The 112,715-nt window shown below is 68.6% G+C and carries 105 protein-coding genes, 2 pseudogenes and 1 other annotated feature (1 of these 108 only partly in view); of the genes and pseudogenes, 40 read left to right on the top strand and 67 right to left on the bottom strand.

Annotated features, from left to right (window positions below; genetic code table 11):
- The 8 genes from CGQ25_RS16245 to CGQ25_RS18645 form a co-directional block, all read left to right on the top strand.
- Positions 1–401, top strand: partial view of a 3-oxoacid CoA-transferase subunit A gene (locus CGQ25_RS16245; protein ID WP_255405383.1) — the 3' portion only. 268 nt of this gene lie to the left of the window's left edge; only the last 401 of its 669 coding nucleotides appear in the window; its start codon lies beyond the left edge, outside the window; its stop codon occupies positions 399–401.
- Positions 402–405: 4 nt separating this feature from the next.
- Entirely contained in the window at positions 406–1,095 is a 690-nt protein-coding gene (locus CGQ25_RS16240; RefSeq protein ID WP_208710872.1) for a 3-oxoacid CoA-transferase subunit B, read from the top strand.
- A 193-nt stretch (positions 1,096–1,288) separates the two neighbouring features.
- Positions 1,289–2,095 carry an IclR family transcriptional regulator C-terminal domain-containing protein gene (locus CGQ25_RS16235; protein WP_208710871.1) on the top strand — a complete coding sequence of 269 codons (807 nt, stop codon included), beginning with the start codon at positions 1,289–1,291 and terminating at the stop codon, positions 2,093–2,095.
- A 69-nt stretch (positions 2,096–2,164) separates the two neighbouring features.
- Positions 2,165–3,622 (top strand): benzaldehyde dehydrogenase, encoded by a 1,458-nt coding sequence (locus tag CGQ25_RS16230; RefSeq protein WP_208710870.1) that lies wholly within the window; start codon positions 2,165–2,167, stop codon positions 3,620–3,622.
- A 105-nt stretch (positions 3,623–3,727) separates the two neighbouring features.
- Positions 3,728–3,904 carry a hypothetical protein gene (locus tag CGQ25_RS16225; protein ID WP_208710869.1) on the top strand — a complete coding sequence of 59 codons (177 nt, stop codon included), beginning with the start codon at positions 3,728–3,730 and terminating at the stop codon, positions 3,902–3,904.
- Complete coding sequence (locus CGQ25_RS16220; RefSeq protein ID WP_208710868.1) at positions 3,901–4,590, top strand: cytochrome b N-terminal domain-containing protein; 690 nt, start codon at positions 3,901–3,903, stop codon at positions 4,588–4,590. Before CGQ25_RS16225 ends, CGQ25_RS16220 begins: the two co-directional genes overlap by 4 nt.
- Positions 4,587–5,516 (top strand): hypothetical protein, encoded by a 930-nt coding sequence (locus tag CGQ25_RS16215; protein WP_208710867.1) that lies wholly within the window; start codon positions 4,587–4,589, stop codon positions 5,514–5,516. Before CGQ25_RS16220 ends, CGQ25_RS16215 begins: the two co-directional genes overlap by 4 nt.
- Before the next feature lie 78 nt (positions 5,517–5,594).
- The gene (locus tag CGQ25_RS18645; protein WP_304442223.1) at positions 5,595–6,650 is read left to right on the top strand and encodes a DUF2637 domain-containing protein; all 1,056 of its coding nucleotides are present in this window, start codon (positions 5,595–5,597) and stop codon (positions 6,648–6,650) included.
- On the opposite strand, the gene CGQ25_RS16205 is transcribed toward CGQ25_RS18645, so the two are convergent.
- Complete coding sequence (locus CGQ25_RS16205) at positions 6,651–7,583, bottom strand: DMT family transporter (RefSeq protein WP_255405382.1); 933 nt, start codon at positions 7,581–7,583, stop codon at positions 6,651–6,653. It abuts the gene before it with no gap.
- Positions 7,584–7,706: 123 nt separating this feature from the next.
- A complete protein-coding gene (gene ilvD, locus CGQ25_RS16200; protein WP_208710866.1) occupies positions 7,707–9,599 on the bottom strand; it encodes a dihydroxy-acid dehydratase in 1,893 nt (630 codons plus the stop codon).
- 85 nt (positions 9,600–9,684) lie between these two features.
- On the opposite strand from ilvD, the gene CGQ25_RS16195 reads away from it, so the two are divergent.
- Positions 9,685–10,554 (top strand): helix-turn-helix transcriptional regulator, encoded by an 870-nt coding sequence (locus CGQ25_RS16195; RefSeq protein ID WP_255405381.1) that lies wholly within the window; start codon positions 9,685–9,687, stop codon positions 10,552–10,554.
- Here CGQ25_RS16195 and CGQ25_RS16190 read toward each other — a convergent pair.
- The 3 genes from CGQ25_RS16190 to CGQ25_RS16180 form a co-directional block, all read right to left on the bottom strand.
- Positions 10,551–11,375, bottom strand: coding sequence for an alpha/beta fold hydrolase (locus tag CGQ25_RS16190; protein ID WP_208710864.1), 825 nt, complete (start codon positions 11,373–11,375; stop codon positions 10,551–10,553). The genes CGQ25_RS16195 and CGQ25_RS16190 overlap by 4 nt on opposite strands.
- A 14-nt stretch (positions 11,376–11,389) precedes the next feature.
- Positions 11,390–12,325, bottom strand: coding sequence for a cation diffusion facilitator family transporter (locus CGQ25_RS16185; protein ID WP_208710863.1), 936 nt, complete (start codon positions 12,323–12,325; stop codon positions 11,390–11,392).
- A 364-nt stretch (positions 12,326–12,689) separates the two neighbouring features.
- Complete coding sequence (locus CGQ25_RS16180) at positions 12,690–13,124, bottom strand: universal stress protein (protein ID WP_208710862.1); 435 nt, start codon at positions 13,122–13,124, stop codon at positions 12,690–12,692.
- A 771-nt stretch (positions 13,125–13,895) separates the two neighbouring features.
- On the opposite strand from CGQ25_RS16180, the gene CGQ25_RS16175 reads away from it, so the two are divergent.
- Together CGQ25_RS16175 and CGQ25_RS16170 are read left to right on the top strand one after the other, a co-directional pair.
- Complete coding sequence (locus tag CGQ25_RS16175) at positions 13,896–14,306, top strand: four-helix bundle copper-binding protein (RefSeq protein WP_208710861.1); 411 nt, start codon at positions 13,896–13,898, stop codon at positions 14,304–14,306.
- An 86-nt stretch (positions 14,307–14,392) separates the two neighbouring features.
- Positions 14,393–14,836 (top strand): DUF305 domain-containing protein, encoded by a 444-nt coding sequence (locus CGQ25_RS16170; protein WP_208710860.1) that lies wholly within the window; start codon positions 14,393–14,395, stop codon positions 14,834–14,836.
- A 40-nt stretch (positions 14,837–14,876) separates the two neighbouring features.
- Here CGQ25_RS16170 and CGQ25_RS16165 read toward each other — a convergent pair whose 3' ends face one another.
- The 9 genes from CGQ25_RS16165 to CGQ25_RS16125 all read right to left on the bottom strand — a co-directional run bounded on the left by CGQ25_RS16165 (position 14,877) and on the right by CGQ25_RS16125 (position 25,267).
- A complete protein-coding gene (locus CGQ25_RS16165; RefSeq protein ID WP_208710859.1) occupies positions 14,877–15,746 on the bottom strand; it encodes a GAF and ANTAR domain-containing protein in 870 nt (289 codons plus the stop codon).
- 75 nt (positions 15,747–15,821) lie between these two features.
- Positions 15,822–17,375, bottom strand: a complete 1,554-nt coding sequence (locus CGQ25_RS16160) for an aldehyde dehydrogenase family protein (RefSeq protein WP_208710858.1) — start codon at positions 17,373–17,375, stop codon at positions 15,822–15,824.
- Positions 17,372–18,175: an HD domain-containing protein gene (locus tag CGQ25_RS16155; protein WP_208710857.1), complete on the bottom strand. Its 804-nt coding sequence runs from the start codon at positions 18,173–18,175 to the stop codon at positions 17,372–17,374. The genes CGQ25_RS16160 and CGQ25_RS16155 overlap by 4 nt, the downstream gene beginning before the upstream one ends.
- 191 nt (positions 18,176–18,366) lie before the next feature.
- Complete coding sequence (locus CGQ25_RS16150; RefSeq protein WP_208710856.1) at positions 18,367–19,677, bottom strand: NAD(P)/FAD-dependent oxidoreductase; 1,311 nt, start codon at positions 19,675–19,677, stop codon at positions 18,367–18,369.
- A gap of 1 nt (position 19,678) precedes the next feature.
- Positions 19,679–20,002 carry a 2Fe-2S iron-sulfur cluster-binding protein gene (locus tag CGQ25_RS16145; protein ID WP_189694476.1) on the bottom strand — a complete coding sequence of 108 codons (324 nt, stop codon included), beginning with the start codon at positions 20,000–20,002 and terminating at the stop codon, positions 19,679–19,681.
- Positions 20,003–20,083: 81 nt separating this feature from the next.
- Positions 20,084–20,866, bottom strand: coding sequence for an SDR family NAD(P)-dependent oxidoreductase (locus CGQ25_RS16140; RefSeq protein WP_208710855.1), 783 nt, complete (start codon positions 20,864–20,866; stop codon positions 20,084–20,086).
- Positions 20,859–22,763: a PEP-utilizing enzyme gene (locus tag CGQ25_RS16135; RefSeq protein ID WP_208710854.1), complete on the bottom strand. Its 1,905-nt coding sequence runs from the start codon at positions 22,761–22,763 to the stop codon at positions 20,859–20,861. The genes CGQ25_RS16140 and CGQ25_RS16135 overlap by 8 nt, the downstream gene beginning before the upstream one ends.
- A 39-nt stretch (positions 22,764–22,802) precedes the next feature.
- On the bottom strand, positions 22,803–23,909 hold the full coding sequence (locus CGQ25_RS16130) for a PEP/pyruvate-binding domain-containing protein (RefSeq protein WP_208710853.1): 1,107 nt from the start codon (positions 23,907–23,909) through the stop codon (positions 22,803–22,805).
- A 5-nt stretch (positions 23,910–23,914) separates the two neighbouring features.
- A complete protein-coding gene (locus tag CGQ25_RS16125; RefSeq protein ID WP_208710852.1) occupies positions 23,915–25,267 on the bottom strand; it encodes a cytochrome P450 in 1,353 nt (450 codons plus the stop codon).
- Positions 25,268–25,773: 506 nt separating this feature from the next.
- Here CGQ25_RS16125 and CGQ25_RS16120 point away from each other — a divergent pair.
- The 5 genes from CGQ25_RS16120 (at position 25,774) to CGQ25_RS16100 (ending at position 31,771) form a co-directional block, all read left to right on the top strand.
- Positions 25,774–26,358 (top strand): recombinase family protein, encoded by a 585-nt coding sequence (locus tag CGQ25_RS16120; protein ID WP_208710851.1) that lies wholly within the window; start codon positions 25,774–25,776, stop codon positions 26,356–26,358.
- A 459-nt stretch (positions 26,359–26,817) separates the two neighbouring features.
- Positions 26,818–27,732: a LysR family transcriptional regulator gene (locus tag CGQ25_RS16115; RefSeq protein ID WP_208710850.1), complete on the top strand. Its 915-nt coding sequence runs from the start codon at positions 26,818–26,820 to the stop codon at positions 27,730–27,732.
- A gap of 131 nt (positions 27,733–27,863) precedes the next feature.
- Positions 27,864–28,961: a tartrate dehydrogenase gene (locus CGQ25_RS16110; protein WP_208710849.1), complete on the top strand. Its 1,098-nt coding sequence runs from the start codon at positions 27,864–27,866 to the stop codon at positions 28,959–28,961.
- Positions 28,962–29,100: 139 nt separating this feature from the next.
- Complete coding sequence (gene dctA / locus CGQ25_RS16105) at positions 29,101–30,558, top strand: C4-dicarboxylate transporter DctA (protein WP_208710848.1); 1,458 nt, start codon at positions 29,101–29,103, stop codon at positions 30,556–30,558.
- A gap of 31 nt (positions 30,559–30,589) precedes the next feature.
- Positions 30,590–31,771, top strand: coding sequence for a glycerate kinase (locus tag CGQ25_RS16100; RefSeq protein ID WP_208710847.1), 1,182 nt, complete (start codon positions 30,590–30,592; stop codon positions 31,769–31,771).
- A 1,061-nt stretch (positions 31,772–32,832) separates the two neighbouring features.
- On the opposite strand, the gene CGQ25_RS16095 is transcribed toward CGQ25_RS16100, so the two are convergent.
- The 7 genes from CGQ25_RS16095 to CGQ25_RS16065 all read right to left on the bottom strand — a co-directional run bounded on the left by CGQ25_RS16095 (position 32,833) and on the right by CGQ25_RS16065 (position 40,641).
- Entirely contained in the window at positions 32,833–33,012 is a 180-nt protein-coding gene (locus CGQ25_RS16095) for a DUF1508 domain-containing protein (protein ID WP_208710846.1), read from the bottom strand.
- Positions 33,013–33,453: 441 nt separating this feature from the next.
- Positions 33,454–34,596, bottom strand: coding sequence for an acyltransferase (locus CGQ25_RS16090; protein WP_208710845.1), 1,143 nt, complete (start codon positions 34,594–34,596; stop codon positions 33,454–33,456).
- A complete protein-coding gene (locus tag CGQ25_RS16085) occupies positions 34,593–34,826 on the bottom strand; it encodes a hypothetical protein (RefSeq protein WP_208710844.1) in 234 nt (77 codons plus the stop codon). Before CGQ25_RS16085 ends, CGQ25_RS16090 begins: the two co-directional genes overlap by 4 nt.
- Positions 34,827–35,041: 215 nt before the next feature.
- Complete coding sequence (locus CGQ25_RS16080; protein ID WP_208710842.1) at positions 35,042–37,222, bottom strand: alpha-galactosidase; 2,181 nt, start codon at positions 37,220–37,222, stop codon at positions 35,042–35,044.
- A 96-nt stretch (positions 37,223–37,318) separates the two neighbouring features.
- Complete coding sequence (locus CGQ25_RS16075) at positions 37,319–38,671, bottom strand: sugar ABC transporter substrate-binding protein (protein ID WP_208710841.1); 1,353 nt, start codon at positions 38,669–38,671, stop codon at positions 37,319–37,321.
- Positions 38,672–38,761: 90 nt separating this feature from the next.
- Positions 38,762–39,673, bottom strand: a complete 912-nt coding sequence (locus CGQ25_RS16070; RefSeq protein WP_208710839.1) for a carbohydrate ABC transporter permease — start codon at positions 39,671–39,673, stop codon at positions 38,762–38,764.
- Between the two features lie 11 nt (positions 39,674–39,684).
- Positions 39,685–40,641 (bottom strand): carbohydrate ABC transporter permease, encoded by a 957-nt coding sequence (locus CGQ25_RS16065; protein WP_208710837.1) that lies wholly within the window; start codon positions 40,639–40,641, stop codon positions 39,685–39,687.
- Positions 40,642–40,795: 154 nt separating this feature from the next.
- On the opposite strand from CGQ25_RS16065, the gene CGQ25_RS16060 reads away from it, so the two are divergent.
- The 5 genes and pseudogenes from CGQ25_RS16060 to galK all read left to right on the top strand — a co-directional run bounded on the left by CGQ25_RS16060 (position 40,796) and on the right by galK (position 46,968).
- Positions 40,796–42,055: a Gfo/Idh/MocA family protein gene (locus tag CGQ25_RS16060; protein ID WP_255405380.1), complete on the top strand. Its 1,260-nt coding sequence runs from the start codon at positions 40,796–40,798 to the stop codon at positions 42,053–42,055.
- Between the two features lies 1 nt (position 42,056).
- Positions 42,057–43,067: a LacI family DNA-binding transcriptional regulator gene (locus CGQ25_RS16055; RefSeq protein ID WP_208710836.1), complete on the top strand. Its 1,011-nt coding sequence runs from the start codon at positions 42,057–42,059 to the stop codon at positions 43,065–43,067.
- 294 nt (positions 43,068–43,361) lie between these two features.
- Positions 43,362–44,369, top strand: a pseudogene (gene galE, locus CGQ25_RS16050) (UDP-glucose 4-epimerase GalE); the annotation flags it as partial.
- Between the two features lie 305 nt (positions 44,370–44,674).
- Positions 44,675–45,796: a galactose-1-phosphate uridylyltransferase gene (gene galT / locus CGQ25_RS16045; protein ID WP_369802243.1), complete on the top strand. Its 1,122-nt coding sequence runs from the start codon at positions 44,675–44,677 to the stop codon at positions 45,794–45,796.
- Positions 45,793–46,968 (top strand): galactokinase, encoded by a 1,176-nt coding sequence (gene galK / locus CGQ25_RS16040; protein WP_208710833.1) that lies wholly within the window; start codon positions 45,793–45,795, stop codon positions 46,966–46,968. Before galT ends, galK begins: the two co-directional genes overlap by 4 nt.
- A 317-nt stretch (positions 46,969–47,285) precedes the next feature.
- Here the strand turns inward: galK and CGQ25_RS16035 are convergent, their stop codons facing one another.
- From CGQ25_RS16035 to CGQ25_RS16025, 3 genes are all read right to left on the bottom strand, one after another.
- Complete coding sequence (locus CGQ25_RS16035) at positions 47,286–48,485, bottom strand: MFS transporter (RefSeq protein ID WP_208710832.1); 1,200 nt, start codon at positions 48,483–48,485, stop codon at positions 47,286–47,288.
- Positions 48,486–48,554: 69 nt separating this feature from the next.
- Positions 48,555–48,965, bottom strand: a complete 411-nt coding sequence (locus tag CGQ25_RS16030) for a cupin domain-containing protein (RefSeq protein WP_208710831.1) — start codon at positions 48,963–48,965, stop codon at positions 48,555–48,557.
- The gene (locus tag CGQ25_RS16025; protein WP_208710830.1) at positions 48,962–49,828 is read right to left on the bottom strand and encodes a helix-turn-helix transcriptional regulator; all 867 of its coding nucleotides are present in this window, start codon (positions 49,826–49,828) and stop codon (positions 48,962–48,964) included. Before CGQ25_RS16025 ends, CGQ25_RS16030 begins: the two co-directional genes overlap by 4 nt.
- Positions 49,829–49,932: 104 nt before the next feature.
- On the opposite strand from CGQ25_RS16025, the gene CGQ25_RS16020 reads away from it, so the two are divergent.
- Genes CGQ25_RS16020 through CGQ25_RS16010 form a run of 3 tightly spaced genes read left to right on the top strand, consistent with a single transcriptional unit; the run spans position 49,933 to position 51,522 of the window.
- Positions 49,933–50,307 (top strand): DUF2255 family protein, encoded by a 375-nt coding sequence (locus CGQ25_RS16020; protein WP_208710829.1) that lies wholly within the window; start codon positions 49,933–49,935, stop codon positions 50,305–50,307.
- A gap of 12 nt (positions 50,308–50,319) precedes the next feature.
- Complete coding sequence (locus CGQ25_RS16015; RefSeq protein ID WP_208710828.1) at positions 50,320–50,664, top strand: carboxymuconolactone decarboxylase family protein; 345 nt, start codon at positions 50,320–50,322, stop codon at positions 50,662–50,664.
- 3 nt (positions 50,665–50,667) lie between these two features.
- The gene (locus CGQ25_RS16010) at positions 50,668–51,522 is read left to right on the top strand and encodes an aldo/keto reductase (RefSeq protein WP_208710827.1); all 855 of its coding nucleotides are present in this window, start codon (positions 50,668–50,670) and stop codon (positions 51,520–51,522) included.
- Positions 51,523–51,600: 78 nt separating this feature from the next.
- On the opposite strand, the gene CGQ25_RS16005 is transcribed toward CGQ25_RS16010, so the two are convergent.
- From CGQ25_RS16005 to CGQ25_RS15995, 3 genes are all read right to left on the bottom strand, one after another.
- Positions 51,601–52,953, bottom strand: a complete 1,353-nt coding sequence (locus CGQ25_RS16005) for an adenylosuccinate lyase family protein (RefSeq protein ID WP_208710826.1) — start codon at positions 52,951–52,953, stop codon at positions 51,601–51,603.
- Between the two features lie 43 nt (positions 52,954–52,996).
- Complete coding sequence (locus CGQ25_RS16000) at positions 52,997–54,391, bottom strand: cation:dicarboxylate symporter family transporter (RefSeq protein WP_208710825.1); 1,395 nt, start codon at positions 54,389–54,391, stop codon at positions 52,997–52,999.
- Between the two features lie 114 nt (positions 54,392–54,505).
- Complete coding sequence (locus CGQ25_RS15995; RefSeq protein ID WP_208710824.1) at positions 54,506–55,276, bottom strand: GntR family transcriptional regulator; 771 nt, start codon at positions 55,274–55,276, stop codon at positions 54,506–54,508.
- A 533-nt stretch (positions 55,277–55,809) separates the two neighbouring features.
- Between CGQ25_RS15995 and CGQ25_RS15990 the strand changes: the two genes are divergently transcribed.
- Positions 55,810–56,139 carry a hypothetical protein gene (locus CGQ25_RS15990; protein WP_208710823.1) on the top strand — a complete coding sequence of 110 codons (330 nt, stop codon included), beginning with the start codon at positions 55,810–55,812 and terminating at the stop codon, positions 56,137–56,139.
- Positions 56,140–56,530: 391 nt separating this feature from the next.
- Complete coding sequence (locus CGQ25_RS15985) at positions 56,531–56,842, top strand: hypothetical protein (protein WP_208710822.1); 312 nt, start codon at positions 56,531–56,533, stop codon at positions 56,840–56,842.
- Positions 56,843–57,097: 255 nt separating this feature from the next.
- On the opposite strand, the gene CGQ25_RS15980 is transcribed toward CGQ25_RS15985, so the two are convergent.
- The 5 genes from CGQ25_RS15980 to CGQ25_RS15960 form a co-directional block, all read right to left on the bottom strand.
- Positions 57,098–57,655: a hypothetical protein gene (locus CGQ25_RS15980; RefSeq protein WP_208710821.1), complete on the bottom strand. Its 558-nt coding sequence runs from the start codon at positions 57,653–57,655 to the stop codon at positions 57,098–57,100.
- Positions 57,656–57,664: 9 nt separating this feature from the next.
- A complete protein-coding gene (locus CGQ25_RS15975) occupies positions 57,665–58,744 on the bottom strand; it encodes an ImmA/IrrE family metallo-endopeptidase (protein ID WP_222703667.1) in 1,080 nt (359 codons plus the stop codon).
- A gap of 846 nt (positions 58,745–59,590) precedes the next feature.
- Positions 59,591–60,517 carry a LysR family transcriptional regulator gene (locus CGQ25_RS15970; protein ID WP_208710820.1) on the bottom strand — a complete coding sequence of 309 codons (927 nt, stop codon included), beginning with the start codon at positions 60,515–60,517 and terminating at the stop codon, positions 59,591–59,593.
- A 281-nt stretch (positions 60,518–60,798) separates the two neighbouring features.
- A complete protein-coding gene (locus CGQ25_RS15965; protein WP_208710819.1) occupies positions 60,799–62,091 on the bottom strand; it encodes an MFS transporter in 1,293 nt (430 codons plus the stop codon).
- A 52-nt stretch (positions 62,092–62,143) separates the two neighbouring features.
- A complete protein-coding gene (locus CGQ25_RS15960) occupies positions 62,144–63,361 on the bottom strand; it encodes a M20 family metallopeptidase (RefSeq protein WP_208710818.1) in 1,218 nt (405 codons plus the stop codon).
- Positions 63,362–63,449: 88 nt separating this feature from the next.
- On the opposite strand from CGQ25_RS15960, the gene CGQ25_RS15955 reads away from it, so the two are divergent.
- Positions 63,450–64,535 carry an Lrp/AsnC family transcriptional regulator gene (locus CGQ25_RS15955; RefSeq protein WP_208710817.1) on the top strand — a complete coding sequence of 362 codons (1,086 nt, stop codon included), beginning with the start codon at positions 63,450–63,452 and terminating at the stop codon, positions 64,533–64,535.
- 497 nt (positions 64,536–65,032) lie between these two features.
- Here CGQ25_RS15955 and CGQ25_RS15950 read toward each other — a convergent pair whose 3' ends face one another.
- Positions 65,033–65,308 (bottom strand): isocitrate/isopropylmalate family dehydrogenase, encoded by a 276-nt coding sequence (locus tag CGQ25_RS15950; RefSeq protein ID WP_208710816.1) that lies wholly within the window; start codon positions 65,306–65,308, stop codon positions 65,033–65,035.
- Positions 65,305–65,454, bottom strand: a pseudogene (locus CGQ25_RS18740) (penicillin acylase family protein); the annotation flags it as partial. The gene CGQ25_RS15950 and the pseudogene CGQ25_RS18740, both read right to left, overlap by 4 nt.
- 451 nt (positions 65,455–65,905) lie before the next feature.
- Here CGQ25_RS18740 and CGQ25_RS15940 point away from each other — a divergent pair.
- A protein-coding gene (locus CGQ25_RS15940) for an IS3 family transposase (RefSeq protein WP_255405379.1) occupies positions 65,906–67,170 on the top strand; the annotation gives its coding sequence in 2 pieces (ribosomal slippage) (positions 65,906–66,209 and positions 66,209–67,170; 1,266 coding nt in all).
- Positions 66,205–66,339 (top strand) — a sequence feature (AL1L pseudoknot). (Overlaps the previous gene by 135 nt.)
- A 743-nt stretch (positions 67,171–67,913) precedes the next feature.
- Here CGQ25_RS15940 and CGQ25_RS15935 read toward each other — a convergent pair.
- The 3 genes from CGQ25_RS15935 to CGQ25_RS15925 form a co-directional block, all read right to left on the bottom strand.
- Positions 67,914–68,408, bottom strand: coding sequence for a hypothetical protein (locus CGQ25_RS15935; RefSeq protein WP_255405378.1), 495 nt, complete (start codon positions 68,406–68,408; stop codon positions 67,914–67,916).
- Positions 68,409–68,746: 338 nt separating this feature from the next.
- Positions 68,747–69,574, bottom strand: coding sequence for a hypothetical protein (locus tag CGQ25_RS15930; protein ID WP_208710815.1), 828 nt, complete (start codon positions 69,572–69,574; stop codon positions 68,747–68,749).
- Positions 69,571–70,137: an RNA polymerase sigma factor gene (locus tag CGQ25_RS15925; protein ID WP_208710814.1), complete on the bottom strand. Its 567-nt coding sequence runs from the start codon at positions 70,135–70,137 to the stop codon at positions 69,571–69,573. The genes CGQ25_RS15930 and CGQ25_RS15925 overlap by 4 nt, the downstream gene beginning before the upstream one ends.
- Positions 70,138–70,343: 206 nt before the next feature.
- Between CGQ25_RS15925 and CGQ25_RS15920 the strand changes: the two genes are divergently transcribed.
- The 5 genes from CGQ25_RS15920 to CGQ25_RS15905 all read left to right on the top strand — a co-directional run bounded on the left by CGQ25_RS15920 (position 70,344) and on the right by CGQ25_RS15905 (position 72,454).
- Positions 70,344–70,856, top strand: a complete 513-nt coding sequence (locus CGQ25_RS15920; RefSeq protein ID WP_208710813.1) for a hypothetical protein — start codon at positions 70,344–70,346, stop codon at positions 70,854–70,856.
- A 270-nt stretch (positions 70,857–71,126) separates the two neighbouring features.
- Complete coding sequence (locus CGQ25_RS15915; protein WP_255405377.1) at positions 71,127–71,444, top strand: hypothetical protein; 318 nt, start codon at positions 71,127–71,129, stop codon at positions 71,442–71,444.
- A gap of 210 nt (positions 71,445–71,654) precedes the next feature.
- The gene (locus CGQ25_RS15910) at positions 71,655–71,954 is read left to right on the top strand and encodes a hypothetical protein (RefSeq protein ID WP_208713194.1); all 300 of its coding nucleotides are present in this window, start codon (positions 71,655–71,657) and stop codon (positions 71,952–71,954) included.
- Positions 71,932–72,075 (top strand): hypothetical protein, encoded by a 144-nt coding sequence (locus tag CGQ25_RS18560; RefSeq protein WP_255405821.1) that lies wholly within the window; start codon positions 71,932–71,934, stop codon positions 72,073–72,075. Before CGQ25_RS15910 ends, CGQ25_RS18560 begins: the two co-directional genes overlap by 23 nt.
- Positions 72,050–72,454, top strand: a complete 405-nt coding sequence (locus CGQ25_RS15905; RefSeq protein ID WP_255405807.1) for a rhodanese-like domain-containing protein — start codon at positions 72,050–72,052, stop codon at positions 72,452–72,454. Before CGQ25_RS18560 ends, CGQ25_RS15905 begins: the two co-directional genes overlap by 26 nt.
- Before the next feature lie 80 nt (positions 72,455–72,534).
- On the opposite strand, the gene CGQ25_RS15900 is transcribed toward CGQ25_RS15905, so the two are convergent.
- From CGQ25_RS15900 to CGQ25_RS15825, 16 genes are all read right to left on the bottom strand, one after another.
- Positions 72,535–74,250 carry a bifunctional 3-(3-hydroxy-phenyl)propionate/3-hydroxycinnamic acid hydroxylase gene (locus CGQ25_RS15900; protein ID WP_208710811.1) on the bottom strand — a complete coding sequence of 572 codons (1,716 nt, stop codon included), beginning with the start codon at positions 74,248–74,250 and terminating at the stop codon, positions 72,535–72,537.
- Positions 74,226–75,008: an HpcH/HpaI aldolase/citrate lyase family protein gene (locus CGQ25_RS15895; RefSeq protein ID WP_208710810.1), complete on the bottom strand. Its 783-nt coding sequence runs from the start codon at positions 75,006–75,008 to the stop codon at positions 74,226–74,228. The genes CGQ25_RS15900 and CGQ25_RS15895 overlap by 25 nt, the downstream gene beginning before the upstream one ends.
- Complete coding sequence (locus CGQ25_RS15890) at positions 75,005–75,478, bottom strand: nuclear transport factor 2 family protein (RefSeq protein ID WP_208710809.1); 474 nt, start codon at positions 75,476–75,478, stop codon at positions 75,005–75,007. The genes CGQ25_RS15895 and CGQ25_RS15890 overlap by 4 nt, the downstream gene beginning before the upstream one ends.
- Positions 75,479–75,488: 10 nt before the next feature.
- Entirely contained in the window at positions 75,489–76,292 is an 804-nt protein-coding gene (locus CGQ25_RS15885) for a 2-keto-4-pentenoate hydratase (RefSeq protein WP_208710808.1), read from the bottom strand.
- Positions 76,289–77,188, bottom strand: a complete 900-nt coding sequence (locus CGQ25_RS15880; protein ID WP_208710807.1) for an alpha/beta fold hydrolase — start codon at positions 77,186–77,188, stop codon at positions 76,289–76,291. Before CGQ25_RS15880 ends, CGQ25_RS15885 begins: the two co-directional genes overlap by 4 nt.
- The gene (locus CGQ25_RS15875; RefSeq protein ID WP_208710806.1) at positions 77,185–78,126 is read right to left on the bottom strand and encodes a 3-carboxyethylcatechol 2,3-dioxygenase; all 942 of its coding nucleotides are present in this window, start codon (positions 78,124–78,126) and stop codon (positions 77,185–77,187) included. The genes CGQ25_RS15880 and CGQ25_RS15875 overlap by 4 nt, the downstream gene beginning before the upstream one ends.
- A 101-nt stretch (positions 78,127–78,227) precedes the next feature.
- A complete protein-coding gene (locus CGQ25_RS15870) occupies positions 78,228–79,598 on the bottom strand; it encodes an MFS transporter (RefSeq protein WP_208710805.1) in 1,371 nt (456 codons plus the stop codon).
- Positions 79,599–79,887: 289 nt separating this feature from the next.
- Positions 79,888–80,406 (bottom strand): HtaA domain-containing protein, encoded by a 519-nt coding sequence (locus CGQ25_RS15865; RefSeq protein WP_208710804.1) that lies wholly within the window; start codon positions 80,404–80,406, stop codon positions 79,888–79,890.
- A 34-nt stretch (positions 80,407–80,440) separates the two neighbouring features.
- Complete coding sequence (locus tag CGQ25_RS15860; RefSeq protein WP_208710803.1) at positions 80,441–81,685, bottom strand: acyl-CoA dehydrogenase family protein; 1,245 nt, start codon at positions 81,683–81,685, stop codon at positions 80,441–80,443.
- Between the two features lie 128 nt (positions 81,686–81,813).
- Positions 81,814–82,656, bottom strand: a complete 843-nt coding sequence (locus CGQ25_RS15855; RefSeq protein WP_208710802.1) for a class III extradiol dioxygenase family protein — start codon at positions 82,654–82,656, stop codon at positions 81,814–81,816.
- Entirely contained in the window at positions 82,649–83,020 is a 372-nt protein-coding gene (locus CGQ25_RS15850; protein ID WP_208710801.1) for a protocatechuate 3,4-dioxygenase, read from the bottom strand. The genes CGQ25_RS15855 and CGQ25_RS15850 overlap by 8 nt, the downstream gene beginning before the upstream one ends.
- Positions 83,020–83,391 (bottom strand): hypothetical protein, encoded by a 372-nt coding sequence (locus CGQ25_RS15845; protein ID WP_189693627.1) that lies wholly within the window; start codon positions 83,389–83,391, stop codon positions 83,020–83,022. Before CGQ25_RS15845 ends, CGQ25_RS15850 begins: the two co-directional genes overlap by 1 nt.
- A complete protein-coding gene (locus tag CGQ25_RS15840; protein ID WP_189693628.1) occupies positions 83,378–84,730 on the bottom strand; it encodes a Rieske 2Fe-2S domain-containing protein in 1,353 nt (450 codons plus the stop codon). The genes CGQ25_RS15845 and CGQ25_RS15840 overlap by 14 nt, the downstream gene beginning before the upstream one ends.
- Positions 84,727–85,713: a fumarylacetoacetate hydrolase family protein gene (locus CGQ25_RS15835; protein WP_189693629.1), complete on the bottom strand. Its 987-nt coding sequence runs from the start codon at positions 85,711–85,713 to the stop codon at positions 84,727–84,729. The genes CGQ25_RS15840 and CGQ25_RS15835 overlap by 4 nt, the downstream gene beginning before the upstream one ends.
- The gene (locus tag CGQ25_RS15830) at positions 85,710–86,927 is read right to left on the bottom strand and encodes a VOC family protein (RefSeq protein ID WP_255405376.1); all 1,218 of its coding nucleotides are present in this window, start codon (positions 86,925–86,927) and stop codon (positions 85,710–85,712) included. Before CGQ25_RS15830 ends, CGQ25_RS15835 begins: the two co-directional genes overlap by 4 nt.
- Positions 86,928–87,054: 127 nt before the next feature.
- Positions 87,055–87,741 (bottom strand): RraA family protein, encoded by a 687-nt coding sequence (locus CGQ25_RS15825; protein WP_208710799.1) that lies wholly within the window; start codon positions 87,739–87,741, stop codon positions 87,055–87,057.
- Between the two features lie 216 nt (positions 87,742–87,957).
- On the opposite strand from CGQ25_RS15825, the gene CGQ25_RS15820 reads away from it, so the two are divergent.
- The 5 genes from CGQ25_RS15820 to CGQ25_RS15800 are packed head-to-tail and all read left to right on the top strand — an operon-like array spanning position 87,958 to position 92,858.
- Entirely contained in the window at positions 87,958–88,581 is a 624-nt protein-coding gene (locus CGQ25_RS15820) for an RraA family protein (RefSeq protein ID WP_189693632.1), read from the top strand.
- On the top strand, positions 88,578–89,228 hold the full coding sequence (locus tag CGQ25_RS15815; RefSeq protein WP_208710798.1) for an RraA family protein: 651 nt from the start codon (positions 88,578–88,580) through the stop codon (positions 89,226–89,228). The genes CGQ25_RS15820 and CGQ25_RS15815 overlap by 4 nt, the downstream gene beginning before the upstream one ends.
- A gap of 2 nt (positions 89,229–89,230) precedes the next feature.
- Positions 89,231–90,211: a PDR/VanB family oxidoreductase gene (locus CGQ25_RS15810; protein WP_222703666.1), complete on the top strand. Its 981-nt coding sequence runs from the start codon at positions 89,231–89,233 to the stop codon at positions 90,209–90,211.
- A gap of 23 nt (positions 90,212–90,234) precedes the next feature.
- Positions 90,235–91,278 (top strand): amidohydrolase family protein, encoded by a 1,044-nt coding sequence (locus CGQ25_RS15805; RefSeq protein ID WP_208710796.1) that lies wholly within the window; start codon positions 90,235–90,237, stop codon positions 91,276–91,278.
- Positions 91,275–92,858: an FAD-dependent oxidoreductase gene (locus CGQ25_RS15800; protein ID WP_208710795.1), complete on the top strand. Its 1,584-nt coding sequence runs from the start codon at positions 91,275–91,277 to the stop codon at positions 92,856–92,858. The genes CGQ25_RS15805 and CGQ25_RS15800 overlap by 4 nt, the downstream gene beginning before the upstream one ends.
- Positions 92,859–92,932: 74 nt before the next feature.
- On the opposite strand, the gene CGQ25_RS15795 is transcribed toward CGQ25_RS15800, so the two are convergent.
- On the bottom strand, positions 92,933–94,369 hold the full coding sequence (locus CGQ25_RS15795; protein ID WP_208710794.1) for an MmgE/PrpD family protein: 1,437 nt from the start codon (positions 94,367–94,369) through the stop codon (positions 92,933–92,935).
- 566 nt (positions 94,370–94,935) lie between these two features.
- Between CGQ25_RS15795 and CGQ25_RS15790 the strand changes: the two genes are divergently transcribed.
- Together CGQ25_RS15790 and CGQ25_RS15785 are read left to right on the top strand one after the other, a co-directional pair.
- Positions 94,936–96,144: a cytochrome P450 gene (locus CGQ25_RS15790; protein WP_208710793.1), complete on the top strand. Its 1,209-nt coding sequence runs from the start codon at positions 94,936–94,938 to the stop codon at positions 96,142–96,144.
- Positions 96,145–96,293: 149 nt separating this feature from the next.
- Positions 96,294–97,340 carry an ABC transporter substrate-binding protein gene (locus CGQ25_RS15785; RefSeq protein ID WP_208710792.1) on the top strand — a complete coding sequence of 349 codons (1,047 nt, stop codon included), beginning with the start codon at positions 96,294–96,296 and terminating at the stop codon, positions 97,338–97,340.
- Positions 97,341–97,396: 56 nt separating this feature from the next.
- On the opposite strand, the gene CGQ25_RS15780 is transcribed toward CGQ25_RS15785, so the two are convergent.
- The 13 genes from CGQ25_RS15780 to CGQ25_RS15720 form a co-directional block, all read right to left on the bottom strand.
- Positions 97,397–98,773: an MmgE/PrpD family protein gene (locus CGQ25_RS15780; protein WP_208710791.1), complete on the bottom strand. Its 1,377-nt coding sequence runs from the start codon at positions 98,771–98,773 to the stop codon at positions 97,397–97,399.
- A 301-nt stretch (positions 98,774–99,074) separates the two neighbouring features.
- Entirely contained in the window at positions 99,075–100,247 is a 1,173-nt protein-coding gene (locus CGQ25_RS15775; RefSeq protein WP_208710790.1) for an ABC transporter ATP-binding protein, read from the bottom strand.
- 19 nt (positions 100,248–100,266) lie between these two features.
- Positions 100,267–102,024, bottom strand: a complete 1,758-nt coding sequence (locus CGQ25_RS15770) for an iron ABC transporter permease (RefSeq protein WP_208710789.1) — start codon at positions 102,022–102,024, stop codon at positions 100,267–100,269.
- Between the two features lie 204 nt (positions 102,025–102,228).
- Positions 102,229–102,750, bottom strand: a complete 522-nt coding sequence (locus tag CGQ25_RS15765) for a flavin reductase family protein (RefSeq protein WP_189693643.1) — start codon at positions 102,748–102,750, stop codon at positions 102,229–102,231.
- Between the two features lie 29 nt (positions 102,751–102,779).
- The gene (locus CGQ25_RS15760) at positions 102,780–103,961 is read right to left on the bottom strand and encodes an acyl-CoA dehydrogenase family protein (RefSeq protein ID WP_208710788.1); all 1,182 of its coding nucleotides are present in this window, start codon (positions 103,959–103,961) and stop codon (positions 102,780–102,782) included.
- A 15-nt stretch (positions 103,962–103,976) separates the two neighbouring features.
- Positions 103,977–104,378, bottom strand: coding sequence for a YciI family protein (locus CGQ25_RS15755; protein ID WP_208710787.1), 402 nt, complete (start codon positions 104,376–104,378; stop codon positions 103,977–103,979).
- A gap of 198 nt (positions 104,379–104,576) precedes the next feature.
- The gene (locus CGQ25_RS15750; RefSeq protein WP_208710786.1) at positions 104,577–105,809 is read right to left on the bottom strand and encodes a multidrug effflux MFS transporter; all 1,233 of its coding nucleotides are present in this window, start codon (positions 105,807–105,809) and stop codon (positions 104,577–104,579) included.
- A 44-nt stretch (positions 105,810–105,853) separates the two neighbouring features.
- Complete coding sequence (locus CGQ25_RS15745; RefSeq protein WP_208710785.1) at positions 105,854–107,059, bottom strand: cytochrome P450; 1,206 nt, start codon at positions 107,057–107,059, stop codon at positions 105,854–105,856.
- Positions 107,060–107,234: 175 nt separating this feature from the next.
- Positions 107,235–108,284 (bottom strand): ABC transporter substrate-binding protein, encoded by a 1,050-nt coding sequence (locus CGQ25_RS15740; protein WP_208710784.1) that lies wholly within the window; start codon positions 108,282–108,284, stop codon positions 107,235–107,237.
- A 161-nt stretch (positions 108,285–108,445) separates the two neighbouring features.
- Positions 108,446–109,903, bottom strand: a complete 1,458-nt coding sequence (locus CGQ25_RS15735; RefSeq protein ID WP_208710783.1) for an aldehyde dehydrogenase — start codon at positions 109,901–109,903, stop codon at positions 108,446–108,448.
- The gene (locus tag CGQ25_RS15730) at positions 109,900–110,838 is read right to left on the bottom strand and encodes an NAD(P)-dependent oxidoreductase (RefSeq protein ID WP_255405806.1); all 939 of its coding nucleotides are present in this window, start codon (positions 110,836–110,838) and stop codon (positions 109,900–109,902) included. The genes CGQ25_RS15735 and CGQ25_RS15730 overlap by 4 nt, the downstream gene beginning before the upstream one ends.
- Positions 110,839–111,097: 259 nt before the next feature.
- Positions 111,098–111,706 (bottom strand): PadR family transcriptional regulator, encoded by a 609-nt coding sequence (locus CGQ25_RS15725; RefSeq protein WP_208710782.1) that lies wholly within the window; start codon positions 111,704–111,706, stop codon positions 111,098–111,100.
- Positions 111,707–111,812: 106 nt separating this feature from the next.
- Positions 111,813–112,433: a nitroreductase family protein gene (locus CGQ25_RS15720; RefSeq protein ID WP_208710781.1), complete on the bottom strand. Its 621-nt coding sequence runs from the start codon at positions 112,431–112,433 to the stop codon at positions 111,813–111,815.
- Between the last annotated feature and the right edge of the window lie 282 nt (positions 112,434–112,715).

Raw genomic sequence — 112,715 nt, 5'->3', positions numbered from 1 at the left:
ACGCGAAGTACCGTGCGGGGGAGATCGAGCTCGAGCTCGTCCCCCAGGGCAACCTCGCCGAGCGCATCCGCGCCGCCGGCGCCGGGATCGGCGGCTTCTTCACCCCGACCGGGTATGGGACCATGCTCGCCGAGGGCAAGGAGACCCGCTTCCTCGACGGCAAGTGGCAGGTCTTCGAGACCCCCATCCACGCCGACGTCGCGCTCATCAAGGCCCTCAAGGCCGACGGCAAGGGCAACCTCGTCTACCGCAAGACGGCGCGGAACTTCGGCCCGATCATGGCGGCCGCCGCCAAGCAGACCATCGCGCAGGTCTCCGAGATCGTGCCGACCGGCGGCCTCGACCCCGAGAACGTCATCACCCCCGGCATCTACGTCAACACGATCGTGAAGGTGGGCTGAGAGCATGAGCCAGCAGACGACGTCGAACATCACCCAGGCCGTCCCGCAGGCCTCCGACTCGCCCCTCGGCCGCGACGACCTCGCCAAGCTCGTCGCGAAGGACATCGAGCCCGGCTCGTTCGTGAACCTCGGGATCGGCCAGCCGACCCTGGTGTCGAACTACCTGACGGACGAGCAGGACATCACCCTCCACACGGAGAACGGCATGCTCGGCATGGGCCCGGTCGCCACCGGGGACCAGATCGACCAGGACCTGATCAACGCCGGCAAGATTCCCGTCACGGAGCTACCGGGCGCGAGCTACTTCCACCACGGCGACTCGTTCGCGATCATGCGCGGCGGCCACCTCGACGTGTGCGTGCTGGGCGCGTTCCAGGTCTCCGCCACCGGCGACCTCGCGAACTGGCACACCGGCGCGCCGGACGCCATCCCCGCGGTTGGCGGCGCGATGGACCTCGCGACCGGGGCGAAGGACGTCTACGTCATGATGACGCTGACGACCAAGGACGGGACGTCGAAGCTCGTCCCCGAGCTGTCCTACCCCGTGACCGGCGTGGGCTGCGTGACCCGCGTGTACACGGACAAGGCCGTCTTCCTCATCACGCCTGACGGCGTCCGCGTCCGCGAGACGTTCGGGATCACCTTCGAGGAGCTCCAGGGCATCGTCGGGGTGCCGCTGCTCCCGGGGGCGTGACGCAACGGTGGTTGAGCGGAGCGAAGCGGGCGCAACGGTGGTTGAGCGGAGCGAAGCGGGCGCAACGGTGGTTGAGCGGAGCGAAGCGGAGTCGAAACCCAGCGCAACGGTGGTTGAGCGGAGCGAAGCGGAGTCGAAACCCAGCGCAACGGTGGTTGAGCGGAGCGAAGCGGAGTCGAAACCCAGCGCAACGGTGGTTGAGCGGAGCGCAGCGGAGTCGAAACCGAGCGACCAGTTCGTGCAGTCGCTCGCGCGCGGCCTCGACGTCGTGCGCGCGTTCGACGCCGACCACCAGGAGATGACGCTCTCCGAGGTCGCCGCGCGGACCGCCCTCACCCGGGCCACCGCGCGGCGGTTCCTCCACACGCTCGTCGAGCTGGGGTACGTGCGAACGGACGGTCGCGTCTTCGCCCTGACCCCGCTCGTGCTCCAGCTCGGCTACGCGTACCTGTCGGGGCAGCGCCTCCCCGAGCTGGCCCAGCCGATCCTCGAGGAGCTCTCCCACCGCAACGGCGAGTCGACGTCGCTCGCGATCCTCGACGGGACCGACATCGTCTATCTGACGCGCATCCACACCCGGCGCATCATGACCGTGGGCATCTCGCCCGGGACCCGGTTCCCCGCGCACGCCACGTCGATGGGCCGTGTCCTGCTCGCCGACCTCCCGCCGGCGGACCTCGACGAGTACTTCGCCCGCGCCGACCTCACTCCGCTCACGCCACGCACGCTCACCTCGCGCGAGGCGATCGAGGCGGAGCTCGCCCGGATACGCGAGGCGGGGTACGCCGTCGTCGACCAGGAGCTCGAGGTGGGCCTGCGTTCCGTCGCCGTCCCGGTGCGCGGGGCGGACGGGCGCACCGCGGCGGCGATCAACATCGCCCTCTCCGCCCGGATCAACGACGGCACCGACCGCGACGCCGAGGTGGCCCGGCTCGTGGCCCAGCTGCACGCGGCGGCGGCGTCGATCTCCGAGGCCGCCCGCGCCGTGGGGGCCGCCTGACAGGCCGCCGTGGCGTCGGCGGCCGTTCGGGGGCAGACTCGTGGGAAAGGGTGACAGGAGGACACGGCAATGGCACTTCTCGACGCCGCACTGTGGGGCGGCAAGGTCAACATCGGCGGGTGGACCGAGGCTGAGGGCGGCGCGTACGACGTCGTCGAGCCGGCTACCGGGGCCACCCTCGGCTCGGTCGGGTCCGCCTCGCGCGAGGACGTCTACAGGGCGGCGCAGCTCGCGGCGAAGGCCCAGCCCGAATGGGCGGCGAAGAAGCCCGAGGAGCGCGCCGCCGTCCTGCGCCGTGCGGGGCAGCTGTGGGAGGAGCACGCCGAGGAGATCCAGGGCTGGATCGTCCGGGAGGCCGGGAGCATCCCGCCCAAGGCCCAGCTCGAGACGCACACCGCGGCCAACGAATGCTACGAGGCGGCGGCCCTGCCGTCGCACCCGCACGGCGAGGTCCTGACCTCGGACGAGGACCGCTGGTCGTTCGCGCGGAGGCGACCCGCCGGCGTCGTGAGTGTGATCGCGCCGTTCAACTTCCCACTCATCCTCTCGATCCGCTCGGTCGCGCCGGCGCTCGCGCTCGGCAACGCGGTGCTGCTCAAGCCGGACCCGCGCACGGCCGTCTGCGGGGGCGTCACGCTCATGCGCGTCTTCGAGGAGGCCGGGCTGCCCGAGGGCGTGCTGTCCCTGCTGCCGGGCGGCGCGGAGACCGGGACGGCCGTGGTCGAGGCGCCCGAGGTGCGGGTGGTCTCCTTCACGGGCTCGACGGCGGCCGGCCGCCGGGTGGGTGAGGCCGCGGCCCGGCTGCTCAAGCGCGCCCACCTCGAGCTCGGCGGCAACAACGCCCTCATCGTGCTGCCGGGGGCGGAGATCCCCAAGGCCGCCTCGGCTGGCGCGTTCGGCTCCTTCATGCACCAGGGCCAGATCTGCATGACGACCGGGCGGCACTTCGTCCACGACTCGGTGTACGACGACTACGTCGCCGCGCTGTCCGAGAAGGCAGAGAACCTGCCCGTGGGCGACCCCGCGACGAGTCAGGTGGCGCTCGGGCCGATCATCGACGAGCGCCAGCGCGACCGCATCCACGGCATTGTCGAAGCCTCCGTCGCCAAGGGCGGCCGCCTCGCCGCGGGCGGGACCTTCGAGGGGCTCTTCTACAAGCCGACCGTCCTCGCGGACCTCGACCTTGAGAACCCCGCCTTCGCAGACGAGATCTTCGGCCCGGTCGCTCCGGTGACGAGGTTCTCGAGCGTGGAGGAGGTCGTGGAGCTCGTCAACGCCAACGAGTACGGCCTGTCCGTCGGCATCCTCGGCGATGTCGGGACGGCCATGAAGATCGCAGACCGCGTCCACTCGGGCAAGGTCCACATCAACGAGCAGACGGTCTCCGACGAGGCCAACGCGCCCTTCGGCGGGGTCGGCGCCTCCGGCACGGGGTCGCGGTTCGGCGGGGCCACCGCCAACATGGAGGCCTTCACCGAGGTCCAGTGGCTCACGATGCGCCCTGACATCGCCATCTATCCGTTCTGAGCCGGGATCCCGCTGGGACCGCCGTTCCTGTGGGAATGCTGGGACTTGGGCCCGCTGGGCACTAAGTCCCTATCTCGCTGCGCCGGCGCGGCGCACCGTGAAGGCGTGGACACACCACTGACGGCCTTCGCGTCCGCGGCCCGCTTCGAGGCCGACGGCATCTATCTCGGATGGGGTTCCTTCACGGTCCAGCTGGGGAACCTGATCGTCATCGTCGCGATGATCGTGCTGTTCATCGCCGCGCTCCTCCTGCCCTTCCCGGGAGGACGGGGCCGGCGATGACCAGCGCCCACCCCGCTCGCCGGGAGGCTGCCCCCGGAGGGCATATCGCGAACTGGACCGGAAGGCTCCGCGAGCGGGGCGTCCGCACGCTCCCCCCGGACAGGCTGCTGCCCGAGACACAGCCGAGCTACGTCGCCTCATGGATCTACGTGTTCGGTATGGGCGCCATCGCGGCGCTTCTGTATGTCATCGCGTCCGGAGTCGTCCTGGCCCTCAACGGTCCCGCCTGGTACCACGTCTCGGCGCTCGGGCACTTCATCAACAGCACCCACCTGTGGAGTGTGGAGCTGTTCTTCATGCTCATGGTCATCCACCTGTGGGGGAAGTTCTGGATGGCGTCGTGGCGCGGCGGCCGGGCCCTGACATGGATCACCGGGGTCATCGCGTTCGTCGTCTCGATCGTCACCGCGTTCACCGGCTATCTCCTCCAGACCAACTTCGACTCCCAGTGGATCGCGTTCGAGGCCAAGGACGCGCTCAACGCCGTCGGGGTCGGCGCGTGGTTCAACGCCGCCAACCTCGGCCAGGTCCTCATGTGGCACATCGTTCTCCTGCCGCTCGCGGTTGGCGCCGTCGTCGTGCTCCACGTGCTCCTCGTGCGCGTCCACGGGGTCGTCCCGCCGCTCGAGGCGTCGGAGCACGACGCTCAGCTGCGGCCCGGAGCCGGGGCGGGTGAGCCGTCGTGAGCCGGGGCGCCGATCTCGACCGCCAGCCCTGGCGCGGAGCCGTGCGCGAGTACGATCTGGTCAAGGAGCTCGTCTACGCGCTCGTGGTCGTCGGGGTCCTCACGGTCGGGCTCGCAGCGGTCTTCGGATCCCCCGACGAGGCGCCGGTGACGCTCAAGCAGTGGGCGACCGCCGCGCCGTCGGACTTCGTGGCCACCGCGACGGCCGAGCTCGGCGGGACGAGCGAGACCGCCGGATACGGGCCGCCGTACAACGGGACGCAGGGCGCGAGCCAGACCCTCGGCCCGATCGACCTGCAGAGCCTCTCCGGCGTCCGGCTGCCGGTCGACACCGCCCAGGACCTGGTCCTCGGCCCGCTCGAGACGCTCCCGCAGCCTCCCGCGGAGGTGGCCGCGTGGACCGGCGCGACGGACCAGCAGCGCAGCGACTGGACGGCCGCATACGCCGACGCGCTCTCCAAGGCGCCCGACGGCGACCCCTCCCAGGTGCCTTCCGGCGACTACGGGCCCGTCCCCGCGCTCGACGGCGCGCTGCTCGCGATGGCGCGGAGCGGTTCGCTGGACGCAGCGCTCGACGGCGGCGCGTCGCCCGGGCTCGACCGCACACGAGAGGTGCTGTTCCTCGGCGACGGGCAGTACTTCCAGGGGCTCGCCGAGGACCAGCACCTCACCGGCGACCAGTGGGGCATGATGAACGAGACCGGCAACTACCCGGGCCAGTCGTGGCTGTGGCTCTTCTCGTTCTGGTACCAGATCCCGCCCTTCACGGGGCTCGCGAACGCGGACCTCGTGATCACGCTCATCATGGCCCTCCTGACGATTGCCCTCATGCTCGTCCCGTTCATCCCCGGGGTGCGCTCGCTGCCGCGGATCATCCCGGTCCACCGGCTCATCTGGCGGGACTACTACCGCCGCCGCAGAGGGTGAAGGACTGGTCACCGGGGGTTCTTCGCTCCGTGGTAGAAAACTAGGGTGAACCCCCCGAACCCTGTGAACACCCCATCTGTGAAGACGCCCAAACCCATCTCCCGCCGCATCGTCGGGACCGGTATCGCCGCGACCATCGTCATCGGCGCGGGGGCCTTCGTCCTCAGCTTCTCCGCCCTGACCGACCTGGCCGTGCGTGCCGGCATCAACCCCACGATCGCCTGGATGTGGCCGCTCATCGTGGACGGCATGATCGTCGCCGCAACCGTGGCCATCGTGGCCCTCGCGGGCCGCCAGGGGAGGGAACAGCTCTACCCGTGGATCCTGCTGTTCTTCGGCGCGATCGTCTCGACCGCCGCGAACTCGATCCACGCGGTCCTCGCCGTCCGGGCCGAGAACGGCAACGTTCCCGTCGTCGTCTCGGCACTCGTCGCCGCGATGCCACCCGTCGTCCTCCTGGCCATCACCCACCTCACGGTGCTCCTCGTGCAGTACGCCCGATCCGCAGCCGAGACGTCCGTCCGCGCGGCCGAGGAGGCGGCTGGCCTGGCCGAGCTCGGCGCCGAGGTCGACGCCGCGATGGCCGGGCTCGACGTCGACGCCCTCGAGGCGGCGCTGGCCGGCGACGGGCCCGAGGGTGACGCGGCGTCCGCACCGAAGCCCGCGCGTCCGGCACGCAAGCCGCAGACCTCGCAGGTGTCCTCGGCAGCGACTCCGGCAGGGGGGACCGAGGAGGCGCCCAAGGCCGCCCCGAAGCGGAAGCCCCGCAAGGCGGCCGCCTCTGCGACGTCGCGCCCCGCCGCGGCGACCGGTTCTGTCCGGAAGGTGGAGTCAGCGGCTGCCGGGGAGTCGGGAGCTGGGGAGCCGGCTTCCGCGGAGTCTGGAGCTGGGGATTCCAGCACGGCCGGGGCTCCCGCGCCGAAGGGCGCTTCGGCCGCACGTCCGAATGCCAAATCTGGGCTCGGCTCCGGACGCCCGATCATGCCCGACCTCTCGACGGTCACCTCCGTGAACCCGCTGCTCCGGGGCCCGGCACCCGCCGAGCGCTCGGCCGAGAAGGCGGAGGTCACGGAGTCCCCCGAGTCCGCGAAGGACGCCGAGCTGTCGCCCGAACTCGAGGACGCCCGCGCCTGATCAGGCCCGGGCCCGGGCGAACGCCTTCGCGTTGGCGATCACGACGCCGCCCAGCACGATGCACCCGCCGATGACCTGGGGCAGCGTGATCGCCTGCCCGAGGAGCACCGTCAGGATCGCCGTGAACACGGTGATGAGGTTCAGGAACACCCCGGCACGGGCCGGCGGTATGACCCTCAGCGCCCGGTTCCACAGGAGGTAGGAGAGCACCGACGGGCAGACGGCGATATACGCGACGGACCACACGGCGTCGGGCGTCGCAGGCAGGGTCGGCCCGCCGAGCGCGAGGCTCACCGGCGCGAGGAGGACGACGGCGGCCACCGCCTGCGCGGCCGTCGACGCGATGGGCGGGACCGGTGGGGCAACGCGGCCGAGGATCGTGTAGGCCGTCCACACGACGATGGCCGCGAGCATGAGCAGCTCGCCCTGCCCGAACCCGCCCCGCCCGAAGCCGCCGGTCAGCAGCCGGGCCGGGTCGCCCTTGGAGAGCACCACGAGGACCCCGACGAGCGCGAGGAGCACGCCGAGGATGCTCGTCGGGGTGAGCCGCTGCCTGAGGAAGACGGCGGCCGCGAGGGCGATGAGCGCGGGGTTGAACGCGTTGATGAGCGAGGCGCTGAACGCGTCGGTGAACTCGAGCGACCCGTAGAGCAGGAGCGTGTACCCCAGCATGCCGGTCGCGCCGAGCGCGAGGAGCCACGGCCAGCCGCGCAGCACCTCGCGCCACCGCGGCCTCTCCACGAGCTGCGCGATGACCACCAGCGGCACACAGGCGAGCAGCCACCGCAGCAGCACGAGGCTGACCGGGTCGACCGATCCGACGGCGGCCGCGCCCACCACGTAGTTGCCCGCCCAGAACAGCGTCGCTCCCAGGAGGGAGAGGACGCCGCCCAGGGCGGCCATGCGCGGCGCGGTCTTCAGGTCTGCACTCATTCCATGAGGGTCAGGGTTAGCCCGCGGCCGCAATTGTCGGGTTGAGGCGGGTTGCAGGGCATCGCACCCGCCTCAACTCGACAATTGCGCCAGAGGCGTGGGTCCAGTCGGTCCAGCCTGGCCTCAGGCGACCGGCTGCGGGGCCTGCGGCGACGTGAGCCGGGTGAGGGAGTCGACGTCGCGCACCGCGCCCTTGTCGGCGGAGGTCGCCATGGCGGCGTAGGCGCGCAGCGCCGCGGAGACCGGGCGCGCGCGGTTGGCCGGGTGGTAGCCGGTGGTGGCTTCGAGGCGCTCGCGGCGCGCGTCCAGTTCGGCCTGGTCCACCACGAGCTCCATGGAACGGTTCGGGATGTCGATGCGGATGAGGTCGCCGTCCTCGACGAGCGCAATCGTGCCGCCGGAGGCCGCCTCGGGCGAGATGTGCCCGATCGAGAGGCCCGACGTGCCGCCCGAGAAGCGCCCGTCCGTGATGAGCGCGCACTTCTTGCCCAGGCCGCGGCCCTTGAGGAACGAGGTCGGGTACAGCATCTCCTGCATGCCCGGCCCGCCCTTGGGCCCCTCGTAGCGGATGACGACGACGTCGCCCTCCTTGACCGTCTTGTTCAGGATCTTCTCGACAGCCTCGTCCTGCGACTCGCACACGACCGCCGGGCCCTCGAACGTCCAGATCGACTCGTCCACGCCCGCGGTCTTCACGACCGCGCCGTCCACGGCGACGTTGCCTCGCAGCACCGCCAGGCCGCCGTCCTTCGAGTACGCGTGCTCGACACTGCGGATGCAGCCGCCCTCGGCGTCGGTGTCGAGGGAGGTCCACTCGTTCGACTGCGAGAACGCGGTCGAGGAGCGCTGCCCGCCTGGCGCGGCGTGCCAGAGCTGCTGGGCCTCCTCGGTGGCCTTGCCGCCGCGGATGTCCCACGCGTCCAGCCATGAGGCGAGGTCGGGGGAGTGGACCGAGTGCACGTCGGTGTGGAGGAGGCCGCCGCGGTTGAGCTCGCCGAGCAGCGCGGGGATGCCGCCGGCGCGGTGCACGTCCTCCATGTAGTACGTCTTGTCCTTGGCCACGTTCGGCGCCACCTTGGCGAGGCACGGGACCTTGCGAGACTTCGCGTCGATCTCCGCGAGGCCGTACTCGACGCCTGCCTCCTGCGCCGCCGCGAGCAGGTGCAGGATCGTGTTGGTCGAGCCGCCCATCGCGATGTCCAGGGCCATGGCATTGTCGAACGCCTGCGCCGTGGCGATCGAGCGCGGGAGGACGGAGTCGTCGTCGTCCTCGTAGTAGCGCTTGGCGAGGTCGACGACGGTGGCGCCCGCCCGCTCGTAGAGAGCCTTGCGCGCGGTGTGGGTCGCGAGGACCGAGCCATTGCCGGGCAGGGAGAGGCCGATGGCCTCGGTGAGGCAGTTCATCGAGTTGGCGGTGAACATGCCCGAGCAGGAGCCGCAGGTGGGGCAGGCGTTCTGCTCGATGAGGTCGATGTCGGCATCGGAGATCGACTCGTCGACGGCGTCGGCGATCGCGTTGACCAGGTCGAGGGAGCGGACCGAGCCGTCCGTGAGCGTCACGCGGCCGGCCTCCATCGGGCCGCCCGAGACGAAGACCGTGGGGATGTTCAGGCGCAGCGCGGCCATGAGCATGCCCGGGGTGATCTTGTCGCAGTTGGAGATGCACACCAGGGCGTCGGCGCAGTGCGCGTTGACCATGTACTCGACCGAGTCCGCGATGAGGTCGCGCGACGGGAGGGAGTACAGCATGCCGCCGTGGCCCATGGCGATGCCGTCGTCGACCGCGATGGTGTTGAACTCGCGCGGGACGGCGCCGGCGGCGAGGATGGCGTCGGAGACGATGCGGCCCACCGGGGCAAGGTGGGTGTGCCCGGGGACGAACTCGGTGAACGAGTTGGCGACAGCGATGATCGGCTTGCCGATGTCCGCGTTGGCGACGCCGGAGGCGCGCATCAGTGCGCGGGCGCCGGCCATGTTGCGGCCATGGGTGACAGTACGGGAGCGAAGAGCTGGCATGGGACCACACCATCACGCGCGCGCGGGCCCCCGCCAGACTGCAGTGATACTAGTAGTGAAACTACTAGCGTTCGAGGAGGTCGGGGTGGAGCCTGCAGCGCCCGCCGATGCCCGGCGCAAGGAACTGGGCGCCTTCCTGCGCAAGAAGCGCGAGCGCGCCGTCCGGGCCGAGTACGGACTCCCGCCCGTCGGGCGTGGCCGCCTGGTGGGGCTGCGCCGCGAGGAGATCGCGTTCCTCTCCGGCGTCTCGGTCACCTGGTACACCTGGCTCGAACAGGGCCGGGACATCAACCCTTCGCGCCAGGTGCTCGACGCCGTCGCGGTCAACCTGCGCCTCACCGCGCCGGAGCACGACTACATCCTGGGCCTGAGCGGCTTCGCCCCGGCCCCGCGGGAGGCGCCGGCCGCTCCCGAGCCGGTTCCCGAGCATGTCCAGCATCTCCTCGAGGCCCTCGACCCGGCGCCGGCCTTCGCCGTCACGTCCACGTGGGACATCGGGGCCTGGAACCACGGGTACGAGGCGCTGTTCCCGGGCATCGCCTCGGTCCCGGCTCCGGACCGGAACCTCCTGCGGCTCACCTTCACGGATCCCTACGTGCGCGGCATGCTGCCCGACTGGGAGGTCACGGTGCGCAGCTTCCTGGCCGACTACCGCGCGGAGGCCGGCTCGCACGCGGACCGCGCCGCGCACGTGGAGCTGGTCTCCCGGCTGCGGCAGGACTCGGAGGACTTCGCCCGCGCCTGGGACGACCACGAGGTGCGCCGCTTCGCCTCACGCGCCCGGACCTTCCTGCACCCGGTGGCCGGGCGCCTGGACTTCGAGCAGCACCAGCTCGTCCCGTCCGACGCCCCGACCCTGCACATCGTCGCGTACCTCCCCGCGCCGGGGTCGGACACGCGGGAGCGCATGGCCGAGCTCGTGCGGCAGGCGTCCGCGGCGGACGCGGCCGACTAGGAGGCCGCGCCGAGGTGCTCCACGATGGCCCGCGCCACCTCGCGGGGCGAGTCCTCGGTGGGGATGTGCTTGCCCTCGACCACCACGAGGTCCGCATTCGGGATCTCCTCGACGTACCGGCGGGCGAACTCGACCTTCTGGAAGTCGTCGTCGCGTCCCCACACCAGCCGCGTGGGGATGGCGGCCTCCTTCAGCGCCGGGACCAGTGCAAGGGTGTACCGGGAGTCGGCGGCCGCCGCCATCGCCATCCAGGACCGCACGCGTGCCGGCTCGTGCCACGGGCTGAGGTAGTCCGCGAGCTCCTCCTCGCTCAGCATGCGGTTGGTGCTGCCGCGGGTCGAGGTCTCGCGGGCCTTCAGCAGGTCCGTGGTGCCGGTGGAGTCGCGGACGGCACGGTCGCGGAAGCGTTCGACGGCGGGCACCGGCCAGGAGTCGAACATCACCGCGTTCATCAGCACCATCTTCCGCACGCGCCCGGTTGTGGCAGCCAGATGCTGGGCGATGCCGCCGCCGATGTCGTGGCCGGCCACGTCGAAGCTGTCCAGGCCGAGGGCGTCGGCGGCCCGGCCCACGGTCTGCGCCAGGGCGGGCACGGTGGCCTGCTCGGGCGTGAGCTCACCCGTGCTCGCGCCGAACCCGGGCAGGTCCAGGGCGATGCAGCGCGCGGCCCGTCCCAGCTCCGGCAGGACTGATGCCCAGACCCGGCTCCAGAACGTCCCGTGCAGGAGGAGGAGCGGGGGCAGGCCCGGTTCCCCCGCGGTGAGGTAGGACAGCTCGTCGCCGTCGACCTCGACGGTCCTGCGGCTGACGGGATTCGGCATGCTTTCCTCCGTGTTCACGCTGGCCGGTCCGCCTCGGCGGCTGTCTCGAGTTCGGGTTCGATGTAGATGAGGCTGGCGGCCGGCACAGCACGCCGGATCCGGTGCTCGGCGTCCTTGAGCCGGTCCACGAGGTCCTTGGCGGTGACGCACTCGAGCACGGCGATCTTTGCCGTCACGAGGATTTCCTCGGGCCCCAGATGCATGGTCTTGAGGTGGATGAGCCGGTTCTGCCCCTGGCCCTCCAGCGCCTCGCGGATCGCGCGGAGCTGGGGCTTGCCGGCGGATTCGCCGAGGAGCAGCGAGGTCATCTCCACCGCGAGCACGGCGGCGACGAGGATCAGGAGGATGCCGATGAACGCAGTGCCGGCGGCGTCCCACAGCCCGTTGCCCGTCAGCAGGGTCAGCCCGACCCCGAGGAGGGCGAACAGGAGTCCGACGACGGCGGCCGAGTCTTCCATGAGGATCACTGGCAGCTCGGGCGCCTTCGCCGTCGTGATGAACCGGCGCCAGGACTGGCCCGCGCGCAGCGGCTTTGACTCCGAGAACGCGACGAAGAACGACCGCCCCTCCATGGCGATGGCGCCGACGAGGACGACGAGGGGGACCCACCACCAGCTGCCTTCGATCGGGTGCGGGTCCTGCCATTTGTGGTACGCCTCGTAGAGGGCGAACAGGCCGCCCAGGCTGAACAGCACGATCGAGACGACGAAGGCGTAGATGTACCGGCTGCGCCCGTGGCCGAAGGGATGCTGCTCGTCGGGCTCCCGCTTCGAGGCCTTCCTCCCGATCAGCAGCAGGATCTGGTTCCCAGAGTCGGCCACCGAGTGAATGGACTCGGCCAGCATCGACGACGACCGGGTGAGCAGGAACGCAATGAACTTCAGCACAGCGATGCCGAGATTCGCGGCCAGTGCCGCGAGCACAGCCTTGGTGCCGCCGCCAGCAGCCACGGCTTCCTCCTTCCGGGTCTTTCGACCACCGAGTAGTGGATGGTCTGGGCGGTGACCCTGCCGCCGCGGATCACATAGCTGTCCGCGCCGTCGTGCGGTTCGTCCACGGCGTGCCTCCCCGTTCGTGCCAGCGGCAGTCTTCATTCCAGCAGCAGTGTTCGTTCCTCCCGCAGGGCGCTGTCTCCGGCAGATTCCCGTCGCGTGGGCGAACGGGCGTCTGTGCCTTACCCGTGTGGCGGAGCGGCAATCCGATGCCGTCGCAGGCTGCGCTGGTTGGGGCGTCGGTGTGAGGGAACTGTGCGGAGGTGGACCCTTTCCTGCTCCCTCCGTTGCCTGCGCGGCCTCGGCCGACCGACCGGAACGCTCAGACGGCCGCCTTCGGGCGGATGATCAGGACGGGGCACGAGGCGTGGTGCGCGATCTGGGTCGAGACCGATCCGAGCAGGAGCCCGGTGAACCCGCCGTGGCCGCGGGACCCGACGACGAGAAGGTCCGCGTCCTTGGAGGCATCCAGCAGCCCGGCGGCGGGCAGGTTCCTCACGAGCGACCGCTCAATCTCCACCCCATCGGCGGAGACGGCCTCCAAGGCTTTGGCCTGGACTCGTTGGGCAGCATTGAGGGCGTCGTTGATCCCGGCATCCTCGACGGTTGAGGGCACCGGGACGTAGTGCCACGCCGTGACCACGCGGACGCGTCCGCGCCGGAGCCGCGCCTCGTCCACGGCCCACTGAAGCGCGGCCGCCGAATGCTCGGACCCGTCGACCCCGACCACCACTAGGAATCCACCGCCAGAATCCATGCTTCCGTCCTTCCCACGGGCCAATCAGGCAGGGCCAGTGTCATTCTGCGGTCCTTGCCGGTCAAGGTCCGGGGCAGTGCACGCGGCTCCCCTCCTCCGGGGGACCACGCGAGGAGGGCGGGCCCAGACTGATGAGTTTGGGCGCCGGGGTAGTGGGGGACCGGTGGGAGAGAAGCTGGACGGAGAGGAGCGGCGATGAGGCGTGCGGGATGGGCACGGGGGCCGCTTTCTCGGCTCGCTGCCCTGCAGGGTGCGGCTGTGGCCGCCGCGCTCCTGCTGCTCTCCGCAGCCTTCCTCGTCGGCTGCAGTCTTCCCGGAGGGCACGCACCGGGCCCCGCCGGGACCGCGCACGGCAGCCAGCTGTCCGCGCGCGCCGAGGCCTCGAACCTGCCAGCTGAGCCGCCGACCCTGCCAGAACGGCGCGCGGCCCCGGAGCGGGTCGAGGATGACCCGCTCCCGGCCAAGCCGCACCCGTGCTGCGTCTCGGCCCTCCAGTCGGGAAGGGTCTCGCTACAGCCGGACGCTGCTACCTCAACCCCCGTGCACGCCGACGCTCCAGCCGCGCACGCGCTTTGGGACAGGGACGCTCTGGCGCGCCCTGCCCCACCCGACTCCAGCCCACCGCGACCGCCGTCCCTGGAGGGACTGTCGATCAGTCGGACGTAGGACCCTGGCCAGAGGGGCCAAGACACGTGGCACCGCTGCCGCGGCCGCCCGACCGCTCCGGCCATCTGCCGATTCGACTGACCTACTTCCAAGGAGACGAGAGCCATGACCCATCACATCCAGAGCATGCTGGAGACCTACCCCAAGGACCTCGGCGGGATCGACCGCGAGAAGCTGGCCGAGTGCATCGAGGCGTGCTTCGAGTGCGCCCAGACCTGCACTGCGTGCGCCGACGCATGCCTCAGCGAGGACATGGTCGCCGACCTCACCAAGTGCATCCGCACCAATCTGGACTGCGCAGACATCTGCGTCACCACCGGCAGGGCGCTTTCCCGCCATACCGGCTACGACGCGAACATCACCCGGGCGCTGCTGGAAGCCTGCCGCACGGTCTGCGCATCCTGCGGCGACGAATGCGGGCAGCACGCTGAGATGCACGAGCACTGCCGTGTCTGCGCCGAAGCCTGCCGCCGCTGCGAGCAGGCCTGCGCCGACCTCCTGGCCGCTCTGGGCTGAGCGCCTCCCAGAACTGGTCCACGAGGGTGCCGGCACGGCGGGAGCCGTGCGGGCACCCCGGGGCTGCCTTGAACGAAGGAGCCACCATGAAGTCCAACTACTGGAAGTTGGCACTGACCCTCGCAGTGAGCTTCGTGATCATGTTGCTGCTGACCTACTCGATGATCCGCACGTGGGACCACTTCTACCTGAATCTGGCCAACGCCTACATGGCCCTGATGATGGTGGCCCCGATGGGGATCCTGATGCTCGCCGTCATGTGGGGCATGTTCAAGGACAAGCGGCTCAACATCATCCTGATGGCCGTCCTTGCCGTGCTCTTCGCCGTCGTGTTCGCCTTCGGCAGGTTCGAGACCTTCATCGGCGACCGCCAGTTCCTGGAGTCGATGATCCCCCACCACTCACGGGCGATCCTGATGTGTCAGGAAGCCAGCATCACCGACCCGGAGATCAAGGACCTCTGCGACGAGATCGTCTCCTCGCAGCAGAAGGAGATCGACCAGATGAAGGCAATCCTCGAGCGCCACTGACCGCGGCCTCCGTGCGCCGCCGCCGCGTGGGCGCCGTGCCTCAGCTGAAGTGCGTCTCGGGATTCGCGTCGCCGAAGCGGGCAAGCACCGTAGAGGCGACTTCGCGCAGTTTCATGTTGCGGTGCATCGAGGCGCTCTTGAGGACCTCGATGGCCTGCGCCGGGGTGCAGTTCGACTGGGCCATGATGACCCCAGCCGCGAGGTTGATCGTGGTGCGGGACTCGAGGGCCGCGGCGAGGTCCGCGGACCTCTCGCTCTCCTGGGCGAAGCGGATGGCCAGCTGGACCGAACGGGACGCGAGGGCCGCGAGTTCCTCGGCCTCGGCGCGGAGATCGGCCGAGAAGCCCTCGGGCTCGGTGCTGTAGCTGTTGAGCGCGGCGGTGGCCTTGGCCGAGGTGGGCAGCGGGATCGGGGTCGCGAACACCGAGCGGAGGGGAGCGCCGTCGACGGCCTGGCGGTAGCGGGGGTAGCGCTTCGTGGTGCGGAGGTCGGGGACGTAGACGGTGCGCTCGGTGCTCACGGACTCCTGGCAGGGGCCCTCGCCGCTCGCGTACTGGACCTCGTCCATGGCCTCGGCCATCGCATCGCTGCTCGCCATAGTGCTCCGACGGCCGTCGCGGTCCACCGTGACGCTGCAGGAGACCTCGCCGATGCCCGAGAGGACCTTCGCTGCGAGCTGGGAAATCCGCGTCAGGAAGGTCGAGAGGTCCGGGCCGTCGAGCAGGAGGTCGAGGAGCTCGTCCTCCCGGGCCCGCGCCATGGCCGAGCGCCCGTCGACCACGGCGCCGTTCTCCGGAGGCGTCGGCGCGGTCGCAGACCCGTTCGAGGGGGCGCTAGCCTCCTGCGGAGGCGCGGCCACCCCCACGTCCGGTTCGCTTCGGCGGTCGGCACCACTCGCGGTCTCGTCCATGATCACCCCTGCCTCCCTCAGATGGCCCTCGCGGGACCAGCGTGATTCCCAGCGTACGCCGTGCGGGCCTGCCCGCTACCCCGCCTTCCGGTGGATCGACTTGTAGGTCAGGTAGGCCCCGAGGCCCTCGATTCCGTACTCCGTCCCGAGCCCGGAATCGTGCCGGCCGCCGAACGGCGCGGAGTGGTTCGAGGCGAAGAAGTTGATGCCGATAGACCCCGTGTCCACTCTGTCAGCGACGGCCAGGGCCGCCTCCGGGTCGGACGAGAACACGAGGCCGCCGAGGCCGAACTCGGTGTTGTTGGCCAGCGCCACGGCCTCGTCGACCCCGCCACCGGGGGCCGAGTCGTCGTACTTCAGGATCGTCAGGACCGGTCCGAAGATCTCCTCCCGCGCCACCCGCATGGACGGGGTGACGTCCGCGAACACGGTCGGCTCCACGAAGAACCCACCCTCGAGGCCGGTCTCCGGAGCGAACGACGCCGCCCTGCCGCCCGCCGTCGCCCGCGCGCCTTCCGCGAGCCCTGACTCGACGTAGCCCATGACCGTCCCGAACTGGGCCTTGGTGGCGCTGGGCCCGAAGACCGTGGACGGGTCGAGCGGGTCGCCCTGCGGCGCCGCGGCGATGACGGACCGGGCCATCTCCACCACCTCCTCGTACCGCGAGGCCGGGGCAAGGATGCGCGTGGAGATGTAGCAGGTCTGTCCCGTGTTGCGCATCGAGGAGCGGATCAGCACCTTGGCCATCGCGTCCAGATCCGCGTCCGGGAGCACGATCGCGCTGGACTTGCCGCCCAGTTCCAGGGTGACCGGCCGCAGCAGCTCCCCGCACGCCGCCGCGATGCGCCGCCCCACCGGCGTCGAGCCCGTGAACGCGACCTTGTCCACACCCGGGTGCTTCACGAGCAGGTCGCCCATCCGGCCCGAGCCGGTCACGAGGTTCACGACGCCGGCCGGCACGCCCGCGGCCGCGACGGCGTCGACGATGAACCGGATCGACAGCGGCGTGGGCGAGGCCGGCTTGATCACCACGGTGCACCCTGCCAGCAGCGCGGGGGCGAGCTTGATGACCACGAGGTTGATCGGGAAGTTCCACGGCGCGATCAGCGCGCACACCCCCACCGGTTCGCGCCGCACCACGGACTCCTGGCCCGGAGCGAACGGGAATGGGCGCACGTCCTCGCGCTCGAGGTACTCGGCGAGGGTCGCAAAGTAGCGGAAGATCCCCGCCGCGTTCGCCGCCGCCCCCCGCGTCTCCGTGATGGGCGAGCCGTTCTCGCGCGTGTTCGTCAGGGCAAGGGTCTCGGCACGGGCCTCGATCTCGTCCGCGATCCGCGTCAGGTAGGCGGCGCGCTCGGAGGGGGAGAGGCGGGGCCAGGGGCCGGCGTCGAACGCCCGGCGCGCGGCGGCCACCGCGGCGTCGACGTCCTCCGCCGAGCCGTCCGGCACCTCGCCCCACACCTCGCCCGTCGCGGGGTCCGTCACGGGGTTCCGTCCGGTACCGCGGGCGGGGACGTACGCGCCGTCGATGAACATGTCGTCGACGCGCGTGTAGGGGAGGTTGAGCGTCGCGCGCCGGGCGCGGGCATCCTGGGTGTGCGCATCCTGGGCTGTGGGCACGGTGGTCATCGGAGAACTCCCGTCTTGAGCAGCGCGTTCGAACGCGCGAGGTCCGCCCTGGCCATCTCGACGGCGGCGGCGGTGATGAGCTCGGGCACGATCTCGGCGGCGAGCCGGTCCGTGTACGTGGCCGGGTCCATGCCGAACCACGAGGAGGCCAGCGCGATCCCCGCCCGGTCGAAGCGCCAGGCACGGTCGGCGTCGCGCACGAGCGCGTCCTCGAGCGAGTAGGCGACGTGCCGCGTGTCGTGGCCGTCGATGATCGCCGTCACCCGCTCCACGAACTCGTCCGCGTACCCGAGACCCGGGAGCACCTCCTGGGCCACGAGGCAGCCCTGGTGCTCATGCTCGTAGCGGATCTGGGCCTTGCGCCAGTCGCCGGTGAAGCCCTCGGAGAGGATCCGGGACTCGTCGACGCGGGCCCAGCCGGTGTCGTGCAGGAGGGTCGCGACGAGCACGAGCTCGCGGTCCGCGCTCGGGTAGGCGTCGCACAGCCGCTCGGCGTAGGCGACCGAGATGGGCAGGTGGATGTCGTTCCCGCGCGTCCTGGTGTACGGCACCACGGCCTTCCAGAGCGCGTCGAGGCGGCCGCCCGGGCCCGCGGTGCTGGGCGTGTCGCAGATGGACCGGGTGTCCACGGGCCCCTCGGCGGGGATCGGCCGGACGGGGTGGGCTGCGGCGAACGCGTCCGCACGGGCCGTGTCCACGGCGGGCTGGCCGGCGTGCTGCTCGGCGGCGGACGACGGCGGCGGCTCGGCGCTCGCGGTCGCGCTCGCCTGCGGTGCGGCGAGGCTGGGGTGGTCAGTCATGGGATCCTCCGGTGCAAGGAAAGGGACGAGGGGGCCGGTGGGGCGGGTCGCCGTGCCGCGTCAGCAGGGACTCTGCCGGGTGCGCGACGGGGGCCGGCCCGTACGATCGGTGCCCGCCCGCACGATCGGTGCTGGTCCGCACCGATCGTGCGGCTGCGAGCCGATCATGCGAGCGTGGCCGGCCAGACGGCCTACGCGGCCAGGGTTTTAAGCTGGACGGTCATGTCCGGCGCGGCGCCGGCGGCAGCGACGGCGTCGGCCGGGATGTTCTGGCCCTTGGCGAGGGCGTTCTTGACGGCCATGAAGTCCAGCGGGGCGTTGACGCAGTCGGCGGCGATGATCCGGCCGGCGCGGTAGTACAGGACGGAGAACTTGCCGCGCTCGTCGTCGCGCCGGACCACGGTCTGGTCGTAGCCCATCGAGAGTCCGGCGATCTGCAGCTTGAGGTCCGCCTGGTTCGACCAGAACCACGGGATGCCCGCGTAGTCCTCGCGGCGGCCCATGAGCGAGTACGCCGCGACCTTCGCGTGCTCGATCGCGTTGTTGACGCTCTCGAGCCGGATGCGCTCGCCGGCGGGGGAGCCCGGGACCGGGTTGGGCATGTTCGCGCAGTCGCCCACGGCCACGGTCGTGCCGTCGGAGGCGAGCGCGTGCTCGTCCACGACGATCCCGTTGTCCACGGCCAGGCCCATCTGCTCGGCCAGCTCCGTGTTCGGGATGACGCCGATCCCCACCAGCACGATCTGCGCCGGGATCACCTCGCCAGCACCCCCGGCACCTTCGAGCTCGACGCCGGCGACGGCCTTCCCGCCGTCGCCCGTCGCACCCGGCACGAAGCGGGAGATGCGCGCGTCGAGGCGGATGTCCAGCCCGCGGGAGCGGTGCGCGTCGAGGAAGAACTGGGCGGTCTCCTCGCCGACGGCGCGGCCCACGAGCCGCGGCCCGTGCTCGAGCAGCACCACGTTCTTGCCCATCTTCTTCAGGCTCGAGGCGGCCTCGAGGCCGATGAACCCGCCGCCCACCACCACGACGTCGGTCGCGTCGCCAACCATGGCCTTCAGCGCCAGGGCGTCGTCGGCGTTGCGGAGGTACACGACGCCGGTGAGGTCGGCGCCGTCGACGGCGATCTTCCGCGCCCGGGCGCCCACGGTCAGGGCGAGGCGCTTGAACGGGAACTCCGCCCCGGACTCCGCGACCGCGACGCCGGATCCGTCAGGGTTCTTCTCAATCCGGACGATCCGCTGGTCCTTGACCAGCGTGACGTTGTGCTCGTCCCAGTACTCGGCCGAGCGGAAGATGAGCGACTCGTTGCCCACCTCGCCCTGGAGCCACTCCTTCGAGAGGGCCGGGCGCTGGTAGGGGCGGTGGTTCTCCTCGCCGAGGAGCGTGATGGGCTCCTCGAAGCCGAGGGCGCGGAGCGAGATGGCCAGCTGGACGCCGGACTGGCTCGCGCCGATGATCAGCAGGCCCGTGGGCTCCTGGCCGGGCGTGTCGGCAGCCATCTCACACCTGCGTTTCCGGGGTGGTCACGTACAGGTCCATCCCCTCGGTGAGCTTGAGCTGGCAGGACAGGCGCGAGTTCTCCTCGCGGTCCACGGCGGTGCCGTAGAGCATCTCGTCCTCCATGGGCTCCATGGGCGGGAGCTCGGAGAGGCAGTCCTCGCGGACGAACACGTGGCAGGTGGCGCAGGAGAGCGAGCCGCCGCACTCGGCGACGATCCCCGGCACGCCGTTGCGCACGGCGGTCTCCATGACGGAGTCGCCGGGGCGTCCCTCGATGTCCCGGACGGTGCCCTCCGCGTCGGTGTAGTGGACGGTGGTGGTCATTGGGATGCTCTCCTGAAAGTTGATGTCAGGTGGTGTTGACGAGGTTGAGGGGTCATGTCCCTGAGGTCATGTCCTGCGCGGTCAGATGAACTGCCGGCCGCCGTCGACCACGAGGGTCTGGCCGGTCATGTAGGAGGAGTCGGGGCTCGCGAGGAAGAGCGCGGCGCCCACGATGTCCTCGGGCTGGCTGGCCCGCTTGATGGCGCCGCGGTCCACGCCGTACGTGGCCGCGTTCTCCATGAGCCCGTAGCTGGCCTCGGTGAGGGTGAACCCGGGGGCGATCGCGTTGACCGTCACCCCGCGCTTGCCGAGCTCCTTGGCCAGGACCCGGGTCAGGGCCACGACCCCGCCCTTCGAGGTGACGTAGTGCGCCCACTGCTCGGAGCCCGAGTAGATCGTGGCGCTCGAGAGGTTGATGACGCGCCCGCCCTCGCCCAGGTACGGGCTGGCCGCGCGGGTCACGAGCCACGGGCCCTTGAGGTTCACGCCCATCACGAGGTCCCACTCGGCCGGGTCGATCTCCTCGAACGGGCTGCGGGTCACCGTCGCGTAGATGGCAGCGTTATTCACGACGACGTCGATGCGGCCTCCGCCGAACTCGGCGGCTTCCGCGGCCATCGCCTCGGTGGACGCGACGTCGGTGACGTCGACCTTCAGCCCGAGAGCCTGGGCGCCGGCCTCGCGGACGAGCTGCGCCGTCTCCTCGGCACCGGCCGCGTTCACGTCCGCCACCGCGACGCGGTAGCCGCGGGACGCGAAGCCGAGGGCGAAGGCCCGGCCCAGGCCCCCGGCCGCGCCCGTGATGAGCGCGAGCCGAGGGGACTGGGTGCCGCCGGAGGAGGGAGCCGGGTGCTGCTCAGACATGCGCCGGCTCCTGCGCGGCCTCGCCGTGGCCGTGCTCGTCGTGCGAGTGGCTGTGGGCACCGGGGCCGGACACCTCGGGCGCGTCCAGGATCTCCACGATGCCCTTCGTCCCGTCGACGCGGAGCCGCTGCCCGGTGACGATCGTGGTCGAGGCCGAGCCCGTGCCGGTGACGGCGGGGAGTCCGTACTCGCGGCACACGATCGCCGCGTGGCTCATCATGCCGCCGATGTCCGTGACGGTCGCGGCGATCTTGCCGAAGATCGGGCCCCAGGACGGCGCGGTGACGGGAGCGACCAGGATGTCGCCCTGCTGGACCTCGGAGAGGTGGTCGGCGTCCATGATGACGCGCGCCGGCCCTTCCACGACGCCGGGCGAGGCCGCCATGCCGCGGAGGCCGCCGCCGTCGACCGCTTCGCCTTCGCCCAGCCACTGCTGCACCTGCTCGGTGGTGATGCCCCAGAGCATGCGGGTGAAGGGCTCGGTGATGGAGGCCGGCGGGGTGTTGAGCGCGGGGGCCGGGCGGGCGGTCTTGAGGGCGTCGACGATGGCGCGGCGGCGCTCGATCTCCTCGGGCCAGTAGCTCGGGCCGATCGGCTGCGCGGCGCCCACGCCCCACCAGGTCACTAGGTCGAAGATCGCGTCGCGGACCTCGTTGCGGCCCAGGTAGAGCAGGTCGTCCGGCTGGGTCCAGAAGCCCTCGGCGTGGAAGAGGCGCGAGAGCTCGCGGATCTTGCGCCAGAACACGCCCATGGTCCAGTGCTCGATGTAGAAGTTGTGGTTCTCCACGTACGGGTAGCACTGGGCGGCCAGGCCGCGCTTGGCGTCGAAGGCGGCGAGGTTGTCGCCGTCGAGCAGTTCGCGGTACTCCTCGACGATCCGCTCCTTCTCGGCGACGAGCGCCTCGACCGGGCGGAGGATCTCCTGCCCGGCGTCCAGGCGGGCGATGTAGTCCTTGATGTAGTTGAGCGGGATCTCGGGGTGCTCGTTCCAGTACTTGTCGTGGCCGTAGAAGCCGTTGCCCACGGTGAAGTTGAACCACGGGTCGTGGGCCTCCTCCCACCGCTGGATCCAGTGCTGGCCCCCCTCGGAGGCGCGGATCGCGCCCAGGGTGGCGTCGGCGTCGTCCGCGTTCTCGAAGGCGGACTGGATCCCGAGCTCGACGGCGAGGGCGGCGAGGCCCTTGAGCTCGTCGTCGGGGCGGAACAGCTCCATGTCGACGCCCTGGACCATCGTCGCGATCGACTGGTCCGGGATGTTCGGGAAGACCTGCTTGCAGAAGTTGAAGAAGTCCAGGTAGGCGATGTACCCGAGGTTCAGGAACTCGAAGTGGTACTGCCAGTTCTGGTAGGCAAGCTGGATGAGGCGGTCGTAGTTGTCCATGAGGACCTCGGAGCCGTCCATGGCCTTGCCGGAGTGGATGTCCTCGATCGGGACGATGGCCGGAGGCTTGGCGAAGGTGATCTTCTCCATCTCGTCGATGGTGCCCTTGACCTTGGTGTGCCACTGCTCGAGCAGGCGCGGCCAGTTCTGGAAGTAGTAGCCCACGCGCTCCTCGAAGTCCGGCACGCGCGCGGCGATCTGGTCCTCCGGCACCGGGATGGGGCTCATGTAGAGGTAGCCGAGGTGGATGCGGAACTCGATCCCGTTGGCGTTGGGGATCATGAGGTGGCGGGCGTTGTACTGGCCCAGGCACTTGACCGCGAACTCGCCGCCGATCGTCTCGAACGGCTTGAACACCGTGGGCCAGTGCTGGGAGTCGCAGAACCAGAACTTGGCGTCCTCCTGCTCCTTGAGCTTGTCCTGGAACACGAGGTAGTAGGGGTACAGCTTCTCCCAGCCCTCGGCTCCGGCGGGGACCGGCAGCTCGGACGGCTTCGGGAAGGACTTCATCGACATTGGTGTGTCCTCTGCTCTGTTCGGGTGGAACGGGGTGGGTTAGGCGGTGAGCTTGATGGAGCCCCAGCTGAAGCCGCCGGACGACGGCGCTTGGCCGGCTTGGGTTGGTGCGCTCACCATGGGGGTCGGCTGGGTGTGGGCCTTGGACGAGTGGACTGTCTCGGGGCGGGCCTGCAGGAGGAGGAGGTTCTCGCCGTCGGGGAGGTCGGCGTCGAGGGCCCACTCGATGTCCTGCGGGGTCTTGTAGTGCTTCTCCGCGCGCTTGGCGAGGGTCGCGACCGCGGTGAGCTGGGCGTCGGTGAGGCAGCGGCGGGCGCGGCGCTCGGCGTCGACCTCGCGCTCCACGAGGCGGCGGGCGGCCAGGTCCGGGATGAGCTCGGCGTGCTTGTCGCCGAGGTGCTCGTTGATGAGGGTGAGCGTGACCTTGTCCAGGACGATGTTGTCCGGGGTGACCTGGCCGGAGACGACCATCTCGCCGACGCCGTAGGAGGCGTCGATGGTGATCTTGGAGCGGTCGCCGTTGGTGGGGTCGAGGGTCATGGCGACGCCCGAGGCCTTGGCGTTGACCATCTTCTGCACCACGACCGCCATGGAGAGGCCCTCGTTGGGGATGTTGTTCTTGAGGCGGTAGATGATGGCGCGGGAGGTGTAGAGGGAGGCCCAGCACTTGCGGATGTGCTCGCTGACGGCGCCGAAGCCCTCGAGCCAGAGGTAGGTGTCCTGCTGGCCAGCGAACGAGGCGTCGGGGAGGTCTTCCGCCGTCGCGCTCGAGCGGACCGCGACCGGGACGGGAGCGTCGAAGCGGGACATGAGGGCGTCGTAGGCGGCGACGGTCTGGGCCCGGGCCTCGGCGGGGACCGCGCGGGACTCGATGTCCGCGCGGATGGCGGCGGAGACGGCGTCGACCTCGGCGACGTCGTCCGGGTTGAGCCCGGCCAGGAGCGCGTGGATGTGGTCGGTGATGCCGGCCTCGTGCATGAACGCGTCGAACTGGGCGGTGGTGACGACGAAGCCGGGCGGGACCGGCATGCCGGCCGAGGTCATCGTGACGAGGGAGGCGCCCTTGCCGCCGAGGTTCGCGAGGGTCGGCTCGGTGCCGCCGTCGAAGAACTGGATGTACTGGGTGTCTGTGAACTGCTGGGTCATGGGTCTCAGGCCTCCCACGAGACGGGAACGGACACGGGGACGCGGAACGAGAGGTTCTCGCGGAAGTCGATGCTCTCCGGGTCATCGACGTGGAGGTGCGGGAGCTTGGCCGTGGCTTCCTCGAGGGCGATCTTGGCCTGGAGCTTGGCGAGCATGTTGCCGAGGCAGTAGTGGATGCCGAAGCCGAAGGAGAGGTGCTCGCGGGCGTTGGGCCGGGTGATGTCGAAGGTCTCGGGGTCCTCGAACTTGGACTCGTCGCGGTTGGCGGAGCCCATGACGAGCAGGACGCCGGAGCCCTCGGGGATCTTCACGCCGCCGATCTCGGCGTCCTTCGTTGCCTTGCGGCGCCAGGCGACGATCGAGCCGGAGTAGCGCAGGACCTCGTCGATCGCGCCGGGGATCTTCTTGGGGTCCTCGACGAGCTGGGCCCAGACGGCGGGGTCCGCGGCGAGGAGGCGGAGGGCGTTGGAGATGAGCGTGGTGGTCGTCTCGTGGCCGGCGAAGAGGAGGCTGTAGGCCACCGAGGCGATCTCGTGGTCGGAGATCTCGGCGCCGTCCTTCTGGGCGGTGACGAGGTCTGCGATGAGGTTGTCGCCGCCCTCGGCGTGGGCCTTGGCGACGAGGGCGAGGCACGCCTGCCAGTACTCGACCAAATTGTGCGCGTGGGGGATCTGCTCCTCGTCGGAGAGGTCGCCCCAGGTCATCGCGGCGCGGGAGTCGGACCAGCGCTTGTAGTCGTCGAGCTTGGCCAGGTCCTCGCCGAGGAGGGTGAGGATCGTGATGGTGGGGACCTCGTAGGCGAGGTCCTTGACGATCTCGCCGTGGTGGGTGCCGGCGTCCTGGCCGCGGGCGATCATGGCGTCGAGGCGGTCGGCGACGTTCTGGCGGATGAACGGCTCGAGGACCTTGAACCGGCGGGGGGTGAAGGCCTTCTGGACGATGCCGCGGATGCGGGTGTGCTCCGGGGGGATGCGGGCAGAGAGGCCTGAGTAGGCGGTGAAGCCGCCTTCGTTCATGATTTGGGTGGCCTGCGGGCCGCGCTTGCGCACCGGCGCCTGGGCGTTCTCGGAGGAGAAGGTCTCCCAGTCCTCGAAGACGGCCTTGATGTCGTCGTAGCGGGTGACGACGAACATGTCGATCCGCTCGTCGTACATCACCGGCTCCTCGGTGCGGAGGGCCGCGTAGGCCGGGAAGGGGTTCTTCATCTGGAACGGCTCGTAGCCGTGGTGGGTGGCGTTGTGGGTTGCCGCGGGGGCGGTGGCGGCATTGGTTGAGGCGGCGGCGGGAGAGCCCGTGTCCGTCCCGGCCTCGGCGCCGAATCCGAAGGGACAGCGCGTTCCCTGAGTCTCCAGTGACATCAGCACTCCTTGATCTGGTGGCCTTCGGCCCGGCTGGGGGCCGGGCCTGTGCGTCTGGATCAAGTGTGGTCCTGATCACCGGGGAGTGCGGCGAGTCACCTTCCACTGAGCGGAAGTCGATTGATGGGCCCTGGCGGTTCAGGCGGCGCCATGCAGGGACATTCTCGCCTCGCGTGTTCTTGGGGCAAAGGCCTTGGGGCCGACCTCCCAGGCTTCGTGCTTCTGCACCTCGAGACGAACACGAGCATTTGGATTGCGCGGCTATTCCAAAGGATCTAGGCGGAGCAGGTTCGTGGATGCGTTAGCTTCGGCACCTATCCGGTCGCTCACCCCCACCAACTACTACGGAGGCACCTCAGCCTGCGGCCCATTTCGTCTTGAATATGATCGTTTCTGATACAGCGCGCTGAGCCGCCGATTGCTAACGAGTTTCAGGGCGTGTTGCTGTAATGCTTGCCGTGTACGCTCCTATGTTCTGCCTTCCCATGTTATTGATACATTCGAGCATGCGTGTCGGATACGGAAGGGTCTCGACCAGGGACCAGCATGTCGATGCCCAGCGGGACGCCCTTTCCGCTGCTGGCTGCTGCGATCAGGTCTTCGTGGACTCGGCCTCGGGCAAGCTCGCTTCACGGCCGGGGCTGGAGAAGGCGCTGCTGTCGGCGAACCGGGCGGGGGACCAGCTGGTGGTGACGAAGCTGGATCGCCTAGGCCGATCGCTGGAGAACCTGATCGAAGTCTCCAAGCAGCTCGAGGACAAGGGCGTCGATCTCGTGGTGCTGGATCAGGGCATCGACACCTCGACCCCAGTGGGGAAGATGTTCTTCCACATCCTCGGCGCGATCGCGGAGTTCGAGCATGCCCTGATGTCCGAGCGCACCCGCGATGGCCTGGCCGCGGCCAGGGCGCGAGGGCGGACGGGTGGGCAGAAGCCCAAGCTTGGGCCCCGGCAGGTGCGCCTGGCCCGCCAGATGTACGAGGAGACCGGCCCGGACGGGAAGCGCGCTTACACGGTTGAGGAGATCGCCGCTGAGTTCGGTGTCACGCGGCCCACCATCTACAGGCACCTCGCTAAACAGCACGAGCGCTGAACCGGGAACGGAACAGAGTGATGACTCTCTCCCCCCGCTTGGAGCGGTCACCCCGCCCGGCGTTGGGGGGACACCGGGACGGGGCGCCGTATGCCGGCTTCCCATCCCGAAGGCGGCAGGCCAGCACAGTTCGAAGGTAGGACAAGGCCATTGGGTGACCTAGAGGACTTCGGCCTGCTGGAGCTCTAAAGGGCGAGCTGGCGCCTCGCTCCTTGGCAGGGGTGTGCGGTCGGCGGCGCTCAGGAAGCCGCGAGGGCACTGGCCACCTACCGGTCGACGGGCCGGCTCGAGGTCTTCAGCCGGAATGGCTCTTCGACTGGCACTCCATCGTTCCCGATCGGAACCGTGGCCTTGGGGGTGCGCCCAAGGCCTGGTGTCAATATGGGTGATAGGCGCGGACTGTCAGGGTTCTTGCTGTCCCTGACCCGGCCCGCAATTCCATCCTCTAAGGAAAGCCCCGTGGATACCCGAAAGCTGAAGTATTTTCTGGCCGTCGTGGACCACGACGGCTTCAATCGGGCTGCAGAGCATCTGCTGATAGCGCAGCCTTCGTTGTCCCAAACCATTGCCAGTCTTGAGAAGGATCTGGGCGTGCCGTTGTTCCACAGGATCGGCCGGCGCGCTGTCCTCAGTGAGGCCGGTCAGGAGCTGGTTGGCCCTGCCCGGCTGGTCATGCGGGACCTTGATGCGGCCCAGTCTGCCGTCCAGGCTCTTCGGGGAGTCCGCAGCGGCCGGCTGGACATCATCACGATGCCGTCCCCGGGGGTCGAGCCGTTGACTTCCATGATTGCGGGGTTCACCCGATCGCACCCATCGGTGCGGCTGAATGTTCAAGCTGCCTTCACCCCGGAGGAGGTCATCGAATCCGTGCGCAGTGGCAGTACGGAGATTGGGCTGGCCGGATCACCCAATCCCATACGGGTCCCCGGCGTCCAGGTGCTCGAGCTGGAGCGCCAGCCACTGATCCTGATCGTGAATCCCCACACCGATACCTTCCGCCCGGGGACCGCGATCCAGCGCGAGGATCTGGCGGGCCACCGCTTCATCGCGAGCCAGCGCGGATCGCTGATGCGCTGGCTTGTCGATGATGCCCTGGCCCGCGGTGTCAACCTGGAGATCGTGGTCGAGGTGGCACACCGCACCTCCATCCTGCCGCTGGTACTGGCCGGCGTCGGGCACGCCGTCATGCCGTCGTCCTGGTCCCCGCTGGCGCACAAGTCCGGGCTCCGCACCCTTCTCATCGAGCCGGTGTCCGACCTGTACGTGGCAATCCTGAGCCGCAAGCAGGACCTCACCCCGGCCGCAAGGGCCTTCCTGCAGGTCGCCGAACTCCATGCGAACTGGGCAGAAGAGCCGCCCCATCAGCAGACATAGGCAGAGCCTATTTAGCGCATTGAATCTTGGTCTTGGACCCCGTCTGGCTGCGCCCCGTCTACTTGAAGAGGAAGGACGGTGTGACCCCGCTAACAGGGAAGCACCCCCACTCGACGAGGAGACACATCACCATGAGCACCACCCAGAAGTTCAGCATCGCTTCCATCCCGGCAGACGGGGTGGGCAAGGAAGTCGTCGCAGCAGGACGGCGCGTCCTGGACGCCCTGGCGGAGAACTCGAACCGCAGGTTCGCCTTCGACTGGACCGAGTTCCCTTGGGGCTCGGAGTACTACGCCCAGACCGGGAAGATGATGGATCCCAAGGGCCTGGACGCCCTGAAGGACTTCGACGCCATCTACTTCGGCGCCGTCGGATGGGAGAACGTCCCGGACCACGTCAGCCTGTGGGGCCTGCGCCTGAACATCACCCAGAACTTCGACCAGTGGGCCAACATCCGCCCGGTGAAGTTCCTTCCGGGCGTGCAGTCCCCGCTGCGCAAGGCCGACAGCACTGAGCTGGACTGGGTTGTGGTCCGCGAGAACAGCGAGGGCGAGTACGCCGGCCTCGGCGGGCGCAACCTTTCCGGCCGCGGCCCGGGCAACGAGGTCGCCCTGCAGACGGCACTGTTCACGGAGAAGGGCTGCGAGCGGATCATGCGCTTCGCCTTCGACCTGGCCCGCACCCGCACGGTGAAGAAGGTCTCCTCGGTGACCAAGTCCAACGCCCAGCAGTACGGCATGGTCCTGTGGGACGAGGTCTTCAACCGCGTTGCCCTGGACTACCCGGACGTGCAGACCGAGAGCGTGCTGGTGGACGCGATGAGCGCCAAGTTCATCCTCAAGCCCGAGGAGCTTTCCGTCGTCGTGGCCTCCAACCTCAACGCTGACATCCTCTCCGACCTCGGCTCGGCCCTGGCTGGCAGCCTGGGCCTGGCTGCAAGCGCCAACCTGAACCCGGAGCGCCGCTTCCCGTCCATGTTCGAACCGGTCCACGGCTCTGCCCCGGACATTGCCGGGAAGGGCATCAGCAACCCGATCGGCGCGATCGCCAGCGCGGCCCTGATGCTGGACCACTTCGGTCTGCACGAGGAAGCACGCCGGGTCGAGGCCGCCATCGAGGCCGCCACCGGCGCAGGCCACCTCACCCGCGATGTGGGAGGCGAGTCCGACACCGAGGACGTCACCGAGGCCATCATCAAGGCCCTCACGCTCGCTCCGGCAGCCGTCTAGCAACCAGTCCCCCCGGCGCCGCCGTCGCGGTTGCCGGTGCCAGGCACGGGGCGGGCAGTGAAGCAGTACCGCTGCCCGCCCCGCACCGAGTCTTCCTGAAGAACATCCTCCAGCGACATTCCACAATGAGGTAGGAATCATGGACCACGTCACGACAGCCGGCAGGGCGACGCCTGCCAACAAGCCCCGCTGGTACCGCCAGCTCTACTTCTGGGTACTGACAGCGATCGTCATCGGCGTCCTCGTCGGTTGGCTCGCCCCGGCAACCGGCATCGCGATGGAGCCGATCGGCACCACCTTCGTGAACGCGATGAAGATGCTCATCGGTCCCATCGTGTTCCTCACCATCGTGGGCGGCATTGCCAGCGTCGCGGACCTGAAGAAGGTCGGCATGACGGGCCTGAAGGCGCTGACGTACTTCCAGATCGGCACCATCTGCGCCCTGGCGATCGGGCTGGTGGCCATCAACGTCTTCCGCCTTGGTGAAGGCGTCAACGCGGACCCGGGCAGCATCAAGACGTCCGACTCGGCCGCGAAGCTGATCGATGCGGGGCAGCACCAGGAATGGTGGCAGTTCATCACCAACATCATCCCCACGAGCATCGTCCAGCCCTTCGTGGTGGGCGACATCCTGCAGATCATCTTCATCGCGGTGGTCTTCGGCATCGCCCTGAACGCCATGGGCAAGGTGGGCGCCCCGGTCCTGGACGGTGTGCAGCGCCTCACCGGGGTGATGTTCAAGATCCTGGGTTTCATCATGAAGGCCGCGCCCCTGGGCGCGTTCGGCGCCATGGCCTTCGCTGTGGGCAAGTACGGTGTCTCCTCGCTGACCAGCATGGGCGGGCTGATCGCGCTGTTCTACGCCACGTCCATCGTGTTCGTCGTGGTGGTCCTCGGATCGGTGATGGCGTTCCTGAGGCTGAACATCTTCAGCATGATCCGGCACTTCAAAGAGGAGTACATGCTCATCCTGGGCACCTCCACCGCTGAGCCGGCCCTGCCCGGCCTCATGCGCAAGCTCGAGCACGCCGGGGTCAAGAAGGAGACCGTGGGCCTGGTCGTCCCCACCGGCTACAGCTTCAACCTGGACGGCGCCGCCATCTACCTGTCACTGGCCGCCCTCTACATCGCCCAGGCCACGAATACGCACCTGAGCATCGGCCAGCAGCTGGGCCTGCTCGCGGTCATGCTCCTGACCTCCAAGGGCGCTGCAGGCGTGGCAGGCGGCGGCTTCATCGCCCTGACCGCCACCCTGGCGACCATCGGCACCATCCCCGCCGCGGGCATCATGCTGATCTTCGGCATCGACAAGTTCATGTCCGAATGCCGGGCCCTGGTCAATTTCACCGGCAACGCCGTGGCCACCCTCTTCATCGCCTGGTGGGACCGCACCCTCGACGCCGAGCGCGTCCGCCGCGTCTTCGCCGGCGAAGCTGTCGAACCGGTGCCCGGCCAGGACCCCGTCCACGTCGATGACGCCATGGACATCGATGACGACCTTGTCGAATACGGCCGCCACTCGCCCAAGCACCCCAGCTCAGCGGCGGACGCGGCACCCAAGCATTCCGCCGACGCCGACCTTGCACAGTCCCGCTGACCGCAGCCCCGCCTACTCGAAAACGTGTGACATGACCAGCACCAGCACTGCCGCCCCAAAGACTCTGCGGACCCTCATCGCCCCGGACAAGTTCAAGGGCAGCCGCACCGCCAACGAGGTCGCACAGGCCCTGGCAGCAGGCCTCCATGCCGCCGCTGACGAAGCCGGCGCATCCGGGACGGTCCAGTGCGAACTGCTGCCCCTGGCCGACGGCGGCGACGGCAGCGTCGACGCCGCCGTTGCCGCGGGCTTCGCCCGCCACAGCTGCACCGTCGCCGGCCCGACGGGGGAACCCGTCCAGACCAGCATCGCCTTCGACGGCACCACGGCCGTGGTCGAAGTCGCCAACACCTGCGGCCTGGCCCCGTTGCCCGACGGCAGACTGGAGGCGCTAGGAGCCTCCAGCCGCGGATTCGGTGATGCGATCCTGTTCGCACTCACCCTCAACCCGGCCAGGATCGTCCTGGCGCTCGGTGGCAGCGCCAGCACCGACGGCGGCATGGGGATGCTCACCGCACTCGGCCACACCTTCTACGACGCAGGCGGGAACCAGCTCCACGGAAGCGGAACAGCACTCGGACGGACAGAATCCGTCTGGCGAAGCGCATTGCCGCAACTCGCCGGAACAGAGCTCGTCATGGCCAGTGACGTGCACAACCCGCTCCGTGGTCCCCAGGGGGCACCGGCGGTGTTCGGTCCCCAGAAGGGCGCCACAGCAGAGCAGGTCTCGTTCCTGGACGAGGGCTTGGGCCACTTCGTGGACAAGATGGCAGAAGCGGGGCTTCCCGGCGCCGAGGCGCTGGCAGCGCATTCAGGAGCGGGAAGCGCCGGCGGGATCGGCTATGCCTGCCTGCTGCTGGGAGCGAAGCAGGTCTCCGGGGCCGACTACTTCCTGGACCTGCTGGACTTCGACGCCCGCAAGGACGGCTGCGACGTAGTCATCACCGGTGAAGGCAGCATCGACGAACAGACCCTCGCCGGGAAGCTGCCCGCAGCGGTGGCCCGCCGCTCAGGAAACCGCCCCATCATCGCCGTTGCCGGCCGCTCCCTGCTCCCCAAGGAACGGTGGTCCGACATGGACCTGACCCGCGTCTTCACTCTGGCCGAGTACACCGACAGGGACTCATCCAAAGACCCCGAGCTCTCCGCCTCACTGCTGAGAGAGATCGGCAAGGACATCGGAACAAGCCTCCTCCAGCCCAGCCACACCTGACACCGGAGACACCAGCACCCGCCCGAGGCCCCACGGGCGGGTGCTTTTCCAGGCCCTCGCAATGCTGACTCACCGTGCCGCCTCGACCGTCGCGCATCCCCGAATGGCTCACCCGGACGCAGACAGCCGGCTCAACTCCAATCCGAAGGCAGTTGCATGAGACGCGCGAAGATTGTGCATTGCGCAGCTGGAGTGTGGAGGCTGTGGGGCCACCGTCTCCGCGTGGGAGCTGCGCCACAACCTCAACCGCGAGCCTCCGGTCTCGTGCCGACGGGCGCTGGCTTGACGGCGTCCTTCGCCCGGATCTCACCGTTCAAGCCGTCGACCTTCAGCTCACCCCCACTGTTTCTGCTCCGGGCGAGATCGAGGCGAGCATCCTCTCGGCCACGCGCCGCCGCACGGGAGGGGTTATTGAGAACCCATCATCTACTCAAGCCCCAAGGCAACCTTGACAGGGGACTGCGCGGGTAGCTATCGCTATCGGCAACCGGGTGTTTATTGATAGGCCGTTGCTCTTGGCCTCAGCTTGCACGCCTGCCGCACGACAGGCAAGTCGACCTGTGGTGATCGTCGGCTAACCATTGAACCTCCTTGCCGGAGTAGGCGCGCCGGCGGAGGCCGCCGCAATCCTCTGGTCACCCCAAGGCTGGTGGCGCATTTCGGCTGGCCGCGAGTCCAGATGGCAATGAAGCCTACCCAGCGCACTGGATGTCTGGATGCCCGAGCCAGGCCTGTGCAGGTGTATCAGTGGTCTTTGGTGTCTTCGGTCTGGGAGCCGGCCGAGTCAGCGTCAGGTGTTCGTTCGAGGTCCGAGGACAGGCTGCGGTTACGGCTGAGGTTCTTTTGTGCGGCCATGTTCCGCCAGGGAGCTGGGTGTGCCGGCCCTGGCAGGGCGCAGTCTGTTCGGTCATCCTGTGGGGGCTCGAAGGGTACGGTCCGGATGACTTTGAGGTGCGGGTCGATCTGCCATGCCAGCTCGTGCCTCATGTGCTGGTCCAAAACGGCCCTCCGTCCTCTGGGATGTCTGCTGCGTTCTCGCTTCCCCTGGTCGTGGGCAGCGTTCAGGTCAGGACGACGACGAGTCCCGTCGCAGCGCTCTCGCGGACGGAGTCGATGGCTTGCTTGACGGCGTCGAGGGACCGCAGGCCCTGGGCGACGGCGATGACTAGCCCTTCGGCGGAGCGGAGCTGGAGGCGGTAGAGCCGAGCCTCGTCCTTGAGGACTTCGAATCGTGCTGACATGACTTGCCCCTTTGCCAACCGGTCGCCTGCAGTGTGGCCGTGGTTGATCCAAGCGTTCTGGGTGAGGTGGACGGGCCCGTGGCGTTCCCATGGTGGTCCTTCTGCGCCACGGACGCGTCCGCTGGCCTGCTTCCTGACCGGTTCCCACCGTAGCGGCACTCTCAAGGTGACCAGAGGGGGCTTTCGTCCCTTGACTTGCTGGCACGGGGCGGCGGCGACCCACCCGCCCCCGCGGAGCAGAAAGGCTCGGGAAATTGGAGTCCTCTAATTGAGCAATCGACCGGGTCGCCTCGGAGTTCCTGCTACCGCTGGCTGGCCTCTGGACATGGTGAAGCAGTCTCTGATGGTTTCGCTTCCTTTGACCGGACGGGCAGGCGAAATAGGCGGCCCTCCTGTGATCGCCAGAGCCAGATCTGCGCGTCGACTCGGCACTCTCGGTGCCTATGGTCTCTTGTGCCCTAGCGGCTCGTATCGGGACGGTTCCGGGGCAGCCTTTCGACAGCGTGCGGGGAGGGCCCTGAGGACTCGCTGTGCCGGCTTCTCCACGAGGAGGCAGCTGAGGAAGCCGATCGGTGCCACCAGGACCAGGGCGAGGGCGGCGTAGACGAGCACCGGAACCTGTAGTGGGATGCGGGCGGCGGCGAGGAGCTGCTGTACAGGCCATCCGTAGATGTAGACGCCGTACGAGATGTCGTGGCGCGAGCCGATCCGGGACGCCTGGGGTAGGGAGCCGATCGAGAGGACGGCATAGGCGAACGGCAGGGGGGCCAGGGCTGTGCCGTAGCCGGTTGAATAGGCCGCCCAGACCGCGACGATCGCCGCGAATCCGGGCAGGGGGCCGACGCGGACGCGGTGACGGATGGTGGCCAGGAGGGAGCTGGCCATGAAGATCGCGACGAAGGGCAGGACGAACTCCAGGCGGTTCGGGCCGAACCCGCCGCCGAGGATCTTGCCCGCCACGGCGCCCGAGGCCGCGGCGAAGAGCCACAGGACGACGAGTGGGGCGCTTCGTCCGCCGGGTGAGAACCGCTTGGCGAGGAAGACGGCGAGCCCGACAAGGACGTAGCAGAGCACTTCCCAGGTCAGCGTCCACAGGGGGCCGTTCCAGTCGAGGCGGTCGTTGTTGCCGAGGAGCGAAGTCCCGATCGGCGGGGTGTCCGCGGTGCCGATCAGCAGGCCGAGGGCGGATTCCAGGAAGGCCACGGCGCCTGAGAGGCTGTAGCGTCCTCGGCTGATGAGCGCCCCCAACGGCGCTGCGACGAAGGCCACGAGGACCGCAGAGACCACAAGCCCGGGGTAGATGCGGCTGAAGCGCGCGGTTGCGTACTCGAATGCAGTGGAGTGCCCGGCGCTGACGGTGATGAGGTAGCCGGAGATCGCGAAGAAGCCCATGACGCCGGCCGTTCCGAGCTTGATCCCGAACAGTGCGGGTTCGGGGCCGTAGCCGCCGAGCCACCAGGCGTGCGAGATGATGACGCACGCGGCGAAGGCGAGCCGGAGGGCATTGAGCGAATTCCCGCTCCCCGTGAGCGCCTCGCCGAGTGTCCGGGTGCCGAGGGGAATCGCAGGTCGTGCAGCACTCATTCGAAGACGTCTTCTTCCTCTGCCTGGAGCCTTGGCCTCGGGCGGTGGCGCCTGTCTTCCCGGTGCTCCCCGGCGTGCGCGAGCTTCGCGATGCTTTCGACCAGCTTCGCTATGGTGTCGAGTTCGTAGCATGCGGAAGCCTCGCTGGCGATCAGCAGGTAGAGCGGTCCGCTGCTGGCGCCTGGGCTTGGGGCGTTGCGGTCTCGGACGGCTGGGAGCGCCTCGTTCATGGCGATTCCTCCTCGGATTCGAGCGCCAAGTGGACCGGGGGGAACCCGCGGGCTTCGGGGGATGGGGCATCCCCCGAAGCCCTTGGTCAGGGGCCCGGATGCGGGTGGCTTCCGGTGCTTCCGGCCGGCGGTCGTCGTCAGTCGGCCTCGGCTGTGTGCGCAGTGCAAGGGCGGGACGGCGATATGTGTTGTCGGCCGTGGGGGCCGGCTGTTCCTCAGGCCACTGCCGTGGCGTGCAGCAGGATCGCGTGTTCGGGGCGGAGGATGGGCAGCGGCAGGCCCACTTCGGCGAGGAACCGTCCGGTTGCCGTCGCGCCCTCGGAGAGCCAGGCGGGAGGGGACGTCTGGACGAAGCTGTCGTTCCAGTCGGCGTCCTCTGGGGTCGGGAGGACGACCTCGACTCGGTAGGTCTGCTCTGGGTCGAGGCCGGGGAGGCCTGCCCGGCCGGGCATCTCTGCCGCCAGAGTGCCCAGTGCGACGGCTGCGAAGAGGCCTTCGGTGCCGTCATGCGCCACGACGCCGTGCAGCGTCAGGTTCGGTTCTCCGAGGTCCGCATTCACCCGTGCGCCAGAGTGGATCAGCCCGCGGTGCTGCTTGTAGAGGCCTATCGCCTTCCGGAGGGTCCCACGTTCGGCAGGGGTGGCCTGGCGGATGTCCCATTCCATGCCGAAGTGGCCGAAGAGGGCGGTGATGGCGCGGAACGAGATGTCGTGGACGCGGCCTGTGGTGTGCGAGTGGGTCGGGCCTACGTGCGCGCCGACGAGTTCGGGGGGCAGGACGGCCTCGGTCCAGCGCTGGATGGTCTGGCGTTCGAGGGCGTCGTTGCAGTCCGAGGCCCACACGCGGTCCGTGCGTGCCAGGATTCCCAGGTCCACGCGGGCCCCGCCGGAGGAGCAGGATTCGATCTCGACGCCCGGATGGGCCGCCTTGAGCTCGTCGAAGAGCCGGTACGCGGCCACGGTCTGCTCGTGCACCGAGGGCCGGCCCGCGTGGCCGTGCTCGGTGAGGTCGCGGTTCTGGTCCCACTTGAGGTAGGCGATGTCGTTCTCGCTCAGGAGCGCGTCGATGCGGTCGTAGATGTACTGCCAGGCCTCGGGGTTCGCGAGGTCGAGGATGTGCTGGTGGCGCCATTCGAGGGGGAGGCGGCCGCCGTCCTTGTGCGAGGCGGCGGAGGCCCGGACGATCCAGTCGGGGTGCGCCCGGGCGATGTCGGAGTCGAGGTTGACCATCTCGGGCTCGACCCAGAGCCCGAACTCCATGCCGAGGCCGTTGACCTTCTCGATCAGCGGCGTCAGTCCTTCCGGCCACAGGGCCTCGTCCACGTACCAGTCTCCGAGACCGGCGTGGTCGTCCCGTCGGCCGCGGAACCAGCCGTCGTCGAGCACGAAGCGCTCCACGCCGAGCTCGGCTGCTGACTCCGCGAGTTCGATCAGGGGCTCGAGCCGGTGGTCGAAGTAGACCGCCTCCCAGGTGTTGAGCACGACGGGGCGCGGGCGGTAGCCGGGCTTCGCCGTGGACGTGACGTGCTGTGGCCGTCGGCGGAACCAGCGGTAGAACGCCTCCGTGACCCCGTCGAGGCCCCGGTCCGAGAAGGCCGCGTAGAGGGCAGGGGTCCGGTAGCTCTCGCCCGGGCCCAGGACGACCTCGCCGGGGCCCAGGAGCTCAGCGGCTCCGAGCATGCGCCGGCCGTCCGCGAGCGAGTCGAGGTACTGCTCGTGGTTGCCGGACCAGCCGAAATGCGCTGCCCAGACACGGCCCGAGCGGTTCGAGAACCCTCCGGTGCCGGCGGCGACGAGGAGCGAGGAGTCGTGGCCCGTGCGCCCGTGCCGGCCCGAGCGGACCCAGGTGCCCTGGACGATCCGGCGCCGCTGCGGGTGGTTCTCCCGGCACCAGCGGCCGGTGAGGTCCAGGAGCTCGACGGCGTCGCCCGGCACCGGGAGCACGGCGCCGAGCTCGTCGAGGAAGTAGGGGGTGGCCCCGGTGTTGGTCAGCTCGTGGGAGAGCGCGAGGAGCCCTCCCTCGTGCAGGACCAGTTCGGAGGCGATGCTCACTCCCGCCTCTGGGTCGGCCTGGACGATGCGCGCCCCCCGGCCGTCCGTCGTCGCCTCGGCCGAGACGATGCGGAGGGCGGGCGAGAACGCGAAGCCGGGGACGCCGTCCGCGGCTGCCCTGTGCCCCCGGAGGCCCGGCCGGCCGAGCCAGCCCGACGACGTCTGGGGCAGCAGGCCGGCGACGACGGGCACGTCCAGCGCGGAGTGCGGGACGGGGGGCCGGAGCAGGCCGAGGTCGGGGAGGGAGTCGCCGAGGTCGGCGCCCCAGTGAACGATCTCGGCCTCGCCGGAGTCGAAGGCGACGAGCAGGCTGGTGCCGGCGGAGCGGAGATGCAGGGGATCCATGGAGACACGCTTTCGTGACGGGATGTGCAGCGGAGGGGCGGGACGGGTCCGCAGGGCCCGGCGAGGCCGGGCCCTGCGGGGGTCAGGCTGGGCGGCCTACTGGAAGAGGGCGTTGACCTGGCTGTTGGCGTCGGTCAGGGAGCTGGCGGGTGCCTGGCCGGAGAAGACGGCGTCCATCGCGGGCTTCATGATGCCGTCGACCTTGGCAGCGTTCTCCGTGATCGGGAACAGGAACGCGGTGTTGTCCTTGACCTGCTGGGTGAAGGGAGCCACGTCGATGCCCTTGGCCTTGAACGCCTCGGCGGCCTTGTCGGTGGCCTCGGAGATGGCCGGGAAGACGACGGCCTTGGACGCCACGACGTCCTGGCATGCGGGGGAGGCGAGGTACTCCACCCACTTGGTGGCAGCGGCCGGGTTCTTGGTTGCCGCGTTGATCGAGTCGGCCAGGCCGTTGAACATCGAGGCGCGCTTGCCGTCCGGGCCGGTGGGGGTCGGGGCGATGCCGACGTTGATGCCCTTGTAGCCGTAGTACTGGCCGATCATCCACGAGCCGTTGGCGTTGATCGCGGCCTTCCCGGCGCCGAACGCGTCGGGCATGGAGGCTCCGACGGTCGTCTCGAGCTTGGGCAGGTACCCCTTGTCGATCATCGAGTGGAACCAGGTGATCGTGTCCTGGAACTTCTTGTCGTCGAAGTTGTAGTGGGTGCCCCAGGGGTTCTTGTCGGTGTGGTTCCAGCCCGTGGTCTCGGTCAGCCAGCTCCACTCGGTCTGTCCTTCGGAGGCGCCCGAGCCGGCGAGTCCGAGGCCGTACACGGCGACGTTGTTCTTGTCGAAGCCGGCTTCGTCGCCCCGCTTGCCGTTCTTGTCCACGGTCAGGTGCGCGATCGTCTTCTCGAAGCTGCCACCACTCTGGGGGTCCCAGTTCAGGGTGCCCATCTGGTCGACGGTGAGGCCGGCCTTGGCGAGCATGTCCTTGTTGTAGAACAGGGAGATGGTGTCCCAGTCCTTCGGCAGGCCGTAGCGCTTGCCGTCCTGGCCCACCCAGAGGTCGGCGAGGCCCTTCTGGTACTGGTTGAGGTCGATGTTGTCGTTCTTGACCGCGTCGTCGAGGGAGAGGAGCTGGCTGTTCTTGACGAAGTCGCCGTACTTGGAGAGGTGGTCGGTGAACACGTCCGGGCCGTTGCCGGCGACGAAGCCGTTGGTGATGTTGGTCCAGTAGTCGTCCCAGCCGGTCTGGGTGACGTTGACCGTGATGTCCGGGTTCGCCTTGTGGAAGTCGTCGGCGCACTGCTTGTAGGCGGGGAGCTGGTTGGCGTCCCAGAGCCAGTAGCTGATGGTCCCGCTCGCGCTGCCGGTGCTCAAGGCGGACTGGTTTCCGCCGCTCGTGCAGGCGGAGAGGGCGATCGCCGCGGCGGCCGCGACGGCGACGGCGCCGAGTGCTTTCTTCATCGGGGGTCCTTTCGGGACAGGGGTGCGATGGCCTCCGGCCGATGCCGGGTGCCTGGTGGGGTGGTGTTGCCCTTCCGGGGGGCGGGTGGGCTACTTGATGCCTGAGAAGCCGATCGAGTTCACGATCTTCTTCCCGAAGGCGATGAACAGCAGCAGGATCGGCAGGGCCGAGACGAGCGTGGCGGCCATGAGGCCGGACCAGTCCGGGGCGCCCTGGGGCGACTGCGACTTGAAGACGCCGAGGCCCACGGTGAGGACGCGCACGGCGGGGTCGTTGCCGACCAGGAGCGGCCAGAAGTAGTCGTTCCATGCGGCGATGAAGGTCAGCAGGCACAGGGTGGCGAGCGGCCCCACAGCGTTGGGCAGCACGATCTGGAAGAAGATCCGCCCGTGCCTGGCCCCGTCGAGCATCGCTGCCTCCTCGACCTCGCGGGACATGCCGAGGAAGAACTGGCGCAGGAAGAACACCGCGAACGGGGTCATGAGCATAGTTGGCAGGGCGATGCCCAGATAGGTGTTCAGGAGGCCGAGGTTCTTGACCAGGAGGAAGTTCGGCAGCGCGGTGAAGATCCCGGGGACCAGGAGCGTTGCGAGGAACAGGGCGAAGACCTTGTCCCGGCCCCGCCACTGCAGCCGTGCGAACGCGTACGCGGCGAGGGCGCTGAAGAACACCTGGGAGACGGTGATCATCGTCGAGACGATGAGCGAGTTGAGAAGGTACTGCCAGAAGCTGATGGCGGCGCCCGATCCGCCTTCGGCCTGCGCGTCGGCCGTGGACTGGAGGCCGAGCACCCGGGCGAAGCCGCCCCAGGTGAAGTCGGCAGGCAGCAGGTCGCTGGAGTGGGAGGCGAGGGCGTGGTTGTTCGACAGGGCCGTCCGGAGCATCCAGAGGAACGGGCCGATCGTGACGATGACGGCGAGGGCGAGGGCAGCCCGGCCTGCGATCTTGCCCCAGTCGATCCTGCGCGCAGCAGTGCGGGGGGAAGAGGTGAGGGTGGTCATGGCGATTCCTCTCAGGTCAGGTCGTTCTCGTTGCCGCGCAGGAACTTCATCTGCAGGAAGGCGATGACCGCCAGGATGATGAACAGGATCACGCTCAGGGCGGAGCCGTAGCCGAAGTCCTGCTGGCTGAAGGCGCGCTGGTAGATGTAGTACTGGATGACGCGCGAGGCGTTGACCGGGCCGCCCTGGGTGGTGACGGCGACGGTGTCGAAGATCTGGAACGAGCCGGTGACCGTGACGACCATGACCAAGAGCAGCACCGGGCGCAGGAGCGGCATGGTGACTCTCCAGAAGGTCTGCCAGCGGTTCGCCCCGTCCAGGTTCGCCACCTCGTACAGGTGGCCGGGGATCGCCTGGAGCCCGGCGAAGATCAGCAGGGCGGTGTAGCCCATATGGCGCCAGACGTTCACGAAGGCGATGGTGGGGACGGCCCAGAACTCGTTGCCGAAGAACGCCACCCTGGGGACGCCCATCCACTGCAGGATCTGGTTGACGATCCCGATCTGGTAGTCGAGCATCCAGAACCACAGCAGCGCGACGATCACGTTCGCCACGAGGTACGGCATGAGCAGGATCCCGCGGATCACGGTGGACTTGGCCACGTGGTACATCAGGAGCGCGAGCCCGAGCGCGATCACGGTCTGGAAGGCGATGTTGAGCACGACGTACTCCGCCGTGACGCCCATCGCGTTCCAGAACAGCTTGTCCTGGAAGATCTTGGTGTAGTTGTCGATCCCGATCCAGACCGGGTTCCCGAGGATGTTGTACTTCGTGAAGCTCAGGTACACGCCGCGGACCGTCGGGACGAGGTAGAAGAGCACGAAGCCCAAGAGGGCCGGCGCGACGAAGACCAGCGCGACCCGCAGGTCGCTCCGCCCCCGCCACCGGCGCTCACGCCTGCCCCCGACCGAGCCTGCTTCGCCGGAGCGACGCGAGGGCCTGCGTTCCCCCAGTGAGGTGGTCGCCATTGAATCCTCCATTGTGACGTGTCTAACAACTGGGAAATGAATCTACGCGAGTAACTAGACGTTGGCAAGAGGTCTCTTCCGCCACCGCCGCTTTGAACGGAGAGATCAGTGGGATCGATTGACTCGGGTAACTAGCGGTGCGACACTGTCCTGCGTGACACTCCCATCCTTCTCCCTCGGCATCGTCGGCGCGGGACAGTTCTCCGGACAGTTCGCCAAGCTCTTCGACGCCCACCCCAGGGTGTCGTCGGTCCGCGTGGCCGACGTACTTCCCGAGCGGGCCGAGGCCCTCGTCGGGCGGCTGGGCCTGACAGGGACGGTCCCGAGCTTCGAGGCCCTGCTCGAGAGCGACGTCGACGCGGTCGCGGTCTTCACCCAGCGCTGGACCCACGGCCCCCTCGTCGTCCAGGCGCTCCGGGCCGGCAAGCACGTCTACTCGGCGGTGCCGATGGCCATCAGCGTCGCGGAGATCGAGGCAATCATCGAGGCCGTTCGCGAGACCGGGCTGACCTACATGATGGGCGAGACGAGCTACTACAACCCCGCCACCGTGTATGGGCGCCAGCGCCGTGCCGAGGGGGCCTTCGGCCGGATCTTCTACGCCGAGGGCGACTACGTGCACGACATGGACCTTGGCTTCTACGAGGCCTACCAGTACAGCGGCGGTGCCGACTGGAAGAGGACGGCAAGCTACCCGCCGATGCTCTACCCGACGCATTCGGTCGGCGGGGTGCTCGGCGCCATCGGCGGACATGCTGTGAGCGTGAGCTGCATCGGGGTCCGCGACGAGCGCGGGGACGGCGTCTTCGACCGCGAGGTCAGCATGTTCGCCAACGACTTCTCCAACGCCACAGCGCTCTTCGAGCTCGCGGGCGGCGGATCCATGCGGATCAACGAGTTCCGCCGCGTCGGGTACCCCTCACACCTGCGCGAGAGCCGCTTCCGGTACTTCGGGACCGAGGGCAGCTTCGAGCAGCTCGTCGACGCCGCCGTGTGGCAGGACAAGGAGAGCGTCACCGACGTCTCGGCTCTGCTGCGCACGACCGCGACGCTGGACGCCGACGACCCCTCCCTCGCCGACGTCGCCCCCGCCCTCCGGGACGCCTTCGTCTCCGGCCTCGCCCCCGTGCAGGACGCCTCACGACTGCCCCGGGAGCTGCTCCACCTCCCGACGGGCCACGAAGGAAGCCACCAGTTCCTCGTCGACGACTTCGCCCGCGCCGTGGCCGACGGAACACAGCCGCCCGTGAACGCCTGGGAGGCCGCCCGCTACACCCTTCCCGGCATCGTCGCCCACCAGTCAGCGCTGCGCGGCGGCGAACGCCTGCCCGTGCCCGACTTCGGCGATGCCCCGGACCCGGCCGCGCCCCCGCCGGGCCAGCCCTCGGCGGCAGCCGCCGACGGGCGCCGATAGCATGATGGCCATGCCGCACCCCTCCGCCCCCAAGCCGACCGCCACCCGCAAGGACGTGGCGCGGCTCGCCGGGGTGAGCACCGCCGTCGTGAGCTATGTCGTCAACGGCTCCAAGAACGTCTCGCCGGCGACCGCCGCGAAAGTGCGCGACGCGATCGCCGTGCTCGGCTACCGCCCCAACGCTGCCGCGCGCGCCCTCAAGCTCGGCTCGAGCGAAATGCTCGGCATGATCGTCCCCGATGCCACCAACCCCTTCTTCGCGGCCCTCTCCCACGCGGTCGAGGTCGTCGCCGCCGAGCGGGGCTATGCCCTGCTCATCGCGAACTCCGCGGGCTCTCTCGCCACCGAGCGCCGCCATCTCGGGAACTTCGCCGGCCGGCGCCTGGACGGGGTCTTCCTCTCGAGCGTGCTGTTCGAGCCCGACCTCAGGGACCTCGAGGCCGCCGAGATCCCGGCCGTGCTCCTCAACCACAGCACCGAGAGCCCGGGCTTCGACTCCGTCGGCGTCGACCTCCGAGGCGGAGCCAAGCTCGCCGTCGAGCATCTCGTGGAACACGGCCACCGCAAGATCGGGCTCATCATGGGCACCAACACCGGAGGAGACCTGGACGCCCGGGAGGTCGGATGGCGCGAGGCGATCGAGGCGGCCGGCCTCCAGGCCGGCCCGGTGATGCGGGGACCGTTCAGCCGCGAGGGCGGCTACCAGGCCGGCAGGTGGCTCCTCAACGAAGCCGACCGGCCCACCGCCGTCTTCGCAAGCTCGGACCTGCAGGCCGTCGGCCTGCTGCTGGCCTGCCACCAAGCCGGGGTCCGCGTGCCGGAAGACCTCGCGATCGTCTCGTTCGACGGCTCCCCCGAAGCCGAGTACAGCTGGCCGCCGCTGAGCACGGTGGCCCAGCCCGTCGAGGAGATGGCCCGCGCCGCTGTCGAGGCCCTCGTGGGCGACGGGGGGCACCGGCGCAACCGCACCTTCCCGCCAGCCCTCATCCGCCGCACCTCCTGCGGCTGCTGAGAAGACCGAAGCTCACCGCCAAGAACCGGCGGCACAACAACCCGTTCTCGCTCACCATTCGACTCGGGTAACCAAGACCCACCCGGCAATATAGGGGTCTGTACAGGCATATAGTTACACGAGTAGAATCGGACCGGCGCTTGTCGCTCCCGGCAGAGGCGTCGCAACCTGCCCACACGCGCACCGCCTGCCCGGAAGACCCGACGCGAAAGGCGCCGGAACGGCCCGGGCCCTGGCCCCCCGTCCCGGTACGCGGGGCAGCGGCACCAAGACTGTCCCGAATGGAAGGCACCCATGCGCATCCTCGTCACCGGTGGCACCGGCTACATCGGCTCACACACGGTCCTGACCCTCCTCGAGGCAGGCCACGACGTCGTCGTGGTGGACAACCTGTCCAACTCCAGCGAGGAGGCGCTGCGCCGCGTCGGCGAGCTCGCCGGCCGCGAGGCCGCGTTCGTCCGGGCCGACATCACCGACGAGGCCGCCCTCGACGCCGCCTTCGCCGAGCACGCCCCCGAGGCGGTCATCCACTTCGCCGGCCTCAAGGCCGTCGGCGAGTCCGTGACGATCCCGCTGGACTACTACTTCAACAACGTCGCCGGCACCATCGCCCTCCTGCGCACCATGGAACGCCACGCCGTGCGCACCATCGTCTTCTCCTCCTCCGCCACCGTCTACGGCGAGCACAACCCCACCCCCTACGTGGAGAAGATGGAGATCGGGGCGATGAACCCCTACGGGCGCACCAAGGAGCAGATCGAGGACATCCTCACCGACCTCGGCGCCTCGGACCCCGCCTGGCGCATAGCACTGCTGCGCTACTTCAACCCCGTCGGCGCGCACCCTTCCGGCCGCATCGGCGAGGACCCGCAGGGCATCCCCAACAACCTCGTGCCCTTCATCGCCCAGGTCGCCGTGGGTCGGCGCGAGAAGCTCATGGTCTTCGGCGGCGACTACGACACCCCCGACGGGACCTGCCTGCGCGACTACATCCACGTCATGGACCTCGCCGAAGGCCACGCCGCCGCCCTGCACTACCTCCAGGGCCACGACGGTGTCCACCGCTGGAACCTCGGCTCCGGACACGGCACCAGCGTGCTCCAGATGCACGCCGCCTTCGAAAAGGCCGTCGGCTCCCCCATCCCCTACGAGATCGCCCCCCGCCGCGCCGGCGACCTCCCCGCCTTCTGGGCCGACCCCTCGGCCGCCCTCGCCGACCTCGGCTGGTCCACCACCAGGACTGTCGAGGCCATGTGCGAGGACCACTGGCGCTGGCAGAAGAACAACCCCATGGGCTACGCCCTCTCCCTCGAAGCAGGGGAGGAGCCCCAGGCGAGGCCGTCCATGAGCCCCCATCCCGCCCCCTATCGCATCGACGTGACGGCAGGGGATCCGCCCTCGCTCGAGCAGGCGCTGAACCGGGCAGTGGAAGCCGCGATCGCCCAGGCGCTCATGGAAGGGACCCGGGGAGTCCTGGTCACCCGCCGCAGTCCGTGCACCTACACAGTGGAACTGAGCCGGATCGTCCCCTTCGGAACCACCCTCGAACGCGACGAGAGCGTCCAGGGACGATGATGCGCCACCCAAGAGCCAACGGAGGAGTCCCCATGGTCACCGCACACCACCTGTCCGCTGTCACCCGGAGCATCCTCGCGGACGGCCGCGAGCTCCTCTACTTCGACGACGCCGGCGCCGCCCAGAGGATTCCGGTGCCCGACACCCGCGACCTTGCCGCCCGGCCGGAGCCGGGCGAGCTTCGCTACGACGAGCTCACCGGCGACTGGATCGCCGTCGCCGCCCACCGCCAGTCGCGCACCCACCTCCCGCCCGCGGACGCATGCCCGCTGTGTCCGAGCTCGCCGTCGTTCGCCTCCGAGATCCCGGACCCGGACTACGACGCTGTGGTGTTCGAGAACCGGTTCCCGTCCCTCGGCCCGGTGCTCGCGCAGCTGCCCGACTCGCTGGCCTGGGGCGAGACCGTGCCCGCCGCAGGCCGCTGCGAGGTCGTCTCCTTCACCTCCGAGCACGCCGGCTCCTTCGCCGCGCTCCCATACCAGAGGGCACGGACCGTGATCGAGGCATGGGCACACCGGACGGCGGAGCTGAGCGCGCTCCCCGGGATCCGCCAGGTCTTCCCGTTCGAGAACCGCGGCGCCCAGATCGGCGTGACCCTGCACCACCCACACGGACAGATCTACGCCTACCCCTACCTGACCCCGCGCGCGGCACAGCTCGCAGAGGCCGCACGGCGGCACTTCGACGCCACCGGAGGCGCGCAGGCCCTGCTCGGCGCCCTCCTCGAGCGCGAGCGCGCCGACGGGGCCCGCATGGTCCTCGAGGGCGAGCACTTCAGCGCCTACGTGCCCTTCGCCGCACGCTGGCCGATCGAGGTCCACCTCGTCCCGCACCGGCAGGTCGCCGACTTCGCTGGCCTGACCGGGCAGGAGAAGGACGAGCTCGCAGAGGCCTACCCCCGCCTGCTCCGCTGCCTCGACGCGCTCTACGACACGCCCACCCCGTACATCGCGGCCTGGTTCCAGGCACCCCTTGATCCCGTGCTCCGGCCGGCCGCGCGCTTCCACCTCCAGCTCACCTCGCCACGCCGCGCGGCCGACAAGCTCAAGTACCTCGCAGGGTCAGAGGCCGCCATGGGCGCATTCATCAACGACACACGGGCGGAGGACGTCGCAGCCAGCCTGCGCGAGGTGATGAGGACGGCGGCCCGATGAGCGCGAAGACGATGGACACCGACCCCGGCCTGGAACGGGTCACCGCAGCCTTCGACGAGGCCTTCGGCTCAAGGGCGAACGGTGTGTGGACCGCACCGGGCAGGGCGAACCTCATCGGTGAGCACACCGACTACAACGAGGGCTTCGTCCTGCCCTTCGCGATCGACCTCGCCGCCCGCGCCGCAATCCGGACGCGCGACGACGGCGCCCTCCGCCTGCTCTCCACCCTGGGCGAGGGCCGCGTCGTCGAGCTCTCGACGCACACGCTGAAGCCCGGGCACGCGCCCGGGTGGAGCGTGTACCCGGCCGGGGTCGTCTGGGCCTTCCAGGAACGAGGGATCGAGGTCCCCGGCCTCGACCTCGCCCTCGACTCGGATGTGCCCCTCGGGGCGGGGCTTTCCTCCTCGCACGCCATCGAGTGCGCCGTGGCGACGGCCCTCAACGAGCTCACCGGCGCGGGCTTCAGCGCAGAGGAACTCGTACTCATCACCCAGCGGGCCGAGAACGCGTTCGTCGGCGCGCCGACGGGCATCATGGACCAGTCCGCCTCGCTCCGCGGCCGCTCGGGACACGCGCTCTTCCTCGACTGCCGGGACCAGAGCACCGTGCTCGTCCCGTTCGACGCCGCGGCCGCGGGGCTCGTGACCCTCGTCGTGGACACCCGCGTAGCCCACTCCCACGCCGACGGCGGCTACGCAGACCGACGACAGGCGTGCGAGCTGGGCGCCCAGAAGCTCGGCGTCGCGGCCCTCCGGGATGTCTCCGTGGCCGACCTCGACAAGGCGCACCAGGTCCTCGACGAAGTCACGTTCCGCCGAGTGCGGCACGTCGTGACCGAGAACCAGCGCGTGCTCGACAGCGCCGAAGCGCTGGCTGCCTCCGGTGCCGCCGCCGTCGCCCCCTTCCTCGACGCGAGCCACGCCTCGATGCGGGACGACTTCGAGATCTCCTGCGAAGAGCTCGATACCGCCGTCGAGGCCAGCCGGGGTGCCGGAGCCATCGGCGCGCGCATGACCGGAGGAGGCTTCGGCGGCTCGGCCATCGCACTCGTCCCCATCCACCACCAGGAAAGGGTCCGGGAAGCCGTGCTGAACGCCTTCGCCCGGCGCGGCTTCAAGGCACCACGCCTCTTCACCGTCAACCCATCCGACGGTGCGCGGAGGCTGGCGTAGTGATTCCAGGGACCACAAGACGGCGAGGACGACTCCCACCGCCGCGACCACAGTATGCGGTAGGAGACCTGTCGATCAGAGGGATCCCCACTGGTTGGCACCCGCGCGAGTTCCCCGAAAGGAGGACGCGTCAACCGCCACCAGCACAGTGGCTTGGATGCACGCGCATCATCACCGAATCGCGTCATCGCATTGACGAAGCCCATCGCAGCGATCACCCACCTCTGGCCTTCTCCACAGCATCGTCAAGGAGTCGTCCTGGCACAGCGGGTTGCTCCGGGGAAGCCTGGGGTGCGGGGCGGGTGGAGGGCCTTGGATCATCTGGGGTTTCGGGCTGCCACGAGCGTGATGACCCAGACGAGTGCTGCGAGGCCGGCGTAGCCGACGGTGATCGCTGGGAGGGCGATGACACGGCTGAGCTGTCCGGCGACGAGGCTCGGGACGGCGGATCCGGCGTAGGAGATCGCATAGACCACGGCGAGCAGTCCCGCGCGCTCGGCGGGTTCCGCCCGCGGCAGCAGCGCATTCATGCTGCCTGAGGTGGCGATGCCCATTCCGATGCCGCCCATGACGCCGGCGAGGATGAAGAGCGCCAGTACCCCTGCCGAACTCGCGAGCGCCAGGCCGAGGCCGGCGGCGGCGACCAGGGTCATTCCGATGCGCTGGGCTGTCGCCGGCTGGAATCGGCCGGCGGCGAAGCCCCCGAGGACGCTGGGGGCCATGTACGAGGCGAACACGGCGGCGGCCACCAGCGGGCTGTGCGATCCCAGGTCTTGGGAGGCGATGGTGGGGCCGAAGGAGTTGAAGTAGCCGCCGAAGGCCCAGGTGGCGACGAAGACCGCAGCCGCCACCGGCAGACGAGGGCGCGTGGCAGCCGGGACGCTGAACTGGGGGATCAGGGACGACCAGGCGCCCGGGGTGCGGTCGACCGTCTCGGGACGGGTGGCGAGCGCGGCGGCGCATCCGGCCAGGAGGAGCGCGAAGACGAGGTAGGCGAGCTGCCGCGGTGCGGGGCCCGACTCGACGAGGGCGCCGGAGACGAACACGCCGATCGCGAGGCCGACGGTGGACGCGGCGGTCGTCACCATCGCGACGACCCAGCGGGGGCGCCGGCCGGCGGTGTCGACGGCATAGGCGCCGATGGCGCTCGATGCGAGGCCCGCGGCGAGGCCCTGGAGGGCGCGGCCGAGCAGCAGCGTGGGGAAGCCGTCCACGAATAGCAGCGTGACGCATCCCGTGGCCGCGATGAGCAGTGCGGCGATCGACACCGGGCGCCGTCCGCGGTGGTCGGAGAGCCTGCCGAGCACGAGGAGTGCGAAGACGGCGCAGGCGAAGTAGGCGACCGCGACGAGCGAGAACTGGTCGCTGGTCAGGCCGTCTGCGCGGGCGTAGGTGTCGTAGAGCGGTAAGGGGGTCGCGCCGGCAGCGAAGACCGCGACGAACGAGGCGGCGGCGGTGATGAAGCCGCGGGATGTCTCCCGGGCCCGCGCGGGCGCGTGGCCGGTGGTGGCAGTCATGGGCGTCCTGGGTGTCGTGAGCCCCGGAACCTGGCGGGTTGCGGGGCTCGTGTCCGGCGGAGGAGGGGGTCAGTTCCGTGCGGTGCCGTTGTACTCGTCGTCGGTGATCTGCTCGCCCCACCAGGAGGCGATGTCGGCTCCGTCGTCGGCTTCGAGGATCGCGAGGTGCTCCATCATGCAGCCGGGTGCGGCGGCGTGCCAGTGCTCCTCGCCGGGCGGGGTGTAGAGGGTCTGGCCGGCGTGGACTTCGATGATGTTGCCGGCACGGTCCCCGAAGCGGGCGACGCCGTCGGTGACGTGGAGGTACTGGCCGCGGGCGTGGGAGTGCCAGGCGGTGCGTGCGCCGGGCAGGAAGCGGACCTTCGCGACGGTGGTGCGCTGCTCGGGGCCGTGGGGGACGGCGATGAGGTCGAGGTACACCCCGCCGGGGAACTGCGCTTCGGGGTTGAGGGTCGTCTCGCGGGTGGGCTCGATGTTCATGCGTTCTCCTTGGTGGTTGCGGTCTCGGTGGCCGCCCAGGATGCGAGCAGGCGCAGCCCGTCCTCCGACGGGGTGCCGGGGTCGGCGGTGTAGGCGGTGAGGGTCAGGCCGGGGGCGTTGGGGATGTCGAGGGCGTCGAATGCCAAGTGCAGGTCCCCGACGGCGGGGTGGCGGAAGTCCTTGTAGCCGCCCCGGTGGAGGCGGACGTCGTGCATTGCCCAGCGGGTGCGGAACTCGTCCGAGCGGGTGGAGAGTTCGCCGACCAGGTCGGTCAGGGACTTGTCGTAGGGGTCGCGGCCGGCTTCGGTGCGCAGGATCGCGACCGCGGTGTCGGCGGCCTTCTCCCAGTCGGGGTAGAGGTTGTGGGAGCGCGGGTCGAGGAACTGGAACCGCGCCAGGTTCACCGGCCTGGACCCGCTGGCGTACGCCTCGGAGTAGAGGGCGCGGCCGAGGTCGTTGATGGCGAGGATGTCGAGGCGGCCGTTGCGGACGAACGCGGGCACTCCGTCCATCGAGTCCAGGAGGCGCTGGATGCTCGGTGTGACCGCGGGAGCCGGCCTGCGGCGGGGCCGGGACGACCGGGAGGCGGCGCGGGCCAGGTCGTAGAGGTGCGCGGTCTCGGCGTCGGTGAGTTGAAGGGCCCGGGTGAGGGCCTCGAGGACGCTCTCGGAGACGCCTGCGAGGGCGCCGCGTTCGAGCTTGGTGTAGTACTCGGCCGAGACGCCAGCAAGCAGCGCGACCTCTTCCCGGCGAAGCCCGGGCACGCGGCGGTTGCCGCCGAAGGCCGGCAGCCCGGCCTGCTCGGGAGTGAGCTTCGCCCGCCGGGTGGCGAGGAACTCGCGGATCTCGCTGCGGTTGTCCATGCCTTTCACGCTACGTCCGGGATCCGGGCCGCCGGGAGTCTCTGCCAGTACCCCTATCAGCAGGGCCTCCCACCCGTGGACGGGTGCGGCGTTGACTGGAAGGCATGAACGATTGGACACCCTACGAGCTGGCGGCCATCGCCTCAGCCGACGACTTCCACATCTCCCCGTTCCGCGCCGACGGCGTGGCCCTGGGCACCCCGACCTGGATCTGGTCCGTGGTCGTGGAGGGCGCCGTGTACGTGCGCGCCTACAACGGCACCGCCTCGCGCTGGTACGGCTCGGCCGCCGCCCAGCGCGCCGGCCGGATCACCGCCGGCGGCATCGGGAAGGACGTCGCCTTCACCCCGGTCCGGGATGAACGGCTCGACGCCCTGATCGACGCCGCATACCGGAGCAAGTACGCCGGCAGCCCGTACCTGGCACCGATGCTCACCGACCGGGTCCGCGCCGCAACCGTGCGCGTCGGCCCCCGCTGAAAGGAACGCGGCATGACGAACGAGACCACTGGCTGGACCGGCGGACAGCGGGCCTTCGGGGACTTCGCCCTCGGCCTGGTCCACTACACCGACCGGGTCCTCTTCGACCAGGTGTGGGAACGGCCGCAGCTGTCCAAACGCGACCGCAGCCTGGTCACCGTCGCAGCGCTCCTGGCGGGGGGCAGCGCCGAGCAGCTGAACTTCCACCTGGCCTTCGCGAAGCAGAACGGCGCCACCGAGGAGGAGCTCGTCGAGGCGATCACCCACCTGGCCTTCTACGCCGGATGGCCCAAGGCCATGTCGTCCATGACCATCGCGAAGACCCTCTTCGCACCCGACGACCAGAAGGAGAACTGAACCATGATCCTGGACGAGACGTACACGCTGTCCAACGGGGTGAAGACCCCGAAGCTGGGCCTGGGGACCTGGTTCATCGACGACGACAAGGCCGCCCAGGCCGTCAAGGACGCCCTCGCCCTCGGCTACCGCAACATCGACACCGCCCAGGCCTACGGCAACGAGTGCGGCGTCGGCGAAGGAATCCGCGCCAGCGGCGTCCCGCGCGAGGAGGTCTTCGTCTCCACCAAGCTTGCCGCCGAGATCAAGGACTACGACGGCGCCGCCGTTGCAATCGACGGCTCGCTCGCGGCGTTGGGGCTGGAGTACATCGATCTGATGCTGATCCACAGCCCCCAGCCGTGGGACGACTTCCGCGGCGGCGACTACGCCGAGGGCAACCGCGAGGCCTGGCGCGCACTCGAGGACGCCTACAGGGCCGGGAGGCTGCGCGCCATCGGCGTCAGCAACTTCGAGCAGGAGGACGTCGAGAACATCCTGCGGACCGCCACGGTCGCCCCCCGGGTGAACCAGCTGCTGGTGCACGTGGGCAACACCCCCCGCGGGCTGCTCGCCTACTGCGAGAGCAGGGACATCCTCGTGCAGGCCTACTCGCCCATCGGGCACGGAGCCATCCTGAAGGACCAGGACCTCCAGGCGATGGCGGAGCGGTACGGGGTGACCGTCCCGCAGCTCAGCCTCCGCTATGCGCTCCAGCTCGGAACGGTGCCGCTGCCCAAGACCGCCAACCCGGACCACATGCGCAGCAACGCCGAGCTCGACTTCACCATCGCGGACAACGACATGCAGGAACTCCTCGGCCTGCAGATCCGCGACTACGGCAAGGACTCGGCCTTCCCGGTGTACAGCGGCAAGTAAGCACCAGGCGGCCGACATGGCTGTGCCGCTGAAGGGCGCAGCGTTCCACGGAGCGTGGGACGCTGCGCCCTTGTGCGGTCAGCGTGGGTGCTGGGCGAGGACTTGCTTGGTCATCTCTCCTGCGCTGCCGAGGTAGCCGGAGGGGTCGCAGAGTTCGTGGATGCGGGCGGTGCCGAGCTGCTCGACGAGGTCGTCGTGGTGCAGGAGTTCGTCCTCGAGGGTCGAGCCGGTCTCGATTGCTGCCTTGCATGCGCCATAGACCATGGTGTGGGCGCGCTGCCTGCCGAGCTTGGGCGCGACGGCCATCATGACGGCCTCGGCCACGATGAGCCCGCCGGTCAGGTTGGTGTTCGCCCGCATCCGGTCCACGTTGACCTCGAGTCCGGAGAGCATGAACTCCGCCTGGTGCAGCGAGCTCGAGGCGAGGAGGAACGCCTCCGGCACGGTGGCCCACTCGAGGTGCCACGGGCCGGTGGCGCGCTCGAAGTCCTGGACCATCGCGTCCAGCATCGTGGAGGACTTGTCGCGGAGCATCTTGGCCGCTGCGAGCATGAGCTCGCACGAGATCGGGTTGCGCTTCTGGGGCATGGTCGAGCTGGCGCCTCGGCCCATCACGAACGGCTCCGCGACCTCGCCGAACTCGGAGGAGCACATGAGCATCACGTCCAGTGCGATCTTCCCCAGCGACGCGCCGATCGCGGCGAGCAGGGAGACGAGCTCGGCGAGGCCGTCCCGGGCGACGTGCCAGGTGATCTCGGGGTCGCGCAGCCCGAGCTCGGCGGCGAGGGCGGCCCGGACCTGCAGGCCCTCGGGGCCGTGGCCGAGCGAGGCGAGCGTCCCGGCGGCGCCGCCGAACTGGACCATGAGCGCGCGCTGTGCGGCCTGGTCGAGCCGCTCGGCGTGCCTGTCCAGCGCCGAGAGCCACACCGCGGCGCGGAACCCGAAGGTCACGGGCAGGGCGTGCTGGAGGTGTGTCCGCCCTGCCGTGATGGTGTTCAGGTGCGCCTCGGACAGGGCCGCCAGGGCCCTGCGCACCCCGTCCAGCTGGTCGCGGACGAGGTCGACACCGGCCTTGCACTGGAGCATCGTGGCGGTGTCCATGATGTCCTGGGTGGTCGCGCCCCAGTGGATGTACCCGCCGTCGTCCCCGCACTGCTCCGCGAGCTGCTCGACGATCGGCAGGATGGGGTAGCCGACGATGTCGGTCTCGCGGCGCAGGCGCTCCTGGTCCAGGGCGTCGAAGCCCGCGGCAGACGTGATCCGCTGCGCGGCGTCGGCGGGCACGAGCCCGACGGCGGCCTCGGCCCGGGCGAGGGCCGTCTCGGTGTCGATGATGCGGCTGACATAGGCGCGGTCGCTGAAGACCTCGCGCATCTGAGGCGTGCCGAACATGTCGCGGAACAGGAGGGAGTCGTACACGGTGCTGCTCATGGGTGCCTTCTTCTGGTGGATCGTGGGGTGGCCTGTGGGACGGTCACTTGCTGGTGGCGAGCTGCCCGGCGGCGACGGGCGCATCGCCGTGGGGGGCGACGTCCCTGGCCTCGCCTTCGGCCTGGGCGGCGGCGAGCTCGGCCTGGAACTCCTTCGGCTGCGCGAGGGCCCAGCGGACGCGGGGCACGTCCATCTCCTTGGTGAAGCGCGAGACGACGAGGGTCGCGACGACGTTGCCGAAGGTGTTGCAGAATGCGGTGGCCATGGACATGAAGCGGTAGACGCCGAACAGGATGGCCACGCCCTCCACGGGGAGGTAGCCGGTCGCGGCCACGGTGGAGGCGAAGACGACGTAGGTCCCGCCGGAGACGGTCGCGGCGCCCTTGGAGGTCAGGAGCATGATAAGCAGGAGCCCGATCTGCTCGGGCAGGCCCATGTGGATCCCGTAGGCGTTGGCGAGGAAGAGCGTGCAGATCGCCATGTAGAGGCTCGTGCCGTCCAGGTTGAACGCGTACCCGGTCGGCACGACCAGGCCCACGCTCTGCTGGGAGATGCCCATCGCCGGCAGCTTGCGCAGCAGGCCGGGCAGGGCCGACTCCGATGAGGCCGTGCCCAGGACCATGGACATCTCGTCGCGCACCACGTTCAGGAGGCGGAAGATGTTGAACCCGGCGATCAGGCCGATGAGGCCCATGATCACGGTGATGAACAGCGCCACGACGGCCCAGTACTCGACCACGAGCGTTGCCAGGGCCACGAGCATCTTCGAGCCGTTGGTGCCCACGGAGTAGGCGATGGCGCCGAAGGCGCCGATCGGGGCGAGCTTCATGACCACGTTGACGAAGCCGAAGAACGCCTCGGAGACCGTGTCCAGGCCGGAGCTGATCCTGGCCAGGATCGAGGGCCTGAGGGTCAGGAGGCCGGCGCCGAAGACGACGGCGAGGATCACGACCTGCAGGAGCTGGGTGGACGTGAAGGCGCCGACGAAGCTGCTGGGGAAGATCTGGGTCAGGAACCCGGCGACCGTGTGGTCTCCGTCCGTCGCAGGAGGCTTGCCCGCTGACGACGTGAGGGCACCCGCGCCCTGGCCGACGCCGAGCAGGTTCCCGGCGAGGAGCCCGACAGCGAGGGCGATCGTGGAGACGACCTCGAAGTAGACCAGCGCCGCGAAGCCGATGCGGCTGGCGCGCTTGAGGTTGCCCGCGGAGAGGATGCCCGTGACGACGGTGAGGAACACGAGCGGGGCGATGCCGGTCTTGATCAGGGCCAGGAAGAGGTCGCCGACGACCTTCAGCTGCGCAGAGAACTCCGGGAACGCGAACCCGACGACGATGCCCAGGGCCATCGCGACCATCACCTGCGCACCCAGGCCCCGGTGCCAGGCCTTCCTGCCCTTCTTGGCGCTGGCCGAGGCCAGCAGCTGCTCTTGCGACTTCATCGACGCACTCCAACCTGTCTAGACACATTTTCTGTCTAGACAAATGTGAGGCATGGCACCCCCGGTGTCAACCCTGCCGGCACTCGGTCCTCCGGCAGAGGCGTTCACGCCCTCCTATGCGCCGGCTTCGGCGGGCAGGGTGCCCCGCTCGAGCACTGATTCGTAGACGAAGGCGTCCCCGGGGTGGGTGCTGATGACCAGGGCGAACACCTTGCCTTCCTCGTCGATGTACCGTCTGCTCAGCCGCAGGCCGATGTCTCCGGCGGCGCGGTTCAGGGCCGGCGCGGTCTCCTCGTCCAGCGGGACGGCCTGGATGCTCTGGAGGACCCGGACGAGGCGGCGGCCGCTGCGTTCGGCGACCAGGTCTGCGACCAGGCGCTGGCTGTCCTCCAGCTCGCCCTCCACGAGCTGGAAGTCCTCGGGTGAGAGGAACACCTCGGACCGCGCCACGGGGCTCGATTCCGCCTCGGGGTTGCGGCGGAGAGTGGTCAGCCGCACCAGTTCGGTGCCCTCGTCCTTCCCGAAGAGGGCAGCGACCGCGCCGTGGGCCCGGACGCGCTCGACAGCCTGGATGCTCCTGCTGGCGCTCTGCCCGTACTGGGTCAGCTCCTCGATGGAGCCCAGCCGGGAATGGAACTGCTCGGCCGGGACGGTGCGGATGACTTTGGTGCCCTGGCCCTTCCTCCGGGAGATCAGGCCGAGGTCCTCGAGGCGCTTCAGCGCGGCACGCACCGTCTCGCGCGAGCACCCGTACTCGGCGGCGAGGTCCGGCTCGGATGGGAGGAAGGCTCCGATCTCCCATTGCCCGTGCTGGATCCTCCCCGCAAGATCTGCGGCAATCGTCCTGTACCTCAGTGCCATCTCGCGGGCCCCCTCACTCTTCACTCAACCTGTCTGGACATCTTAGACAGGGAGAGCGGGCGACGGTGACCCGGCGGGGCTTCGCCAGGGACCTCTTGCAAGGGCGGCGTCCGGGGCAGGGCCCTGCGAGGCCCCGGCCTCCGCCCCGCCGTGATCGCCGGCCCGCGCCGGCTGGTGCCCTCCGCTGCCCTGCGGGCACATCCGGTCCTCGCTGCGCTCGGGCTGTGGCCCCGGGTCCTGGCCGTTGCCTGCGCTTCGCTCCGGCCCCGTCGATGCCCCGGGGCCTTTGATCGTCTTTCGGCTGTCCTGCGGATTGTACGCACCCGCCCGGAACCGGCTAGCCCCTCCTTCGTCGGGGCCGCCACGCGCCGAGAATTCTGCTCCGGCGCTTCGCTTCGCTCGCTTGTTTCCTGCGCAGATTTCCCGTCGGTGCCGCCCTTCGGGTAGCCGGTCCCGGCCAGGTGCCGGCGAACAAGTTCGCCAGCCGAAAAACGAACGGGGGAGGGGAGGCCCGGCTGGTCACCGCGGCCTCCCGGCCCACCGAACAGGAGACCGGTATGGGCTATGTGTACAGGGGCGGGCGCGAGAAGCTCGCCGCGGAGCTGCAGGAGTACAGCGAGGCGCTGAAGAAGGCCAACCGGAACCGGGAGAAGTTCCTGCCCCCTCGGGACTCCCACGGGGAGCCGATCGGGCGGACCGTGAGCGCGAAGCTGCGCGCGATCGCCAGCGCCGAGGCCGCCGCCATCGCCCGCCTGAAGGAGCGCAGGGGCAAGAAGAAGGCCAAGTGGGAGCGCTACGCCAATGACCCCGCGTGCTGGGGCGGAGCCTTCGGGCTGTGGCTCGCGGTGCAGGAGGCCAAGGAATGGGAGCGGGCGCGGCACCGGTAGCCAAGGTGGGGGCCGTCCTCCGGGACGGCCCCGGGCCCTTCACAGGGGTTTCTCGACTAGAGCACCTGCCCGCCGCGCCAGCGCCTCCCTTGGGTTGGCGGCGCGGCCGGCCTCCGCAGAGCTCCGGCCGGCGGACAGCGCGCTACCCGTGCGCTGCCTGCTGGCCGTCGGCGTGTCACCCCACATAGCGCCTTCCGCCCCTCCGGCGCGGCACCCGGCACCGCTAGGCTCGCCACCAGGGCACCGCCAGCGATACGGACGCACGCCCCCGAGGGTTTCCCTGGGTTCGGGAAGACGGAGGCCGGGAGGGCCGTGCGGTCTGTGTAAACCCCTGCCATCCCGCTCTTGCTCCCATCGCCCCACATCAACGACAAGGACCAAGAAAGGCACCATGCACACTCCTGAAGGCACCGCCCGGCCCCGCCGCCTTCCCGAGCCGTCCAGGATCGAGGAGACCGCTGCGGCCATGGCCGCGGTCGGTGAGGCCACCGACGAGGACCTGGCCGCCTGGACCCCCGAGAAGCTCGGCAGCGCGGACCAACTCCTCGCCGACCTCGAGCGGACAGCGACAGCCTGGGACACCGAGCCCCGGGCTGAGATCGGCGACAAGCTCTGGCGCACGAACCACCGCTTCCTCACCGACTCACGGGCGCTGCGCGCCAGACTCCGCCCACACCTCACCGCAACCGCCGATGAGGCATGACAGACCGGAGCGCGCCTCCGGTCCCAGCAAAGGTCCCTCTTCTCCACGAGTCACAAAACGCGAGTGGGACACATTGCTGGGACAGACGAAGCTGTAGGACTTTGCTGAGTTTCCACGGGAGCGCCCAGCGCCCGCAGAGGGTTTGGAGCTGTCGTGCCCCTGTCCCGTTCAAAGGAACGTTTGCTGAGACGACATCTTACGAGCCAACGTGAATGGGCAGTCGCCAAATCGACTAGTCGGCCTAGCCTAGGGATGCTATTGACCGAGCCAAGCTTCGAAGGCCTCGCGCTCATACCGGCACGGTGGCTGGTGCCGCTTCTTGTTTCTTAGGACGTGCACGTAGGACCAAAGGGTGTCGTGGTCCACGAATGCCGAGCGTGCTGCGACGCGCAGTAGTTCCCATGTGGTCACGACAGTAACTTGTGGAGCTGCGCTCCCCTGTTGGCTGACCACTTGGGCTACGCCTTGGTCATCCGTCACAAAGAGCGCCTGCAAGGACCGGCAGTCGATGAGGGCCAAAGTTTCAGCCTCGCCGAGGTTCTTGTATCGTCCGTCGCCTGGCTTGTCGAGTCTGGTCTTGTAGGTGGCCACAGCGAGATGCTCCGCAGGATTGGCAGGTCGTAGCGGCTCGCCGAAGATGCCGTCGGCAAGAGTCAGATCTTCAAGATCAGGCTCCATAGAGGAACGGGCACATTCAGATGCCACGGTGCCGCACCAGACCGGATTGCGCGCGAGCTTCTGCAAGAGGTCCATGCGATGCAAGTATGCAAAATTGATCAACACCGTGTTGTCCGGGAAGAGAAGCAGTGCCACGTACAGGCCTCAGATGCCGAGGACGGCGGCCAAGTCCGCTGGGGGCAATGATGATGCCGGTGTCGGCTCATCCACCTCGAGGCTTTCCGGTTCTACGCCGAGCATCCAAGCGAGAGTGTCCTTCTGTAGAACCCCTTCTGCGATAAGCGCCAGGTGGGCATCTTGAAGAGCAAGGGGGAACCGGCGCGTTGATGCCGCATCCATCCGCTTGGTGATCGGGTCTCCGTCCTCGGTAGGAATCCAATGCCGCCGGAGGAGACGTTGCGTCGGGCTCCCGGCCCACTCGCCAACAATCGGTGACGTTGGGATGCGCAGACTCGCAAGGCGGTTAGCCAGTGCATCGGTCGAGATGCCAAGGTCCCAGACTCGGCTGGCTAAATCCGATGGAGTGAGACCTGTCCAATCGAAGCCACGAACGATGTCCTCGGGGAGGAGGAGATCGGCGGCGAACGCGTTCGCTGCCCGTTCATGACGGTCTCGGGCTGCTCTCATGGAGTTCGGATCAGTATGATCTAAGACAAGATGCCCGAGTTCGTGGGCGAGACTCCAGTTCTCCCTGAACCAGTTCCCACTCCCGGGAACTACTATGACGGCCCTCCCCGCCACCGTGAACGAATATGCGGTAGAGAGTCCTGGCAGTCGCACGACATCGATCCCAAGCGACTCCAGCCGGTCTACGAACGGTCGAATGAAGTCCGTTCCGAGTAGCTCACGAGCTTGCTCGGTTGAGGTAGGAAGCTGCGACTTGGCTAGATGCGAGAGCTCGGCCTGTCGATAGGCCAACTCGACGTCAGCCAGCCCTTGGCTGTCGTCATCAGCCCCGGGTACATGGCGCCGCCCTGTCGCTGGATCGTATTCGTGGCGCGCTGCAATCACCAGCCGGGCAGGGTCGGGTTCACCCGTGATCAGGAAGTGGAGGTCGGCGCCTAGTAGGTCCGCGAGGCGGGCAAGTTCGATGGCCGCGAATCCGCGCTCACCCCGCAGAGCTCGCGAAAAGGCATCCGGAGTCATTCCGACTTCAGATGCGATCGTCTTGTGCGTTCGGCCTTCCGGCAACAGAGAAGCAACGCGGGCACCTATGCTCTCCATGCTTCAAGTCTACTTGATCGGCTTGGGAATTTCCCAACTACCCTCGCGCCGCAAGCGCTCCTGCCGCCGTGGCTCTGGACCCTCGCCTTGCGGAGCATGCGGCCGCAGAGAGCTTCGTTAGACATCATCTGAGCGACAGAGGGGCGGCCACATGCCAGGGCTGCGTCCTGGCATGTGGTCCTCGCTGCGTTCGGGCTGTGGCCCCGGGTAAGGAATCTCAATGGGGAATGTCAAGCCGGCAAGAGGGCGGGCGGCCGGTCTTCTGGTGCGTCTGCCGAGGGGGCCTTCGGCGGAAGCGGGTCCTGGCGGCTCCTTCCGGACGGCCGGGGGCGGAGAGGTTGAGGACGGGATCCTGCAGAGGTCGACGGCTCCGCGGTCAGGGGGTGCTCGGAGGTTGCGCTGTCCTGGCGCGGGTGGACGCTTTGTGGACGGGGGTGCCTGGCGTGGCGGCCTTCGGTTGCTTCGGGATGGCCTGTCGGCGCTGCCCGTAGGGTGTGAGGCCGCGCGGCTTGTACACAGCGAGCACGGTTGCGACGAGCAGCACGGCGATGGCGGCTGCGGCCTTCAGGGCGAGGTCGCCTCTGAGCCCGGCGAACGTACCGGCACCAGGTCGGGGCCAAAGCTTCCGTGGAGAGCCGGCTGGTCGCCCCGAGGTGCATCAGGAGCGCCAGGGTGCACAGGACATTGATGACGAGCTTGATCACGACCCACCAGTGCCGGAACAGGCCCCAAGGGCTGCCGAGGGAGGACACGAGCCCGGTCGCGAGGGAGGCCAGGCGCAGCGGGAGGATGACGAACCAGCCGACCGGCTCCAGCCCGGCGTCGGCGGCGCGCACGAGGAAGTCATCATGGCTGCCCAGGCCGACCAGGGCGAGGGCGAGGTAGGCGGCGATCGCCTCGTCGGCCGCGGCGACGACGAGCCGCAGGGCGCCGAAGCCGGGGTCGTCCCGCCAGACCACCGAGGTGCGCAGGCGCCGCCTGACGTCGGTCAGCGGGACGAATGCCGTGCCGGGGAAGGACTGGGCGAAGAGGCGGGTCGCGATGGTGATCCCGACCCCGACCCCGGCGGCGGCGAGGGCGAACGCGGTAGCGGTGTCCCGCGCCTCCTGGGCGATGCGCGGACGGGAAGCCGACGTCGATGCACGCCTCGATCGCTTCCTCCCGCAGGCGGAGCCCGCTGGCTGCGTCGACGAGCACGAACGGCTCGTCCGCGAGCGAGGCGAGCTCCACGGACGGGGCCGCGGTGAGCGGGTGGTCTGTGGCGACGGCGATGCCCAGTGCGTCGTCAGCGACGACCCGCGCGCGGAGCCCGTGCACTGTGCGCTGGCCTGCGGTGAAGCCGATGTCGAGCGCGTCGGTTGTGAGCAGGTCCATCACCTGGGCGCTGCCGAGGTGGGCCGTGAAGCGCAGCTCGATCCCGGGATGCCGGCGGCGGACGAGCCGGGAGATGTCCGCGACGGCCGGGGCGTCCATGCCTCCGGCGAACCCGATGCGCACGATCCCGTGGCTGTTGCGCTCTGAGTTCCGTGCGGCGCGCATTGCCTGGTCTGTCCGGGCGAGGACATCCTGGGCGAGGGGCAGGAACGCCAGTCCTGCCCGGGTCAGGGCCACGGCGCGGGTGCTCCGCTCCACCAGCTTGACCCGCACGCTGGCCTCGAGCTGGCGGATGTGCTGGCTCACCGCAGGGTGGCTCAGGTGGAGCGACTCGGCGGCCCGGCTGTAGTTGAGCTCATGGGCGACCGCAACGAACGAGGCGAGCCAGCGCAGTTCCATGGTGACAGGCTAGGGGAATGGCAGGCCCGGGCTGGGCGCGCGTCGGGCCGAGCGGGAGGCGATGGGCATCCCACCCGCGGTTCCTGTCCGGGCGGTCCCCTCGCAGCGGGCCTCGGCCAGTACGGGACTGAAGGCAGGCGAACCGTCTCTGCCTGCGGCGCCGGTTCCCTCGCTGGGATGGACGCGCAGGACACCTGCCTGCGCCCGGGCCCCACCCCGCGTTCCCGGCGGGAAACGGCCGGGGGGCGACGGACTGCGGGGTGGGGGGTGGGTGCCGGGTCTCAGTGGCTGAGGTCCTTGCCCTTGGTCTCGGGGACAGAGAGCACGACGACGGCGCTGACGACGAGCAGGGCGACTGAGTAGAGGTTGAAAAGGCCGGCGGAGCCGATCCCCGTGAGCCACTGCTGGAGGTAGGGCGCGGTGCCGCCGAACACTGCAACGCAGATCGAGTAGGGCACGCCGACTCCGACGGTGCGGATCTTGGTCGGGAAGAGCTCGGCGTACACGGCGGGGACGATCGCGGCCGAGCCGGCGATGAAGAACAGCATGACGGACATCGAGACGGTGAGCTGCCAGGGCGAGTCCCTGAGCAGCCAGATCATGGGGTAGTGCATGGCGGCGGCGCCGAGTGCGGAGGCCCACATGATGGGCTTGCGGCCGAACCGGTCTGCTGCCCTGCCCCACAGGGGCAGGACGGCGATGAAGACGACGAGGGCGATGCTGGATGCCCAGAGGGCCTCGCCGCGGTCCATGCCGAGGGTGGTGGAGGCATAGGTGGGGGCGACGACGCCCCAGATGTAGTAGGAGACGGTGAGGCCGACGGTCAGCCCGATGACCTGGAGTGCCTGCCTGCGGTGGCGCACGATCTGCGGCCACATCGGCTCGTGGCGCTCCTGGACGGTCTCGTGCTCGAATGCGTCGGTCTCCTTGAGGCGGGCGCGCATGATGAGCGCGTACAGGCCGAAGGCGGCACCGATGAGGAACGGGATGCGCCAGCCCCACGCGGCCATGTCCGCCTTGCTCAGGACGCCCGAGAGGACCGCGCCGAGCAGCGTCCCGCCGAGGATGCCGACGGTCCCGGAGGTGTAGATGAGCGTGGACCACAGGCCACGCTTCTCGCGGGGGGCCATCTCGGAGAGGTATGTCTGCGACGAGGGCAGCTCGCCGCCGTGCGCCAGGCCCTGGATGAGGCGGGCCACGAGCAGCAGCAGGGACGCCCAGGCGCCCACGGCGCCGAAGGTCGGGGAGATGCCGATCAGCAGGCTGCCCAGGGCTGCGAGGCCGACCGCGAGCGTCATGGAGGACTTGCGGCCGATCCGGTCGCCGATCCAGCCGAAGATGAAGCCGCCGAACGGGCGGGCCACGAAGCCGACGGCGAAGATCGCCAGCGTGCTCAGGATCGCCGAGGTCGGGTCGGTGTTGCTGAAGAGCTGGGCCGCGAAGTACGGGGCGAAGGTCGCGTAGATGGCCCAGTCGTACCATTCGACGGCGTTGCCGATGCCGGTGCCGATGAGGGTGCGCTGCGTCGACGGGGCGCCTTTCGCGGTGGTCGATCCGGGGGTGGAGGTGGTCATGGTGTTCTCCGGGGGCGTCGGTGGGGTCGGGGCGTGGGGTCGGGGACGGGGTTCACAGGCGTGGGGCGAGTTCGGCTGAGCGGGTGAGCGCGAGGTGGGCGTAGAGCGCGGCGCCGTCGGCGAGCACGCTGTCGTCGAAGGTCGCGAACGGGGAGTGGTTGAACGCGGTGGTCGCCGGATCCGTCCCGGGCGGGACGGCGCTGAGGCCGATGAAGCTTCCGGGGACCTCCGCGAGGATGCGCGAGAAGTCCTCCGACCCGCTCAGCGGCTGGGCGAGACGGGCGTGGCGGCCGTCGAACAGTTCCGCGATGGAGCCCTCGGCGAAGTCGGTCTCCGCCAGGTCGGTGACGGTGAGCGGGTATTCGGCCTCGTAGCGGACCTCGGCCTCGAGCCCGTGCGCGTAGGCGATGCCCTCCAGCAGCCGGGGGACGGCCTGCTGCATGCGCGCCCGGTGCGCGTCCGAGAACGTGCGGATCGTCGCGTCGAACTCCGCGGTGTCGGGGATGACGTTGCGCTTGGCGCCGGCCGCGAGCCTGCCCACCGTGATGACGGTCGGGTCGAACATGTCGAACTGGCGCGTGAGCATGGTCTGCAGGGCGAGGACCATCTCCGCGGCGACGGTCACGGGGTCCTTGGCCAGGTGCGGTGCGGACCCGTGGCCTCCGGCGCCGTGGACGGTGACGAAGAGGCCGTCCGAGGCGCTCATCATCACGCCGGGACGGGTCACGAACTGGCCGTGCGGGGCCAGCGACGAGAAGACATGGAGGGCGTAGGCGGCGTCGGCCCGGCGCCCGGCGGCGTCGAGGACGCCCTCGCGGACCATGTGCGCGGCCCCGTCGAAGCCCTCCTCGCCGGGCTGGAACATGAGGACCACGTCGCCGGCGAGGGTGTGCCGGCGGTCGGCCAGGAGGGTCGCGGCGCCCACGAGCATCGCGGTGTGCAGGTCGTGGCCGCAGGCGTGCATCGCGCCGTCGATCCGCGAGGTGTAGTCCACGCCCGAGCGCTCCTGGACGGGGAGGCCGTCCATGTCGGCGCGCAGCAGCACGACGGGCCGCGTCGCCTCGCGGGGGAGCGCCCCTCCGCGGAGGACCGCGGTGACGGAGGTCGTCTCGGTGCCGGTCGTGACCTCGAAGCCGAGGCCGTCGAGCGCGGCGAGGACCCTCTCCTGGGTGCGGGGCAGGTCGAGGCCGATCTCCGGCTCGCGGTGGAGGTCGTGCCGGAGGGCGGCGATCTCGCCCTGGAGGTCGCGGGCATCCTGGAGAAGCGTCACGGCTGCCTTCCTATGGGGTGGCTATTATCTGCTGGTCGCCTTCAAGTGTCAGGCAGCGGTGGCCTCTGAGCGTAAACTCGTCATTATCATGCAAACGGATGCCGGTATTGGTAGTGATCATGCATCGAGTGGTCTGGAACACGTCCTCACGGAGGCCGACCTCGAGCTCATCAATGCCCTCCAGATCGCGCCCCGCGCGACGTGGCAGGACGCCGGCCGCATCCTCGGCGTGCGGCCGGCGACGCTCGCCGTGCGGTGGGAGCGGATCCGGCGCAGCGGCGTCGCGTGGATCACCGGGTACAGCATCGGCGACCCCACCGCCATGAACCTCGCGTTCGTCGACGTGGACTGCGAGCCGGGCCGCGTGGGCGAGGTCGCCGACGCCCTCTGCGAGATCCCCGAAGTGCAGTCCGTCGAGCTTCCGGCCGGACACCACGACCTCCTGCTGACCGTGTTCACGCCCACCGTGACCGACTACGCCCGCACTACCGGCCCGGCGATCCTCCGGGTGCCGGGGGTCGAACGCACCCAGACCTCCCTGGGCAGCCGCCTGCACCTCGCGGGGCACTCGTGGCGCCTGTCTGCCCTCGACCCGGCCAAGGCAGCGGCATTCGCCGCGCTTCCCGCCCCCCGGCCCGCCCCCGGACCGCTCCCCGAAGCGTGCCAGGACCTGCTGCCGCTGCTCATGCGGGACGGGCGGGCCACAGCTGCGCAGATGGCCAAGATCCTCGACCGGAACGCCTCGACCGTCCAGCGCCAGCTCGCACGCGTGCTCGGCTCGGGCCTGATGTCCTTCAGGTGCGACGTCGCCCACGGCCTGGTCGGCTTCCCCGTCACCTGCACCTGGTACGCCAAAGTCCCGCCCGGAAAGCACGCCGCCGCCGCGGTGGCGGTCCGCTCGCTCCGCTCGGTCCGGCTGGCCGCCTCGGTCACCGGACAGGCCAACTTCATCGTCACGATGTGGCTCCGGTCAGTCGCGGAGGTCATGAACGCCGAACTGGCACTGCAGGAGAAGATTCCAGGCATCGAGCTCATCGAGAGCCTCGTGATGCTCCGTATCGCCAAGCGGATGGGCGTACTGCTCGACGCGGACGGGCGCTCGCTCCACCGCTCCGTCGTTGTCGGCGGAGTCCTGCCCAGCGATCTCGACGACAGCAGCCTGCCAGCCGGTTGACGCCCTCGGACTTCGAGGGACTCAACCGCCCGGGAGGGAGGCCGTGGCCCGGATGAGCAGCGATTGAGAGGATGCCCAGCCGCCGCCGAACCATCGGCGAGTTCGAGCACTCCCTGACGTCGGAGCGGACCAGTGGCGGCTTCGCCCCGGCCAGGGCCCGTGGCCGCATCGGGGGCCAGAAGCCCCAGCTCGGGCACCTTCGGTTCAGCAGCGCTTCCCAAATCGCCGAACTGCAGGCCTGCACGAGCAGCCTCGGCTTCTGGCGTGTTACGTCCCGCCCCCTCTTCTCACATACCCCCAACCCGGACGGGTTATGGAGAAGCCATCAGTTGCTCAAGTCTTCTCGGCTTCTCCGGCCGAGATCTTGAACTTGGCGAGGACTACCTTGGGATGTTCGCCGCGGCACCGAGAATCCCCGCACTCGTGTGGGCGACTCGAAACAGACGCATCGATATCCCAGATCAGCTCTCACGAAATCCTGTCGAGGACGGCTCGGGTTAATTCTGGTACCAGCAGAGCCAGCCCATGTCGCGGGTCCTAACTTGCCCTTCAGCGAGCACACTCCGGATTTGCCGGGAGAGAATGTCAGCTCCTGCTTCGGAGTGTTCGAGGTGGTCGAGCATCATGGACGTGGACCACATCGCACCGATCGGGTTGGCGATGCCCTTCCCTGCGATGTCCGGTGCCGACAATTGCGGGTGGTATGACCTCCTGCCCGATACCGTGGCCGGGGATGAACGCCGATGTGGTGGCGTGGATTCGGCACAGCTCATTCCCTCGTTTGGACAGATGCGCGGAGGATCATCCGCTGCCCAGTCGCGGACTCGACCGCAGCGCGGCTGTAGAGCAGTGGGAACGAGTCCCCGGCTCCCCACAGGGATAGGAGGTCTGAATAGTGGGGTGACCGGGGGTCGCCGGATTGGCCGGCCGTTTCCGCGTCGTTACACCGGAGTTAGTTCCGAAAAACGACTCACTAGCGTCTACGGTCAACCATGGCTGCGGCCCCCACCTGGTGCGAGGCCGCCGATCACTGCGAGCGGGGTGACCCTCAGCGGCACCTCGACCCGTCGTAGGAGGAAGGGACGGCAGCGACGACTTCGCGGGCCCACGACTTCGGCAGTTTCGGACATCGACGGGTGGCTGGCGTGGGACACGGCGCGGGCAGCGGCGACGGCGCCGGCGAGCTCCGTCTCGGGATCGACAGGTTCAACGAAGATCGAACCACAAAGCCCCCGCCGGCGGCCAGTCGCTGGGGCGAGCCGGTGACGGTCGGCGCCTGCCCCATTCCCCAAGAGATCTTGTCGAGGAGGGCGGAGTGAAGCGCCCTGAGTTTCTTGGAGGCTCCTGGCCTTGGAAACGAGGATGGAGTTATGCCGAAGGAACTGGCGTCGGGGAAGCCGACGACGCGTCGCTACTCGGATGAGGAGAAGGCGGCCGCGGTGCGGATGGTGAGGACGCTGCGCGCCGAGCTCGGTGTCACGCAGGGGACGGTGCAGCGCGTGGCGACGCAGCTCGGCTACGGGGTCGAGTCGGTGCGGATGTGGGTGAAGCAGGCCGACATCGATGACGGTCTCGCCCCGGGCGTGAGCAGCAGCGAGGCACAGCGGATCCGGGAGCTGGAGCAGGAGAACCGGGAGCTTCGACGCGCCAACGAGGTGCTCAAGCGGGCCGCGTCTTTCTTCGGGGCGGAGCTCGACCGCCACTACCGGAAGTAGTCGCGTTCATCGACGCGAACAAGGACGACGTCGTGGACGGGCGCCGGCTCGGAGTCGAGCTCATCTGCAGGCTGCTGCAGGTGGCTCCGAGCACCTACTATGCCGCCAAGGCCCGCACCCCGTCAGCGCGTGCGGTCCGGGACGGGGAACTGGTCCCGCAGCTGGTCGAACTCTGGGAGGCCAACTACCGCGTCTACGGGGTCCGCAAGCTGTGGAAGGCGGCCCGCCGCGCCGGGATCGCGATCGGGCGGGACCAGACCGCGAGGCTGATGCGCGTCGCGGGGATCGAGGGTGCGAGACGTTCGAAGCGGGTGAAGACCACGAGGCCGGACCCAGCATCGGCGAGGCACCCGGACCTGGTGCGGCGGCAGTTCACCGCGGCCGCGCCGAACCGGCTGTGGGTGACCGACCTGACGTTCGTGGCGACGTGGGCCGGCGTGGCCTACGTGTGCTTCGTCATCGACGCGTTCTCCCGCATGATCGTGGGGTGGCGGGTCGCGTCGCACATGCGCACCGAGATGGTCCTCGACGCGATCGAGATGGCGCGCTGGTCCCGTGGCCATCACCACGACGACCTGCGGTGCCACTCCGACGCAGGATCCCAGTTCACATCGATTCGCTACGGCGAACGGCTCGCGGAGATCGGCGCGACCCCGTCGGTCGGGACCGTCGGGGACTCGTATGACAATGCCCTGGCCGAGACGGTGAACGGGTACTACAAGGCCGAGCTTGTCCGCGGGCCTGCCCGATCCGGGCCGTGGAAAACGGTCGAGGACCTCGAGCTCGCGACGCTCGGATGGGTCCACTGGCACAACACCCAGCGGCTCCACGGCTATCTCGGCGACATCCCGCCCGCCGAGTTCGAGAACGCGTTCTATGCTGTCCAAACCGGCCGCGAACAGCTGGCCGGAATCAAATAGCGCGAGTCTCCATCAGACCCAGGGCGCTTCATCCCGTCACCTCCGTACTGTCTAGTCGAGGGCTTGGGGACAGTTCGGCTGGTGATGGATCTGGAAAGTCGCGTGGCCCCCGGTCGGGACCAGCTTGGGCTGCGCGCCGCAGTGGGGACACGGTTGCGGAAGCAGTCCTGGCAGGCCAAGGATGTCTGGGTTAGATGCATGGGGCTGCGAAGAGGCCGAGGGCGCGGCATGTGATTCCTCTGCACTGACCACGATGTTTGGTGGTACTCCGATGTCGATGGGCCTCACTCTGCTCTTGAAGAGCTTGCGCAGGAATCCCATTGTCTGCCTCAATCTCCTTCGGGCTGACGCCCCGCGGTATGTCAGGGATTGCTAAGTCTTGGCGAAGCCGTACGACTTCACGGCGTGCGTCGGCGCGCCTCCGCAGTAATCCTTCGTGCACCGGTCTCGGCCTGGGGCACGAAGCCAGTTTCGTTCGTGCCAACCACCGCCTGCACAGCAGGGTCGCCGAGGAAGACCATCGAAACACTCCCGCCGAGGAGATTCTTTCCGTCTGTGCTGGTGCGAATGCAGGTGAAGGCCGTGTGCTCCGGACCATCCGCTAACGCCGAGCCCACACAGGCAGCTGCCGCCAAGGCATGTGGTGTCTGACAGAGCTCCGCGACCGGGAAGCCTCCCTCAACGGCCGTTCCGCCTGCGAATGGCTCGAACGTCGCCGCCGATGCCAAAGTTCAGGACTGTACTTAGACCCGGGTCCGCCCGGAAAGCCTCCGGCGGCTAGCAATGAAATCAACAACAAGCGCACCAATCAGGGCTAAAACCAGGGGCGACTTCGCACCCTCGACCGCAATATAAATCATCAAAGGATAATGCTCATCCGGGTTGAGCCGCGGCCCGGATGCCATCGGGATAGCGAGCAGGGCCACCAACACCAATATCCCAAGTGTAATGAGACGGGCCGCGGTGCCGTGCACTGCCACCCGGTAAACCAGAACTGCTGCTGCAGCGAGAGCGATGAGAAGCGCCGGCCACACGTACCGCGGCCAGTCACCTTCGACGCCGACGATCCGGTCGTTGAAACCCAAGTAGCCGTGGGCCTCCGCCAGTTGCAACTGCATGGTGATGTAGCCGGCCAAAAGGACGACCACTATGGGCCCTGCAACAGCAATGAGGATGGATGACGCCCATCGAGGACCGGATGCTGTGCTCATTCTGTCCTGGCTGGCCACTTTGTTCACGATGAATCCCCCAATTCTCGATCCTCAGACTCTAAGCCTTACGGCACGTGCCGGAGAGCGGCGGAGCCAAACCGTTACCAGTCAGTGCCGACGCGGCGGGAGGTACCCGTGAGTCGATCGGCTGGCGGGCGTTGCGCTTCTACCGTCCGCCGGCGGTTGGCGATTCTCGAGGTACGAGTGTGGGTTTTAGCGCAGTGTGCCGGTGATCTGGGAGCTAAGAAGCGATACATGGCATGTGTTGTTGGAGACGTGATGGAGCAGAACGTCCCACCGTGTTTCTGGTTGGAGGCTCAGCCTGGTTGGTCGTTGGCGTGCTCCGATTCACCGCGGGGGTTGCTTCAGAGGGTGAGCCGGATCTTGCCGGTGCTGCCGTCGGTGTAGGTCACCTCGACTTCGATGCCTTTGCCTGACGCGTTCCGCAGCTCGTCGCCTGGCAGCCACAGGGCGAACTGTCCTCTGGCGACCGTCGCCGTCACGTCTTGGTGGTTCCGGCTCCTGTAGACGACTCCGAGGACGTCGGAGCCCGTGGCACCGGCCGCGATGGAAATGTCGCCGGCGCTCATGCTGCCGGTTCCCAAAGCCGAGGCGGTCAGCCCGCGCGGTCCGGGGCGGCTGTTTCCGGCGGCTTTGCCCACCGAACCGATCATGCCCTTGTTGAACCAGGTGGCGGCGTCATCGGTGATGCACAGTGCGGTGAACCCTCCCGCGCCCGTGAGCACGACCGTGGTCCACACTCCGCGCCGCTCAGCGATCGCTACCTCGGAGGAGTTGATGTCGTCGGCGTACATTCCGTCACCGACACCCTTCTTCGACGCACGGCATTCAGCTGCGGCGCTGTCACTGTCCGCCTGGCTCATGCCGGTGGGAATGGGGGTCCAGCTGGCAAATGCCGGGTCCCCACCGGACAGGGACGGAATGACAACCAGCCCGGCCGTGAGCGCCGCCACGAGTCCCCCGACGAGCACGGCCCGGCGGCCCTTCCGGCCGGGGCTCCGCACCTTCCCAGTGGCCGGGTTCACGATGGCGCGCTGTGCTGGAGCCGGCGCTGGGTCGGTGGACAGGATGCGGGCCAGGTCGGCGCGTGCGCGTGGAGTCCTGGCGTCGCTGCGGCGGTCAGCGGCGTCCAGCGATAGGAGCAGGGAGTCGATCTCGTGATTACTGGTCATGGCGCGGTTGTCCTTCCAAGGGGAGCAGCGTGTGTTCGGGAGGGCCGAGGCAGGTGTTCGAGGAGGGTGCGAAGTGCCCGGCGGGCACGGCTCAGGCGCAGGCGGAAGGCGACCGGTGAGATTCCAAGAACGGCTGCCGCCCGCGGGGCATCGAGGTCTTCGAACACAGCCAGGCCCAGCGCCTCCTGATGGACTTCAGAGAGCATGCGCCAGGCCCTGGCCAAATCCACCCGGCTCACGATCGCGTCGGCGTCGTCGCCCAGGGGCACCAGAGCGGCGGCGTCTGCGAGTCGCACACCGAGTGCCACACGACGCTGCTCTCCCCGGTGAGCGTTCAGAAGAAGGTTCCGCGCGATGCCGAAAGTCCATGCCCGCGCGTCCTCATGGCGCCTCGGCAGCTCATCGAGGCGGCGCCACACGACAAGGAAAGCATCGGCAACTACGTCTTCAGCATGGTCGGGGTGTGCGCGGCGTTGAACGAATCTGACGAGGTCCGGATAGACCACCTCATACAGGGATCTGAAGGTGTGCTCCCGGTCGGAAGCCTGTGCAGGGTGCCTCATGCCCCGTACCTGTCTGCCATTCGACCAAGTGTGTCGCAGCCAGGCAGGTTCGGTCCGGGAATCGAGCTCTGTGTCCAACGTCCGCTGGCCCGCTGAGGGATCCCTTTCTGGAGTCGGCGTGTGCTTATAGGCTCATCCGCAAGCAGAGCGTTTGGGGCCGTTGACTGTCGCAGTGTGCCGTTGGCCCCGGCAAGGAAGGGGCCTCGATGGCGGAGGACCATCGTCTTTCGGAGAGGCTTCCTACTGTCGGCACTGTCCTCACTCTGCTGGCGGCGTTGCTCACCGCATGTACGGACACCCGCTCAAGCGTGAATCCGTCGAAACCAACAGGTTCCGGCGCGGAATGCGTGTCGGCGTCCAAGGTCGGCGAGACTAGCAATGGCTTGGAAGTCGCGGCTGCCTCCGTGGACGGGACGACCTTGCATGGGTTGGTTCAGACGGAACCGTACCCGCTGGTGGGCTCGACAGACATAAAGAAGTTCGTGTGGCGCATCGGAGGTTCGGGGGACCTCACCGTCACCGTTTCCAAGCCGGACGGAACCACCACGTCGCTGGCCTGGGGTCCTGAACACCACAGCTCCAGCAACTACGACCGACCGGGCGACGAATACGGCACCGGCATGGTGGCCGACCAGCCCGGCTGCTGGCACTTGTCATTCCACCGAAGCGGTACAGGAAAGGCAGACGTCTGGCTGGATGTCGGCCGTGGAGCGGTCTGAGCCAGCCGAAGATCGTTAGACGGCGGAACATGATCGAACTCGACGTCGAGACACCGCATCCGCCCGCCTGTCCACCTCCAGCCGGTCTTCCTCCTGCGCCACTGGAATGGTTAGCTGCCCCGGGAACGCTTCGATCCGGGCGCCTCCGGCGCGCACTGGGACTTCCCCGAGCGCCAAGAGGAGAAATGGCCGCGCGAGCGGTCCATCGAACACAAGTTCCTCACCCCGGCATTCGGCACTTCCTGCCCGCCGAAGGGATTGTCCGGGGTGATGCGCAAGTTCGCCTACGCCAAGTACAGCGAGGGCCGTGCGGCCCACTGGCTGGTCCTGATGGCGGCAGACCGCGTTGACGCGTGGGGGAGCCATGCGAGGTCCTTCCTGACGCTCCACCCAGACAACCCCCTGACGGAAACGGGCGTGCGCAGCGAGTTCTCCCGCCACGGGCTCTCTTCGAGGCTGGGCAAGAAGCGTGCCGACCTGTCCCACCAGTGGATCGATCCCATCATCGTTGCCGGCCCGTGGGCGCTGGCGGCCGGCGGACTCGCCGCCGCCGCGCTCAAGGCCTTGCGGAAACGCCGCCTTACCTGACACCCACCTTCCGTGCCCGCTCGCCTGTGCTTCCCACGATGACCCCATCCCTGACCGAGGACGGAGGTGCCGTTCGAGCAGCACGACCTTCTCGCTGGTGGCCCGGTACCCGAACGCCGGCCTTCCAACCATGGGGGCTTCGGGCGACGACGCTCGTCCGCTGCTCAGGCCAATGGACCACCTGGGGACAGTGCCTCGTTAAGGGAACCCTTGATCGGGGACCTGATGTTCCGGGCAGAACGCCCGTCGCCCGACCAGGACGATGTGGGCCTGCTTCCAGCCGGCCTGATGCCGCTGGGCGATCAGCCGGCGGCCATGGAAAGTCAAACGGGCGCTACGGTGGAACTCGCGAACCGGGCGGACCTCGTCTTCGTGTGGCTCGACGAGGCGCAGGCGCTGTGGGGCTGCGCGACGCCCGACGATGTGCGGGTCCTGCTGCCGGGCCCCGGGACGCTCCTGGCCAAAGTCGTTCGTCACGACGGGCGGTATGAGCGCTTCGAATGCCGGTGACTTCCTGCGCGCCGGCGCACGTGTCGTCGCCGTCGGATCCGCCCTCGAGGACCCGTCCCAGCTGCCCGCGCTCGCGGCGCTCCTCGGGACAGCCGATCGGGCTGTCTCGGCGGGGCGGTAGCCATGGCCTCCCGGGGCGACGTGCTTTTTTTTTTGTCGTCGCGGCCGCTGAAGCTCAGGCCCACGGCACGGCTGTCATCGTCGACACCCGGCGGCAGTCGTCGTGGGATCAGGGCCACGTTGAGGGTGCCCTCCACCTTCCCAAGGACGCCCTGGACGCGCCGTTGGGGTGGCTGCCTGATGACCGGACGCTCATCGTCTACGGGTGGGGGCCGGGGTGCAATGGTGCGACCTTCACCGCGCAACGGCTGCTGCTCGAGGGCTTCGACGTCCGCGAGATGATCGGCGGGTACGAGTACTGGGTGCGGAACGGGTTCGCCGTCGAACGGGCGAACCACGTCACGCAGGAGGCGCCGGACCCGCTCGTCACCCACGTCTAGCTGAGATGGAGGCCCCGACGAGTGTGTGCCCGCCGGGACGTCCCATGCACAGTTATAGCTTCAGCGTGCCCGGTGGACGCTCATCCGACAGGCGCGGCCTCGGGGGTGTCAGGGGCCAGCTCGACGAGACGAGCTGCATCCGCGGCGGGGCCGAGGTCGGCTGCCGCCGGCCGAATGACGCGGGCGGCGGTGAGGACCTTCTGCAGGGTCTCATCGAGCTCTTGGGCCAGGCACTCCGCCGCGATCACATGGTCGGGTCTGACCACCAGCGCGGAGAACGGCCGAACATCGAACCAGCGCTTCACCTCCCCTGCAGGGTCACCGACGACAGTGACACCGGCGGCCGCCTGCGCGCTCGCCCACGGGAGCTGCGCAGCGGGCACGATGTGCACGAGCGTGGCGCCGAGGACGGGCAGCAGCTCGGCGGTGGAGGGGCGGAGCAGCGCGGCTGGGTCGTTGTTCCACACAATGACGCGCCAGTCGGTGCCGGTCGCGTCGTCGAGCAGCTTCTCGGCTCCGTCCGCCGTGCGCACCCGCGGCTGTGGGAACAGTGTGCCGACCGAGAGGGGAGAGTCGGCGGAGATCGGCACCGACTTCGAGCGGGGGAGCGACGACGGCACGACGACGCCGCGTTCGTACTGCGGCATCGGCTTGAAGCCCTGCGACGAGACCTGTGCCTTGAGCTTCGGCAGCTTGGAGATCACTGCGGCGCTCAGGTCCCGCGCGGCCGAGGCCAGGCGGCTCCGGTTCGTCATCAGCCGGGACATGTTCAGGGACAGGCCGATCATGGCCGCAACGTGGTCCCGGCGCTCCTGGTCATAGGTGTCGAGAAGCCCGGCGTCCGCACGGCCGTCGACGACGGCGGCGAGCTTCCAGCCGAGGTTGACCGCGTCCCGGATGCCGGAGTTCCAGCCCTGGCCTGCGACCACGGGCATGACGTGCGCGGCGTCGCCGGCCAGCAGCACCCGGCCCTTCCGGAAGGTTCCGGCGATGCGGGCGTTGAAGGTGTAGACCCTCCGCCGGATGATGTTCAGCGCGCTCGGATCGGGGACGTGGTCAGCCAGCATCTCGTGGACGAAGGCATCGGTCTCCGCGCGGTCTTCCTCGCCGGGGAGGACATTGAACTCCCAGCGGCGGATGCCGTGCGGAAGCGAAAGCGTGGCCCAGCCGCGCTTCGGGTCGCCGCCGAAGACGGCGTGGGGTGTCCCGATCGGATCGTTCGCGACGTCGATGACCAGGCCGGGGGTCTTGCGGGTCTCTCCCTCGAAGCTGATGCCGAGCGCCTTTCGCGTGCCTGAGCTCCCGCCGTCGGCCGCCACCACCCACTTCGCGCGCACCGCGCGCTCCTGGCCGCCGGGCGCGGAGTACTGCACGGTCACGCCTTCGCCGTCCTGCCTCAGCTGCGTCATCCGGGTGTCGAACTGGACCCTGACGTTGGCGAAGCGGTCCAAGCCGTCGAGCAGCACCCGGTCGACGAGGGGCTGGACGAAGCCGTTGCGTCTGGGCCAGCCGAACACTCGGGTTGTCGGGTCGATGACGCCGATGACCTTGCCCCGCCCGTTGACCATCCGGATCTGCTGGTCGGGCACCGTGTGCGGCAGCACCTCCTCGACCAGGCCGATGCCCTGCATGACCCGCATGGCCTCGTCGTCGATGCCGACCGCCCGCGGGTAGTCGATCAACTCGTGGCCCGCCTCGAGCAGGACGACGTCGATTCCCCGCAGGCCGAGCAGGTTGGCCAGAGTCAGGCCGACAGGGCCCGCCCCGATGATCACGACGTCGGTGTCGTAGCCCATTGTTCGCTCCTTAGCGCCTTGATGGCAGACCGTGCCATGGTGTTCAGAAATACGAGGTCGATGCCGAGGCCGACGTAGTCGACCAGCCCGTCGTCGAGGAGCCCCCTCGCATACTCTGCGGAGGCGCAGTAGATCCCGAGGGTGAGGCCGGCCGTGCGCGCCTTCGCGGACAGCTCGACGACCGCGTCGCGAACGGGTCCGTCGTCCCAGTCGCCGCGGCCGGGAAGCCCGTAGCTCACGGCGAGGTCTGCCGGCCCGATGTACACGGAGTCGATTCCCTCGACGGCGAAGATCGCGTCGGCGTTCTCCAGGCCGGCACATGTCTCGATCTGGACCACCGTCGAGACGGCGCTGTTGCCGGCTGCGGTGTAGTTCTGACCCGGGTAGAGGGCGGGGCGGGAGGGTCCGAGGCTGCGGCTGCCCAGCGGCGGGTACTTGGTGGCAGCGACGAGCCGGGAAGCCTGTTCCGCCGTCTCGACCGTGGGTGCGATGATGCCGCGTGCACCGGAGTCGAGGAGCCGCAGGATCACCGCCGCATCAATGGAGCCGACACGGGCGTAGGCGTACTCGCTCTTCTCGCGGGGAAGCGCGCGAAGCATCCGGCACGCGTCGTCGAGTCCGATCTCGCCGTGCTGCAGGTCCACGATCACGCCGTCATAGCCGGATGCCAGCACGAATTCGGCGACGGCCTGCGAGGCGAGCGCCTGATGCAGCAGCGCAGGGGCGTGCGACCCCGATGCCAGGGCAGCCTGCTTCACCGTGGCCCCGCGTGTGCAGCCTCGGCGAGGCGCTTCGCGTGCGCTGCCGCGTTCGCGCCCCCGAAGACTGGGACGATCTCGCGACGCGCGAAGCACCACGCGCCGTCGACCTTGCGGTACTGCTCGCGGAACTCGCCGACACTCGCGGGCTTCAGCACGTCCTCGGCGGCATCACGGAAGGTCAGGTACGTGACCGTGCCGGCCAGGATGTCACCCTCCCACGCGAGGCGGATCCCACCGATCACATGCCGTCCGACGACGTCGGTCTGCTGGGCGCGCCTCGCTCCCCAGGCCCTGATCGCGTCGCGGCCCGTCATGGTGCCGAGCGGTCCTACGGTGACGGCGTCCTCGGTGTAGAGCTCCCAGGTGGTGTCAGCCTGGTTGTGGTCGAGGCGGTAGAGCAGTTCGGAGATGAGCTGCTCGATCTCGATTCGGGTCTCGATGTCGACGCCGTATGTTCTCTCGGTCATCCCTCTGTCCTTAGCTGTTCGAGTCGAGGGTCGCAGTCACGCGGCCCAGTCCTGTGATGGTGGCGATGCACTCGACGTCGGCTGGCCAGGGCTCGATGTAGCCGATCGAGCCGGAGAGCAGCAGCTCGCCGGCGCGCAGAGGCTGGCCGATGCGCATCGCGGTCTCGGCGAGCCACTGGACCGCGTTGATCGGGTCGCCGAGCACGTTGCTGCCGATGCCGCGGGTGATTTCGAGGCCCTCGGCGGTCGTGATGACCATCTCCGCGGCCGTCAGGTCCACCTCACCGTAGGCGTGTCTCTCCTCGCCGAGCACCAGCCCCCCGCACCCGGCGTTGTCGGCGATGGTGTCGACGATCGCGCCGACGTTGCCGGGGAAGCGGAAGTCGACGATTTCGAACGCCGGGGTGATGTAGTCGATCGACTCCCTGATGGCCTCGAGCCGGGTGTCGAGGATGTCCTCCTTCAAGGCGAAAGCGACTTCCGCCTCGATGCGCAGGAAGTTGAAGCGCGACTGGGCGAGCCTGGTGCCGGAGGGGAACACCATGTCGTCGTGGATGATCCCGTAGTCCGGCTCGAAGACGCCAACGCGCTGCTGGACGAGCGGGTTGGTGAGCCCGACCTTGCGGCCTGCGCGCTTCACGCCGAGCTCGGCCTCTCGACGGCCGGCGACGATCTCGGAGATCCGGTAGGCAGACTCGAGGTCGTGGTCGGGCAGGCGGGGGCTGACGTAGTCGATCGTGTACGTCCCGCGGCGCGCAAGGTAGATCTCGTTCGCGATCTCCTCGATGGTCTGCTCGCTTGCTGTGCTGGTCACCCTTTCCTCCTCAGGAAGTCGAGCGTGTGCTCGTTGAAGGCCTCGGAGCCCTCCCACTGCGGCCAGTGCGCGGCGTCGGTCACGAGCAGGTACTCGCCGTCCGGGATGGCCGCCGCCAGCTGCTCGCCGACCTCCGGACCGCCGGTCGGCTCGTGGTCCGTCCAGACCAGCAGCGCGGGCACCGGAATCGCCGCGTAGTCCTCGACGGTGACCCGGTTGCGCCAGCGCGTTTCGGGCTGGCGCAGCACGGAAATGTGGCGCATGGATTCCTCGAACCCGGGCCGCGAGTAGATGGACTGGCGGACCTTGACCAGCTCGTCGGTGATCTTCTCCGGGTCGTGGATGACAACCTGGAGTCGTTTCTTGACGTTCTCGTAGCTGGGGTCGGCGACTGCCTGTGCGCTCACCGACTGGGCCCGGTCGACCCGTTGCTCGCCCACGACCCTGCCTCCGGGAGCGCTCAGCACGACGGTGCGCAGGCGCTCGGGGTGGTGGGCGGCGAACTTGATCGCGATCCAGCCGCCGAGGGATTCACCGATGAGGTGGACCTGGTCGAGGCCGAGGGCGTCGAGCAGTGCGAGCAGGTGTGCCTCGTACTCGGGGATCTCGAGATCGTGGTCGCTCAGGGTCGTGAAGCCGTGCCCTGGGTAGTCGTAGCCGATGACGTGGTAGCGGCCCGCGAGGGCGCGGATGTTCTGTGTGAAGGCTTCGATGTGTCCGCTGGTGCCATTGAGCAGAACGATCGTCTGCTCGCCGTGGCCCACGTGCAGCACGCGGGTGCGCCACGCTCCGACCTGGACGTATTCCAGCCGGTGGGGAAGATCCGCCACGGCCTCCCAGAAGGTGACCTGTTCAGGGCTCCGGTCTGGGACGGGGGCGTAGGCGGGGGCGCTCATGGAGCCACCGTGATCGCGGCCTGGATGCCGAAGCCGGCTCCCCAGGTCTTCACCGGCCAGTAGTGGTCGACGGCGACCCGGTACGTCCCGGCGGTGGAGAGCGCGGCATAGGCTGCGATCCAGCTCCGCATCTCATGCGCGGCCGATCCGCCCTCGGCCAGGAACCAGTCGTTCGCCCAGCCGTCCACTTCGCTCAGGTCCCCGGAGCGGAACGTGTCCAGGAGCAGCTGGTCCCACTCCTCGTTCAGGGGATCGCTCGGGGCATTGCCGTCGGCGATCGCCTGGATCCCTTGAACGATCTTCCGCTCGCGTTCCAGGCGCTCCTGGCGGGTGGGGGCGTAGGCAATGAGACGCTCCTGCATGGTCCCGGGGGCCCCCTCCCATCGTGGGATCGGCGGGTTGTGCGAAATGCCCCCGGAGGCGACGAAGAGCACTCGCTTGTCGAGCGCCTGAGCGGCCTTGCCGAAGGCCTCGCCCATCTCACGGACGCGGCGCATCGGGGTCAGCGGCATGCCGAGCGAGTTCACGAACACCGGGACGATCGGCTGCGCGAAGTCCTTGCCGAACACGAAGTCGAGCGGCTGGACGACCCCGTGGTCGACCTTCATGCGCTCCGAGCGGCCGATCTCGATCCCTTGCTCGAGCACGTGGGCGTGCAGGGCGCGGGCAGCGGCGCTGTCCACCGGGAGTGGGCCCTCGGTGGTGTTGTAGTCGCCGACGCCTTCAGCTTGGGCCCCCACCGCCCACGGCGTGATGAGCGAGTAGAGCTGGCCATTGAAGTGGTCTGGGCCGAAGACGACGACGACCTCGGGATCGTAGTCCTTCACGAAGGCCCTGACCTCGTCGATTGCAGACTCGATCTCGGCGAAGGTGCCGCCACCGGGGTCGACGTTTCCGAAGGACGGAGCGTGGGACAGTGCTGCCACCGCTAATGTCATGGCATTTCCTTTCAAGAACTGCTTTTCTAGAATCTTCATTCTAGTAGTGAATCGCCTTCCCTTCCGGGCGCCCCTGGAGCAGGACGCCCGGAAGGGAAGGGTCACTTGGCCGGTGAAGTGAGTGGCTCGCTTGCCGCGCCGGCGCCCTCCGACGCCGTCAGCCGCTTTCGCTGCGCGGACTCGAGGGCGCTGAGGCCGACGATGGAGAGGGCCGAGACGACCAGCGGCAGCGCGAAGATCACGAACACGGTCGGCACCGGCATGTGGGCGTCGAACGCGGCGCCGGCGAGGATCGGCGAGGCGATGCCGCCGGCGCGGCCAGCTCCGGCGACGATGCCATAGCCGGTGGCCCTGGCCAGAGTCGGGTACAGCTTGGGGATGATCTGGTAGAAGCCCGTCACCCCCGCGCTGAAGAAGAAGGAGGCCGCGAAGAGCTCGATCAGCGAAGCCGGCAGGTTGGTCTCGATGAAGCCGAACAGCGCGAGGCCGACGGCGCCGACGATGAGGAAAGCGGGGGTGAGGACGCGGGGGTTCACCCGGGTGGAGATGAAGCCGAAGACCAAGGCCCCGATGATTCCGCCGAGGCCCAGCGACAGTGTGGTCGGAGCCGCGAGCGCCGGGTTCTTCGTCGCAGCGGCGAGGGTGTTCGGAGCCCAGCTGTTGGCAAAGTAGAACACGAGGAGGAAGGAAATGTAGCCGATGATCATGAGCAGCGTCTGGCCGACCAGCTGCTTCGAGAAGACGGTGCGCAGCGCGTTGCTGCCCTCGCGTGCCGGCAGCTGGCTCTCGGGCAGCCCGGGCAGGGGATCGTGGCCCATTCGGGCGAGTGTGCTGTTGAGGCGCTCGAGCGAGCCCGGCTTCCGCCGCGCGGCGAGCCAGGCGATCGACTCGGGGAAGAGCGCGACGGCGAGCACGATGGCGATGACGGACAGCGCGACGCCGACCCAGAACGCGAACCGCCAGCCCTGGACCGGCAGCAGCGGTCCGATGATGACGGCGCCCAGCACGGCTCCGATGTTGATGGCGGCGGAGTAGACCGCCATGACCACTGGGTACACGCGCCGGTTCGAGTACTCGGCGGCGATGACGCCGACGACTGAGATGAGTGCGCCGACGCCGAGGCCGGTCACGATCCGCGCCCACATCATGCCTGCCATATCGGTCGCGAAAGGCGAGGCGAGCATCCCGACGGCGACGATGACGGTCCCCACGATCGCGATGCGCCGCCGGCCGACCTTGTCGGCAATGGGTGCGACGATGACCGAGCCGACGACCATGCCGATGAGAGCGCCCGAGAGCACCACGCCGATCATGCTGGCCGAGGAAGTGAACTCCTTGGTGACGTAGGGGGCGACGAAGGCCATCATGGCCGCGTCGTAACCCTCGAGGACCGTCAGCACGATGGCGGTGACGACGGCGAGGATCTGGAACCGGCTCATCTTTGAACCGGCAATCAATTCAGTGACCTTCATGGGTGCCTCTCTGCACAAGCCCGCTCGTTCGACGCGGCGTGCTCAGTGCCGCCTCTTCGCGGCTGCGCTACAGCCATACGCTAATGCGGCGTCTCGGAGCGATTGGTTCTGGGACTGCGGTGTTATTGATGGCCAGACTGCTACGTTCGTTCTAGAATCAGCATTCTGGATTGATCTGACGGTATAACGTGGGTCACATGGACGTCAAGGGTCTCGAGACGCTGCGATGCGGGGGCGGATCCGGGATCGGTGCGGCGAGCATCGCAGCTCGCCCCTTCCGGCTACCGGATCAGCGCCCGATTGGAAGTCTCAGCCATAGCGGATCCATTCCTGTACCGGGTCGGTAGTGCGACCCGAAGAACCGGGCACCGGCCTCGTCAAGCGCGACGGGCGCCGCATCCCAGACGAGAGTGCCTTCAGTGAGGCTCGGCTCGGGCAGTGCCACGGCGCCGAGCGGGAACAAGGACCCGTCAGACTGCTCGGTGTACAGCGTGGCGCCATCGCCCACAACATGTACGCGGAGGTTGCGCAGCGGCACCTCCAGCAGTCCGCCATGTCCGAGGAACCTGGCCCCACCGCCGAAGCACAGCCATTGCCCGCCGTTGCCCTCGTACGTGCCGAGGAATCGAAAGCGGATGAGGCCTTCCGGGCTCATGACAGCGCCTTCCGTCAGGTCGATAGACCCGTCGGAGAGCGAGCGGATGTACGTGACGAAGCTGGCCCGCACGCCCCAGATGAGGCCGACCGGAGCCTCGGGGGAAGCTGCACGATGATCGAGCGGCTCCCCGTTCTCTCCCCGGTCGCTCACCTGCGCGGCGTTGAAGGCAGGAAGATGTTGTCCCTCAGGCACGGACGGCGGGTCCCGTCCCGGTGCCTGCCACGGCGTTGACCCCTGTCACGGCGCGCCCATAGGCAACCGATGCAAGGTCCCAGGTGAACGCCACGTGTGATGCGGCAGTGTTGACATCACGCCACCATCGCTGCAGCGGTGCGGAAAGGTACACGCCGCTGCCCCCGGCCGACTCATAGAGCTCGTTGACCGCCGCGCGCAGCTGCTGCGCCGCGAACGCCAGATTCCTGCTGCGCTGCGCCCGGTCGAGCGGGCTGAATACGGTCCCCTCGGGTGCGCTGTCCGCGACCCGGGCATCGTTCAACAGCAAGCCGGTCATCGCATCGAGCTGTGCCGCGGCCTTCGCCAGACGCACCAGCGCCGGACCGTTCGATGCCTGCTGGAGTGAAGAGAGCGAAGCGAGACGTCGCGACGTTGCTGCGATGAACTCCGCCAGTGCACCGCGGGCTGCGCCCACGACGGCGCCGACAAGCGAGAGGGGCCAGACGGAGTCGTAGGCCAGGCGGTACAGTCCGCCGGGGTGCAGCTCCGAGCCCGGCGCGCGGCCGCTGCCGAGGTCGGCGAAGCGGACGGCACGATGTTCCGGGATGAAGGCGTCCTTGATGACGATCGACTTGCTGCCGGTGCCCTTCAGGCCGACCGAGTGCCAGTCGTCGATGATCTCCAGCTCGGAGGCCGGGACGAGCATGTACCACTGCTCACTTGTTCCGTCATCCTCGGTGACGGTGCCGCCGAGCAGGACCCACTGCGAGTGGTCGATGCCGCTGCAGAAGCGTCCGCTGCCGCCGCGCCAGCGGAAGCCGCCCTCGACGCGCTCCGGCGGCTGGCCACCGAATCGGATGAGCGACGCGATGCGAGCCCGCGCGTCGGCAAACACCTCGGCCTGCGCCTCCTCCGAGAACAGGGCGACGAGCCAGGTGTGTCCGGCGAGCACGCCGTAGACCCAGCCGGTCGAGGCGCACGCGCTCGCGATTGCCGTCTGCACCTCGAGGAGCGTCGCGAAGCCGAGCTCCGATCCGCCCCAGAGGCGCGGGGTGACTATGCCGAACAGACCGGCGTCGGTCAGCTCCCGGATCGTCTCCTCAGGGACCATGCGGTCGCGTTCGGTTTGCTCGGCCCGCGCGGCGATGCCCTCGCGCAGCCTCTCCACGGCCGCCAGGGCCTCTTCGCGACTGGCCAGGATCGGCGGGGCCGCCTCGTCGACGGCGGCGTCGACCGTGTCAATGTTGCCGCTCATGATCAGCGTCTCTCCTCATCGAGTGTGCTGGCCCGCACCGGTGAGTGGGGCCACGGCGCCGGCGGATCGGCCGCCGCGCGGGTGTACAGGTGTCGTCGGGGCGCTCGGATGCGAGCGTGGGATGCCGTTCACCGGTTCGTCATCGCCACCACTCCCGCTCCCGTGCTGGAGACCGGCACGTGGTAACCGCTGAGCACCGCGTCGACGTCGGTGTTCATGATCCCGCGCATGACAAGCCACATCACGAGCTCCGCCCCTTCGGAGCCGGCGAGGCTGATGTAGTCGGCGTTGGACAGGTCGGCGAGCTCCTCGGGGGCGGTCACGATCCTGTCAAGGAAGCTCCGGTCGAATTCCTCGTTGATGTGACCTGCGCGCGCGCCCTGGAGCTGGTGCGACATGCCGCCCGTGCCGATGACGGCAATCCGCACGTCCTCCAGGTAGCTGCGCAGCGCGCGTCCGATGGCCTGGCCGAGCTGGAAGCAGCGGCGGGCGGACGGGGTTGGCTGCTGCACCACGTTGACCGCGATGGGGACGACTTTTACGGCAGAGGCCTCGGCACCGAACAGCACGCCCATCGGAATCCGGAACCCGTGGTCGACCGCCATCTGCTGCGCGACGGCGAGGTCGAAGCCCTCAGGTACGACCGAGTCGATGATGTGCCACGACAGGTCCGCGTCGCCGGGGAACGGCGGCAGCGATGCGTCCACGCCGTTGCCCTCGTCGGCCGGTGGATACTCCTCGGCCGCTCCGACGACGAAGGCCGGCACGAGGCCCAGGGACATCTCCGCGCCGTGATCGTTGTAGATCAGGACGGCGACGTCGGCCTGCTGCTCGCGCATCCAGTCGCCCGCGTCGAAGAACGCCTGGACGCCCGGTCCCCGCTCCGCCGGCGTCCGCGGCTTCTGCGCGGCGAGGAATGGGGCGAGGGCCGGGACATGAGAGATGCCGATCCCGGCGACGATGTCAGCCACGGGGATTCCTCCCGCCTTCCTTCATCATGGTTGTGTACTCCTCCACGGTCTGGCCGGTCATGGCGGCGACCACCTCGGGCACGTGCTTCCCGTCCCCGATGGCGATCTTCACGACGAAATAGATGTTGCCGCCGAGCTCGACCATGCGAGCCCAGTCGCGACGCCGCACGGCATCGCGCTGTGCTTCGGTGAGCCGGAAGCGCTCCATGAAAGCCTCCTCGTCGGCGCGGAACGCCGCACGCTCCGCTTCGTCGTTGAGGGCCGCCGACATCAGGTTCAGTGCGAGCCCCTGCCGGGAGCGCCGCCCGTCGAACACGTAGGTCCCGGGGATGTCGGAGAAGGTGATGCGGTCGGTCTCGCCCATCAGCAACCCAGCCCCGCTCCGTCGACGGCAGCGATCGGCTCATCCAGCCTGGGGATCCACTCGGTGCGCTTGGCGCGCTCCAGCAGCTCCTCCGCGCTGAGGTCGTGCACAACGTCGCGGTGACGCGGGCGCGGCACCGGCTTACCGGCGGCGACCCGGTCGACCAGGTACTCCGTCAGGTAGCGCTCGAGCTCGACGATCGCGTCCCACGCCTTCGGGGCGGTCACGGAACAGCCGTCCAGCTCGGGGCAGCTGGCCCTGCGGACCCAGATTCCCTCCGAGTCCGGCAGCGCCTCGACGTATGTGATGTACGGCGTGGTGATGAGCTGCCGCAGCGTGATCTCGTTGGAGACTGCCTCAGGCCTTGACACCGGGAACATCCTCGTCTTCGAGCACAGGCATGACCGACGCCCACTCGACCTCGCGCGACCACTCCTCTTCCGCGTCCATCGCGCGGCGCGCGCCGACGTCGAACGGGACGTCCTTCTCCACGAGCAGCGCGGGAGATCGCATGTAGAAGATGTCGCCGTCCATGTGCGCGTCGACCTCGCCGCCGTCCTCGAGGTGCTTCGCGAGACGCATCATCACACGGCGTGCGCGAATGATTCCCATGTCGCTCGTGCCGAGCTGCTCGGTGCTGCGGTCGGAGATGGCCCCCATGCTTGCGGCGACCGCGTAGTCCTGCTCCACGATTCCGCGGATGCCGGAGTACGTGCCCGAGCGCTGCAGCTGACGGTCGATGAGGAAGTCGTTCTCCATGTTCCGCACGGGCTTCGACGTCCCCTTGATGAGCTCCGGATGGATGGTCCCGGTCTCGAAGTCGTACTTCTCACCCTCAGTCAGCGGACGTTGCGGGATGTAGTCGATGCGGTAGAACTGGTGGTCCGTGTCGCCCATGGGGACACGGAAGTTGCACCGCTGCGTGCCGCCGACCTCCCCTGGGATCATCGAGACGGACGGGACGATCCACTGCGTGATACGCCAGTAGTAGTGGTCTCGGCCGCCGTCTCGACGAGCACCGATGGTGAGCCCGTGCGGCGCCTCGATGACGAAGAACTTCGGCGCCTTGTCACGCGCCCACAGGTAGCGCAACGCCTTGTTCGAGTCGAAGAACTTGCTCGACACCTCGAGGTCGGTCTTGCCGACCTGGCCGTGCAGGAACGCGGTGTGGCTCGAGTCGATGTCGCCCTCGACGGACTGGAGGTAGTTGGTCTCCAGCGTCACCTTGGTGATGTGGCGGTGGCTCTCCGGGACCTGCGCCCACTCGAACTTCGGCAGCTCGGGCATCTGCTCCGGATCGCCGAGGTATGCCCAGATGATGCCGCCCATCTCCTCGGTCGGGTAGACGACCGTCTTGACCTTCGTGTGGAAGTCGCTGGACGCCGGCTCGTTCGGCATGTCGACGCACTGGCCTGTGAGGTCGAACTTCCAGCCGTGGTAGATGCAGCGGATGCCCTGCTCCTCGTTGCGGCCGAAGAAGAGGCTCGCACCGCGGTGGGGGCATCGCTCCTGGATGAGGGCAGGGGTGCCGTCGGTTGCGCGCACCGCGACGAGGTTTTCGCCGAGGAGCTTCACGCGCACGGGTGCCGAGTCGGGAGCCGGGATCTCCTTCGACAGCAGGGCAGGCTGCCAGTAGCGCCGGAACAGGTTGCCCATCGGGGTTCCCGGGCCGGTCTGCGCGAGAAACTCGGTGTCGTCTTTGGTCATCATGGCTTCATTCCCTTCTGCTGCGCGCCTCCGTGGGCGGAGGCGACACCATCAAGCGATTCATCGTGGCGGTGGCGGACGGTGTTGCGGATACGCCCGAGCCCCTCGATCTCCGCGACGATGACTTCGCCGTCCTGGAGGAAGCGCCCCTTGGGGTTGCCGACACCGGACGGGGTGCCGGTGGCGATGAGGTCGCCGGGGCGGAGCGTCATCGAACGCGAGAGGTAGGAAATCTGCTCGGCGATGTCGTAGTACATCCACTTCGTCGACGAGTCCTGCATCAGCTCGTCACCGACCCAGAGCTTCAGTCGGAGGTCCATCGGGTCAGCGACGGCATCCGCCGGAGTCAGCCACGGACCCATCGGGAGCCCGGTGTCGAAGCTCTTGGATGTGAGAGTGTCCGCTCCGAAGGGCTTGAACACATCCATGCGGGCCAGGTCGCGCGCCGACAGCTCGTTGAGCACGACGTACCCGGCGATGTGGCTCTCCACGTCGTCCGGGGCGATGGCGGAACCGGCCTTGCCGATCACCACCCCCAGCTCGATCTCCCAGTCGAGCGCGTCGGACAACACGGGCGGGAACACGTCGGTGTCGGGGTCGGCCACCGACTGAGGGGCTTTGAGGAACATGTACGGACCGAAGGTCGACTCCTTGGGGACGATCCTCTTCGCACTCATCTCGGCGACGTGGTCGGCATAGTTCGACGTGGCGCAGAAGATCGCTCCCGGCCGCGGGACCGGCGCGTGCAGCCTCACGGCGTCGAGGGCCAGCGCATCCCCCGGGACGGCATCCGCCATGGCATCGAGCCGCGCCCGCATGGCATCCCAGTCGTCGATCACGTCCATGGGGGATGCCGCGTCAATCTCGGTTCCGTGTCCGATGTCGATGACGCGGTCGCCGACGAGGAGTCCGGGCCTGGGGGCCCCGCCGTCAATGGAGTAGTTGAGCAGTCGCCAGGCTACGGCATTCTCCACGTTGCCGGTCATGACCACGGCCCCATGAAGACCTCGCCGTCGAACAGTGTGCCGCTGTCCTCGATCGTCTCGGGCCAGGTTGCCGGGTCGCTCGTGATCGCGGCGGCACGTCCGGCGCTGCGCTCACCGGCCCATCCGACCTGCTCCATGCCGAAGTACAGCTGGATGAGGTGACCGTCCGGGTCCTTGATGTGCGCCGCGTAGGCGACCCCGGGGAACAGCTCGCCGGGCAGCTCGACCAATTCGATGCCCTTGGCCTTGAGCCAGTCGACGGCGTCGCGGAGCTGACGGTAGCTGGCGACCTTCATGCCGAAGCTCATCAGGGTGGTGTCCTCGCGCAGCCCGAGCACCTCGCGAAGGCCGATGTCGTACACCGCCATGCTGTGGTGCTCGGCGTTGACGCGGAGGAACACGGCGCGGTGGCCCCGGTAGTCGATCTCCTCGGTGACCGTCATGCCCATGACGTCGCGGTAATACGCGACCATCGCGGCGACGTCCGGCGTGAACAGGCGGACAGGCCCGATCCCGGTGACTCGGAACGGACGCTGCAGGTAGACGCCGTCGACGACGAACGTCTCGTCGTACGCGTCGATCGAGCGGTGGCCGGCGCTGATGTCGATGCCCGCGGCGATCGCGTCGTCGACCTCCTGCTGCTCCGACTTCTGCGGCAGCTCGGGGACGACGTGGAAGCCGCGCTCGCGCATCGGTCCCGGCTTTGACTGACCGCTCCAGCCGACCTGCTCGATGCCGTAGTAGAGCTCGTTGACGTGCCAGTCGCTGTCGAACAGGTAGACGTGCCAGTTCGACCCCGGCATGTCACGGCCGGCTCGGATGATCTCCTGCTTGTTCTCCTTGAACCAGGTGTGACCGTCGACGACCTCCTGGAGGCTGCCGACCTGCCAGGTGATCTGGTTGGTCGTGATGCCAGCAGGAGTGGCAGCGCTGCCGCCCATCTGGTCGCGCACGCGCTTCGGGAAGATGACGAGCGAGTGGTGGTCGCTGCCGTAGCGGAGGAAGTAGCCCGTTCCTCCCGGACCCTCGGCAATGTGCTTCTTCTCGGGCGGCAGGATCTTCGCGAACGGAAGCTCGTCGGAGAGCTTGAAGCCGAGTAGTCGAGTATAGAAGTTATACGCTTCTTCAATGTTGTAACAGTTCACTCCGAAGTGACCTAGACGGCGGATCCGAAACGGCCGATCCAGGAGTACACCCCCGACGTCATACTTCATGCCACGCACCAACTCTCTTGAAAGATTCCCAGCATCCGCCCATTCCCATCGGCCTCATGCGCGGAAGCACGAGTTGTGAGCAGCGCTGTCTCATGCGACCGATAGTAGCGCATAACTTCACCACTTCTCAATCAATTTTTGTCAACGTCGCCGCCTGCGTCGCGAGTACCTGAGCGGGGGTCGGGAGGTGGTAGATCCCGAGCGTCGTCTCACCGGCCCGCAGCCGCGCGAAGTACTCTGCTTCCGCTGCCTCGCGCTTCTCCCCGAGCGCGACGACGTCGTCCGCCTGCGCGTCTGGGATGACAACGACACCGTCCGCGTCCCCGACCACAAGGTCGCCGGGCTCGATCTGCACGTCGCCGATCGTGATCGGGACCCCGAGGGAGCCGGCCTTGCGCGGATCCTTGATCGTGCCGCGGATGCAGCGACGGTCCGCGAACACCGGGAAGCCGAGGGTGATCATCTGCTGCGCGTCCCGCACACCGCCGTCGATGACGAGGCCGCCGAGGCCGCGCGCCACGGCGGCGACCGCCATGACCTCGCCGAAGTAGCCGAATTCGCGCGCGCCGCCCGTGGACACCACGAGGACGTCGCCGGGGGCGGCCGCGACGATGGCGTGGTGCAGCCACAGGTTGTCGCCTGGCGGCACGGCAACGGGGAACGCCCGGCCCGCTACCGGGAGGGTCGGGGACATCGCCTGGATGCCCGAGGGCAGCGATCCGATCCGTCCGGCCGCCTCATGCAGCGTCGCCGCCCCAAGGATGCCCGCCCGCGCCGTTCGTCCTGCGTGCCCTGCGGAATTGTCGATGCTCATGGCCACTGATCCTTCCGGCGCGGACTCCCGGCCCCGCCTCCTTGCAAACTCTCTGAAGACTCGGCTACAGTAGCGCATAAATTCATCTCTGTGTATCGCTGCTCGCAGCGAAATGCGGCGAGGTTTGCCCTTGTTTTCACACGTCAAAGGAGCGGTGTGATGGTTGATGAATCACATGAATGGATTGCACAACTGCGTGAGCTAGATACCTGTGTCGTGTCGGATGCGCTGGACGCTCTGGGCCTGCCGGGCGCGGTGTCCGACCTCATTCGACTGAGCGGTGACGCCCCCGTCGTCGGGCGCGCCGTCACGGTCGACCTCGTCAGTGCAGAGCAGGGCCCAGCGGCCCCGAGCACACGGCATCTCGCGACCGCGGCGGTCGCGACGTCCGGACCAGAGGAGGTCATCGTCGTCGCGCACCCCGGCCTTCCATGCGCCGGCTGGGGCGGTCTGCTCACGAAGGCAGCCTCGCTGCGCGGCATTGCCGGCACGCTCGTCGACGGCCCCGTACGCGACGTCGACGAAAGCCGTGCGCTCGGCTACTCGATCCTCGGCCGCAGCGCGACGCCAGTGACCGCCCGCGGTCGCCTCGTCGAAGACAGCTGGAGCGAGACCATCACGTTCGCCGGCGTGCGGGTGGCCACGGGCGACCTTGTCCGCGCCGACGGCAGCGGCATCGTCTTTATCCCCTTCGATCGCGCCGCCGAGGTCATCGAGCGGGCCCGCCAGTTCGCCGCGCGCGAGTCGGCCATGTCGGCCGCTCTCGACCAGGGCGAGGTCATCACAGCCGTCATGGGGGCGTCCTACGAGGAGCTCGCCGGAAGGGTGGCCCACTCGTGACCACCACCCTCATCGAGCGCCTTGGTGCGCTGGAGACGCCTTGCGTCAGCGACGCCCTCGACCGCCTCGGCATCGACGGCCAGTGCGCGGGCGTCATGCCCCTCGACAACAACTTCCGTCTCGTCGGCCCCGCCTTCACCGTCAGGTACGTCTACGCAGACGAGCGCGGTCGCAGCGTCGGCGACTTCATCGACGACATCCCGACCGGCGCGGTCGCCGTAATCGACAACCTCGGCCGTCTGGATGCCACCGTCTGGGGCGATCTGATGACGACGATCGCGTCCCAGCGCGGCCTCGGCGGCACGGTCATCGACGGCGTCTGCCGTGACCTCGATCGCGCACTGGAGATGGACTACCCGCTGTTCACCCGCGCGCATTGGATGCGCACGGGCAAGGACCGCGTCCGCCTCGACGCGCTCGAGGTGCCTGTCACGATCGGCGGCATCTGCGTCAACCCGGGCGATCTGCTGCTCGGCGACATCAACGGAGTTGTCGTGATCCCGGCCGACCGCGCGGAGGAGGTCATAGAGACCTCCGAAATGATCCGCGACGTGGAGGATGAGATTCGCGCCGACATCCTCGCAGGCTCCTCGCTGCGCGACGCGCGCGCCCGCGCCGGTTACCACCAGCTCCAGACCAGGAGATGACAGTGGACAACACCACACCCCTTTCCCTGCTCGTCCGCGAGACCCGTTACGAAGCCGACGGCGTCGTGTCGGTCTGCTTCGTCGACCCCACCGGCGCCGACCTGCCCAAGTGGAAGGCTGGCGCCCACCTGGAGATCACGCTCCCATCGGGACTGGTCCGCCAGTACTCACTGTGGAGCAATCCGGATGACCCGCAGCACTACCGCGTGGGCGTGCTGCGCGAAGACCGCGGACGCGGCGGTTCCAAGGAGATCCACGACACCGGACTCGTCGGCCGCACCTTGACCGTCAACGGCCCGCGCAACCGGTTCGAGCTGGTCGACGCCCCGCGGTACATCTTCATCGCCGGCGGCATCGGTGTCACGCCGCTCGTGCCGATGCTGTCGCGGGTCGCGCGCAGCGACGCCAACCCGGAGTGGTCGTTCCACTACGGCGGCCGGTCCCGTCGGTCGATGGCCTTCACCGGCGTCCTCGAGCGCCTCGCCCAGTCGGGCCGTGGAGGCATGGTGAACTTCGTGGCCGAGGACAGCGATGGCATCCTCGATCTACGGGGCATCCTGTCCGCCGCGGACGGGGAGACCGCGATCTACTGCTGTGGTCCGGGCGGACTCATCACCGCCGTTGAGAAGCTCTGCGAGGAGCTGGGCCTTCCCGGCCTGCATGTCGAGCGCTTTGGCGCCGCGCCCGTCGACGAGTCGGTCGCCTCGGCGGAGAACACCACGTTCGAGGTCGAGCTGTCCACGACGGGCACCACCGTGTCCGTCGGTCCCGACGAGAGCATCCTCGAGTGCGTCCGCTCGATCGTCCCCGGGGTCCCCGCTTCGTGCGAGGAGGGCTTCTGCGGCACCTGCGAGGTCCGCATCCTCGCCGGACAGGCCGAGCACCGCGACCAGATCCTCACCCAGGCCGAGCAGGACGCCAACGAGACGATGTTCATTTGCGTATCCCGCGCGAAGTCGCCACGCCTCGTCCTCGACCTCTGACACCCACCTATGGAGACATCCCTGTGATCATCGACATCCACGGCCACGTCAGCTCGCCCGCCGAGCTGTACGCGTACCGATCGATCCTCACCGCCGGCCGTGGAGCGCACGGGCGAGAAGGCATCAAGCTCAAGACGGAGGCCGTGCTGCGCGCCGCCGAGCGCCACGTCGGGCTGCTTGACCGCGTCGGCACCGACGTCCAGTTCATCTCGCCGCGTCCGTTCCAGCTCATGCACGCAGAGAGCCCAGCCAAGATCGTGGACTGGTGGACCCGCGCCACCAACGACGCAGTCGCCGCCCAGGTGGAGGCGTTCCCGGAGCGGTTTCGCGGCGTCGCGGCGCTGCCACAGGCCGTGGGCACCGAGCCGGAGGCATGGCTCGACGAGCTGGAGCGCGCCGTCCTCGAGCTCGGCTTCATCGGCGTACTGATCAACCCGGACCCGGCGGAAGGCCAGGAGCTCGGCATCCCGCGTGTCGGCCACGAGTGGTGGTACCCGCTGTTCGCCAAGCTCGAGGAGCTGGGCGTGCCCGCGCTCATCCACGCGGCCGGCTGCCGGTCGGATCGCGAGAACTACAGCGAGCACATGATCACCGAGGCGAGCCGCACGGCCATCTCGCTCGCGAACTCGCGGGTGTTCGAGCACTTCCCGAACCTGTCGCTCATCGTCTCGCACGGCGGCGGGTCGGTCCCATACCAGGTCGGCCGCTGGCGCGCCGCCCGGTATCTGGAGTACACGCAGGTCGAGGCGTACGACAACAAGGACGGCGAGGCACCCCCCGAAATCGAGTCGTTCGACGACAGCCTGCGCCGCCTGTACTTCGACTCGCTCGTGCACGACCGCAAAGCCCTCGCGCTGCTCGTGCAGACCGTTGGCGCCGACCGCGTCATGCTCGGCACCGAGGTGCCGGGTAGCGGCTCGCCCATCGACCCGCTGACGGGCTACCAGTACGACGACATCACGCGATCGATCCAGAGCTACGACTGGCTCGACGAGGCAGACCGCACGCTGATCCTGGAGGGGACCGCACGACGCCTCTACACGCGTCTGCCGAGGAGCGGGCGATGACGGATGACCGGGCCGCCCGGCGGGAGCCCCCGCTGCACGGAGTCCCCGGGCGCTGGGACGACGAGGCCGACCTCCTGATCCTCGGCTACGGCGGTGCGGGCGCGTCCTGCGCGGCTGTCGCAGCGGAGACCGGAGCGGACGTGCTCGTGCTGGAGAAGGGCGCGATCGGCGGCGGCAACTCCGCCTGCATCGCTGGCTCGCTCATCCTGCACTCGGACGACGACGAGCGCGCACTGGAGTACCTCGACTGGCTGTGCGGCGGACAGACGGAGGCGGAGGTGCTGCAGGCCTTCATCGACGGCCTCGCCGGCATCCCTGAGTTCCAGTCGCACCTCGGCTTCCCGATGAAGGAGGACCCGAAGCCGTACCGCGCCGACGGGTTCTACCCGGAGTGGCCGGGCGCCCCTGGCGCCGGCGGCATCCTCGGCCACAGCGTGATCACGGCCCCGGGCGGCGACGCCCTGTGGACTGCGATCTCCCGGCTCGCGGAGAACCGCGGCGCTCGGGTGCGGCTGGAGACGCCGGCCGAGCGGCTCGTCCAGGATCCCGACACCGGGGAGATCCTCGGCGCGATCGCCCGGACGGCGGACGGCCGTCGCATCGCCGTGCGCGGCCGCAAGGCGACGGTGCTCGCTACGGGAGGCTTCGAGTTCAACGACGAGATGCGGCGGCAGTACCTTAGCCACGCTCCCGTGAAGTTCCTCGGTTCGCCCCTGCTCACAGGCGACGGGATTGCCATGGCGCAGCGCGCCGGCGCGAAGCTGTGGCACATGAGCTCTGTCTCGGGCCCTCTCTACTGGGGCGTCGAGGTCGAGGCCGGTCGCGTCTACGTGACCTACGAGTTCATGCGCGCCGCACGCTTCGGCTATTCCTCCCCCGTCTTCACGGAGGCCGGAAGCCTGATCTGGGTGAACAAGAACGGCAAGAGGTTCCACAACGAGACGGTCGAGATCGGCACGCTCCGGCACGGCTACGCGAACCGTGAGGAGTGGTTCCAGATCGACCCGGACACGGCGGAGTTCACACACATCCCGGCGTTCCAGATCTTCGACGAGAAGGTCTTTCGTGCCGGTCCCGCGATGACGACGCTCAACTCGCGTACGCCGCTGTGGAGCGCCGACAACATCGCCGAGCTCGAGAACGGCTGGATCATCAAAGCCGACACCATCGAGGAACTCGCCGAGAAGTGCACCTTCGCGGCGGACCCCGGCGCCTACCGCGGCGGTCACATCGACCCCGAGACCTTGGCGCAGACGATCCGCGACTACAACGCGGCATGCGCGGCGGGCCTCGATGAGGAGTTCGGCCGGAAGGACTTCCTCACGCCGCTGGACTCCGGTCCCTTCTACGCGGTCGGTCCGATGGTCCCGACGTTCATCAACACGCACGGCGGCCCGAAGCACGACGCCGAGCAGCGCGTGCTGGACACGAACGAGCAGCCCATCGGGCGGCTCTACGCGATCGGTGAGTGCGGCTCGATGTGGGGTCCGTACTACAACTCGATGGGCGACGTGACGGAGTTCATGATCTCCGGCGCCAACGCCGCCCGCAGCGCACTCGCCCTCGAACCGCAGGGCTGAACAGTAACCACGAAGGCCGTGCCCCGAACGGGGGCACGGCCTTCGTCGTCTGTCGGCTCAAGCGACGGCGAGAGTCATCGCGTGCCCGAGAAAAGCCGCGAGTGATCCGCGGGGCGATAGTCGTCCCGCGGCACGAGCTGCTCGGCGAGAAGACCGACGCCCGGCAGTGCGTCGAGGTTCGCTACCATCTCGATGATGCGGTCGGCGCGCGCCTCTCCCAGGACGTCGCCGGCCAGGGCGCGGAACTTCTGGACGACGTGGTCCTCGTCCACGGGGAAGCGCGACGAGCCGCGCGGATGGCTGACGTACGCGGTGTGCACGTCCCCGTTCACGAGGGCGATGTCCACCTCGCATGGGCCGTCACCGTCGAGGCGCGCCTCCGGGGCCAGTCGCTCGCAGACCACCTTGTCGGCGACCTCCAGGATGCGCGGGTCATCGAGGCGCGCCTCGATGTAGTCGCGGAAGCCGTTCGCCCCCGCCACGAGCCGGAGCCCGATGCCGAACGCCACGCTGAACTGCGACGAGATGACGTCCTGCGGCCGTCGGATGAGGCCGACCGCGTCGAACTCCCGCGGATTCTGGCGGACCGCGATCCGGGCGATCTGCTCGGGCCGGATGTCGTTCGCCGAGACGAGGTCCGAGACGGCGTCGAGCACGGAGTGTTGTCCACCGCAGCAGCAGTGGAGCTTAATCCCCGTGCTCGTGCCCAGGAAGTCCTGGCCGAGACCGGCAGTGATGAGATCCGGCGCCGGGGTGTCGGTCACGGCTCGAAGGAGTCCGCGCTCGCCCTCGATCGCCCGGACGGGCGCCGTCACTCCGGCACGCGCGAGCCCTACGGATTCGAGACCCATCTGCGCGCCGTACGCTCCGTGGAGGCGCTTCTCCGTGCCCCCGGAGACAGCGAATTCAGAGACGCCGCCGGCGCGACTCGCGCAGATCGCGAGGGCATGCGTCGTGACGTCGACGTCGAGCCCCTCCAACACCGCCGCGGCCGCGGCCGCACCGAACGGTCCGGTGACCGAGGTCGAGTGGTAGCCGCGGTCGGTCATCCCCACGCCGCCGAGCGCCACGCGGATCATGATCTCGTACCCCGCGGCGACCGCCGTCAGGAACTCCCGACCTGATGCCGAGAGCTGCTGTCCGAGCGCCAGTGCCGACGAGACGACGACGGTGCCGGGGTGGCTCGTGGACGCCATGTCCGTGTCGTCCATCTCGAAGCCGTGCGTGAACGCCGCGTTCGCGAAGGCGGCCAGCTCCGGTGCGACCTTCGCGCCGTAGAACGCCACCGTCGAGGGGCCCGCCGTGTCCCGCGCGCGCACATACGCCCAGATGTCCCGGGACCACGGGAGAGTGGCGAAGGCGAGCTGACACCCGAGCGTGTCCAGAACGTGCAGCCGCATGCGGGCCAGGACCGCGGCGGGCGGCGGCTGATCCCGCAACCCGACAACGAACTCCGCGATCCGCCGACTCACCGCACCTGCCGCCTCATTGGTCCGCACTTCGTTGCCCATCGGGATCCTTCCGGTCGATCGAACCCGCCGACGAGCACGGCGGGATCCACCGCACGCCGATCGACCGGAGCGCCGGCGGGCATGCTGATGCGGCCGGACCGCCACGCCTCATTGGGCGATGAGTCAGCGACTTCAAGGGAACTTGTTCGCTTCTTACACGTACCGTAGCGAGTCTCTTGTGTTTGCGCCAGTGCTCGCTGCGCACGCCGTCGGCGTCACTCGTCAAGTCCGGCTGCGCGCGCACCAGGGCGGAGAGGTGCGCCGCCATGATCTGCCGCGTGGTCCCGAAAACCGTGCCAGAGCGCGGGATTCATTTACGGCACACGCCAGCGGACAGGTGGGCCGTCAGTGACGTTGTGCCCCGCTGCGGCATTATCCGAAATCGAACCTTTCCCATTGGCAACTCGCGGTGCTATATTCCGGAAAGCAACGCATAGATGCGCTAGTTAAATTTCACAATGATGTGATAGCCGAGAACCGCCTCGCCGACACCAGGTGACGGCGGGGCGGCCGGGAAGGAAGACTGCACGTTGACAGCACACGACTACACGAGCCGACTGACCACCGTGGATGAATCCGACTTCGATCCGATGACGCCGGAATTCATCTCGCGTCCCGTCGAAGCGCTCGACGATCTCCGCGCAACCCGCCCGGTCGCCCACTCGACCAACTGGGGTGGATTCTGGGCGCTGCTGAATCGCGACGACGTGGTCGCCGCGGGCCGGAACCACGGCCAGTTCCGCAACTTCCCGCGGCACGTCGTCCCGGGCAACCTGACGAGCAACACCCGCCCCCTCATGCACGTCGACCAACCGGAGCACACGGTCTATCGCACGCCCATCCAGGAGGTGCTCAACTCGGAAGCACTCCGCGCGGAGGTCGTCGATGTCGTCCGGGCCCGCGCCCGCACCCTCGTCGCGGAACTGGTCGCGAACGGCTCGGGCGACCTCTGCCGTGGCTACGCCCAGCCCCTGATGGGGCAGGCCATCGTATCCGTCTTCCACATCGAGGACGTGACGGGGGACGAGTTCGACGACGTCGTCCACGAGTACACGACGTCGGGCCAGAGCGCCGCCGTCGTCGGCCGTGACGAGGACCGCGACAAGATGTTCGCCTACAACCGCTGGATGGAGGATGTCGCACAGCGACTCCTCGACGATCGCCGGCTCGCGCCCCGTGACCCGGCGACCGATCTGGCGACCGCCCTCGTGGCACTGGAGGCGGACGGACGCGCGCCGGACGAGGCGAAGCTCATCGGTGCGCTGCGCCAGCCGTTCGTCATCGTGTGGCTCGCGACCTCGCACGCGCTCGCCAACATGTTCCTCCGGCTCCTCACCGACCGGGGCCTCCAGCGTCGCCTGCGGGAGGAGCCTGATCTGATCGCCGCGTCGGTCGACGAGTTTCTGCGCATGGACCAGCCTCAGCTGGGCTTCGCGCGGACTGCGAGCGAGGAGATCGAGATCGGCGGCCGCACGATAGAGGCCGGCGCTCCGGTCGCCCTTGTCTTCCCCGCGGCCAACCGCGACCCGAAGTACTTCGACGACCCGCACACCTTCCGCATCGGTCGCTCGCCGAATCCCCACCTGGCCTTCGGCGTAGGGATCCACTCCTGCCCGGGCCACAAGATCGCCAAGGCGATCGTGGAGGTGGCGCTCACCGAGCTCATCACCGGCACGGGCGACCTCGACCTGAGCGTGGACCGCGCGGACCTTCCGCTCGAGCACTGGCCGTTCCACGCTCCGCTGGCTCTGCCCACCGGGGTCGGCGCGCCCTAGCGGGCGTCTGCGGCACTCTGCCGCCAACGCCGCCGTCCGCCGCGCTCGCCCCGCCACGGCCTGTCCGTCCGCGGGCATCCGAGCGCGCCCGAAATCCTGTCCATGCAGGGTAGACGTCGACCCTGCCTTCACCCAGACGAAGAGGTCTCATGAAGTACGCACGCTCGGCATCCATCATGCTGCTCGCGGTCGCATTGGCCGTCACCGGCTGTTCGGCGTCGCCTGCCGCCCCCACGGCCGCTCATACGGCCGCCGCCACGCTCGAAGACCTCGTTGCCGCAGCGCAGAAGGAGGGCTCCGTCCGGGTCTACTCCGCGCTGTCGGAAGGCGACCAGAAGAAGCTCGCCGCAGGATTCCAGGAGAAGTACGGCATTTCGGTCGAATCCCTGCGTCTCGGCGGGACGACCCTGCCGACCCGGTTCGAGTCGGAGACGGCGGCGGGAAGTCCGTCGGGTGACGTCCTGCTCTCCACCACGCTCGACTTCCTCCTCAAGGCGACCGACGAGGGTGCGCTCGTCCCCTTCACGGACAGCGGCGTCCCCGCGATGCTGAACGGCCTCCCCCCAACCGCCGAGCTCAACCAGTACGCCGGCATCCCTATGTTCCAGGTGCTCTCGACGGGGTTCATCTACAACACCGGCATGGTGTCGCCGGCCGACATCCCGACCTCCTGGCAGGACCTCGTCGCCTCCCCGCTCGCGGGCAAGACCTGCGCCGTGTCCCCGGACACGTCCGAGTCCCTGATGGTCTTCATGGCGTCGCTGCGGAACGCCGGAGGGGACGGCGTGCTGTCCAAGCTCGGCTCGAAGATCGCGCGGTGGTACCCCAGCGTCATCCCCATGAACGAGGCGGTCGCCTCCGGGGAGTGCGCTCTCGGCCTCAACAGCGCGGAGTTCTTCGCCCACGCGATGAAGGCCAAGGGCGCGGCGGTCGAGTTCGCCGCGGCCCCAACCGCCGTCTACCCGGTCGTCGGCGTCGCGGTCGCCGGCGCGGCGCAGCACCCGAACGCCGCGCGCCTCTTCATGCTCTACAGCCTTTCGTCCGAGGGTGGCGCCACGGTCAACGACGTGTCGATCGGATCGTATGGGGCGATGGACGCCGAGAAGTACCCCGCCGGGTTCTCGGTGCTCAGCCCCGCCGACCAGAAGGCAGCGCTGGGGGAGTCCGCGGACATCATGAAGCTGCTCGGCCTCTGAGCCGGACCGACGAAGGCCGTGCCCTGAACCAGGGCACGGCCTTCGTCGTTGTCGGGTCAGTCGACGAGCAGGTCGACGAGCGTCGTCACATCGGCAACCCCCACGAGTTCGTCTACCACGCGACGCACCTGCTCGGCTCGCTCGTCGCCGAGCACGGGCGCAGCAAGCGTCGTGTACTTCTCGTCCAGCTCGGTCTTGGTCAGCTGGTTGTCGCCGCGGCCGCGGGCGTGGTCGAGCACCGCGGTTCGCTCTTCTCCGCCGGCCAGTCGGACACGGACGTCGGACGTGAACCGCCGCGCGAAACCGTACTCCTCGTTCGCCGTCACAGTGACCTTGTCCATGACCTTGACGAACTCCGGGTCCGCGAGGCGGTCAGGGATCGTGCCTTCGGCGGTGTCCCCGATCGCGACGACGCTGCCGCAGCGCAGGGCGCTCGCGATGAGGTAGCGCAGGTTGAACTTCGCTGCCGTGCTCGTCGTGATCCCGTCTGCCGGCCCGCCGACGGTCTGCGCGCCGAACGGGAACAGTCCCACGTCAATCCGCTCGATGCGGTCCATGTCCGTCACGTCCCGCGTCAGGTCCAGCACGCTGTCGAGCGCGGAGTGGGAGAACCCACAGGCCGCGTGGCGCTTGCGATCAGGCCGCTGCAGCTCCCACCGCGTGCCGAGGTCGCGGGTGAACTCATCCGCATTCCACACCTCCGCCGCGCCCGGGAGCCAACCGCCCCGTGGGCTGAAGAACGAATCGGGCGCCGCGGTGAGACCGTGCGCCGCGTACGTCGCCGCGGTGTAGCCGCAAGCGCTGGGCCAACCGCTGAACAGCATGGGCTTGAGCTCGCTGCCGCGCATCACCGTCACGTCCAGAGCGGAGGCGATGAGGTTGAAGGACACGTTTGCGGTGTCGAGCATCGTCTGCGGGTCCGCGCCCATGAGACGCGCGGCCGTGAACGCGCTGCCGAACGTGTTGAGTGGCGACGTCATCCCCACCGGGAACTCGCTGGCCGGCCTCTTCGCGTCGTAGTACACGTCGTGCAGACGGCGGGCTGTCTCGGCGCCGACGACGACGGCGACGAGCACATCGGCACCGTTCACCCCGTGGTGCTCGCCGTAGGCAAGGGCCAGTGGGATATTGGCCTCGTTCGCGTGCACGGACACGTTGTCGGCAAGTTCGGTGAGGCTCGAGGTGAACGCATTGATCCGTGCCGCCGCGGGGACGGAGAAGCGATCGCCGCGCACCAGCACGCGCGCCTGGCGGGAGTCGTCCATCGTCCGCTCCGCCGCGATGAGACGGGTGACGGCGTCGTCGCGCGACGCCGCGACGGTGACGCCCAGCAGGTCGAGGACACACCACGCGGCCTGCGTGAGGACTTCGTCCGGGATATCGTCGATGGTGAGCGTCGCCGCCCATTCCGCGAGATCGCGGAGCTGCGTCATAGTCACAGTTCTTCCTCCTCACGACGCCGCGGGCGCTGCCCCGGGGTGGGGCTGCCGCTAGCGTCTCGTCAGCGGTTCCGCGCCAGTTCAGGCGCTGCTCGGGGACTGGTCATCTGCTGGATGGCCTCGGCCGCCGCGCGATATCAGCACGAGCGGCACCGCGATCAGCGTGGATGCCGCGACGACGCGTCGGCGGTGTCCCGGCACGAGCGCCGGAACACCGCCTTTCTTCCCGTGGACGGCGGTCAGCGGGGCCTGGAGGCCGCCCACCGCCCGCCCTCGGAGGCCGTCGCGCGGGGAGTCAGCCCTGCGGGAAGGCGAACACGTGGCGCGGGGCTACCTGAACCCAGACATCCGTGTCCAGCGGGGCGTCGAAGTCGACCTCCACGCGGGCTTGGTAGATATTGTGGTCGTGCGTCAGCACCGCCTCGGCGTGCGTGCCGGCGTGCATGATCTTGCGCAGGCACATCCGCCACGTGTTCTCGCCGACCGGACGCTCGGTGTGGATGCGCACGTGCTGCGGACGGAACATGACGTCGACCGCCTGTCCGGGCTCGACGTCATCCGACGGTCGTGCGCTCACGGTGCCGAACGCGCTCTCCAAGGTCACCGCGGTTGGCGTGGCCGACGTCACGGTGCCCGGGAGCGAGTTGCTCGATCCCACGAAGGCCGCCACGTAGCTGCTCGAGGGGTTCTGGTAGATGTCCTGAGGGGCGCCGACTTGCGCGATGCGTCCGCCGTCGAGCACAACGATGCGGTCCGCGAGCTCCATCGCGTCCTCCTGGTCATGCGTCACGTAGACCGCGGCGAAACCGTATTTGCCCTGGAGGCTCGCGAGTTCGACGCGCAGATCTTTGCGGACCTTCGCGTCGACGTTCGAGAGCGGTTCGTCGAACAGCACGAGGGCGTTGCCGTCGACGAGCGCGCGGGCGAGTGCGACGCGCTGCTGCTGGCCACCGCTGATGTGGTGCGGGTACTGCGTGAGCAGGTCAGCGATGCCGACGACTCGCGCGATCTCGTCGACCGCGGTCGCCGTCTCCGCCTTGGACATGCCACGGCGCCGGCTCTTCAGCGGGAAGGCGATGTTGTCGAACACGGTCATGTTCGGCCACAGCGCGTACGACTGGAACACCATGCTGATGCCGCGGCGACGCGTCGGAATGTCGATGCCCAGTTCGGCGCTGAACATGGGCTGGCCGTTGATCTCGATGGTGCCCTCGCTGGCGCTCTCGAGGCCGCCGATGCAGCGCAGCAGCGTCGTCTTGCCGCAGCCGGACGGACCCAGCAGGACGATGAACTCGCCGGGCGCGATCGACAACGAGATGTCGTCGACGGCAGTGACGATCTGGCCGTTCGCACGGGTGAACTGCTTGCGCAGGCCCTGGATGGCCAGCAGGGGCTGGTCAGGGGCGGCGGCGGACCAGCCGGCGGTCGTGGTCGTCATCGGCGTCTTGGTGATCGGTTCAGTGGTCATGGCAGCACGGATCCTTTGACTAACGCTTTCGAGAACGGGTGGTGGAGGCCTGGGTCCACCGGCTGCTCCGGCGGCCGATCCAGACCGCGCCGAGCACGGTGATGGAGGAGACGACGGCGAGCGTGAAGGACAGGGCCGAGGTAGTTGCGTATGATCCGTACCTGCTCTGTTCCAGGATCTGGAAGCCGATCACCGGGTTGTTGGCGCCGGAGAGCATCGACGACGCCGTGAGGTCGCCCACCGAGCGGACGAACACGGCGGCCCAGGCCCCGACGAGGCCGGGGATGAGGAGTGGGAAGATGACGCGGAAGAACGTGCGGCTCTCGCTCGCCCCGGACATCCGTGCGGCCTCCGTGAGTGAGTTGCCCACGCCGGCAACGGCGGCATCCGCCGACACCGAGGCGTTCGGCAGGCTCAGCGTTGTGTAGGCGATCAAGAGGATGGTAAGCGTTCCGCCAAGGTGGAACGGGGCGCCCGTGAACAGCAGCACCATGCCGACCACGAGCACAACGGTTCCGAGCGTCGCGGGCAGCTTGATGCCCGCGTCAACAAGTCGGCCCGTGAAGGAACCGGCCCGCGCGACGTAGAGGGCGATGATCGCCGCGATGAGCACCACGATCGTCGACGTGAGCAGGCCGAGGCCGAAGCTGTTCCGCAGACCCGCGAGTGTGTACGGGTTCGAGAAGATCTTCGCGAACTCATTGAAGGTCAGTCCCTCAAGCGAGATCCCGCTGCGCCACGTGCCTGCGAGGGAGACGTAGATCAGTGCGAGTGCCGGCAGCAGGATCGTGACGGCGGAGTACACGATAACCAACATGCGCGCCGGCGTACGCCACCTTCCGAGGTCCACCGGAGCAGTCTTGGCACCCTTGCTTCCGACCGTCGCGTGCTTGCTCGCACGGAGGATGCGGGACTGGATGAACCACGCGATGAGCACGACGGCCGTGATGATGAGGCTGAGGCCGACCGCACCTGGCCGGTTTGCGGGATATGAGAACGCGAGGAGCTGGACGATCCGCGAGGCGAGGACCTCGATCCGCGCCCCCGTGCCGATCATCAACGGGATGTCGACCATCGAGAAGGAGACCCAGATCCAGAGGAACGCGCCGGCCCCCATTGCTGGGAGGACCGCGGGGAGCGTGACCCGGAACATCGTCCGGATCGGACCGGCGCCGAACATGCGCGCTGCCTCCTCCAACCCCGAGTCCATCATTCGGAGCGCGGGCGCGATCATCATGTACGTGAACGGCACGCCGTAGACGGAGAAGACGATGATGAGACCGGCCCAGCTGTAGATGTCCAGTAGCGGTGCGGCGTCGATGACGCCGAAGAGCGAGAGGAACCCGCGCCATGCCTGGTTCACGTACCCGGCCTTGGGCGCGAACAGCAGGATGTAGCCGAGCGATCCTGCCACGGGCGGGAGCAGGAAGCTCATCAGCGGCAGGATGTCGGAGAAGATTCCCATCCGGGCGTTCGTCCGCTCATTGAGCCACGCAAGGCCGCCGCCGATCAGGGAGGCAATAATCGTGCTGGCGCTCGTGATGATCGCAGTCGCGCCGACGAGCTGCCACGTGCGCGGATCGGTGAGAACGGAGACCGCGGGCGACCCTTGGGCAACGAACATGCTCACGATCACTGTTCCGACGGACGCCACAGTGATCGCGATCATGACGAGTGCGAGGGTCAGGGACATCGCGGCGAAGGGGGATGGGGCGCGGAAGCGCCTGGGCCGCACGGAGCGGATCCCGGCGCCGGCCACCGTCGACGTGTCAATCATCAGCACCTGCCGCGTGAGTGCTCGTGCCGGTTTGGGAAAGGAGCGTCTTCATCAGTGACCTCTTTGTCGTTGTGAAAGAAATTCTCAGCTAGTGATGCCTAGGTGGCACCACGGCTGTTCTCCCGGCGTTTAGGGTATCTACCGCAGTTATCTAGCGCAATAGTTGCCTATTTACTAGAACCTCTGGATGCGGTAGCCGAGCGGTCACCACCACCCGCCGGCCACGTTCCAACGTGCCGTCCACTCGCCCATGTCAGACAGCGCGTGGTAGCTGCCGCCATGGAAGATGAGCGGATCGCCCGAGACGTGCTCCGCCGTCGTGACCTCGCCCACGAACAGGACATGGTCGCCGACCACGTGTCGGTCCACCACTTTCGCCGCAATGTGGGCGATGGCGCCCCGGATGAGCGGGATGCCGTCGATCTCGACGAACGGCTCCTCGAGGCCCTCCGCAGGGCGACCCGCAAAGTGCCTGCTGAGGAACGCCTGCTCGAAGCCGAGCACGCTCACGCCATAGGCGCCTGCCGCGTCGATCGAGCCGATCATCTTGGATTCGCAGCGCACCGAGATGACCACGAGCGGCGGCTCCAGGGACACCGACATGAAGCCGTTGGCCGTCATGCCGTGCGTTTGACCCTCGGACTGTGTAGTGATCACGGTCACCCCGGTCGCGAAGCGACCCATGACGTCGCGGAAGCGACGTCGGGTCTCCGTATCTGCCGTCATGCCCTCACCCCTGTCTTCTTCCGCAGGCCTCAGTAGCTGAGGTTCTGCGGGGCACGGCCCATGCCCAGAGCGAGCCGGCCGTAGTGGTCGTAGTTGGTCTCTGGATTGAGCGAGATGTGCGTGCTCGCGAAGTGCACGTCACGCCATGCGCGCTGGATCGGATGCGAGGCTCCGAACACGGCCGAGCCGCCGATGGCGACGAGCGCGTCGATCGCCTCGACCGCGAGCTCCACGGCCCGGGAGTAGTCACGCATCGCACGCGCGCGGTCGTCCTCGGTCGGTCGGACCGGTCCGATCGCTGTGTCGAGGATGCGGCGCAGCATCAGCTCCGCCGCATCGATGCTGGCGGCGGCGCGCGACAGCTTGACGCGCACGCTCGTGAAGTCGCGGACCGCCGCACCGCCGGCCGCGACGCGGCTGGCAGTCCAGGCGACGAACTTCTCGTACACCCCGCGCGCGGCGCCGAGGATCGGCACGGAGAACGTCAGCGACGAGTACGACTTGAACGGCAGCGCGTACATCGGGTTGTCGTGCACCTTTGAGCCGGGGGATACGCCCTCGTTGAGGTCCGCATAGGCGAGCACGCGGTGCTCGGGGACGAAGACGCCCTCCGTCACGATCGTGTTGCTGCCGGTGCCCCGCATGCCGACGACGTCCCAGGTGTCGAGCACCTCGTAGTCGCTCACCGGCATGAGGAAGAAGCGCCAGTCCGGACCGGGACCGGACCCCGGCACGAAGCCGCTCACCATGGCCCACGTGCTGTTGTTGATCCCGCTCGTGAACGGCGAACGGCCGGTCACGCGGTAGCCGCCCTCGACCGGCTCGATCTTGCAGACGGGCGCGATGGAGGCTGCGATGACGACATCGGGTCCGTCCCTCCACACCTCCTCCTGCGCCGCGAGCGGGAACTGCGCGATGTAGTGGGGGTGGTGCATCGCGAGGCTGGCGATCCACGCGGTGGACATGTCCGACTTGGCGATCTCGTGGACGATCTCGAACCAGGTTTCGAGGCCCAGCTCCGCGCCGCCGAAGGCGGCAGGAACGAGGACCCTTGCGACGCCGGCCTCAACGAGGGCGGCCACGATCTCGGCCGGGACGCTGCGGTCGCGGTCGCCTTCGGCGGCCCGCTCCGCGATCGTGGGGATCAGTGCCTTGACGCGGTCGATGACCGCCTCGGCTGTGACGTCCCGCTGTGCGCTTGCAGTGGTCATGATGCTCCTTGCCGCCTAGTCGTTGAGGTGTGCGGGGTACTGCGGCGCGCCGTCCAGCCCGCCGCGCTGAGTTGAGAAGTCGAGGGAGACGTTGATGCGTCCCTGGTTGAGGGCCCATTCGTCGATCGTGAAGACGCGTACGCCGTGCTTGTGGAGCGGCTCTTCGGCCGCCAGCCTGGTGGCCTCGGCGAGGCTGGCCGCCCGGAGGATGTACAGCGCGCGTGGGGTGGGTTTGCCCTCGCGCTTGTAGGGTCCCGCCGCGAAAAGGACGCCGTTGCGCTCCCATTCGGTGAGGCGGCGGAGGTGCTCCTCGAGGTATGCGACGCCAGCCGCAGGGTCGACACCCTCGGCGGGCTCGCTGTGTACGACGTAGAGCGTGCGTCCGAGCGTGCCGGAAAGCATGTGCTTCGCTTCCATGTCACTCCGTTGTCGAGATAGATGCGTTGGGTCCGGTTGGAGGTTCCGCACGTCCCACAGACATCTTGGCATGAAAAGAACTAATGCGCTACTGATAAGGACCGGGATGTCATCTTAATAGGCGATATTTCGGTTGAAAGCTCTGATGACAGCCGCGAGTGTGTACTAGAAATCTGCGTTAGGCGGAATGCGCCGGGCTCAGGCTGCGACCGGGTCCGGGTCGGCTGGCAAGCCCCGCCTGGCCCGCATCGCTATGCCGATCCACCACGCCCCGACCGCTGTCACGAGCATGGTGAGGGCCATCGAGAGCGCGCTGACGCCGGCAAGCGACACGAGCGGCGGCACGAGGGCCGCCACGCCGAACTGGCATGCTCCCAGCAGCGCGGCCGCCGAACCCGCGGCGTGTGGGAACGGTGCGAGCGTCAACGCGGTGATGTCGGCGTTCGAGGCGCCCGCGGCCAGCGGGACGAGAAGCACGGCGACGATCACGAGTGACAGTGGCGCATGCAGCACGACCGCCACGAGGTATGCGACCGATCCGACGAATGCGATCGTGAGCAGGAAGCGCAGCACGGTCTCCGGCCTCCATCTGCGTAGCAGCAGCACGTTCGACTGGTTCCCGAGCGCCATCATGAGCGCGGCGACGCCGAACAGCATGCCGAACTGCTGGGCGGTCATCCCGAAGTCGTCGACGAAGACGAACGGGCTCATGATGACGAACGTGAAGTACATCGCCGACTGCACGACGCCCAGGGCGGCGAACGACAGGAAGTAGTAGGGCGCGCGGAAGAATCCATGGATCACGGCGAGCTGAGCGCGCAGATCATTGTTCTGCCGACGCTCGACGAGCAGAGTCTCCCGCATGAACAGCACGCCCATGGACATTACGACGGCGCCGAACGCCGCCAGGGCGAGGAACAGGCCGCGCCAGTCCGTGAACAGGAGGAGCTGTCCGGCGAGGGATGGCGCGACCACGGGAGCGAGTGCGGTCACCATCGACATCTGCGAGAGCACGCGGGCCGTCGCCTGCCCCGCGTAAGAGTCCCGCACGACGGCCCGGGTGATCACCCACACCGCCCCGCCGCAGACCCCCTGCAGCGCCCGGAAGACAATGAGCGTCGCGATGTCGGGTGCGAAGGAGCACAGCACCGTCGTCGCGATGTAGGCCACGAGGCCGAGAATGAGCGGCGCGCGGCGACCGTGCCGGTCGCTGAGTGGACCAACCATGAGAAGACCGACCGCGAGTCCCGCGAACCCCGCGGAGAGGGCGAACTGCGCACCGGACAGGCTGGTGTGTAGATCGTCCGCTAGTTCTGGAAGGGCCGGGAGGATGAACACGCTGGTGAGGGGCGAGAGCCCCGACAGGGCGGCGAGGAGAATGAACCCCCCGACGCCCAGCCCGTGCCCCCCGTGTGCCTGGCGCGAGTTCACCGCGCGACGGCGGGATGCGCCAGCGTCGCGAGGCAGGCCACGGTCTACCGCGCCTGGACCGTCGCGGGAAGGGACAGCGACGCTCGGAAGGGCCAGTGCTCGTTCGGAACCTCGGAGACCGGGATCGAGAGCTCGAAGTCCGCGGTGCCCGCAAGGAGTTCCTCGATTGCGGTCTGCACCAATCCCCGTGCGATGCTCCTGCCCGGGCAGCTGTGGATGCCGTGGCCGAACGCGAGGTGCGGGTTCGGAGTGCGGCCGATCATGAACGTCTCCGGGTCCTCGAATGCCTCGGGGTCGCGGTTGCCCGCCGGGAAGACGAGCGCGATCGCGGAGCCGGCCGGGATGCGGCGTCCGCCGAACTCGAGGTCGACGGTGCTGGAGCGGGCGAAGCCGATCTGCGGCTGGTCCATGCGGAGGAACTCGTCGACCGAGTCGGCGATGAGCTCTGGCTCGGCCCGCAGCTTCGCTGTGAGCCCGTGGTCGGTGAGGAGTCGCCGGAAGATGTTCGTCAGCGTGTGCGCGGTGGCCAGCCACACGATGACGAGGGGCTGCCGCTGCGCGCCGAGAACCTTCTCCTCGTCGACGAGGATGCCGGCCTCCTGCGCTTGGACGAGCGCCGTGGCGAGGTCGGTCGACGGGTCTCGCGGGTTCTCCCTGCGGTCGTCGAGGAGGTTCTTCGTGATGCTGAACATCCTGGCGCTCGCGTCCTGGGCGAGCTGCGCCGCACGCACCTGGCCTCCGATGACGTAGTCGCGGATGGTCCGGTCCATCTCGTCGCCCGTGACCTCTTCGATGTTGAAGATCGATGTGATTGCGAAGCCCATCAGCGGATCTGCGTACTCGGTGGCGAGGTCACCCGTGCCTTCCGAAGCGATCTTCGCGACGAGCTCCTTGGCGCGCTGACGCACCTCGGACACCACCCGGTCACGGAGTTCGTCACTTCCGAGGACCTTCTGGATGACGTCCTTGTAGATCGTGTGCTCTGGTTGGTCCGAGTGCATGAGCGGGCGGGTGTTGCCGGCAAGCCCGTGCGGCACGGTATGCAGGATCGAGTTGATCAGCTGCTCATGGTTGCGCGCCGCATTGACGAGGTCGGCACGGCGCGTGAGCGCCCAGAATCCCCCGAACTGCGAGGAGTACGCGACGGGCGATTCTTCGCGCAGCCGCTTGAGCTCCCTGTGCTGGTCCGCCGTGAACTCGTCGGCCATCGGGTCGAAGTCGGATTCGGGCGAAATTGTCTCTTGGTCCATCATGTGTGCCTCCGCAGGCGTCGTCGATCACGGGAACTGAGGTCAAGCTAACGCACTTTATCTCTTCTTACAACGGAATGAGACCGGCGCGGACGGCCTCTGGGGCGCGCCGCGCGGGCACGATCGTGGCGACAGCTGGACCGTGCCCGCGAGGGTCGTCACGCCGAGTCTCGGATCAGAGACCGAGAGCCTTGATGACGTCCGGCGTAGCCTCATGCACGCGCTGGAAGTCGTCCGGCGTCGGAGCCGAGAACCCGGCTGGCAGGCGGGCCATGTCCCAGGGTCCGATCGAACCGGTGTCCGGGTTGTTCAGGACCGCGTTTCCCTCCTTGCTGAGGAGGTATTCCATGAACAGGCGTGCGGCATTCGGGTGCTCCGCCTTCGCCGCGACGGCCGCGGAGACGAGCGGCGGGACGCTGGAGGGTGCCGTGGCGAACTCGACCTTCGCCCCGTTGCCCTGCATGCCTGCGACGAAGAACTTCGCGCTGAACAGGCCCAGCTGGCATTCGCCCACCGCGACGGCCTCGTTCATTGCGATGACGTTCGGGTACCACCGACCGATGTTCTCGCCGAGCTTCTTCAGGGCGTCGGCCCCTTCCTTCTGGCCGACGGACCAGAAGGAGTGGGCGACGTTCACGGACGTGCCCGGGTCGACGGCGCAGTACCGGCCCTTCCAGCTAGGGTCTTCCAGCGCCGACCATGTCGTCGGAATCTCGCTCTTCCTCACCTTGTCCGTGTTGTAGATGAAGCCCGTGTCGAGTACCTGCACGCTCGGCGCGTCGTAGTCGCTGAAGACGGCTTCCTTGGGGAGGTCGAGAAGGTCGGCCACGCCCGACTTCGAGTACGCGACCACCGAGCCGGCCTTCGCGGCGGTCGCGAGGTACTGCACGTCGACCACGACGATCATGTCTGCGCTCGGGGTGTGGGCCTGGGTCTCGGTGTCGAACCGCTGCGCGAGGGTGTTGCCGCCGAGGCGCAGGGCCTCGACCGTGATGCCGTACTTCTTCTGGAAGTCATTGGAGAGGGCCGTCATTGACGCCTCCGGGATCTGCCCGTAGATGCGCAACGTGCCTTCCTTCTTGGCGGCCGCGACGAGCGCGTCCAGGTTTCCGGCCTCGACGGCGGCCGCGGTGCTCGCGGGCGTCTCTGCCGCGGCAGTGCCGCAAGCCGTGAGGGCGAGCAGCGCGACCACGCCGACGCCGATGGCGGACAGGATCTTGTTCATGGTGACTTCCTTGTCAGATCATGCAATTGTTTGTGACTCTCATACGACTCCGCGGGGACGACTTGGGCGTCGTTTGGTGCCCGGGAGAAGACTTGGGGCGATGAATACGAAGGTATCGGCTCTAGCTAGCTAACACAATAGTGCGCTATATGTCGAGTTCATCAACTCCGGAGCACGATGCCCGCCGGCTCGGTGAAGGCGAGCATCGCGTGGATACCGCCCTTGCGGCCGAAGCCACTGAGCTTGCGACCGCCGAACGGCATCTCCTCGATGCCGTTGCCGGCGCTCTGCGGCGTGTTGATGCTGACGACGCCGGACTCCAGCCGCTCCGCGATCGAGAGCGCGCGTGCGCTGTTCCCGGAGACGACGTAGTTCACCAGGCCGTAGTCGCTGTCGTTCGCGATCGCGACCGCCTCGTCGTCCTCGGTGATCGTGATCATCGAGATGACCGGACCGAAGATCTCCTCACGGACGGCCGCCATGTCCGGCGTGCAGTCGACGAGCAGCGTCGGTGCGGCGTAGAACCCCGGTGAGACGTCTGGTCTGCTACCGCCGACGGCCGTCGTCGCCCCCGCTTCGCGCGCCGAGGCGATGTAGCCCTCGATGCGGTCGCGGTGACCGCCGTTGATCACGGGGCCGACGGTCGTCTGCGGGTGGTCGCCGGGGCCGACGACGAGCGTCTCCGCGACGGCGGCGAGCCGACGGACAAGCTCGTCCCGGACGGACTCGTGCACGATCGCGCGGGTCGGCGCGCCGCAGATCTGGCCCGAGTGCATCCGCCACGTGAGCGACAGGACGTTCACGGCGATGTCGAGGTCGGCGTCGTCGAGCACGATGCACGCGCCCTTGCCGCCGAGTTCGAGGAGCACCGGCTTCAGCTGCGCGGCCGCGGCCTGGGCGATCTCCACACCCACCGTCGGGCTGCCCGTGAATCCGACGCCGTGCACGCCGGCATTGCGTACGAGCTCGCGCCCGATCTCCGGATCGACGGCGTTGACCGTGTTCACGACGCCGGGTGGGAAGCCGACCTCGGTCGCGATCCGGGCGAGTTCCAGGGTCGTCAGGGGGTCCTGCGGGGCTGGCTTGATGATGACGGTGTTGCCGGCGGCGAGTGCCGGGCCCGCCATCGTGGAGGTGTTCACGAGCGGGGCGTTGTACGCGGCGATGACGGCGACGACGCCGACCGGCCTGCGCCGCGCGACACCGGATACGACCTCACCCATCGACACGCGCGGCGCGTAGTTCTCGGAGAGGTCGAGGTTGGCTCGTTCGCCGAATGCGCGGAATGCCTCGATCGCGACGTCGAGCGTGCGTCCTGCCGAGCCGTTCTGGACCCCTCCCATCTCGGCACCCAGCCACGGCACGAGGCGTCCTCGCTCCTGGTCGAGCCGGTCGGCCAGCGCGTGGAGCAGTCGCGCGCGCTCCCGCCGCGGCGTGGCAGCCCAGGCAGGCGCGGCCGCGTTCGCGGCGTCGACCGCGGCCTGGACATCGGCAATCGTCGCCTCCGGGGCCTCGCCGAAGGGTTTCTCCGTGGACGGGTTGACGACGACGTATGTCCCCCCGCCAGCGGCGACGTCCTCACCGCCGATGTGCAGCGGAACCACGACCAGCTCGCTCACAGGGTGAACTCCTTCGCGTCGCCGTCGTGCATGACCACGCCGGCGCGCTCCTCCTGGAGGCTGAACACGACGGCGGTGTCCTTATCGCCGTGGCCACGGCCGACCATCTCAACGGCGGACTGCTCGACGAGGTTCAGGACGGGCAGCGGCACGTTGAGGTCACGTCCTAGCGCGTTCGCGAGGGCGATATCCTTTCGCCCAAGGTTGAGCGCGAAGCCCGCGGGGTCGAAGTTGTGCTTGAAGGCGACGCCTGGGAGCATCTGCGACAGGATGAGGCCGCGCCCGTACGCACCCTTCGACAGCATGCCGTGCAGCGTCTGGTGGTCGACGCCTGCCTTCACGCCAAGGCTGAAAACCTCAGAGAGCAGGCTCCACGTGCCGAGCGCTGTCGCGTTGTTGACGAGCTTCGCGACCGCACCCGCGCCGAGGGCGCCGATGTGCAGGATCTCCGTCGCGAGGTGCTGGAGGACAGGTTCCACACGCGCCAGCTGTTCGTCCTCCGCACCCACGAAGATCACCAGCTCGCCCGCTCGGCAGTGCTGCGGTCCACCGCTGACGGGAGCGTCGATGACGTCCACGCCCTTCTCGGCGAAGCGCTGGGCGAGTGCGCGGATGAGGACGGGGGAGCTGGTGCTCATGTCGACCCACGCGGACCCCGGGCGCATGCCCTCGAGGAGCCCGCCCGGGCCGGCCGCGACCTGTTCCACCTGCGGCGGCCCGGGGAGCGATGTCAAGATGACATCCGCCTCGGCGGCCACCTCCGCGGCGGTGTCGACCCAGCGGGCCCCTGCTTCCAGAACAGCACCCGCCTGGTCCTTGCTGACGTCCGTGACGACGAGATCGACGCCACACTCGAGCAGCCGCAGGGCCATGTTTCCGCCCATCCTGCCCAGTCCGATGTAACCCACACTCATGTGCGTCCTCTCCTTTGAGATGCGCGAGGCCGCACTGTCTCGCGCCGACGAGTCGCAGACCCAAGTTCAAGCATAGGGCGAAGCTAGCGCATCTTGCTAGTAGCCATGAGCGTGAATCCGTTCGCTGTCGATCACGCGTCGGCACTGGTCCGCAGGCGCGCGGGAGCAGCTCGACAGCGAAATGTCGCGGGATGTCGGTCATCGGTGAGACAGGCCGTCCTCAGCCCGCCGGGTGCGGCGGCCATCGACGGGAGGGATGTGGACTCTTTCTATGGGAGCATTAGTGCGATTCAGGCCCGGAGGCGGCAGCCCGGGCGGCGAGCACCTTGAGCGCTCGCTCGATCCACTTCAGCCGCGCCTTCGTCAGCGCGATGGTGAGCTCGATGCCCAGCTGCCGCGCGAACACGTCTGACGAACCCTCGTCGACATCCCCGTAGGAGTCGTTCAGCGTGCGCAGTGACGCCTGCTGATGCTGGAGCTGGCTGTGCCACTCGTGGCGGGCGCGGACGAGGAACTCCTCCGCCTCCCCTGGAGGGAACAGCTCAAGCGTCCAGATACGGAGGAGGAACTCCTCCTTCGTCTTCGAGAAGTCGATCGGGGAGCACAGCCACTCACGCAGCGCGTCGAGGCCCCGGTCGGTGATCGTGTAGAGACGGCGCTGAGGGCCCGACCGGCCCTTCACGATCTCGCCCGCCGTGAAGCCCGCGGCCTCCAGCCGCTTGAGCTCACGGTAGATCTGCGTGTCGTACGCGTGCCAGCCGCGGCCGAGCGAGGACTGGAAGCGATCCTTCAGATCGTAGCCACTCGCCGGCATGCGGGAGAGGAGTTGCAGGATCGCGAAGCCCAGGATACTGGGCGCGTCATCCGCCGAACGCTGAGCCTTGTTCACTTCTTCGACTGTAGTAGTCAAAGGGGAGCCACCGATCTTTTCTCTGATTTGGACGATTATCGCATTGTGCCCGGATCGCCGTGGTTGACGGATCCGGCGCTGACGTCTAGTCCCTCGCGAGGACGAGGTCCGCCAGCGGCAGGCGCTCGCGCGCCGCCCCTTCCCGCTCGGCCAGCTCTGCGTCGAGCCAGCCTGCCGGCGCCTGCCGCCCGACGGCGGCAACGACGAACGGTTCGTGCACCGCATCGAGGGCGAGGCTCGCGGCGAGGGCGTTGCGATCGAAGCCACCCATCTGGCGCATCCGCAGGCCGAGCGCCTCCGCCTGCACAGCCATGTGGCCGACGGCCTGCCCGAGATCGTACTCGGCGAACCGGAGCGCGCGTCCCTGTTCGTCAGTGCGCATGAGGACGCCGACGACGAGGAGCGCGGCGTTCGGTGCCCACACGGCGTTCCGGCCGCTCAGCGTCGCGGCGATCCGCTCGAACAGCGCACAGCCGCGACGTCCGACGACGAAGCGGCGCGACTGGCCATTGCGCGAGGACGGAGCCCACCGGGCGGCCTCGAGGAGCGCGTCGGTCTCGGCCGTGGACACCTCGTCCAGACGATCGAACGACCGCGGGCTCCACCGCTGCAACAGTAGCGGTGTCAGCGACGTCGTCGCCGCTGCGCCATCGCTGTTCGCCGTTGTGCGGGCAGCATGATTCGGTTCCACCGTGCGTGCGCACATGACACCCTCCCTCCACATTCTGCTAGCTTAGACCTGCTAGCGCAGAGATGCACTATTTGCGTGCGTTCCCCGCACTCAGGCGGCGCTGAAGTCGGTGGTCATCGCGCGCCAGCTCGCCGCGATGCAGCCGATCGAAGCCGTCGGAGAGGTCGGTCAACCTCGGAATGCCGAAGATGACATGTGTGGACCTCCAGGAACAAGGGCCGCACGCCGAGCCCCTCGAGGCCGAACCGCGCCCGAGCGCGGGCTTCGGCTATGACGCGGCCGCGCTTCACGGCATTC

The organism is Sinomonas sp. R1AF57 (assembly GCF_002224485.1).
Lineage (GTDB): Bacteria > Actinomycetota > Actinomycetes > Actinomycetales > Micrococcaceae > Sinomonas > Sinomonas flava.
Note: the sequence above shows the minus strand (reverse complement) of the source record. Positions and strands in the feature narration are given on the sequence as shown.

Excerpts from the sequence above, each read along its gene's own strand:
- CGQ25_RS15800 (WP_208710795.1), top strand. The coding sequence starts at position 91,275 with ATGACGGATGACCGGGCCGCCCGGCGGGAGCCCCCGCTGCACGGAGTC.
- CGQ25_RS15775 (WP_208710790.1), bottom strand. The coding sequence starts at position 100,247 with ATGACCACTGAACCGATCACCAAGACGCCGATGACGACCACGACCGCC.
- CGQ25_RS15955 (WP_208710817.1), top strand. The coding sequence starts at position 63,450 with ATGCAAACGGATGCCGGTATTGGTAGTGATCATGCATCGAGTGGTCTG.
- CGQ25_RS16240 (WP_208710872.1), top strand. The coding sequence starts at position 406 with ATGAGCCAGCAGACGACGTCGAACATCACCCAGGCCGTCCCGCAGGCC.
- CGQ25_RS16035 (WP_208710832.1), bottom strand. The coding sequence starts at position 48,485 with ATGACTGCCACCACCGGCCACGCGCCCGCGCGGGCCCGGGAGACATCC.
- CGQ25_RS16005 (WP_208710826.1), bottom strand. The coding sequence starts at position 52,953 with ATGAGCAGCACCGTGTACGACTCCCTCCTGTTCCGCGACATGTTCGGC.
- CGQ25_RS16230 (WP_208710870.1), top strand. The coding sequence starts at position 2,165 with ATGGCACTTCTCGACGCCGCACTGTGGGGCGGCAAGGTCAACATCGGC.
- CGQ25_RS15890 (WP_208710809.1), bottom strand. The coding sequence starts at position 75,478 with ATGACCGAGAGAACATACGGCGTCGACATCGAGACCCGAATCGAGATC.
- dctA (WP_208710848.1), top strand. The coding sequence starts at position 29,101 with ATGGACCACGTCACGACAGCCGGCAGGGCGACGCCTGCCAACAAGCCC.
- CGQ25_RS15975 (WP_222703667.1), bottom strand. The coding sequence starts at position 58,744 with ATGGAGAGCATAGGTGCCCGCGTTGCTTCTCTGTTGCCGGAAGGCCGA.
- CGQ25_RS15840 (WP_189693628.1), bottom strand. The coding sequence starts at position 84,730 with ATGATGACCAAAGACGACACCGAGTTTCTCGCGCAGACCGGCCCGGGA.
- CGQ25_RS15860 (WP_208710803.1), bottom strand. The coding sequence starts at position 81,685 with ATGAGCGGCAACATTGACACGGTCGACGCCGCCGTCGACGAGGCGGCC.
- CGQ25_RS16135 (WP_208710854.1), bottom strand. The coding sequence starts at position 22,763 with ATGTCGATGAAGTCCTTCCCGAAGCCGTCCGAGCTGCCGGTCCCCGCC.
- CGQ25_RS15925 (WP_208710814.1), bottom strand. The coding sequence starts at position 70,137 with ATGAGGCACCCTGCACAGGCTTCCGACCGGGAGCACACCTTCAGATCC.
- CGQ25_RS15765 (WP_189693643.1), bottom strand. The coding sequence starts at position 102,750 with ATGACGGCAGATACGGAGACCCGACGTCGCTTCCGCGACGTCATGGGT.
- CGQ25_RS15990 (WP_208710823.1), top strand. The coding sequence starts at position 55,810 with ATGGGCTATGTGTACAGGGGCGGGCGCGAGAAGCTCGCCGCGGAGCTG.
- CGQ25_RS16100 (WP_208710847.1), top strand. The coding sequence starts at position 30,590 with ATGACCAGCACCAGCACTGCCGCCCCAAAGACTCTGCGGACCCTCATC.
- galT (WP_369802243.1), top strand. The coding sequence starts at position 44,675 with ATGGTCACCGCACACCACCTGTCCGCTGTCACCCGGAGCATCCTCGCG.
- CGQ25_RS16125 (WP_208710852.1), bottom strand. The coding sequence starts at position 25,267 with ATGTCACTGGAGACTCAGGGAACGCGCTGTCCCTTCGGATTCGGCGCC.
- CGQ25_RS15760 (WP_208710788.1), bottom strand. The coding sequence starts at position 103,961 with ATGACCACTGCAAGCGCACAGCGGGACGTCACAGCCGAGGCGGTCATC.
- CGQ25_RS15915 (WP_255405377.1), top strand. The coding sequence starts at position 71,127 with ATGCGCAAGTTCGCCTACGCCAAGTACAGCGAGGGCCGTGCGGCCCAC.
- CGQ25_RS16145 (WP_189694476.1), bottom strand. The coding sequence starts at position 20,002 with ATGACCACCACCGTCCACTACACCGACGCGGAGGGCACCGTCCGGGAC.
- CGQ25_RS16095 (WP_208710846.1), bottom strand. The coding sequence starts at position 33,012 with ATGTCAGCACGATTCGAAGTCCTCAAGGACGAGGCTCGGCTCTACCGC.
- CGQ25_RS15755 (WP_208710787.1), bottom strand. The coding sequence starts at position 104,378 with ATGGAAGCGAAGCACATGCTTTCCGGCACGCTCGGACGCACGCTCTAC.
- CGQ25_RS15875 (WP_208710806.1), bottom strand. The coding sequence starts at position 78,126 with ATGACATTAGCGGTGGCAGCACTGTCCCACGCTCCGTCCTTCGGAAAC.
- CGQ25_RS15930 (WP_208710815.1), bottom strand. The coding sequence starts at position 69,574 with ATGACCAGTAATCACGAGATCGACTCCCTGCTCCTATCGCTGGACGCC.
- CGQ25_RS16080 (WP_208710842.1), bottom strand. The coding sequence starts at position 37,222 with ATGGATCCCCTGCATCTCCGCTCCGCCGGCACCAGCCTGCTCGTCGCC.
- CGQ25_RS16025 (WP_208710830.1), bottom strand. The coding sequence starts at position 49,828 with ATGGACAACCGCAGCGAGATCCGCGAGTTCCTCGCCACCCGGCGGGCG.
- CGQ25_RS16010 (WP_208710827.1), top strand. The coding sequence starts at position 50,668 with ATGATCCTGGACGAGACGTACACGCTGTCCAACGGGGTGAAGACCCCG.
- CGQ25_RS16065 (WP_208710837.1), bottom strand. The coding sequence starts at position 40,641 with ATGGCGACCACCTCACTGGGGGAACGCAGGCCCTCGCGTCGCTCCGGC.
- CGQ25_RS16110 (WP_208710849.1), top strand. The coding sequence starts at position 27,864 with ATGAGCACCACCCAGAAGTTCAGCATCGCTTCCATCCCGGCAGACGGG.
- CGQ25_RS15745 (WP_208710785.1), bottom strand. The coding sequence starts at position 107,059 with ATGGACCAAGAGACAATTTCGCCCGAATCCGACTTCGACCCGATGGCC.
- CGQ25_RS16190 (WP_208710864.1), bottom strand. The coding sequence starts at position 11,375 with ATGCCGAATCCCGTCAGCCGCAGGACCGTCGAGGTCGACGGCGACGAG.
- CGQ25_RS16165 (WP_208710859.1), bottom strand. The coding sequence starts at position 15,746 with ATGGACGAGACCGCGAGTGGTGCCGACCGCCGAAGCGAACCGGACGTG.
- CGQ25_RS15850 (WP_208710801.1), bottom strand. The coding sequence starts at position 83,020 with ATGGGCGAGACCGACCGCATCACCTTCTCCGACATCCCCGGGACCTAC.
- CGQ25_RS15740 (WP_208710784.1), bottom strand. The coding sequence starts at position 108,284 with ATGAACAAGATCCTGTCCGCCATCGGCGTCGGCGTGGTCGCGCTGCTC.
- CGQ25_RS16205 (WP_255405382.1), bottom strand. The coding sequence starts at position 7,583 with ATGAGTGCAGACCTGAAGACCGCGCCGCGCATGGCCGCCCTGGGCGGC.
- CGQ25_RS16120 (WP_208710851.1), top strand. The coding sequence starts at position 25,774 with ATGCGTGTCGGATACGGAAGGGTCTCGACCAGGGACCAGCATGTCGAT.
- CGQ25_RS16130 (WP_208710853.1), bottom strand. The coding sequence starts at position 23,909 with ATGACCCAGCAGTTCACAGACACCCAGTACATCCAGTTCTTCGACGGC.
- CGQ25_RS16000 (WP_208710825.1), bottom strand. The coding sequence starts at position 54,391 with ATGAAGTCGCAAGAGCAGCTGCTGGCCTCGGCCAGCGCCAAGAAGGGC.
- CGQ25_RS16220 (WP_208710868.1), top strand. The coding sequence starts at position 3,901 with ATGACCAGCGCCCACCCCGCTCGCCGGGAGGCTGCCCCCGGAGGGCAT.
- CGQ25_RS18560 (WP_255405821.1), top strand. The coding sequence starts at position 71,932 with ATGAGCGCTTCGAATGCCGGTGACTTCCTGCGCGCCGGCGCACGTGTC.
- CGQ25_RS15950 (WP_208710816.1), bottom strand. The coding sequence starts at position 65,308 with ATGAGCTGTGCCGAATCCACGCCACCACATCGGCGTTCATCCCCGGCC.
- CGQ25_RS15920 (WP_208710813.1), top strand. The coding sequence starts at position 70,344 with ATGGCGGAGGACCATCGTCTTTCGGAGAGGCTTCCTACTGTCGGCACT.
- CGQ25_RS16020 (WP_208710829.1), top strand. The coding sequence starts at position 49,933 with ATGAACGATTGGACACCCTACGAGCTGGCGGCCATCGCCTCAGCCGAC.
- CGQ25_RS16150 (WP_208710856.1), bottom strand. The coding sequence starts at position 19,677 with ATGGCTGCCGACACGCCCGGCCAGGAGCCCACGGGCCTGCTGATCATC.
- CGQ25_RS16140 (WP_208710855.1), bottom strand. The coding sequence starts at position 20,866 with ATGTCTGAGCAGCACCCGGCTCCCTCCTCCGGCGGCACCCAGTCCCCT.
- CGQ25_RS16015 (WP_208710828.1), top strand. The coding sequence starts at position 50,320 with ATGACGAACGAGACCACTGGCTGGACCGGCGGACAGCGGGCCTTCGGG.
- CGQ25_RS16070 (WP_208710839.1), bottom strand. The coding sequence starts at position 39,673 with ATGACCACCCTCACCTCTTCCCCCCGCACTGCTGCGCGCAGGATCGAC.
- CGQ25_RS15965 (WP_208710819.1), bottom strand. The coding sequence starts at position 62,091 with ATGACCACCTCCACCCCCGGATCGACCACCGCGAAAGGCGCCCCGTCG.
- CGQ25_RS16155 (WP_208710857.1), bottom strand. The coding sequence starts at position 18,175 with ATGACTGACCACCCCAGCCTCGCCGCACCGCAGGCGAGCGCGACCGCG.
- CGQ25_RS16030 (WP_208710831.1), bottom strand. The coding sequence starts at position 48,965 with ATGAACATCGAGCCCACCCGCGAGACGACCCTCAACCCCGAAGCGCAG.
- CGQ25_RS16090 (WP_208710845.1), bottom strand. The coding sequence starts at position 34,596 with ATGAGTGCTGCACGACCTGCGATTCCCCTCGGCACCCGGACACTCGGC.
- CGQ25_RS15835 (WP_189693629.1), bottom strand. The coding sequence starts at position 85,713 with ATGACCGGCAACGTGGAGAATGCCGTAGCCTGGCGACTGCTCAACTAC.
- CGQ25_RS16160 (WP_208710858.1), bottom strand. The coding sequence starts at position 17,375 with ATGACCACCGTGCCCACAGCCCAGGATGCGCACACCCAGGATGCCCGC.
- CGQ25_RS15900 (WP_208710811.1), bottom strand. The coding sequence starts at position 74,250 with ATGGGCTACGACACCGACGTCGTGATCATCGGGGCGGGCCCTGTCGGC.
- CGQ25_RS15970 (WP_208710820.1), bottom strand. The coding sequence starts at position 60,517 with ATGGAACTGCGCTGGCTCGCCTCGTTCGTTGCGGTCGCCCATGAGCTC.
- CGQ25_RS15825 (WP_208710799.1), bottom strand. The coding sequence starts at position 87,741 with ATGAGCATCGACAATTCCGCAGGGCACGCAGGACGAACGGCGCGGGCG.
- CGQ25_RS15770 (WP_208710789.1), bottom strand. The coding sequence starts at position 102,024 with ATGATTGACACGTCGACGGTGGCCGGCGCCGGGATCCGCTCCGTGCGG.
- CGQ25_RS15985 (WP_208710822.1), top strand. The coding sequence starts at position 56,531 with ATGCACACTCCTGAAGGCACCGCCCGGCCCCGCCGCCTTCCCGAGCCG.
- CGQ25_RS15880 (WP_208710807.1), bottom strand. The coding sequence starts at position 77,188 with ATGAGCGCCCCCGCCTACGCCCCCGTCCCAGACCGGAGCCCTGAACAG.
- CGQ25_RS15720 (WP_208710781.1), bottom strand. The coding sequence starts at position 112,433 with ATGTGCGCACGCACGGTGGAACCGAATCATGCTGCCCGCACAACGGCG.
- CGQ25_RS16075 (WP_208710841.1), bottom strand. The coding sequence starts at position 38,671 with ATGAAGAAAGCACTCGGCGCCGTCGCCGTCGCGGCCGCCGCGGCGATC.
- galK (WP_208710833.1), top strand. The coding sequence starts at position 45,793 with ATGAGCGCGAAGACGATGGACACCGACCCCGGCCTGGAACGGGTCACC.
- CGQ25_RS16175 (WP_208710861.1), top strand. The coding sequence starts at position 13,896 with ATGACCCATCACATCCAGAGCATGCTGGAGACCTACCCCAAGGACCTC.
- CGQ25_RS15870 (WP_208710805.1), bottom strand. The coding sequence starts at position 79,598 with ATGAAGGTCACTGAATTGATTGCCGGTTCAAAGATGAGCCGGTTCCAG.
- CGQ25_RS15830 (WP_255405376.1), bottom strand. The coding sequence starts at position 86,927 with ATGAAGTATGACGTCGGGGGTGTACTCCTGGATCGGCCGTTTCGGATC.
- ilvD (WP_208710866.1), bottom strand. The coding sequence starts at position 9,599 with ATGCCAGCTCTTCGCTCCCGTACTGTCACCCATGGCCGCAACATGGCC.
- CGQ25_RS15780 (WP_208710791.1), bottom strand. The coding sequence starts at position 98,773 with ATGACGCAGCTCCGCGATCTCGCGGAATGGGCGGCGACGCTCACCATC.
- CGQ25_RS16085 (WP_208710844.1), bottom strand. The coding sequence starts at position 34,826 with ATGAACGAGGCGCTCCCAGCCGTCCGAGACCGCAACGCCCCAAGCCCA.
- CGQ25_RS16055 (WP_208710836.1), top strand. The coding sequence starts at position 42,057 with ATGATGGCCATGCCGCACCCCTCCGCCCCCAAGCCGACCGCCACCCGC.
- CGQ25_RS16180 (WP_208710862.1), bottom strand. The coding sequence starts at position 13,124 with ATGGATTCTGGCGGTGGATTCCTAGTGGTGGTCGGGGTCGACGGGTCC.
- CGQ25_RS16170 (WP_208710860.1), top strand. The coding sequence starts at position 14,393 with ATGAAGTCCAACTACTGGAAGTTGGCACTGACCCTCGCAGTGAGCTTC.
- CGQ25_RS15795 (WP_208710794.1), bottom strand. The coding sequence starts at position 94,369 with ATGGGCAACGAAGTGCGGACCAATGAGGCGGCAGGTGCGGTGAGTCGG.
- CGQ25_RS15785 (WP_208710792.1), top strand. The coding sequence starts at position 96,294 with ATGAAGTACGCACGCTCGGCATCCATCATGCTGCTCGCGGTCGCATTG.